This window comes from Kitasatospora sp. NPDC059327 (assembly GCF_042752535.1).
Classification (GTDB): Bacteria; Actinomycetota; Actinomycetes; order Streptomycetales; family Streptomycetaceae; genus Kitasatospora.
Genome location: NZ_JBHYYB010000022.1, coordinates 1 through 84,191, shown reverse-complemented (window position 1 = coordinate 84,191; position 84,191 = coordinate 1). Strand labels below are relative to the sequence as shown.

Here is an 84,191-nt window from a genome sequence, read left to right as displayed (position 1 = left end):
GTTATATACACTTGGGCGTGCGTGGGCTGCGTCTTTTTTTTATACGCCCCCGGGACGGGGGAGCGGCCCACGCGCTCCCCCGGGGGTGGGGGCGCGGCCGGCCCGGCCGCGCACCATCCCCTACACCCGTCCGGGTGCTTGTGTCGCTGGCTAAGGCCATTAGCCTCGTATAATCTCCAATATCAGAAGCTCCTTCTGTGGGAGGCCCTCCCTCAGAACACCCGTTTTCGGCAGGAGAGCCCCGTGACCCCACCAGAGCCGGCCGCCGAGCCGCCGCGGGCCGAGCTGGCCGGCCTGGACGCCTTCGTCCGGGCCCGCATCGCCGAGCGGGTCGCCGACCCGACGCGGCCGGCCGAGGGGCGCAAGTACTTCGCGCGGCTCGGCTTCCAGCTCGACCAGATCCTCGCCCACGCCGACCGCGGACCCGCCGAGCGGCTCACCGCGGCCCGGCAGCTGTTCAGCCAGACCGCGCTGCTGTGGGCCGGCCACCCCGAGCACCCCGAACAGCCGGACCTCACCGACCTGCTGGACCAGCGGCCGGGCGCCGCGCGGCCCCCGGAGGATGCGCCGGACCGGTCCGGCCCCGTGGAAGACTGACCCACGAACACCCGCGCCCCGCACCATACTTGACACGCCCCCGGCAGGAGCAGCACGTGGCACCCGCGACCGACACCGCACCGCCCACCACCACCCGGCACACCGGCCGGCTCGGCGTCAGCGCCGAGCTGGTCGAGGTACGCGGCGGCCTGGACGGCCTACTCGACGACGCGCTGCGCCACCTGGCCGGCGGCGCACCCTGCGGCGGAGCCGGCGACGGCAGCGGCGCGGTCACCCTCAGCACCAGCACCGACGACCGGGGATTCGTCACCGCCTCCGCCGAACTGCTCTGCGCCGACCCGCGCTGCCTGACCGCGGCCGCCGCCGCCGAGCGAGCCGCGAAGGTGTCCACCGCCGCGCCGGGAGCGGACCGGCTGCGCGCCCTGGTCGAGCTGATCACCCCGCACACCGCCCAGGCCACCGACACCGGCCCGACCGAGGTCACCCACGACTACGAGACCGGCCTCCGTGCCGAACTCGCCGCCAGCAGGCCCGAGTTCAGTGAAGAAGCGCTGGTCATGGAGGCCCGCGAGGAGCTGGCCGGCGAGCACCCCTGGCGCCGTGACGACCCCGAGCCGCCGGTCACCGTCACCGACAACGGCCGCGGCCGCGGCCGCAGCTACCTAACCATCCACGCCCAGCTGCGGTGCGCCGACCCGCGCTGCCTGGTGCTGGTCCCGGCGACGGAGACCTTCAACGATCTCGCGGCCGTGATCGACCACGCCCGGCAGTACCGCGGCGAGCTGCCGCCGGCGGCCCGAGACTATCTGGACCAGGCGTACCGGCTACTGCTGCCGCCGCTCTGGCCGACCGAGGACGGCCCCCTCCCGGCGCAGCAGACACCCGAGGCGGCCGAATTGCGCACCACCTGGCTGACCCGCGAGCGGTCCATCCGGGCCGAGCTGCGCGCCCTGGCCGAGGCGATCGAGGCCCACGCCGCCCCCACTACCTGAGCGTTCCCCCTCTCCTCTCGCACTCCCGTCAAGGAGACCAGCATGTACGACGATCCCGAGGACCGCGCCGAGGCCCAGATCCGGCGACGGCAGGCCGCCGCATGAGTGCGACGCCGGACCACGAGGAGGTCGACGCCCTGACAGCCGCCGAGCAACGGGTCGCCGACGCCTGCGCCGAACTCGCGGGGCAGGCCACCGAGCGGCCGGCCGCCGAGCTGCGCCGCTACGGCCAGGAGATCGACGCACTGCGTACCGAGGCCGGCACCTCGCTCCCGATCGTCCCCGACCAGAGCCCGAAGAAGACCACCGTCACCATGGAGCTCAATGGGCAGGAAGACATCACGCGCGGGGCTGACCAGTGACGGTGACCGCGCAGAACACCCCGGCCGAGCAGGTCCTGCTGGACTACCTGCACACCCTCACGGAGATCGAGAAGCTGAACTACGGGCCGGAAACCGCCGACTGGGCGCACCGGTCGGTGCCCGCGCTGCTGCTCGCCCACGGCCGCTGGTTCACCCCGGCCCCACTCCCGATCGGGATGGCGCCACTGCCGGAACGCCAGTGCTTCGCCAACGCCGCGCGCACCGAACGAGCCCACCCCCCACTCATCTACACAGAGGGCCTCGCCCTGCCGGCCGACAGCCCGGTGCCCACCGCGCACGCCTGGTGCTCCACTCCCGACGGCCACGCGCTCGACCCGACCTGGAGCGAGCTGGGCGGCACCGCCTACCTTGGGATACCCCTGGCCACGTCCTCACCGCGGCCCCACCCGGCCTTCGGGAGCGGCGTACTGGAGCGCCCGGAGACGATGTACCCGCTGCTGCGCCACGGGCTACCCCCCGACGCGATGGCCGCCGTCGGCCGCCCTCGCACCACCACGCCCCCCTTCCAGAGGAGTTCACGATGAACGGACGACGCGTCTGGGGCCGATGGTGGCCGCTCGACCGCGACACGGAGTCGCCGGTCACCAACCCGCTCGAATGGTGGCCCAGCCCCACCAGCGCGGAGCAGGCGCTGCTCGACCGGCTCTCACCCAAGAACCTGAGCACGTCCCGCTGCCGAGTGAACCGGGCCGACGGCAGCACCGAGGACGACGCCCAGTTCTACGGCAACACGGAGTCCCGGATCTACCTGTACGAGGTGGACGGTGAGCCCGGCGCCGAGCTCACCGTCACCGACGAGCCGTACGCGGTGGTGGAGTTCGGCCCCCGCGGCGGAGTCCGCCACCGCCTCCTCGCCCCGGCGCGGATGTCCCGGTGACGCGCACCCCTGAGCAGGTGAAGGAGCACGCCGACGCGCTGTTCGGCTTCGCGCGGGCCCGGCTGCTGGAGACGGCGGCCGCGGCCGGCATCGACGTCCCGGCCGAGCTGGTCACCGCGCTGGTGCAGGGTGCGTACGCGCTCGGGCGGGTCGACGGCGCGGTCGGCGGAGGCGACATCGTCGGGGCCACTAGTCCGCTGAACACCCTTCACCGGTTGGCCGGGAACTGGTCCGGGCACCCGGATAGTCCGGATGCCGGAACTCGCCAGTGGCACCCTGCTGGCGAGGCCGAGACGGGATGAGCACCGACGTCGAGGTCTGGGATGGGGAACTGGTCGATCCGGCCGGCGTCCCGGTCCCGGCCGTCCCGGACCGGCCGCTCGGGCTGGACGTCTCGGGCTTCACACGGGACACCGTGCTGGTCGCCGGGCGGCCGTTGCCCGCCCCGTTCGTGGCGCCGCAGTACACCGCGGCTGACTACGTGGTATCCGAACGCACCGCCCGACTCCTTGAGGAGGCCCGGCCAGCCAACACCAGCCGCAACCGGGACAACCAGCGCAATTTGTTCCAGCTCTGGTGCGAGCAGCAGGGTCGCGTCGCGCTGCCCTGCACCACCGCGACGCTGTTCGAGTACGTGGGCGACCTAATCCACCGCAAGCTCGACCCCGACACCATCACCGCCTACAAGAGCGCGGTCGTCACCTGGCAGGAGGAGACGACCCCGGGAAACACCCGGCCCGGCACCCGACAAGCCACCGCGATCCTCGCGGCCTACCGAACGAAGTGGAACCGCACCCACACCGACAAGCAGAGCCCCGCTATCCGCGAGATCGACCTGGAGGAGATGGTCGCGATCTGCGACGAGCGCGGCCGGCCGGCCGACCTGCGCGACGCCGCCATCTGCTGCCTGGGCTTCCACCTGCTGTCCCGGCGGATCGAGCTCGCCCAGCTGATCGTCACCCACGTCACCCTGCACCGCGACGGCATCGACGTCCGGCTGGTCGACCGCAAGACCCACAAGGACGGCAGCGTGTTCGAGGCATGGATCCCGGCCCGGGACGACGCCCCGCACATCTGCCCGGTCCGCCGGGTGCGGGCCTGGCTGGAGTACGGCCGCATCATCCGTCAACCCGAGGACCAGGCGCTGTTCCGCGCGCTCAACCGCGCCGGCCGGCTCGGGGTCCGACTCACCCCGCAGACCCGACCCACCCATCCGGACGGCACCCCGAAGACCGACCAGGAGCTCACCGCCGAGGACTGGACCGAGCTCTCCTTCCTCTCCGGCGAGTCGATCAACAAGTACGTCAAGGCCCTCGCCAAGAAGGCGTTCGCCCGGGTCGCTCACCTCACCGAGACCCAGCGCGCGGAGCTGGGCTACAACGCGCTGCTCAACGCGAGGACCGCGGGCAGCGTGACCGCCCACGGCCTGCGGGCCGGCGGCGCGACCGAGCTGTACGAGTCCAAGGTGCCCGAGGACACCATCGCCGAACTCGGCGACTGGGCAAAGGGGTCCCACGCGATGAAGCGCTACTTCCGCAAGATCAAGGTTGCGGGCGAGAACGCATGGGCCGTCGCCAGGCAGGCGCGCCAGGCCGCCACGTCCGCCGACCCCTCCGCTGATGTCCTGTGACACCGGACCTTCACCGTGTGCCAATGAACTTTGACCACGGCACGGTTTGTGTCACCAAGGATTGACCGGTCAGGTCGGCGCTCTGGAGAACCGTCCGCTGGGAGGGTGCCACGACGGCTCCATCTGGCGCTTCTTGAGGGGCTCTGGGGTGGAGTGGGTGCGAGGGCCGTGCACTCAGCACGGCCCTCGCACCGGGTGTGGGGCGCCCCGTTCCCGCCCTCGTCGTCCGGATCTGCACATGGTGGTGAGCTGTGTGCTGTGCTCTGTCACCTGTACGCGATGCTGAGCTGCATTGTTCGGTGGGGAATCGAACCCCTGCGTTGCTCTTCACGCGCCAAGGGCCGGATAGACCGCCGGCCGCGGTGTGTGCACGCCTCCTTGACGACTACCTGCTTCCCACACCCGGCTCGTGGGATCAGTCCTCGATCAGGTCGATCTCCCAGTTGGTGCGCTGGATCAGGGTGTCCACCTCGCGGATCTCCTTGGCCAGGGCGTCCGCCTGGGCGCGGAGCTCGGCGACCGGCAGGGCGGAGAGGATCCTGAGCTCGGAGCGCAACTGCCGTACGGCTCCGCGCTGGTCCCGTCCGGAGGCGGCGTCGGCGGCCGCGGTGGTCACCGAGTGGCGCAGCCGCAGGACGTCCCGGCGGGCGAGGGCGTCGGTGAGAGTGCCGCCGCCCTCGATGCGCGCGGTGGAGTTGGTCCGGTTGATCTGACGGATCAGCCGCTCCAGCTCGTCCAGCACCTCTGCGGCCTGCGCCAGGACCTCGGCCGCGTTCTCGGCCGGCTCCTCGCCCTCCTGGTAGCGGGCGCTACCGACGACGCGCGCCCGCAACTGCTCCACCTGCCGCACCGCGGCCGCGCGCTGCGCAAGCGCTTCAGCCAGTTTCACCGCGTCATCACCTCTACGTCCTGCTGATAGTCCAGTAAGTATGCACGTCGTGCCTGGTGGGGCGGTTCGCGGGGAAGGCAGGGCCGACCGACTGACTCCTCACCGTAGAGAAGCAGATGCCGCCCTACTGCTCCACCGGTTCGCGACGAACCGCTAGTGTTCCACCCGAAGGCAAGCACATAGCGCATAGGAGGCACATAATGCCGCGAAACGGGGCAGGCGGATCGGCGAACACCAAGGACACCCCGATCCTTGTGGAGCGACCGCTCGTTCCCTTGCCGACACCAGATGGACCTGGTGTTCCTGTGCCGCGGGCGCAGATCGCCCCGTGCCCGCAGAACCTACGCGGTGACGACCTCTTTGAAACTGAGGAGGCTCGGCAGAAGCTAGTCACGAACCTCCGAGAGAATGGCCTGATCCAGGCTCTCGTGGTCGTCGATCTAGCCGTCTACCTCGACGAGTTCCCGGAGCACAAGGATGGGTTCGATGACGAGCACAAGTACGTCATCGTCGCGGGCCACTGCCGTTACGACTGCGCGGGCGATGCTGGCCTTGAGGAGCTTCGCGTCGATGTTCAGAACCAGTACGTCGACAAGCTCACGGAGATCTTCCTCGGCGAGAACATCAGTCGGAACGACCTGACTCCCTTCCAGGAGGCGCTCGGCTTTCTGCGTCTTGCGGAGAAGGGCTACAGCCGCCAGAAGATCGCGGATGCCTCTGGACGTAGCAAGTCGTTCGTCGTCAAGATGCTAGCCATCCTCCCGCTTGCTGATCACCCTGGCTTGAAGAAGGCTGTGCTTCAGAAGCGCCTGTCAGCCGAACAGGCCTACCTTCTGATGAAGGACCTGCATACCGCAGATCTGGTGTGGCGAGCACATGTAGCGTTTCTCTTCAAGGAGGTATCAAGCCTCGAAGAAGCGATCGCCAAGGTTCTACTCGATCCGGAAGGCCCCGCCCCCGAAGCCGGCGGTTCGCCGCGAACCGACGAGCAGCCCAACGCCGACACCCCCGCCCCCGAAGCCGGCGGTTCGCCGCGAACCGACGAGCAGCCCAACGCCGACACCCCCGCCCCCGAAGTTCCTGCTCAACGTGAGACCGCCGCAGTCGAAGAGGCACGCGCCCGCGCTGTCGCGGCGCAGGCTCGGGGCGAGAAGTGCGCAATCTTGATCAAGGAGTTCCCTCTCACTGATCCGCCCAGTCCGACGGCGCTTCGCACCGCCATTGCGGCTCTGGACATGATCGGCAAGCGAGGTCTCGGGATTGCGCACAAGTGGATGGTCGTGGCTGGTGCCGAGCTTGCGACCTCGTTCGCCGATGCGCAGGCCTACCGGGAGCATGTCCTGGTTGCTGGAAGCCCTACACTCAAGGCGCAGTTCGGGTATGCCGCAGCTCTTGCGGAAGATGAGATCTGGGCATCCGACGCTCGCCGAAAGGCTGACCGTCGTGTCCTTGGCTACCTGACGTATCTGCGAGACGAAGCGGGCTACGAGCCCAATGCCTTTGAGCGCGCTCACCTGCCTACACCCACTTCTGGCGTCTAACCCCGTCAGCTGGCTCCTCGGAGACGACCTGTGTCCAGCAAGCTCCTTGCACCGTTTCGAACCCACCGACCTGCGTATGCGCCCCACCTGCCCCCTGTGTTCGCGGCGACCAACAGGGCGGGATCCGTCGGCAAGACCAGCATTGGCTACAACCTGTGTGTGCAGGCTGCTCGCAGGGGATACCGGGTGCTCCTGATCGACGTGGACCTGCAGTCTGATGCGTCGTACTGGTCCGGTTGGGATGGTGACGAGCTGCCGGACGCCGTCAAGACGGTGCACGACGTCATGCTGGGTCGCGCGACTCTGGCTGAGGCCATCGTTCCGGCCCGCACTCGCGTGGCGCCCGATGGAAAGACGGACGAGAAGGGCAACTCGATCGAGCCCTTCGAGGTCATCGAGAACATGTACATCGTGCGGGGCAGCGAGAAGATGTCGCAGGCTGACACTGAGCTTGCGGGGTCGGAGACTGCCGTCTTTTGGCTGCAGGAAGTACTTGGCACTCAGATCGATGAGGACGAGTTTGACGTCATCTGGATCGACACTCCCGCATCGCTGGCGCGCTTGTCGATCTCGGTGATCCTCGCTGCCACGAACCTGTTCATCTGCACCAAGCCCGGCACGAAGGAGTTCCGCGGAGTCCGGGCGATGATCCGCCGGATCGATGAGGTTCGGGAACGGTACAACTTCTTCAAGGCCACTGGCGTCGCCACGTGGGTGGCTATGAACGAAGGTAAGTCCCACGAGAGCCAGGGCAAGTTCTACATGAACCGTCAGCAGGCCGGCGAGAAGGAGTTCGCGGAGATGCTGTTGCCGATCCTGAAGAGCGCGACGATCGTTCCCGAGGCATACGACGCGCAGGAACCGGTCTGCTTCTGGGACCCGCGGCACACCGCCACCGCGACGCTTGACCAGATGCTCGACGTGATGGGCCTGCGACCCGCAACGAGCAGGGAGCTCAAGTCACCAGAGACCGTACTGCTACCTCGGTTCGCAGCGAACCGGTGACGCACTGGAGGGGCCCCAAAGGGGCCCCTCCAGTGCTTTGTGGGGGGTCCGCCAACCCATCGGTGTTGCTCGATGGCGCTGGCCGTTTGCCGCTGCTCTTGCCGTCCGACAGAGCCGGTGTAACAGATTCCAAGTCCCTGCCGTACCCATGTATGAGAGGGCTGGAGTGGAGCCAGCGCTTCTTGACCGACGAGCGAGGGGAACTCTGTGAGCACGTCCGACTCCACGAAGAAGTCGAAGCCGGCTGACCACCAGTGGGTGGTGGCTGCCGAGCTTCCGGTGGCCGCTGATGTGGCCCGGTACGCCGATTATCGCGGCAGCTTCCTGGCCAAGGCTCAGCAGCGGGTGACGGCTTTGGAGGTGTACTGCAAGGGGTGCCGGCGGCCGTACGAGGATGTTGCCGACGAGGAGTGCGCGGCGGTAGTCGACAACCGGCATCTGATCGGTGGGGATCAGCGGGTGCGGGCGAAGCGTCTGCCTGCGCCGGTTGCTCCGGCTGGTGCGCAGCTGGTGTCCGGACGCTCGTACAGCCGGCGGGGTGTCGAGGCGTACGTCCAGCGGATGGTGTGAGGGCGCGACGCAAGCGCGTGCGGTGCCTACGGTCCGCCGGGTGACGACTCCTCCGGCCTCGCAGCCTCCTCAGCCCGTGCAGTCTCAGCCGGCGCTCCCGCAGCGCGAGCTCGTCGGGCTGCTCCTGGTCGTCGTGGGCACCATGTCCTTGACGGCCGTGGCGTTCGTCGTGCACCCGCTGTGTGGGGCGGCTGTGATCTCGGCGTTGATCGTCGCGACGGGTCTGTGGCTGGCCAGTGAGGACGCCTGATGGGGCGGCGTTTCGCACCGGGGCTGCGGCGTCTGGTCGCCCGTCCCGTGCCGGCTGGGGTGGAGTCGAAGAGCGGGTGGAACGGGTCCTGGGCGTCGTTGCCGGGGATCACTGCGGAGTACGGCACGGAGGGTCGGGCTGACGGCTGGGACATGGAGCGGGTTGTCTCGGAGGGGTACGAGCAGGGTGTCTGGGTGTTCAAGAGCATCGAGACGATCGCTGGTCACCAGGCTCGGCGCCCGTTCACGATCGGTCGCGGGGAGAAGCCCGGGCAGTACACGGAGTTCCTGTCCGACCATCCGCTGTACCGCGTGTTGAACGGCAAGGCCAACCCGCTGGAGTCGGGCCGGAACTTCCGCAAGCGGCTGAGCTCCCAGGTGCTGCTGTCGAAGCGTGGGGCTTTCGTCGAGGTGACGAAGAGCAGGTTGGGCACGATCACCCGTCTCGATCTGCTGCCGCCGGAGCGGGTACGGCCGGTGCCGGACCCGAGCGGCGACTACATCAGCCACTTCGAGTTCACGACGAGGAGCGGGCGCCTGCGGGAGCTCGACCCGGAGCGCATTCGGTGGGTACGTGAGCCTCATCCGACGGACCCGTTCTCGGGGATCACGCCGCTTGAGGCTGCAGGCATCAGCGTCGACCTGGACCATCTGGCCCGGCTGTACAACGTCAACTTCCTGCGGCGCGACGGCCGGCCTGGCGGGATCGTCGGTGTCGACCTCAAGGGCTCGTCGGAACGCCAGCTGGACCGAATCGAGGCTCGCTTCGCTCCGGGCGTCGACAACGCCGGCCAGATCGCCCTCATCGGCACCGGGCCCGGCGGGATCAACTACATCGACACCTCGTCCAAGCCACGTGACATGGCCTACAAGGACCTGTCGGGCATCAGTAAGGACGAGATCCTGGCTGCGTTCGGGGTGAGCGAGGCCATGTTCGGCAACACAGCTGGCAAGACGTATGCCAACGCCGAACAGGACGAGTTCACGTTCTGGACGATCACCGAGCTTCCTCACCTGGATCTGGTCGCGTCGGCGTTCCTTCCCGATCTCGACGTCGATGAGGGATGGCGGCCGTTGATCGATACCTCGGACGTCGAGGTTCTGGACCTTCCTCGTCGGGAGCGGCTGCGGGTTCTTCGTGAGGAGTGGACGGCCGGCCTGATCTCTGCGGACGAGTACCGAGAGGCGGCCGGGCGGGACCCGATCGACAACGCCCAGACAAGGGCCCTCTGGTTCAGCCCGCAGAAGGCGCCCGTGCCGGGTCGGGCAGAGGACGCTGCCGAGCTCGGGTTGGGGGGTGGCCAGGGGCAAGACCTGGCAGGCGGTCCCCCAGGTCTCGCCGGTGCCCAGACGAACGGCCAACCGCCGAGCCGGCAAGCCGGACCTGCAGCGAACGCGGTCGAGGCGGCCCGCGGCCCCACCGATCCTGCTGGCGCTCCGGGCGCGGCCGCGGCAGGTGTCGCTGCCTCCCGGGAGGCAGCACGCACATCGACGCCTGGGGCGGCGGCCGCCGCCGTGGCGGAGACCCGGGACAGGACCGGCGACGTGCGGGGCCGAGCTGCGGCAGCACGGGCTGTCGATCAGGCGCGCACGACCGCCCCGATCACGCCCTCGGGGTCGGCTGCCGCCGCGGTTGCGGCCGGTCGAGAGACGAAGGCTCTACCGGTCAGCCCCGAGCCGGTGCCGGGCTGGGAAGCGTCGGCGGCGGAGACGGAGCGACTTCGGGCCGGCGCGGCTGCCGCGCTGGACGCGCTCCTCGCTCGCCAGGCCGAGGTGATCGCGGCCCGCCTGCGATCCCCCAAGATGCGCAGCCGCACCAGGTACTGGCAACCCGGTCCGTACGAGGTCGACACTCGGGCCGGTGATGCACCGATCGATCCGGCGAAGGTTGTGGTGCCGGAACGGTGGGTGGAGGAGAGCGTCGCAGTTCTGGAGCCGCTCGTCGCCTCGGCCGTGCAGTCCACTGCTGCGGGTTGCGTGGCCGCTCTCGTCGGTCCGGCCGCCAGCCCGACGGTGCTCGCGCCGGCGGCCAGCGGCCTGCACGCCGCCACTCTGGACGCGGTGACTCTCGGAGCAGCCGCCGTACGGGCGTTCCTAGCCGACGTCGCGGACAGCATCACCGTGGTCCAGGACGATCATCCCGACCTGACGTTGGAGCAACTGGTCGGCCACGTCCGCAGGTACTTCGCCGAACGTGTCCGGGCGGTCGTCGATGGTACGGCGCACAGCATCGCGGCCGCGGCCGTCAACGGCGCTGCCGAGGCATCCGCAGCCGCGTGCGGGGCGCGCGTCACACGCACGTGGATCAGCAGAGGTGACGAGCGGGTGCGGCCGGCGCACCAGGATCTGGACGGGCAGACCCTGCCGGTGCTGGAGCCGTTCTCCGTCCACGGCTACCCCCTGCGCTACCCGGGCGACCCGATCGCTCCGCCTGCCCTGATCCGCAACTGCCGTTGCCGGCTCCACTACCAAGCCGAGTCGCTACTCACTGACGAAGGAGACAACGATGACGACCGCTGATCTGATCTGGGCGCTGGTGTTGGGCGTAGGCGCCGTAGTCGAGGCGTACGCGCTGTGCAGCCGGAAGCTGGGAGACACGCTGTCCGAACGGACCCGCGCCTGGCTCCACGTCCGGACGAAGCCAGGCCGGGCCCTGTTCACGGTGGGGTGGTGTGGCTTCTCGGTGTGGTTCTTGCTGCACATCCTGACCGAGAGCATGTGAGGGCCGGAGCCCGACAGCTCACGGCCTGGTCCCAGGCAACCTCGCAGGGCGCGACGTTAGCCACGGTCGGCGTGCATGGTCCGCGGCATGCCCGAGATCCGCACTGCCGCTGCCCGCCTTGAGGTCAAGGCCGTTCGCCGGCCATGGAACCCCGCTCTTCACCCGCGTGACAGTCGTGGCCGGTTCGTCGAGACCGGGGGAATCGCGCGCTTGTGGGGTGGCGGTCTCGGGCGGGTTCTTCGGGCGCTGGCTGGCGACAAGGTGCTCGTCGAGCGACTCGACACCGGCGCGCAGGAGAAGCTGTTCGCCAACCGGCTGACCATGGTCGCCCGGCCGGACGGCAGCGCGCCGACTGCGAATCAGGACAAGGTCCAGGCCGAGGACGCGAGGCGCGACGCGCAGTCCGCGAGCGGCGGCCGCGGTGACGGCATCACCAAGCCGGACATCGGCGACCCGCGGGTGGCTGCACAGCCGCACGCGAAGGACGACGACGGGCAGGACATCCCGGACGACAGGCCGACCGCTTCAGGTGTGCTGGAGTCGTGGCGCCGTGGCGAGGTCCGGCCACTGGCCGCTGACTCCGAGAAGCCGCAGGACGCCCAGCTGCGTCGCGAGGCCGCGCGTGGACGCGCCGACACGCTCTCCTCGGTCCAGCTGACTGCGACGGGCCGTCACCTGGTGGGCCAGCAGGACGGTACGTGGCGGGTCTACGAAGCTGCGACCGGCCGTGTCCACGAGGGCCGGCACGCGAGCAAGCGGGATGCGCTGAGCGAGGCCGACGGACTTGAGACCGGTCCGATCCACAAGCAGGGCGGCTGGCAGTCCTACACCCCGGAGGAGCTGAGCGCGGCCGCCGAGAAGGCCGGTGCGCCGGCCGGCCCGGCCGACGAACAGCCCGGCTACCGATGGAGTCAGGCCCGTCTGATCGAGCAGGGCGACTTCGTCGTGGCGGGGAACCCGCTCGTGGATGGGGGCTGGTACACGCGACGGGTCTTGGACGTGGAGCGCGACGGCGGCTACACCACGCTGACGTGGGAGGGGCACGGCGGCCGCAAGGAGACGTTGAAGGTCGCGGACGGTGGCGCGGCGGACGGCTTCCACCTGGTCTCCCACCCGTACTACTACGAGCGGTGGGAACGCGAGCACGGTCGGGATGCGCCGTCCGCTCGCATCGAGGCGGAGGCCCGCGAGAAGGCCGCCGACCGTACGCCGAAGCCGGCGCAGCGGGATGGAGGCTCGGAGCGGCGCAGCGACCATGACGCCGGGCCGCGGGTGCCGGAGACCAGCGACTCGTCGTCGGAGGGCGGTTCCGGCGCCAGCCAGGCCGACAGCGCGAGCGGCGGGGAGCGGGATCGGGGCAGCTGGCTGCCTGGAGGTGAGGCTGTCCCTCGCCGGTTCCACAGCATCAACGAGGTTCGGTATCACTGGGACGACGGCGTCGATGCGAGCAGCGCCGACGCCGTCCAGGCCGACAAGGACCGCCAGGGCGCCTTCCGTGTGGTTCAGCTGACCCGCAGTGAGCAGCTCTCGACCAATGGCCGGTTCATGGTCACGCGCACGCCGAAGGGCAAGTACGTCGTTCACCACGCCGGCACCGGCATTCTGCTCTCGGACCGCTACGGCGATGGTGGAGGCAAGCCGAAGCTTTACTCGACGAAGCGTGAGGCGTTGCTCGTCGCGGATGCGGCGGAGCAGGTTCGTAACGACCGCGGTGACCTGTTTGACTGGGACGCGCCGCACCTGCGGGACCGGGTGACCGATCCGGAGTTCGTCGCGGCCTTCACCCGGGCGATGGCCGACGCCGGGCAGCTGGACAATGGTGGCGGCCGTGATCAGGCCGCGATCGATCGAGGAGGGGACCGGGATGGAGTCGTACGGCAGGCTGGCTCAGCAGTACGCGCGGACGTACCGTCCGGCGGCGACGGCGTCGCTGGGGAGCGAGGCGGAGCAGGAAGCGCACTTCACGAGGGTGGGTCTGCGGGTGGCGGATCTGATCGCGAAGAGGACGGAGGAGCTGCTGGAGCTGAATCCGCCGGAGGGCGACGGCCTTCTGGAGCGGGTGCAGGCGAGGAATCAGGCGCGGTCGCAGGCCCGGGAGCTGGTGCTGAACGACGAGGTGTACCTGCCGAAGGAGCCGGGGACGGAGGACCTGGAGCTGGTGCTCGACGAGGAGTAGCGGCAGGGCAGTTCCGGGCCCGCTCGCAGGAGGATCTCGCCCCGTCCGGCGAGCGGGCGAAGCTGCGCGCCAACGTCGAGGCTCTGCGGACGCTGCGCCGGATCCAGGTCGAAGACCGGCTGGCGACCGACGCGGAGAAGCGAGTCCTGGCGCGCTGGTCGGGTTGGGGCTCCCTCCCCACCGTACTGGCCGACGAACCGCGGCGCGGCAACTACAAGAACGACGAGGCGTTCGAGCGGGCCGTCGAGCGGTGGAAGTCGTTCGCTGGCGAGCGCGCCGAGCTTCATGCCCTGCTGGACGACGGCGAGTGGGCGGCCGCGCAGAAGAACACGCTGAACGCCCACTACACCGACCAGTCACTGGTCGACGCGGTGTGGCAGGCCGTGCAGGCGCTCGGCTTCGATGGTGGGAACGTCCTGGAACCGGGGTCGGGGTCCGGGAACTTCATCGGGGCCGCGCCGGCCGGCACGCACATGACCGGCGTGGAGCTGGACCCGACCACTGCGGCGATCTCCCGGGCGATCTACCCTGACGCGCAGATCCTCACCGAGTCGTTCGCGAAGACGCGGGCGCCGCGCGGCGGCTTCGACGGTGTGGTGGGCAACGTGCCGTTCGGCGACGTCAAGCTCACCGACCCGGTCCACAACAAGGGCCGCAAGCTCTCCATCCACGACCACTTCATCAAGAAGAGCCTGGAGCTGACCCGGCCGGGCGGCCTGGTCGCGGTGGTGTCTTCCCGCTACACCATGGACTCCAAGGACCCCCGGGCCCGCGAGGAGATGGCGAAGCTGGGTGACCTGGTCGGAGCGGTGCGGCTGCCCGAGGGCGCGCACGAGAAGGCGGCCGGCACGCATGTGGTCACCGATGTGCTGCTGTTTCGCCGCCGGGCTGAGGGTGAGGCACCTGGTGACCAGTCGTGGGTGGAGTCGACGCCGGTCGACGTGAACGGCCACCAGGTCGAGGTCAACCGGTACTTCCAGCAGCACCCCGACAACGTCCTCGGCGAGCTGACCACCGGCCGCGGCCAGTTCACCGACCACGACCTGACTGTGCGCGGGGACAAGAACGCCGCGCCAGCGCTGCGCGAGGCCCTGGCTCGGATCACCACGCAGGCCAATGCCGAGGGGCGTGGCTTCGCGCTCCACGAGGCCGGCCCGCGTGAGCAGATCGTGCTCCAGGCGGCCGCCGACCGCCAGCACGAGGGCGCGATCAACGCGCGCCCGGACGGCACCTTCACCCAGGTCATCGACGGCCAGGTCCAGGCGCTCGACGTCCACCACTCTCAGGTGTCGCAGCTGCGGGACCTGCTGGAGCTGCGCAACCTGACCACCGCGCTGCTGGACGAGGAGTCGTCACACGAAGGCAACGACGAGACCGAGCGCATGACGACGCTGCGCGCCGAGCTGAACCGCGCCTACGACGCCTACACGGCCGCGTACGCGCCGCTCGACAAGCCTGGCCAGTACCGCATCTTCACCCCAGACGAGGCTCGGGTGCGGGCGAAGGACGGCGCTCTCGAGAAGGTCCCGGACGAGTGGAAGGCGCCGACCGCCCTCGCCCTCTTCGACGACGACTTCGCGTCGGCGTTCGCGTACGGGCTCGACCGGTGGAACGACAGCACGAAGACCGCGGCGAAGGCGAGCATCCTTCACCAGCGGGTGGTGGCGCCGCGCAAGATCGCTGAGCGCGCGGACAGTCCCGACCAGGCGGTCTCGCTCGCGCTGGAGCACGACGGCGAACTGCGCCTGCCGACCCTGGCACGGCTCATGGGCACGAGCGAGAGCGACGCCCTGGAGCAGCTCGGCACCCGGGTGTTCCGCGCCCCGGAGAGTGGTCGCCTGCTGCCGGCCGCGGACTACCTGTCGGGCGACGTCCGCAAGAAGCTCGCCATCGCCCGCCTCCACCTCGCGGCCGGCCGTGGCGACATGGCGAGCCACGTCGCCGCGCTGGAGGCCGTGGTCCCACGCGACCTGGTCCCCGGGGAGATCAGCGCCAAGATGGGCGCACCGTGGATCGGCGAGGACGACATCACCTCGTTCCTGCGCGAAATCCTCGAGACGCCGCACGTGCGGGCCGAGTACGGCGGCGGCTCGACGTGGGTCGTCGACGGCCCGTCGCAGGGCATCGCCTCCCGCGTCACCTGGGGCACGAAGAAGCGGTCGGCGTCGGAGATCGCCGAAGCGGTCCTGCAGCAGAAGCAGATCACCGTCACCCGCACGCTGCCCGACGGCAAGTCGGCCGTGGACGACGAGGGCACCGCGGACGCGCGCGACAAGGCCTCGGCGATGGCCGAGCGGTTCGCCGCCTGGGTGTGGGAGGACGAGGCCCGCGCCGCACGGCTGGCCAAGGTCTACAACGACCGGTTCAACGGCATCGCGCTGCGCGACTACAGCGACGTCCAGCTGACACTTCCGGGGATCACCGCAGGCTGGAAGATGCGCCCGCACCAGAACGCGGCCATCGCCCGGATCCTCAACGAGCCGTCCGCGTTGCTCGCACACGAGGTAGGCGCCGGCAAGACCGCCACCATGGTCGCCGCGACGCAGGAGCTACGCCGCACCGGGCTGGCGAAGAAGCCAGCCATCATCGTGCCGAACCACATGCTCGCGCAGTTCCGCCGCGAGTACCTGGAGCTGTACCCAAACGCCAAGGTGCTGGCCGCGTCCTCGGCGGACCTGACCGGCAAGAAGCGCCGCAAGTTCATCGCCCGGGCCGCGACCGGCGAATGGGACGCGGTGATCCTGACGCACTCCGCGTTCGGGAAGATTCCGATGACACCCGCCAACCGGCGCGCCTACATGGAGGAGGAGCTGGCACGGCTGCGCCGGCAGATCGCGGACGCGAAGGCCCGGGACGGCAAGTCGCTGACGCTCAAGCAGCTGGAGAACGCGCTCACCAACGCCGAAGAGGCGATGGAGAAGCGCCTGGAGCAGGAGTCCAAGGACACCGGGGCGGTCTACTGGGAGCAGACTGGCGTCGACTATTTGATGGTCGACGAGGCACACGAATTCAAGAACCTGCGCACCGTCAGCAGCATCCCCGGTGCCGCAGTCACCGGGTCGGCGAAGGCCTCCGACCTGCACATGAAGGTCGAGTACCTTCGCGGCCGGAGCGAGTCCGGGCGGGTGCTGACGTTCGCCACCGGCACGCCGATCGCCAACTCGGTGACCGAGGCGTACACGATGAAGCGGTATCTGCGGCCGGACCTGCTGGACGCCGCCGGCATCAGCGACTTCGACTCCTGGGCGGCGACGTTCGGCGACGTCGTGACCGACGTCGAGGTCAAGCCCGACGGCTCCGGGTTCCAGGAGAAGGCCCGGTTCGCGCAGTTCCGCAACGTCCCCGAGCTGCTGCGCATGTACCGGGTCGCGGCCGACGTGCAGACCGCTGCAGACCTGAACCTGCCGACGCCGCGGGTGCGCCGCAACGAGGAGGGCAAGCGCGGCGAGCTGCGGGTCGTACCGATCAGCGCCGAGCAGAAGCAGTACATCGAGGACCTGCCCAACCACCCGGACGCCAAGGAGCCGGGAGGCATCCTCAAGATCATCGGCCTGGGGAAACGCGCGGCAATCGACCCGCGGCTGGTCGGCGGCTACGGCGAAGAGGGCGGCAAGATCGACCACGCCGCCCGGGAGATCGCCTCCATCTACCGGGAGAACAAGGACGCCGAGTTCCCCACGTCCAAGAACGACCCGACGCCACAGCCGCTGAAGGGTGCGCTGCAGCTGGTCTTCATGGACCAGGGCGTGCCCGGCTCGAAGGCCAAGGGCGGCCTGGACGACTACGGCAACGAGCAGCCGGCATGGAACGCCTACGAGCACATGCGGGAGCGCCTGGTTGCATCCGGCGTTCCCCGCGAGCAGATTCGCTTCATCCACGAGGCGGGCAGCGACAAGGCGAAGGCCAAGCTATTCGAGGACGCTCGCAACGGCAAGATCGCCGTGCTCATCGGGTCCACCACCAAAATGGGCACCGGCACGAACATTCAGGACCGGGCCGTTGCCATGCACCACATGGACTACCCCTGGCGCCCGGCCGACATGTCGCAGCGCGAGGGCCGCATCGAGCGACAGGGCAACCTGCACTACCTGCAAGACAAGGACGTCCGGATCATCTCCTGGATCACCGAGGAGACGTTCGACGCCTTCAACGCCGGCACGCTGGAGCGCAAGGCCAAGTTCATCGCGCAGATGAACCGCAAGAACTTCGACCTGCGTGAGATGGAGGACATCGGCGACACCGCGGTCTCCTTCGCGGTGATGAAGGCGCTGGCGACCGGCAACACGACCGTGCTCGACCACGCGAAGGCGGTCAAGGCCCGCGTGGATCTGCAGCGCGCCGATGTGCGCTGGCACCGGCAACAGGACGAGAAGCGTCGTGCAACCGACGTCGTCACTCAGCACATCGCGTGGCTGGACGACGCCTTGGAGGCCTGGCACAACGCACGGGCGCAGCGCGTGGAGACCCGCCGGGATTCGTTCGGGATGACCCTGCCGGGCCGGGAGCGGTTCACCTCGCGCAAGCACGCGGCCGGCCCGCTGCTGGCCCTGGTGAGGGCGGCGATCGAGAACAAGGAGCTGACCTCTGGAGACCGGGTGGCGCTGGGGCAACTCGGCGGCCACACCGCGTACGCGACGGTCGACTACGACATCAGCGGCAACCGGATCGTGCGGGTTGGCTTCGACTGGCCGCTGCTGCGCGGCCGCCGGCTGTCGACCACCCCCGGTACCTACAGCCGCGACGACCTCGGGGACGGCGCGGGCACCGGCATCATCGCCTCGCTGGAGAAGCGCCTGGACGGCCTCGATGACCTGATCGAGGAGGGCGGGCGCCAGCTCGCTGAGTCTGAGGACGAGTTGGTTCGGGCCCGGCGCGGGCTGGGCGGTCAACCGCCCTACGGGGAGGCGTTGAAGTCTGCCGAGCGGCGCGTAGCCCTTCTCGCGCAGCTCATCACCGCCGAGCAGAAGAAGAAGGAGCTACGCGGGCGCGGCGAGCAGGACAAGGAGTTCGTCAAGGCGACGAAGCGCGTCGAGGACCTGGAGTCGCGGCTGGAGGCCGAACGGCCGGCCCAGGACCTCATCGAGAAGGCGGTCGACCCGGATCCCGACATCGATCTGGACAGCCCCGACCCGACGCCGGTGGTGTCCACCGATCGATCCGGCCGGGCCAAGGTCGACGTGCCGGGCCAGCGCCGCGGCCCCGATGGTGCGGCGGCTGGACGCGAGCGGCAGGACGCGGCAGCCCCGGCCGCCGAGCCCGGGGCAACATCGTCCGCGCCGGAAGTGCAGGCCACGCCACAGGCCGCGGCGGACGGGCAGCCGCACCCGTCCACGCTGACGGACGAGCAGATCGCCGACGAGATGACCGCCCTGGAGCCGGACCTGCTCGGCGACGGCGAGGTGAGCGGCGAGGACGTCGCCCGGCACGCAGCACTCGCCAGCGAGCAGGCCGCGCGCGCGGCGAAGGCGCGGGAGACGACGAAGAAGGGGCCGGGCGGCACCTGGGAGGAGATGCAGGCCGAACAGGTGGACGGTGAGGATGCGGGCCTGTTCGGCGCTGCCGACGTGCTCGCCGCGCAGCCGACTCAACGGGCTGGCGACGAGTTCGGTACTCCGGACATGTTCGCCGACGCCGAGGGCGCCACGGACCGGCTCAAGGCCGCGAACCTGCGTCGCGGGGATCGGTACGTCGCCGACGACGGCACAGTGGCGGAGGTCGCCGACAAACCGGAGCTGATCGGCCGAAGCGGCAAGGGCGGGGTGCGGGTGCGCACCACCGACGGCCGCACGCTGATGCACCGCCCCGACCACACCTTCCGCCGGGCCGACGACACCACCCCGTCCGGACGCCGGCCCGATCAGGAGGACCAGCAGACCGCTTCGTCCCCGAAGCCCGACACTGAGGCGCCCGCACCCGACTCGGCCGTCACCCCGGGGCCTTCAGCACATCCGGGCAACGCGCCCGATCAGCTGGCGTCACCGGCGGCCGGGGGTGAGGAGCCTCAGGAGCAGCCGTACGAGAGCGGCGCGGAGTTGGTCACCCCGGACGGTGTCGGCCACTTCATCGGCTCCACCGAGGGCCAGGCGCTCGTCAACGTCGATGGCACGTACGTCATGCACCCGCTGCGCGATGTACATCGGCCCGGGGAGCAGCCCACGGTCGAGGCGCGCCAGGATGCGGCGGTCGCCAGCGAGGCGCGCCGGGCGAAGCTTACGCAGGCCGCCACCCCCGAGGGCCTCACCCTGGACCACGGCGCCCGCCTGCACAGCCTCGACGAAGAGGCCGGGCACGGCTGGATCGCCGACAAGGATGGGACCACCATCGGCTGGGTCCGCTCCCGGCCCGATGAGAAGGGCCGCACGACCTGGTGGGGGCAGGACGGTCGCGGCGGCGCCCCCGAAGACATGACCTGGCATGACAAGATGCCGGCGAAGGCCGGCATCCCGCCGATCCGTGTGGCCACCCACGTCGCGCAGGGCATCGACCTGGGGCACCGCGGCGAGAAGTCCGGCACGGCGCGGCCGGGCAGCGCCCGGCAGGAGGTGAAGTTCACCGAGGCTCAGGTGCGCGAGCTTGCCCAGCTTGCCCAGCCCGACCCGGAGGAGCCGATCGCGTGGAAGCCGGGCGTCTTCCGGCGCTACACGATGCGTTCAGACCAGATGCGCACCCTGCGCGACACCGCGCGTACCACCGCCGATCAGGTGGACACCAGTACGGCGACCGGCCGGCGCCGGCAGAAGACCCTGCGCAACGCGGCCGACAAGCTGGACCGCGAGGCGTACGACACGGACCGCACCCAGGCCACCCTGCCGCGGCCAGGCGAGCCCGACCCGTTCGCCGAGCCGTACAAGGCATCCGAGGAGGCCCCGGAAGCCCCTGCTGCACCGGACACTGACGCGCCCGCTGACCAGGCTTCGCAGGCGCCGGCAACGGACCGGGTCGACTCCCCGGAGAAGCCGGTGCGTGCCGAGGCGCCCGCCGAGAATGTGTCCCCGGGGACAGATTCGGCGCAGCGGCCAGTAGTACGGCCGACGATCGGCGAGCGGCCCGTCACCGGGATGAGCTTCGAGGAGCTCGACCAGGAGCACGACGACCTCGGCGAGGCCATTGAGCGGGTCAAGGACTCGGCCGATCCACTGGATCTGGCGTGGCGGCGCCGGGCGGAGCTGCACCGGTGGGAGGTGGCCAAGGAGCTTAACCGTAAGACGGAGGTCGAGGAGCCGAAGGACCGCGGCGAGGAGATCCAGAACCGGCTGGACGGACACGGGCTGCGCGCCGACGAAGGCGAGGGCCGCAATGTCGAACGGATCGAGGACATGCCGCTGGCGAAGCCTGGCGCCCCCTCCGATGAGGAGTGGGAGCGGATCGACGCGGCGGCGGCCGGGTCGGAGGAGTACCCGCCGACGGCTGAGCAGGCGCTGATTCACGAGGCGGTGGGCAGGCGTGGTCTGAACACTGCGGTGATGGCGCTGGCCGGCACCGGCAAGTCGTCCACGCTCAAGCAGTTGTCCCGGCGCATGCCTGGCAAGCGGATCGACTACCTGGCGTTCAACCGGTCGGTGGCCGAGGAGGCGAAGCAGGCCAAGGCCAAGGGTGAGTACGCGGACAACGTCACCCCGCAGACTGCGAACGGGATGGCGTTCCGGGCCGTGAACCAGCGCTACCGGGACGCCGGCCGGGACCTCGGGAAGCGGCTTCCGCAGGACGGCGAGGGTGGTGCGAAGCGGCAGACCGCGCAGACGGTGGCGGACCTGATGCGGGTCTACGACTGGGTGGAGTACGCGCCGGGCCAGTCCCTAAAGCCGTCGTCGGCCGCCTACCAGGCCCGTGACCTGATCTCGCGGTGGAGCCAGTCCGCCGATGAGGAGATGGGACCGCAGCACCTGAGCCTGCCGCCGTGGATCGCGGAGGAGCACCGCGGCGCCCTGTTCGAGGCGCTCAAGCCGATTGCCGACCGGATGTGGACGGACATCCTGGACCCCAACGGCAAGCTGACGTACGACCAGGACTACATCGTCAAGCAGTGGGCGCTGTCCGGGTTCAAGGTCGACAGCGATGTGATCTTCTTCGACGAGGCACAGGACGTGAACCCCGTGCTCGACGGGGTCGTGCGCGCCGCAATGAAGCAGGGCGTGCAGGTCGTCGCGGTCGGCGACTCCAACCAGTCGATCTACGGGTTCCGGGGCGCCACCGACGCCCTTGCCCGCTTCCCCGTCGACGCCCGACTCACCCTCACGCAGTCGTTCCGCTTCGGCCCCGAGATCGCCGAGATCGGCAACCGGTTCTTGCGCCTGTCCGGCACCGAGATGCGCCTCAAGGGCCTGGACAGCAAGGACTCCCGGATCGCCGAGCTGGGGCCGGACGACGCGGACGCGGTGCTGTGCCGCACCAACGCCACTGCCGTCATCGAGGCGATCGACGCACTCGACCGCGGCAAGCGCGTCGCCGTGGCCGGCGGCCTGGAGGAGATCCGGAAGTTCGTGGAGGCCGCCCGCCAGCTCCAGGCCGGCGAGAGGACCAATCACAAGGACCTCGCCGACTTCGCCGCCTGGGACGACGTGGTCCAGTACGTCGAGGAGGAGTCCGAGGCGGCCGGGTCGATGCGCACCCTGGTCCAGCTCATCGAGAACGACTCCGACGGCAAGCTCGCACGGCTGATGGAATCCGGCGGCCTGGCCGCCGACATCCACATCACCGACGACGGCGAACGGCTGTGGATCTCCGGTACCAAGTACGGCGACCCGGACCACGAGGACTTCACCAAGTGGCTCAAGGACGCGAAGGCGAACGGCTTCGGGAAGCTCGCCTGGGACGACCAGTCGAAACGGTGGTACTACCAGCCGGGCACGCACACCGTGCGGCACAAGTCCGGCCGGGTGTGGACTGTGAAGAACCCGGACGGCAACCGCGATGCCGCGCGCGCCACCATCCAGGAGTACATCAACCACAACAGCCACGCGCCGGCAGACGGCGAAGGCGGGATCGTCGCCGAGCACCAGGACCCGGACGTGGTGATCTCCACCGCCCACAAGTCCAAGGGCCTGGAGTGGCGTCGGGTGCGGATCGCCGGCGACTTCCGCGGCCCGGAGGTCAACGACAGCGGCCGGCACGAGCTAGCCACGATGCCCAGTGACGAGGACCTGCGACTGTCCTACGTCGCGGTCACCCGCGCCACCGAGACGCTGGACGCCGGAAGCCTGGGCTGGGTGTGGGACGTGACCCGCACCCACGACCCGATGGAGCGCCCCGACACCGACTACCCGCGCGACTGGACGCCTGAGGACTTCGCCAAGGGCGACACCGTGCTGTACGTCAGCGAGGACGGGGAGCAGCTGCTCACCGGCGAGGTCGGCACGGTGGGCAACGTCCTGACGGTCAGGGACCAGGAGACTGGGCGGCGGTCGACCATCTCCCTGCAGCAGGTCCGTTGGCGTAACGGTGAGCCGCAGCCGCGCGCCGTTGTCGCCTCGGACGAGGACCTGCAGAATGCGATCGACTCCGGCCGGTACTCGGCACCCAGCGGGCAGGGGCCGGTCGACACTCAGGCGCCGGCGGCCGACGGCGTGACCGGCGACGAGGAGGTGCAGTCTCCCGATCAGGTCGGCGCCGCGCCGAAGCCGGTCGCACCGGACGCCGGGCCTGCCCTGGAAGCCGGGAACGCGCAGGACCCTGTCGGAACGCCGACGGGCGACGCCTTCGACGTCCTGCGCCCTGAGCCCGGCCCGCAGGATGTCGAGCGAGGGCAGCGCGGCCTCCTCCCGGCTGTCGGGCCAGAGGTTCGGCCGGACGGGAACAGTGTCCTGCTGTCACCGGACGAGGTTGACGCCGACCTGCGCTCCATCTCGCCGGACAGCGCGGATGCCGAGCAGCCGAACAGGCATACGGCAGTCGACGATCGGAACATTCCACGCGGCAATGGGGCAGCCTCCAGACACGAGAGGAACCTCCACGGTGGTTCGGACGGTGAGGATCTCCCTGTGCCCGGCGGCGATGACCCGATGCCGCTCGCGTTGCCCGGCGCGGGTGACGCCACGTCGCAGCCGGCTGGCCACAGCGGTGTGACCATCAACCGGACCCACGCCAAGGCGGACCGATACGAGCTGTGGCGTGATGGGCGCCGGATCGGCAAGGTCTCGCGCAGGGGCAAGGGCGAGACCTGGATCGCCGAGTACCCGTTCGGCATCCACGGCGGGATGAAGACGGACAGCGACCGCGGTAAGACCTCCCTCTATCCGACGGTTGAGGATGCCGTCGCCCGGGTCGTGGCGTCGTACCGGCCCGTCCCGCTGGACCGCTCGCCCTACGAGCTGTGGAGCCTGGCCCACAAGCTCTACATGGTTCTGTTCAAGCGCGGGATGACTACCCGCTCACAGCTGGACGAGGAAACGGGACGGCTCTACCGCGAACTCGAGTTCCTCCTGCGCGACATGAGCAACGGCAGCAGTGGAGACGGCAGCAACCCGGAGGTCATTCGGTGGGCGCGCGACCGCTTCCGTGAGCTGGCACGCCGGCATGAGGGCGATCCCGATCACGCGATGTTCATGAAGGGGGATGAGCTGGGCGATGTGCTGGACGCGTTCGCTCCCGAGGAGCGCGCGCACCGGCGGGCGGGGGCGCCGAGTCGGGCGGAGGTTGAACACGAGGAGCGGGAGAGCGAGTGGCGCCGAGCCCGCGTCGTGGCGCAGGTCGAGGGCGGCCCCAAGCCGGCACCGTACGGTCCCGACGAGGTGAGCGACCACGTTCCCGCCCCTGAGGTCGACCGTGACCGTTCCTCAACGCCCCATCCGCGGCCGAGCGAGGACGATGGTGAACAGCGTCAGGAGCAAGGTCGGGAAGACGAGCAGGGCGGGCCAGTCGGGGAGAGCGTCCGAAGGCACGACGACGACGAGGGACACGGAACAGCCAGCCCGGATGTCGACCGGTCAGGTGATGATGGCAACGGGGACGGAGGCGACAGTCAGGACTCGGCTGACGACCAGGATCCCGCTCCGGACGACGAGAACGGGGACGACAACGGGGACGAGCGTCGCCGGCGCCGACGACGGCGCCGGCGGCGGCGGCTCCGCCCGGACGGGCCGGACCTCGACGTGGACCCCGACGGGCCGGACCTTCCGCTGATTGGCGCGCCACTTCCCGGGGGCACCCCGGTGCCGCGCGGGCGCGGATCTGAAACTGACGGACCTGTGGACGTGCCATCCGGAAGTGGGCACGAAGCGGGCCCGGATGCGGCGGGCACGCGGGTGCGCCGCGGCGGAAAGGTCCATCCGCCACACGGAGTTGTGGCGAGCCACTGGAGCCCGGAGGAAGGCGGGCAGGTCCCGAACGTCGCCGGACGTTTTGCTGCAGCGGCTGGCGGCCACCCGGACGACGCCAAGGAGTGGGGCGAGCTGCTCGGCGAGGCCGAGGCGATGGATCCGCTCGGCCAGTTCGACGCCAACGTGCGGCACTTTCTCGGCGAGCACGATGGCCTCGTTCGGGAGTTCCTGGCTGAGCGCGCCGGGATCCTGCGGGCCGCCGTCGAGGCCGTGGGCGAGCGAGCGCGGACGGACTATCTGGAGCGCCTACGTTCCGCGGCCGGCCCGAAAGCGGCCGAGGTGACCTATTACGGGTCTTACCGGGGAGACGGGCGGCGTGGCAGCCCGGGCATCGTCGGCGAAGGCCGGTACTACACCGAGGTCCGGGACGTCTTCGCGCAGCATGTTGCGCAGGCTCGGGCGGAGGCCGAACGACGAGGGGTCGCGCCGGATGTCGCCGAGCGGTTCCTGAAGCAGGCCGACGGCCTGGATCCGGACGGGCGGTCCCCCGTCGACGATCACAGCACCGCCGACCCGGTGAACGTGGCCAGGCATGAGGCCTTCGTCGCCATGGTGGCCGGCCTGCCGGACGACGTCCGCCAGGAGAGGTTTCCCGGCGTCCTTGAGGGTCACGAGCGACGTCGGGCGCAGCTCGGCGCGGTGCAGGCCGAGCGGGCCTCGGAAGCTTCACCCTCGGGCACTCGCGAGGCTGACGTGCCCGACGAGAGCGAGCACCTGACGCGGGTGCGGGGGCGGTTCGCCACTGGGGAAGGCATCCCCGGCAGCACAAGGAACCGCGCCTACGTGGCGCGGATCGGTGCCAACCCAACGCTGGGTGTGTCGCCCGGCGGCGGGGTGGCGTACTGGTCGAAGGACGGCGGCCGCAGCTGGGAGTTCGGGCACGCTTACACGGGTGCGACGGTCGGTCCGCGGGATGCCAGCACGGTGGAGGGCAGCCGCGAGGATGCGGCGGCGATGGCTGCCCGCTACGAGCAGTTGGTCGACGAGGCCAACAGGCCGTTCCCGTGGGATGCGCCAGACGCGCAGAAGTCCGGTCGTGGGTGGCGTGACGCAGAGGGCCGGAAGATCGGCGAGGCGATGCGGGCGGTGCGCGACGAGCACGCCGCACCGCAGGGTGTCGCCGGCGTGTCCGGCGACGTCCCGGAGCGGTCTGATCCGGACGTGCCGACGATGGACGCCAACAACCGGATGTTGCCGGCCGACCTAACGGATGTCGACGAAGCCCTGCTGGAGGCGCATCTGGCCGTGGTCAGCGACCAGGTCGCTGCGACCGGTGAGTGGGACAACCCCGAGCTGCACCGGATCGCCGACGAACTGGACCGTCGGACCGCGCAGCGTGGTGACTACTGGCGTGCCCTTGTGCCGTTGGCCACGCAGGCCTCGGACGCGGTGCCGGCCGATGATTTCGAGCGGGCGGCCGAGGATCAGCTGATGGACCAGTTGGCCCGTCTGTACCCGACGAAGGAATCCCGGCGGGAGTACTTGGAGCGGGTGGAGACGGAGCGTCAGCGGCTGCGCTACCAGTACGACAACGAGTACAGGTCGACGGTCAAGGACGCGGTCGAGGAGTACACCAAGGGCTACCTGGTGCGTCGGGAGTCTGCGCAGAAGGCGCGGGCAGCCCGGGCACAGCAGGAGGCGGAGGACGCCCGGGCTGCGGCCGAGGGCCGTCCGGCCCGACGGGTCGCCGCCGGTACCCGCATCGATGACCCGGACTACATGCTGTTCGAGGCACCTGAGGCCGTCTTCGACAAGCACGCCAGCGACGAGCTGCGCGAATGGATCGAGTATCACAACGGTGGTGAACGGCCGGTCTCCTTCAGCCGCTACTACCAGAAGCACCTGGCCAGCGAGCGGACGGCCCGAGCACAGTGGGAGGACGAACAGGACCATGCCCGTGCGACTGGGCCCGGTGAGCAGGTTCCCGGGTCGCACACATCGAGCGAGGATGCCGGCCGGCCGGCCGGTGGCGCTTTGGACGCCCGGAGCGATGGTGCGCCGCAGGCCGAGGTGCCGGGTGCGCAGCGGCAGGCCGCCGAGGTGTCCGACGGCGAACGACTCGCGGCCGGACAGGAGGCGCCCGGGGATCGGGCGGCGGGGGTTCCAGAGGTGGGTACGCCGGAGCCGGTCGGTGGTCGGCCTGCGCAGTGGGTCGGCGTCGATCAGCTGCGCCAGGGCGATGTCGCGCGGGTCGAGGGTACCGACGGGCACGGGCGCCCGGTCGCCCGAGCCGGGTGGGTGTTGGGCCTGCGAGAGGAGACCGTCGAGCAGAGCGGCCGGTTCGTGCGCGGCTACGAGGTGACCATAGCCGAGGACATCGACGGAGCGACGGGCCGGCGCGGCGGGGTGTTCGTGCCAGCCGACGCCCAGGCCGCCCGGGCCAGCAAGCCGGACCATCCGGCTGGCGACGGCGCGTTGCTCTCCGGCGCGCAGTTGGAGGCGATGACCGGGCGCCTGGACGGTGACCATCCGACCGACCGCCGCGGGCAGGGGCTGTTCCCGGGGTCTCTGGTACGCGGCCCCGGCGGCGAGGGCATGGTGATAGGAGTGACCGGCTCGACGTCGTCGGTGCGCTACGACGGTCGTCGGCATGACCAGGACGCGGCGCCGGGGGACCTGGAGGTCACCGACGGCGGCGCGGCGCGGCCGGCCGGCTGGACCCGCGACGGCCAGCACATCAAGCCGGGCCAGGTCGCCGTTGACCCGGACAGCCGCCGGCCGGTGGGCGTCGTGCAGTCCGTGGAGGGCGACACCATCGAGGTGGCGACACCGGACGGCGTCGTGATGACCGACGGTGCAGCGCTCACCGTGGCGCGCGATGGGCATCCGGACGAGGCCGGGCCCGCCGTTGTGGAGCTGCGGCCGGTGGCCGCCGGGGACCTTGACGACGGGGACGTCGTGTTGGTCGACGACGCCGGGCACAAGACTCCCGTGCGCATCGTCGGGCAGCCAGAACGCTCCGGTGACAACGTCGTCGTGGACTACGAGGAGGTGGAGAGCGGAGCCGCCGGGCAGCTGCACGCCGACCGGTCGCTGCTGATGGCACGCGCCACCGGCGCCGCTGGCCGACCTGCAGACCTCGCTCCGCAGGAGGCCGTCACCGGGATCGACGACACCCGTCGGATCACCCCGGTGGTCACCGAACCGGAGGCCGGCCCCGTGGTCACGCCGCAACTGACGCCCGCCGAGCGCGCGCGGATCCACGACCTGGGGCTGGGCGAGGGTGACGACCCGCTGGCGCAACAAGCCGCTGATCGGATCGACGCCGGAGTAGGAGTGAGCGTCGGACAGGCCCAGGCTCTTCAGGAGGCGCTGCGCCAGCACGCCGACCCCGCCACTGGCGAGGGCCGTACGGCTGGGCGCGCGGCGAACCGGCTCGCCGAGGCCTCCGGCGGCCAGCCGTCGCCGGCCAGGACCGCGCCCATTCCGGGCACCGCCGGGGACCTGGTGCCGGGCGACCAGGTCGCCGTCCCGCAGGGCGACGGCACGTCGAAGCCAGTCGTGGTGACCGACTCCCGGCCGGGGCCAGGCGGTACGCAGGCGGTGACGCTGGAGGACGCCTACGGCATCGAGGAGGAAGAGGTGATGGTGGCCGCAGCGCCGGTTCACCACCTGCCGGACCCGCCGGCACCCGTTACCGCCTCGGGCGGGGAAGCCCCGGCCCTGGTTCCGGCTGCTCCGCGGCCGCGCACGGGCGATGTCGTGACGGCTCGCGCCCGCGAGGCGATCGTCGCTGTCGTTCAGGCTGCCCTGGAGGGGGTGGTGCCGGGCACCATCCACGCACTGCGGCAGTCGGTCGCGGAGCGGCTGGCACCCGGCGGCGCCCGCGGTGGCGAGCGGCGCGCGGCGGCCGACGCTGCCGAGGCCCTTCGTCGGCTGGGCCTGGACGCTTCGGCGCACGGCCACGCCGAACAGGCCGTGCGGCATGCCGCACGGAACGCCCGCGCGGCCGCGGTGCGGGCGGTGCTACGCACGCTCAACGACCTGGAGCCGCTGGACGGGGAGTCGGAGGAGGACACAGCGGAGCGCGCGGTGCGGCTGCTGCGCCGAATCCCCGAGGGCATCAACGCGTCGCACTTCGCGCTGGTGGCGATGGCCCGCTCGTACCGGGCCGCCGGCACACCGGCAAGTTCGACCGGGCAGCACTCCGGTACTGGCGGTCGGGCACCTCAGGGTGCCAGCCAGTCGGTGGCGGCATTCACTGGTCGCGCGGTCGGCGCCGCGCTGGGTGCGGCTGTCGCGGCAATGCGCGGTCGGCGGCTGGACCAGCAGCAGGTCGAGTTGATCGTGCAGTCCGCGGTCCAGGCCATGGCCGAGGGCCAGGAGGATGTGGCACGCGAGATCGTCGACGGTGTGCCGGAGCAGGCTCGTCCCGGGTTGTTCTCCCGGGTCATGGCCACGCTGGTACGCCTGGCCCGCCGGGTCGCAGCCTGGCTTCGGGAACTGCTGCGCAAAATCGCCACGACGTGGCGGGGTGAGGACGGCACGCGGCTGGAGCGGGTACGTGAGCGGATGCTGCGCCGGTTGCGGTGGTGGCCGGAGACACAGGAGATCGAGGCCGATGTCGCGGCCGCGGTCGACGGTGCCCAGGAGGATCCCGGTGGGACGGACCTGACGCCGTGGCTGGCTCTGCTTCCCGTGGGGCAGTTCGGCCGGGTCGAGCGGACGGTCAGCCGCTGGGAGACGGCGAGCACCGCCGATCTCGAGGCCGGCCGGCTTCCGCAGGTCGCCGAGGAGCGTCGTTGGGTGGCTGATCGGTCGGTGGACGGCGGGCCGGGCCCGGAGGCGCTGCGACACCTGGCGGCTGTGCGCGGCGCGGGTGAGGCCCTGGACGCGGCCGTCACCGCCCGGCTGCGGGAGGCGGCGCCGGAGCTCGGTACCGACCCACACGCCCGGATGCAGGCGATGCGCCTCTACGCGCAGGCTGCGGTCCGACGCGCGGACCGGATCGCTGCCGAGGCGGCGGCCGGTAGCCGGGACGCCGAGGTGGAACTCGGGAGTGCCCGGGCCGAGGCCCGCCAGGCGCGGGCGGACGAGCAGCGAACCCAGGCGGCCTACGGGGCCGCGCTGCGTGACGCCGCCCGTCACGCTGTCGGGAAGGTCCGGCAGATGGGCCCAGGCACCGGCGGAGGCCTGCGGGCCGACGGCGAGGGCACGGAGCGTCTCCGCGGCCTGGAGGCTCTGCTGCCGGCCGACTGGCTGGCTGCCGCTGGACCGGTGACGGCCAGTCGCGGTGCCCGCCGCGGTTCCTACCATCCGCAGACTGGGCACCTGACCGTCGGGGACGGTGACGCGACGGCGCTGCACGCCCTGGCTCACCACCTTCAGCACTCGCTTCCGGAGCTGGCGGCCGCCGAGGAGGCCTACCACTGGGTCCGTACCTCCCGAGGCGAGGTCGGTACGCGGGAGCGGGCCCCGCAGGTCCGCCTTGCCGAGGTGTTCCCCGGCGGCGGGCACCACCCGCGGGCGACCGCCCGGCAGGGCGGCTGGGCGGACCTGTTCACCGGCTCGGAGCCGGCTGACGGCCGCTCCTGGGAGGTGCTGCCGACCGCGCTGGAGGCGATGTTCACCGGGTCAACGTGGTATCTGGACGACGACCTACGGCAGTGGCTGCTCGGCGTGATGGGCACGCTGGGCCGGCGTGCGTGAGCGGATCGGAGGACGTGATGACGTTTCGGGTGACGGGCACGCTGCCCGACGGGCAGTTGTACGAGGTGGAGGTCACCGGTCGAGCCGACCGGCCGGTGACCGGCTCCCGGCTGGTGGCCACGATGGTGGAGGCGGCGCAGCAGGACGAAGTGCTAGTGCGTCCGTCGCCGACAGAGGCTCCGGTGGTGGTGGACGGCGGCGACGCGCGGTCGGTGCTGGCGCTGCTGGTGGAGCGCAGCGGCCGGATCCTCGGGACGCACGGCGTGCTGCCGCGGCCCGAGGGGGTGCATGTCGCCGGGACGGTGTACTGACCTGGGGGCGTGCGCTGTCCGACACGCGCCGTCGCCGAGGCATGCACCGCATGGGACCGGCTGGAAGAGTGGGCGCGACCGTGCCCGGAGAGGTGGCGTCGAGAGGATCCGACGAGTAGAGGTTCTGGCGAACGATTCGACAGGTGCGCTGCGCGACACAAGCCAGTCGAACAGCGCACCTTCGCCATGTGCGCACCTATCGAATCTCCGTGAAGTCCTTTCCCCCCGCGCCGGGTAGCCCGGCGCCGGCTGGCCAGGACCCGGCGGCCGCCGAGATGCCCAAGTCGCAGACACCCGCCGACGACGCACGGCAGTGGGCGGGCGACCCATACGACGAGGGCGACGAGCCGCAGCCGGACGATCCTTCGATCACTGCCCGCTTCTCGGACCCCGCCGGTGAGGAGGCCTGGCTGGAGCGGGCACCGGACGGCACGCTGACCGGGTGGCTGCGGGATCCGTCCGGACAGGTCTACCGCTACTCGGACCCCGATGCCTGGGCGGTGGACGTGGACGACGCCGGACTGTCCCCGGCGGGCGACGCCACGCCAGCCGAGGAACAGCCCGAGGAGGAGCCGGACAACCCGGAGACGGGCGGCGGCGAGGAGAATGAACGTCTGGACGAGTTGCAGAAGTAGGAGGAGAACGATGGAGCCTCGGGATCTTCCCGGCTCGGGCGAGGCCGTACGGGCCGCCGCTGACGGCGCGCAAGCGGCGCGCGCGGGCAAGAAGCTGTCGGAGTGCCCCTACTCGGCCCAGGCCGACACATTCCTGGAGCGGTTCCGGTACCGGTTCTGGACGCGCGGCTTCACGGACGCGGAGAGCGGCGAGACACAGCCCCCGCCGCAGTCCGCGCTCTGAACATCGTTCGGGCACGACCAGAAACACCCTGAGCTTCCTCGCAGGTCTGCCTTGGGTGCCTGAATGAGCGAACCACGCGACGGTAAGGGGGCGCAGCGGGCACGGTCGCGGGGCCATTCGTCCCCGGTCCTGGAGGAAGCTCACCGTGCCGCCGCCGCGTACACCAGCCCGGCCGCCCCGCCGCCTACAGGGCATCGTCACCGCTGTCTGCGCCGTCACCGGGGTGCAGGACGAGGTCGGGGACGTGATCCTGCCTGGGGCTTTCACGCGCACCATGGCCACCCGACCCGTCAAGCCCGTGTTCTCTCACGAGTGGCGGGACCCGATCGGGGTCTGCCACCGGGTAGAGGAGTGGCTGCCCGGGGATTCCCGGCTGCCGAAGTCCACCCCGATGGGCATGCCATGGCCGAAGGACGCCGGCGCCCTGGTGGCCGACGTCGGCTTCAACCTGCGCACCACCCGCGGACGGGACACCTTCGAGCAGGTGAGGCAGTGGCACGAAGAGGGCGGTGGGGCCCAGTGGTCCATCGGCTACGTCGTCCCCAAGGGCGGCGCGACCAAGCGCGCGGGCGTGCGCATCATCCACGACCTCGACCTGTACGAGGTCTCGCCGGTGCTGCACGGCGCCCACCCCCTCACCATGGCGCTGGAGGTCAAGGGAAGCCCGGCCGGCCAGCCGGCCGGGCTGGAGTACAAGGCCACCGGGCAAGCACACGGCGAGCCTCAGGCTGGCCAGGGCGTGATGATCGCCCTGTACCCGCCGCGCGAGGTCGCCGAGGAACTGGCTCACCCGCAGGGCACGGCCGCCGACGACCTGCACATCACCCTCGCCTACCTCGGCCAGGCCGATGCCCTGGGCGGACATCCGGACGATCTGGTCGACCTGATCCGCTCTGCCACGGCCGGCGCGCCACAGCTTGACGGGCAGGTCGGCGGGATCGGCCGCTTCCCTGTTGGAGAGGCCGGCGTACCGGTGTGGGTGCCGGTCGACGTGCCCGGTCTGGCGGAACTCCAGCAGCGGGTCGCGTCCCGGCTGGCTGGCTCGGTCTATGCCGAGGCCCTGCACCAGGATCACGGCTTCACCCCGCACCTGACCCTGGGCTACGACCTGCCCGACGACATACCGGCGGTGGAGCCGACCCCGGTCGCCTTCGACGAGGTGGTCGTCGTCCGGGGCCACGACCGGGCGACGATCCCGCTGGGCCGCGCCGAAGACCAAGCTGCCGACGAGCCGGCCGCCACACCGACGCCTGCGCCGGTGGCCGAGGTGGAGGTGAAGACGGCGCGCCAGGCCGTCGCCGCCGCGAAGGCCTCCCCAACAGGACGGGGGGTTCTCGAGATGAAGACCGCCCACCAGGCCGTTGCGGGGGCCAAATCACTCAGCACCGCGGTGCTGCCCGAGGTCGAGGAGAAGAGCATGCAGCGGCCGATGGCCGGATCGTACGAGGAGCAGCAGGACCGCCTGCGCGAGGCCGTGCAGGTGCTCTTCTTGCCCAACCAGGAGAGCGCGGCTGAGGCCGCGTGGGTGTGCGTCGAGGCGACGTTCCCCGACCACGTCATCGTGTCCGTGGCCCGGCCCGAACCCGGGGAGACGGTCACCTACTCGGTGTCGTACGAGACGACCGGCGACGTCGTCGCCCTCGGCACTCCACAGCGGGTCGAACTCGCCGTCGTGGCGGTCGAGACCGACGCCGCGGGCGATGTCGAGGAAGAGGAGGAGGTGGATCCCGAGGAGGCCGCCGAGGCGCGGTTCCTGCGGCCCGCCGCTGGCCGGCTGGCTGACGCCACCTCGGCCATCGCGGTCGCCGACGTTGACCCGGAGCGGTTGGAGGATCTCCGGCCGGCCGTTGAACGGCTGCTGCGCACCCTGGCACGCAAGGGGATGCCGATCGACGACGCCGGTGACAGTCCGGACGACGACTTCGACGACGAGTGGGGCCTGTACGACCATCTCGACGATGACGACGAAGCCGGTGAGATGGGTGCCACGGACAGTGCGCCCGACGCTTCGACGCCGAGCCCGGCCGGTGAATCGGGGACCGACTCTGAGCGGACAGACAGGCGGCCGGCGGTGCCCGCAGACCCTGCGCCCGACCCGGGCACAAGCAACATTGGCAACGACAGCACCTCGGTCACTCTTGACCCCGACGAGATCGAAGCCCAGCTCAAGGCCCTGTCGGCCTGACCCGATACCCGCTCACCGTGCTGCCGTGCCAGCAAGGTGCGGCAGCACGCGACGTTAACCACCTTGTTCCCTTCCACTGTCCCGGACGTTGAGTCGTCCCGGTGCTGGCCGGGCGAGCGACGAGCGCCATCTGTCCACCAGCACTTGGAAGGCATCGTGAGCACTGCCACCGCCGAGATCCCCCTCAAGACCCTCATCGACGAACTCGCCACCCTCCAGGGCGAGGCGCGCCGCATCTCCGACAGCTTCAAGGTCGACGAGAAGGGCCGCTTCACCGTCAGCTCCGAGCAGAACTCCGCGTACCGCAAGGTCATCCAGGAGGCGCAGGAGCTCAAGTCCCTGATCGACGCCCGCAAGACCGCCGACGACATCGCCGGCTACCTGGACTCCCCTGAGGCCCCGCCCGCCGCCGGCCAGTTCTACGGCAGCCCCCAGGGCCCCGAGGTGAAGTCCCTCGGCGACCTCTTCACGGAGTCGGACGCCTTCGCGCGGGCCCGCGAGCGGGGCTTCGAGGGCGCCGCCCAGATCCGTGCTGGCATGGAAGGCAAGTCCATCTGGGCTCTGTCCGCCGGCAGCATCACCCACAACAGCTTTGGCGGCGCGCAGAACGTCGGCATCAGCGAGCTGGCCCGGCGCAAGTCCCGTATCCGCGATCTCTTCCCGAAGTCCACCACCAAGGCGTCCGTGCTGTACGGCATCCGCGAGACGGGCTGGACCAACAACGCCGCGCAGATCCGTCAGCGCACCGCCGCGGACGGAGTCTCTCCGGCAGCCGGCCTGCCGACCGACCAGTGGGGCCGGGCCCCGGAATCGCGCCTCGACTTCAAGCCGGTGATGTACCCGATCACCGAGATCGCCCACGTCCTCCACGCGCACAAGAACATCTTGTCCGACGAACCGCGGCTCAAGAGCTTCATCAACAACCGGATGGTTGAGGGTGTCAAGTACCGGGAGGACTACGACCTGCTCCACAGCTCTGGTGATGGTGAGAAGCTCACCGGCCTCTTCAACGTCCCCGGCGTCCAGGAGTACCAGGCCCAGGCCAGCGACAAGCGCAGTGTGCAGGTCCGCCGGGCCATCACCAAGGGCATCCTCGCCGAGTACGAGATGACCGGCCTGGTGATCTCCCCGAACCTCTGGGAGGAGCTGGAGCTGGAGACCGACAACAACGGGGCCTTCCGCATCGCGATCGCCGTCGCGGTCGGCGCAGAGAAGAAGGTCTGGCGTCTCAACGTCGTCGACACCACCGCGATGGCCGACGACAAGTTCCTGGTCGGCGCCTTCGGCACCGGCGCCCAGCTCTACGACCGCGAGTCCGTCTCCGTCACCGTCTCCAGCGAGAACGGCCTCAACTTCGAGAACGGCGTCATCTCCATCCGCGCCGACGAGCGCGTCGCCCTGGAGGTCCCCCGACCGGAGTCCTTCGTGGTCGGCACCTGGGCCTAGGACTACACCGCGCCAAGAGGCGTACGTGGGTGCCGCACGGAGGTCTCCTGTGCGGCACCCACCACGCTCAGCCAACCGCCGCCAGGTGGCGCTTCCTGGGCACGCTGATTGCCGGCAGGTCGCCGTTCTCGATGTCTTCGAGGGCCTGCGCGATCGCCTTGTTCATCTCGTCTTCGGTCTCGTAGCCCGCGACGAACGGGTGCAGCCGGTAGCTGTAGCGGGTCGGCCGCAGTACGACGTTCGCCCGGGTGAGGGTTCCCATGGCCCGGCTGACCATGTTCGGGTGCATTTCGAGGATCTCCGCCAGCTCCTGCTGCGAGTACTCGATGTGGCCGCCGGGCTGCTGCTTCCTCACCAGGCGTGCGAGCGTCTTGTAGGCCGAACCGGCCAGCCCGAGTTCGCTGATCATCTCCCAGACCTCAGTCCTCATGATCATGACGAACTTCCCTTCTTGGTGCGGGGCGAGGGAACCACAAGGTCCGGAAAGTCCCCCGGGGTGGCCTGCAGCAGGCGAGCCGCCGTCAGCTCCTCCTGCTGGAGGTCCCCGTTCCCGTTGAAGCACAGGGTCGGGTTCATCTGGAGCTTCGTCCTGTTGACCTTCCGAATCATGTGCCACTCCTCCAGTCGAACCAGCGCAGAGGACACGTTCGTCCTGGGCAGGACCAGGAAGTCAGCAACGTCCTGCTGCCTCTTGATCGAGACGAACCCCTTCTTCTGCTCACCCATGCAGTACAGCAGAACTGCGACCTCGGTGGGAGTCATGTTTCGGGCAGCGATCACGGGGGCCAGGACGCGGGACATGAAGGCGTTCGACACGACCGAGTAACCGTGCTCCCCGAGCATCAGGTGGGGGTTTCGGTACTGGGCGGTTGCCGTGATGGAGATGGGTGCACTGCCTCGGCCCTTGGTGGCCCTCCCCACGGCTGAGGACATCGCCTCGATGAGCCGTTGCTCGGCGAGTTCCCGGTCACGTTGCCGCGATGACCGGACCGGCTGCTTAACCGGCTTGGCCGGCTTCGGTGCTGCCGGTTCCTTCCGAGCAGGGAAAGTCATGGTGAGCCTTTCGGGGCGCGCTTGATCCGTAACGTAGCGTGACTCACCAAAAAAGTACAGTCGACTCACCGGAAACGGTGAGTCGGTGTCGTGACTCCACGACACTAGCGCCTGACTCACCAGATTCGGTGAGTCGGTGTCGTCCCTGCACGACAGGCCCGCACCCGGCCTTGAAGAGGGGCGATTGCCCTGCACGCTGAGCACATGGCGCCCAACGTGTCGTGAAAGCACGACAGCCTGTCTCGTATTTCCGCAGGTCAGAGGCATGATCAAGATCTAGCCTTTTTACCTAAGACGCGCACGCGCGCGCGAGGCCGGCCCGCTCGACGCCCAGAACGCCAGCCTGCGGGCTACCATCCCGGCCCAGTGGCATCGTCAGCCGCGAGTCGACTCACCATTTTTGGTGAGTCAGCGTCGCAACTGACGATGTGGCCACGACAGATCGGCCCTCAACTGTCGTGAAAGCGCGACAGCGAATCTCGCATTTCCGCAGGTCAGAGGCATGATCATCTTTTGCCCCTTTTTTCCTTAAGACCCACCCTCAGGTACCGCACCTGCCGACTCGCCCTCCAGGCCGCTGGTTCTGCCGCTTCCGCAGCCCGGGTTACTGACACCAGACCAACCCGCGGCACTCAACCGGTGACCCTCACTGACGCCGATCATGGAATTGCGGCTGCCGCCGCAACCGGGCCCCAGAGGGCCCTTTCCATGCTCATCCACCTTGAACGTGACCGCTTCGAACCTGCCGAACCAAGACATCAAGGTGGTCAACACTGGTGTAGGCATCCTCGTCACCGCCTCACGAACAGCCACCCCCGATGGTCGGCATCCTGTAGCGCGTCTCGTCCGGGAAGCCCTCCATGACGGAGTGCTGCACCGCACGCGAGCGCTTCGCAGCTGACCTGCCGCATTGGCAACCACGCAAGTGATCAGCTCCTGGAGCCTCATACCAACTGCCCAGTGAGGGCCGTCAAGGCCCGAGGGGTGAGCGCGGGAGCTTGCGACCAAGCTCAGGGCAGGCGGAGCGCATGTCCAGCCCGCGCAGGGCTGGTGGGGGGTGTGGGGGGAGGCGCCCCCCACAAAGGTAGGCGGGTCCAGCGCCGCCGGGCGCTGGCCACGGGTGCGGGGGCGGAGCACCCCGCGACCAGCCACCAATCTTCCGTCAGTCCGCAACGGCGGGACGTTGCCGCCGCATCCGGTGTCCTGACGGTGAGTCTTCACGGACAAAAAGTACCCATCTGAGGTGGCCAACATGCCATTGAGAAAGCCCTGTTCGCTCTAGCGGGCGATCGGGGTTGGCCCGCGGTCAAGCGGTCGACGGTAGAGGGTGCCCCCACGCAACATCGGAGGCCCCAAGCCGAAGGAGGTCCCAGCCGTGGGCCTGTACACCGCGGGCGGCGCCCGCATCACGAAGGCCGCCTTCCCGGCCACCCCGGTCCCAGACCGGATGATGACCGTCACCGAGCGGATCTACGCGACCCGCCGCTACGCCGAGGGCGACCGAAAGCCCGAGGGCGCGATCCGCACGATCGCCTTCCAACCCGGCGCCCAGATCCGGGAGTCGGAGATCGCCAAGCTGTTCCCGCTGCCGACCATCACGTTGATCCTGCCGTCCGGGGGCCCGGCTGCCGGCGGAACCGTGGTGACGATCACCGGAGCGAACCTGGACGGCACCAGCGCCGTCACGTTCGGCGGGGCGGCGGGCACCGCGCTGACGATCGTCTCCGACACCATGGTGAAGGTGACCGTCCCGGCGAAGGCGGCCGGCGCGGTCGACGTCGTCCTCACCGACGACGCGGGCACCGTAACCAAGTCGGGCGGCTTTACCTACTCCTGACCTGCTCCGGTGGCGGCCGGCTCGGCGCGACACAAGCCGTCCCGGCCGCCACCCTGCTGAGGCCCGAAAAGCCCCGTGGTGAAGGACCCAGCTGATGACTACCACCCCGCGCAACCGCAAGGCCGCTGCCGCCGAACAAACCGATCCGGACAGCACCGTGGCGAAGGCGAGCACGCTCGTCCCGGCCGCCGCCCCGCTGGAGCCCCCGGCCGGGCCCGAGCCGGACCCCGCGCCGGAGACCGAGGTCCCCGAGCGAGTCCCCGTCGCGGAGGCGCTCCCGGAAGCGATCGACGGGCTGATCGTTGACTCACAGACCCGCCGACCGCCCACCGACCTGACCACCCTGTTCGAGAAGATCACCCCGCACGGCAACACCCTGCTCAGCACCATCCGCCTGGTCGAGAATCGAACCGACGAGTACGGCCGCACCCGCACCACCCTGCTCGCAGCGCAGGGCGCCCACCTGTCCGAGACGGTCGTCGAACTGCTGCTGCAGCGCCTGCGCGACCAGGCCAGCGTTCACCACGCGGTCGGCGAGTAGACCACGGTGTCGACGCTCGACTGGCAGGCAACGTACGGCGGCGCCGCGTTCGACCCGGTCGCCGTAGGCGGGACCGTCACCTCCCTCATTCTGCACACCACCCCCGAGCGCACCGGCCAGCCCGCCGCCGTCGCGGCCGCGACGGCGCTGAAACCCGGAACGTACCGCTTCGCCATCCCGGACACCCTGGCCGCCGGCCGCTACTGGGGGGCCATCACCTTCACCCCTGCCGCCGGAGCGCCCGCCAGCGCGGACCGGACCATCCGGGTCGACCTGCCCAGCGGCACTGGCCTGGTTACCTCCCCCGAAGCGGTCGCCGATCACGCCGGCATCCCGCTGCCACTCACCGAGGCGCAGCGCGACGGGCTGCGAACGGCGATCGAGGACGCGCAGGCCGACGTGGAGGCGTACCTCTCTCGTCCGCTGGTGCCGCGCCTAGCCATGCTGAACAGCGTCCGCCCGGCGCCCGGGATGGACCTGGGGTCGTGGCAGGCGTGGGCGCATTGCGGCCCGGACGACGACTTCACCGTGGACGGCTGGACGGCGCGACCGGACGGCACCTACGACGTGCGGCTTCGTGTCGGCCTGGACGGCGCGGCCGAGCGGCCGATCCGACGCTACGTCACCGCGCACGCCGCCGAGACGATCCGCAACACCCCAGCCTCGGGCAGTGGGGCCAGTGGGCGCCGGGTGTCGTCGTTGTCCGCCGAGGGGCAGTCGATCAGCTACGAGGCCGCGCCGAGCGCCGGTCAGCCCGGGGCGCTGCCGGTGCTGGTCACCCTGGACGGCTACCGGCAGCCGCCGGTGTACGTGCGGCCGCGGCCGGCAGCCGCCCCATGGCCGTACGGCGGGAGCGTGTCGTTGTGGCGGTGATCCTGGCGAACCGGCGCTTCACCTCGTACGTCGCCGAGCACCCCTGGGAACGTGATGCGCACGGTCTGCCGGTGCCTCCGAGGCCCGGTACGGCAGCGGCCTCGGGGCCGGCGCTGCCCGGCGCCGCCGTGGTGCAGGCGGACGGGTCGTGGTCGCTTCGTGCGGACCCGCGGCACTGGCCGCTGCGCCCCGGGGACCGGCTCGTCGACGGCGCCGAATCCTGGACGGTCACGATGGCCCGGCTGTGCGCCGTCGCGGTGGACGGGGCGGCCGACTACATTGCGGTCACCGCGGTCCTTGAGCCACCGCTGGTGCCCTGATGGCCCGGTTTGAGGCGGTGCCGGGGCTGGAGGAGCTGGTGGCCGCCATGGTGGCGCCCGAAATCGGCCGGATCGCCGACGAGGTCGCTGACCGGGCCAAGCGCCTGGCCCCGCCCACGAAGCAGTGGGTGACGGTCGCCGACGACCGGGTCCGTCACACCCACGTGCAGACCGAGGGCCAGAGCGTCCCGAACAACTTGCGCTTCAAGGTCCCGTCGATGGACTGGGACCGCCGTCACCGAGGCCTCGGCGCCCACACATACATGAAGGCACCACGCGACCAGACCAGCCGCGCCGTCGCCAACATCAAGAACTGCCGCTGCCACACCATGCTGGACCCCGTCGGCATCTCCCGAGGCATCAACAGCGGGCCCCCGATCGTGGCTGGCAACCACGTCACCGTGACCGTCGTCTGCGAAGGCGACCTGGTGGTACAGGCAGAGCTCGGCGACGTTTACCCGGGCGGCCTGGTCGCGGCCGGCGCCCACTTCATGGCGCGGGCCACCCGCGCGGTCTCCGCCGAGTACGCGTAGTGGCGCAACCGGGACGCAGCACCGCCTCCTGCGGGCGACGCTAACGGTCGGGCCGGGCACAGTGCACGACCATGGCTACCAACTCCACCAGCAAGAACCTGCCCGCCGCTGAGCAGCCGGTCGCGGCCACCGAGCCGGACACCCCGGTGGTTGTCGGACCGCCGCTCGCCGCCGGCCAGGAGCCGGAGACGATCCGGCTCGCCCATCACCTGGTCATCGCGGGCCGTGACTACCTTCCCGGCGTCGAAGTGCTGGTCTCCCCGGACTACGCCCGCCAGCTGCGGGCGAACGGCTACGTGGCCCGCGAGCCGGCCCGCCGCTGATGGCGGATCCCGATCTGCTGGCCGTGGCCGCCGTCGACCCGGTCGCGGCGGCCCTCGCCCACCTGCGCCGCCACCCTGTCGTCACGGAGGCCTTCGGCGGCCCCGGTCTCATCTCCGGTCTGGTGGAAGCTCCCTGGCCGCGCCTGCGGGTCCTGCCCGGTCCGGGCGGTGACCTGCGGGGCCTGCGCTGGGACACCGCCGGAGAGGTCACGATCGAGGTGATCTCCGACCCGGCCGGCTGGCCGGGGTCTGCAGAGCTGCGACGTCTCACCGTGCTGGCCGCGGCCGCGCTCGTCGAGCTGCCCGATGTCGACCCGCCGCCGGCCGGGCCGGTGGTCAGCCACGTGAAACCGACCAGCCCCGCCCCCGCGTTCACGGAGCTCACCTCGGGCGCGATCCGCTACAGCCTCACCCTCCAGGTCGTCATGCACCCCTGAGGCAGCACGCGACACAAGCCCCGCCCAGACTGCACCGTCTCCTCGCCCATCCCCAGCGGACCCGAGGAGCCCCTTGACCACGCCCGTGAAGACCAACGCCACCGAGACGCTCGTCCCCGGTCGGCTCTACCTCTGGCTGGCGCCGGTCGGCACTGCGGCCCCCGCCGACGCCACCATCGCGCTGCCAGCCGGCTGGCGCTCCGTCGGCCACACCACCGAGGACTCCCTGAAGTTCAACTCCGAGCCGAACTTCGAGCAGCTGAAGAGCGCCCAGTCCGACTTTCCGGTCCGCAACTTCCAGACCAGCGACTCCGCGACCGTGGAGATGGACCTGCTCCAGTGGAACGCGCCGAACTTCAAGGCGGTGTACGGCGGCGGCACGATCACCGAGATCGCCCCGGCCGGCGGCGCCGGCGCCAAGCACTACAAGTTCGTGCCGCCCCGCATCGGCGAGCGCACCGAGGTTGCCGCCCTGCTCGAAGTCTTCGACGGAGGCAGGCACTACCGCTTCGTCTACCCGAAGGCGACGCAGCTGGAGGGCGTATCCAACGACCTGCAGAAGGGCGCTGGCTCGAAGCTTCCCCTGCGCCTGGGAGTCCTCGGCGGCGACGACACCGACGCCTGGTACCTGCTGACCGACGACCCGGCGTTCAAGGAGTCCTGACCCGGCAGCGGTCGCCACAAGCCCCCGGCACGTGCGACCTTCCCGCCCTTCCCGTCCGGACCACCAGGGAGACCCCTTGAGCGACATCCTGATCGACCTCGACGCGCCGAAGCGCGAGGTCGCCTACCCCGACGGCATCCCGGTCCTGCTCGGTGGGGAGACCTTCACCTTCCCCGCCGAACTCCCGCTCGACGCCCTCAAGCCGCTGCTCGCGAACAACCTGGACCTGATGGGCATCGCCGCACAGGTCATCAACGACGAGAAGAACGACAACATCGCCGGCGGCGTTATCGACCTGCTGATCAACCGCCCGCATCTGCCGCGGACCTTCCTCGGCGCGATCGACGAGGTCTACCTGCAGCTCCTCGGCGCAGAGCAGTTCGTCCGCTTCCACGACAAGAAGCCGTCCATCCCCGACTACGTCCGGCTGACGAAGGCCCTTATCAAGGCCTACGGGGTGAACCTGGGAAAGCTCTTCGGGTCGCCGACGTCGCCCACCGACGGTGGGACGACCTCGAGTTCGACCTCTCCCACTACCACCAGCGAGACGCCCGCGACCTCTGGCGGCATCCCGGAGACCCCTCCCACCTCGGAGTCCGCCGTCTCGTCGTCCTGATCGATGGCCTGCCCGAACAGGCCCGCACCCGCCGCGCCGCCGGCGAACGTGCCTGGTGGGGCTTCCAGGAGGAGCTCCTCGCACAGCTCCTTGAGCTGACGTCGGTATACGCCGCCGACAAGCGGCTGGCCGAGCCGCTCACCGTCCCCCGGCCGAACAGCGTCCGCACCGCGGCCGCTCCACCGTCACCACCCGCCGGCACATCGGGCTTCCGCACGATGCTCGCCGCGGCCGCCACCCGAGGAAGGGTCGTCCCGCATGGCTGAAGGCCAGCTCGCCGGCCGCCTCGTCGTCGAGGTCGAGGCCTCGGCCGCCGGCTTCGCCCGCAGCCTGCGTACCAAGGTCGAGGAGGCCGCCGAAGGCGTCAAGGCGGTCATCGGCATCGACCTGGGCACCGAGGGCCTGCGTGACCGTCTCAAGGCCGCGGTCGAGGAAGCCGCCGCCGGGCTGAGCGCGCGAGTGAAGTTGGCCGTCGACCGCGACCACCTGCGCGAAGACCTCAAGGGCGCCGTCGACGGCGCGGTCGCGAACGTCCGGGCGAAGGTCCGGGCAACCCCGGACGAGGAGGGCTTTCGCGAGGAACTGGCCCGGGTCGTGGCGTCGGCCGCCAACGACCCGGCCGCCCGGATCCGGCTGCGCCCGGACGTGGACCGGCGAGGACTGGTCGACGCGGTGCGCCGCCGGGTCCAGGCCGCCGACGCCGATGTCGCCCAGTCCGGCGGCGGGATCAGCATCCCGTTCAAGCTGCCCGGCCGGGCCATGTTCCTCGGGGCGGTCCTCAGCCTGGTGCAGCCGGCCGTCGGCGCCCTCGCTCAGCTCGGTGCCGGCCTGACCTCGATGGTTGGCGCAGCCATGCCGGCGGTGAACACGCTAGGGGCCCTGCCGGGCATCCTCGTGGCGCTCGGCGCCGGCCTGCTCAGCACGAAGGTGTTGTTCGGCGGCGTCGGCACCGCGGCACAGGGCCTCGGGCAGAAGATCGCATCACTGCGTGACGGCACCACCATGAGCGCCACCGAGTTCGAGAAGATGAACTCGGCGATCGCGGGTGTCTCCTCGTCCGCCCGCGAGAGCATCACCGCCGTCCTCGGCTTCCAGGACGCCTGGAAGCGCATCAAGACCGACGCGCAGGAACGCTTCTTCTCCGGAATCTCGCGCGAGCTCACCCCTCTCGGCAACACCTTGCTTCCGCTGGTCCGTGACCAGCTCAACGGCGTCGCCAGCGTAGGCGACCGGTTCGCCGCCGGCGCCGCCCGCTGGATGCAGACACCCGTCTTCCGGGCCGACGCCGCCGCGATCGTCCGCACCAACACCAAGGTCCTGGGCCTGATGAGCCTGGCCCTGGGCGACGTCGGCCACGCCACCGAGGATGCCCTCGTCTCCAGCGGCCCGTTCATCGAGCGCCTGGCCGAAGCCACCCGCCGCGGCGCCCAGTGGGCCCGCAACGCCGCCTCCGCCGCACGCGAGAACGGCTCCCTCAACCGGGCGATGAACGAGGGCGCCGACGTCGCGTCCTCCCTCGGCCGCTCCATGCGCAGCCTCGGCAAGGGCATCGCCGCTACCTTCACCGCTGGACGCGAGTCCGGGAACTCACTACTGGCCGGGATGGAGAAGACCCTCGACCGATTCGACAAATGGGCACACTCCGACGAGGGCCAGTCGAAGATGAAGGACTACTTCGACCAAGCGCTGCCCGGCGCCCGGGAACTCATCGGCCTGGTCGGCGACATCGGCCGCGGCCTGGCCCGACTCGGCGCCGACAGCGGCATCGCCTCCCTGGTCTCGCAGATCCGAACACAGCTCGTACCCGCGTTCGGTGCCCTGATCACCGGACTCGGCAGCCTCGGCCCCCACGTGATCAGCGTCCTCGCGAACATCGCCGAGGTCATCGGCCGGCTCGCCTCCGGCGCCAGCGCGTTCGGCCCCCTGCTCAACGTCTTCTCGGGCCTCGCCAACATCGTCGCCGTGCTGCTGCGCACCGTCCCCGGTCTTTCCACCGCGCTCGGTGGCCTCCTCGCCGTGATGCTGACCATCAAGGCCGCCCAGGGCATCGGCACCATGTTCAGCACGGCGAACGCCAACGCCACCGGGCTGACTCGCACCACCACGGGCCTGGTCGGTTCCTTCCGTGGCCTGAATGAGCAAATCCGCCTCCAGCAGTGGCACGCCGAGCGGGCCGGTGTCTCCCTCGGCCGTGTCGGCGGCGCGGTCGCCGTCCTACAGTCCAACGTGCCCCGACTGGCGTCCACGATCCCCACCGTCGACTCCATGAACAGGGCCTTCCTCGACACACGGTCAGCCGCCGGAGAAGCCACCACCCGCATCACGGGCGTCGGCACCGCCATCGGGGTCGGCCTCAAGGGCGCCCTGGGCGGCCTCATGAACTTCATGGGCGGACCGGTCGGCCTGGCAGTCGTCGGCCTGAGCCTCGTCCTTGGGGGACTGGCGAGCTGGCACCAGAAGGCGGCGCAGGCCGCCGCCGATCAGCGCCGGGCCCAGCAGAACCTCGCCACCGCGCTCAAGGACACCCACGGCGCGGTCACCACCGACGTACGCACCACAGCCGCACAGCTCCTCCAGGACCAGCACGTGCTGGACGGGAAGCAGAAGCTCCTCGACGTCATGTCGAAGGTGAACGTTGGCCTCCCGGAGCTGACCAACCGCTACCTCGGGCTCAACGGCGGCCTCAAGGACCTGTCGAAGACGCTGAACGAGCAGGCCGAAGCCGAACTCAAGGCCTACCGGGCCCATCCGACCGACGATCTCAAGACCAAGGCCGGCGAGGCCGAGCGCGCCGCCAAGGCCATCCAGGAACTCCTCAAGGTCCAGGAGAGCGAGGCCGCGAAATCCAAGGAGGCCGCGGCGGCCGCCGGCGGCCTGGAACGCTCCGGCCTCGTGTACGAGAAGCTCAAGGGGTTGGTCGGCCAGTACTCCAACGCCACCGTCGACGCCACGGCCCGCACCGACGCGTTGAAGGCCGCACTCGACCTGCTGGCCGGAGGCACCCTCAGCTTCAAGGACGCCCAGGCGCGCGCCGACGGACAGGTCCTGTCCGCGATGCAAGCCTCGAAGTCCGCCATCGACGAACGCAACGGCGCGCTCAAGGACGGCACCGCCTACCTCAAGGGCTGGGGTGCCGAACTCCTCCAGGCCGACGGCTCACTGAAGACCACCACCGACAACGGCCACCAGCTCTACAACTCCCTCGTCTCGATCCGTGACGCCACGCTCGACTCCACCCGAGCCGCCTACGACCTGGCGATCACCCAGAAGAAGACGGTCCCCGAGGCCATCGCGGCTGCCAAGACCGAGATGGGCCGGCTGTACGACGCCGCGATCAAGACCGCTACCGGCTACGGCCTCAGCAAGGAGCAGGCGGAGCGGGCCGCGACCGCCATGGGGCTCGTGCCGGACAAGGTCACCACCCTGCTGGCCGCCACCGGCATCGACTCCGTCATCGCCCAGCTCGCCGGTGTCCAGGCCGAATACGCCAAGGTCCCCGGCTCCAAGCAGATCACCGTTCAGGCGATGACCGAAGAGGCGCAGCACCTCCTCCAGGGCCTCGGCTACACGGTCATCACCCTCCCCGACGGCAAGGTCCAGATCACCACCACCTCAGCGACGGCCAACGCGGAACTCGACTCGGTGATGAAGACCCTGGCGGCTGTGCCGCCAGGGAGGAAGATCGACGTGGACGTGCCCACGCTCAAGGCCATGGGCCAGATGCAGGCGATCCAGGAGAAGTTGACGGCGACGCCGGGCCAGAAGACGATCACCGTGGCGGCGCCGTCCGACATGGCCATCTCCGAGCTCCAAGCGGTCGGCTTCAAGGTCGAACGGCTCCCGGACCACCAGATCAAGATCACCGCGCCGAGCGACGCCGTCGAGAGCAACGTCTCCGCGATCCAGCGCGCCATCAGCACGTTGCGCGGCAAGACCGTCTCCATCGACGTCCAGTACAACTACCCGGCCGGTCTGCACCGTGCGGAAGCGGATGGTGGGATCCTCACCGGCTTCGCGAACGGCGGCATCCTCGGCCGGATGAAGGCCTTCGCCAACGGCGCCGAGAAGCACATCGCGCAGATCGCTCGTCCTGGCGAATGGCGTGTCTGGGCGGAACCGGAGACCGGGGGCGAAGCCTACATACCCCTGGCGCAGGCCAAACGCGGTCGGTCCGAGAAGATCCTCGACCGGGTCGCGGAGATGTTCGGCGGCCAGGTCGTCTACAACGCCGCTGGCGCGTTGCGCCAACCCGGCGGCCTCACCCCGGCCGACCTCTACCGCAGCAGCCAGTACCGCGCACACACCACCGGGGTCACACAGGCTTCCGCTCTCGTCGGCGGCGACCTGATCATCACCCGACCCGAGAGGGAGAGCAGCGGCGACGCCCTCACCGGCGTCATGTTCCAGCTGCGCCGGGCCCGCCTGGGAGGTGTGCATGCCGGACTTGCGTGAGGGCCAGTGGCAGCTGACCTATGACCCCGACGGCGCGCGTCCCGGCGCCGACCTCACGTTCGGCACGCTCAGCACCGGCATCTACCTGCTGTCCGAACCTGCGGTCGACTACGCCGAGGGAACCGTCGGCGACGCGGCCCTACCGCTCGAGGACGGTGTGCGGTTCGGCCAGGACACCACGTCCACCATGACGCTCAGCTTCGAACTGGCCGTCGACACCGTGGCCGACGCCGTCACGGCGGCCGGCCGGCACACCGCCAACCTCGGATCCGTGGACAGCCTGCTCGCCACGTGGGACGCGGCCGCGGTCCGCCGCCGGATGGGAGCCGTCGCCACGCTGCGCACCATGCAGGGCGGCCGGATCCGCCGCACCTACGGCCGGCCCCGGCACATCGCCCCGGCGAACTCCCGCTTCACCCGCCAGGGAAGTACCAGCCTGGTCGCGACGTTCGTCGTCGGCGGTACCACCTGGTTCGACGATCTTGAGGAATCGACCACCCCGACTGCGGCCCCGGCGCCGATCCGCGGCCTCAGGTCGCCGCTGACCGCCGCGATGTCGCAGCGCGTCCCCGCGCCGCCCCAGCCGCCCGGCGCGATGGCGGTCACCGGCACCGTACCGACCTGGCCCGTCATCACCGTGCATGGCCCTGGCCGCAACCCGTCGCTCTCCTTCCTCGGCCCCGACCGTGGCCCGTGGGGCGACCTCGTCCAGCGGATGACCATCGGCCTGGACCTGGTCCTGGACGCCGGGGAGTGGGTCACCATCGACCCCCGCCCGTGGGCCCGCACCGTACTTCGCAACGGCACCGCGTCCGTCGCTGGCGCCTTGACCCGTACCAGCCCCCGCATGCAGGACATGATCCTGCCGCCTGGCCTTCAGCACATCCGCTACTCCGTCACCGACGACACCGGCACCTCCCGCGCCACCGTCGCCTGGCGTCCCGCCCACCGCTTCTACTAACCCCTGAAGGAGGCCTCAGTGTCCTGGGATTCGGTGCCCTGGTTCGTCGAAGGCAGTGCCGAGCACTCCGCGCAGATCGCCCGGCTGCTCGCCTACAACAGCGTCGGTGGCGCCGAAGGCGTCATCGGCCCCAACGACCTGCGGGTGCGCGCACTCGCCGCCCCCGGCCAGCAGGTCGAGGTCCTCACCGGCGCGTGCTCCATCCTGAACCGCGCCGCCGGCGCCCAGTACGAGGCCTACGCCGGCCGCATGATCAGCATTGACAAGATCCCCATCGCCCCGACCGGCCCCACCGCGCGATCCGACCTAATCGTCGCCCGAGTCGAAAACCCGTACCAGCTCGGAGAGACCTGGACGCAGCCATCCAATCCGGCGACGGGCCCCTACATCTTCACCAGGGTGCTCTCGGGTGTGCCGGCCGGAACCATGTCGGTTCGTCAGATCCGTCCCAGCGACTCGGGCATCGCCCTGGCCAGGATCGACCTGCCGCCGAACACGGCCAGTGTCCTTCCCGACTACATCAAGGACCTGCGCAAGGTCGCCCGGCCGCGCTCGGAGGAACGCACCTTCACGATCATCGGCTACCCCGAGTACTCGTACCTCGACACGACCGACGGCGGGTGGAAGAACTGGCCCGAGCGTGCCACCTGGAGCGTCGACATCCCTGAGTGGGCCGTCACCGCGACCGTCACCACCAATCTGTCGGGCATGCGCCTGTCGATCAACAACGTGTACGCGCACATGCGGCACATGTGGAACGGCGTGGCGGGCTCGACCAGCGAACTTGATGACGATGGTGGCACCGGACTCCGCCGGGCCGACAAGCTCCTCGCCGACACCTACGCGATCCCGGCGGCCTGGCGCGGCACCACCCAGACCCTCAAACTCCAGGCCGCCGCGTTCGACCCTGGCCGCCTGGACGTCAACGCCACCACCCAGGTAGTCGTCAGGGTGCTGTTTCGCGAGGCCCCTGCCCAGGACGGGGCATAACGATGGCCTGGCGATTCGTCGCTCTGCGTGTCCTCACCGGCCAGATCCTTGACTGGGACGTCCCCCTCATCCTCACCTCACATCCGGTACGCGAGCTGTCCGGCCCGGGTGGCATGAGCGGGTATGTCGAACCGGAGTACGCCCGGCTGATCGCCGGCGACGGTCAGCCCGTTCTCCAGGAGTGGGACACCGCGATCTTCGCCGATCTCGGCGGCCAGATCCGTGGTGGTGGCCTGATCGTCGACACCTCCGCCGACACCGGCAAGTGGATGATCCGCTGCGCCGGCTACACCTCCTACCCGCACGGGATCCCCTTCGGCGGCCTCATCCAGTCCGGCCTGCGCATCACCCCGCCCGACCCCAACGACGGCTTGGACAAGAACCACGACGGCTACGTCGACTTCACGGACCCGCCGCGCTCCATCCAGGTCCAACCACCGCCACCCTCCTACGGCGGGCCCCGTGTCGACGCCTACGACGCCGTCCGCGAGATCTGGGACCACCTCCAGAGTGTCGACAACGCCCGCCTGGGACTAGTCGTCGACCAGCACCCGGCCGGCACTCTCCTCGGCGCCGAGGACGGATCCGACCCATACGAACTCGCCTGGTGGGACACCCCCGACTGCGGCAACGCGATCGACGCCCTCGCGCTCCAGGTCGGCTTCGACTACCTCGAAGAACACGCCTGGGCCGACATCGACGGCAATCGCCCCACCATCGCGCACCGCCTGCGTCTGGGAACCCCACGTCTGGGCCGCAAACGCCCCGACCTGCGCTTCGCCACCGACGAGAACATCAGCAAGACCGCCACACCCCGCGGCCTCGGCGAGGAGTTCGCCAACGAGGTCTTCGTTCTGGGCCGCGGCGAAGGCGCGACCATGTCCCGACTCCACCTCACCCGCCCAGACGGCCGGCTGCGACGCGTCCACGTCGTCGCCGACAAGGCCGCCACCGGCGAGGCCGCCCTCCGCGCCCGCGGCAACCGCGAACTCCAGTCCAGGACACAAGGCCTCTACATCCCGATGCTCGAAGTCCGCGATCACCCCAACGCGCCCATCGGATCGTGGTCCCCGGGCGACGACGTTCTCGTCCAAGCCCACGTCCCATGGGTCGGAGACGTCGCAATCTGGCACCGCATCCTCTCCGACGAGATACGCACCGACGGCACCGCCCTGCTGACCCTCAAACGCTCCGACGCACTGGGCTGATCACCCGCTCCCGGCCGGAAGGACGCCCTTGCCCAACGCACTCGACCAGACCGTCCAGGAGCGCGAACTCGCCTCCCTCCTCAAGCGACTCGACCAGCGCCTGGCCAACCTCGAACGTGCGGCCCAACTGCCCTTCAGTGCCGCCCGCGGTCACCTCAACGTCGTGGACGACGCAGGCGCGATCATCAGCACCATCGGCCGCCAGGCCGACGGCACGGTAGGTGTCACGGTGGCCACCTCGTCGCCGCCACCGACTCCGCTCGCCCCGCTCGTTCAGCCGGCCACAGCAGCGCTGAACGTCGCCTGGGACGGTCAGTGGGTGGACGCCTACAACTCGCCGCTGAACCTCTCGCACGTCGAGGTCCACGTCGGCGACGGCGCCGACTTCACACCCGGCCCCCGAACGTTGGCCGCCACCCTCGCAGCCGCAGGCGCCAGCATCACCTTGGCCACCACCACCTACAGCCCGGTGTGGATCCGGCTGGTCGCTGTCAACGCCGCGGGCACCCGAGGTCCGGCCAGCGCCGCGACCAAGGGCACGTCCTTGAAAGTCGTGTCCGACGACCTGGTGGACGGCATCGTCGGCGAACTGCAGATCGCCAACAGCGCCATCACCGCGGCGAAGATCGCCGTCGGCGCGATCAACAGCGCCGCCATCGCCCAGGCAGCCGTCACCGCCGCGAAGATCGGCCAGGCCGCCGTCACGGCGGGCAAGCTCGCTGCGGACTCCGTCACCCCAGGCACCATCGCCCGCGACACGGTCACGGCCCGCGAGATCACCGCCGGTGCGATCACCACGGCCAAACTCGCCGCAGGCGCAGTCACGGCGGCGGAACTCGCCGCCGGCGCGGTGACCGCCGGAACGATCGCCGCCGGAACCATCACCGCCACCGAACTCGGCGCCGGCGCGGTGATCGCCGGGAAGATCGCTGCCGACGCCGTGACCGCAGGCAAGATCGCCGCCGACGCGGTGACCGCCCGAGAGATCAAGGCCGGCGCCATCACCGCCGACCGGATCGCCGCGAACTCGATCACGGCCGGCCAGCTCGCCGCTGGCTCGGTGACCGCGGCCAAGCTGTCCGCTGACGCGATCGACGGCCGGACGATCACCGGCGTCACCATCGTCGGCTCCACCATCCAGACCGGCCTCACAGGCCGACGGGTCCTGCTCTCGCCCACCGACCCGACCGACGCGAGTGACAACCCCTCGGTGCTCCTGTACTCGGGAGCGAAGACGGAGAAGGCACCGGCACGTCTCACCGCCGAGGTCCGGGTACTTGACGAAGGCACTGGCACGGGCGGCAAGACGCTCACACGCTCGGTGCTCAACACAGCGGCCACCACCCGGCTGACAGCCCCCCAGATGACCACTGACGGCTCCCATACCCCGCGCCTGCAGCTCAGCAGCGGGGGGCCGAACACCGGCTACGTCCCCCAGGGCAGTTTCAGCCTGTCCGCCTCAGGCCCGAGCTCCGCCGGCGAGGTCTACGCGGGCGGTTCCGCCGGCTACGCCCCCGGCTCCGAGGGAGTGGTCTACTCCTACGTGCGCCGGTACAACGACCTCAAGGTCTCGATCGAGCAACTGCGCCCGGGTTCCTGGTCCGTCCAGCTCTCCGACCAGGACGCCACCCTGTGGCTCGACAGCACCGGCTTGGTGATCAAAGCGCTCCTGGGCGAGGTCCTCATCCAGACTCGCAGCGGACTGCGCGTCCAGTACGGCGACGTCACACTGGACGGCGGCGGCATTATCAAGAACAAGGCCACCTGGGTAGCCCCGACTCTGAAGGCGGGCGCCAGCGCCGTCGCGGGCTGGCAGGCCCCCGGCCTCAGGGCCATGCCCGACGGCACCGTCAGGATGCGCGGACTCGTCAAAATCCCCGCGTCCTTCGCTGGCGGCGTGATCGCCACCATCGACGACCCGGCTCTGCGTCCCCGGCTGCCGGAGATCTTCTCGGTCGCCAACGCGAACGAGTCGATCTCGCAGCTCTACGTCAAGGCGAATGGCGACATCGAGACCTGGAAGACCACCGACGGCTGGTTCAGCTTCGACAACATCGGTTGGTCGATCATCGACTGAACACAGCCGGTACGGCGCGACGCAACCAAGTGCGCGCCGCCACTCTAGATCCGCGCGGGCTGGAGCGGCCCCCAACGCTGCGGCCCGCGCGCACCAACCCCCGGAGGAAGGCACGGACGGCATTGGCGACGACCGAGACCATCGCGGCGGTCGCCACGCCCGTCTGTGCCCTGGTCGGGGTGATCGGCAGTGGCTGGCTCGCCGCCCGCCAAGCCGCCCGCCGGGCCGCCACGGAGGACATCATGGCCGAAGCGCAGGCGGAAGCCACCGTGGAGAACGCCGAAGCGGCGGCCGCGGAAGCCCTCCAGGCCGGCTTCGTCGCCCTCTACGCCGAACACCGCGCCGAGCGCTCCGAGCTGCGTGAACGGATCAGCGCCCTGGAAGCCGGCCAGGCCCGACAGGCCGAGAAGCTCGACCGCATGGCCGAGGACCACCGCCGCTGGCGCGACGCCGCGATCCGCTACATCCGCATCCTGCGCGCCCAACTAGCCTCCCTCGGCGCCTCCCATCCGGCACCCGATGACCCGATCCGCGCAGACCTGGACCCCTGAGGGCACGACACAAGCCCGCCGCGGCCGCCACCGTGCCTTCCGACCGAACCCGTCCTGGAAGAGAAGGCCTTCATGAACCTCAACGACCTGGTCGTTCACAGCGCCGGCTATGGCGCCGCCGTCGGCTCCGTCCTCCCGCTGGTCGCGGCCGTCGTGCTGCGCCCGCACTGGTCCGCCACAGTGAAGCGGGCGATCGTCGGCGTCCTCGCCGGCATCTCCGGCACCGCGACGGTCGCCGCGCAGGGTGGCTTCAGCGACACCGTCAGCCCGGTCGCCCTCCTCGCCGCGGTCGCCGCGGTCGTCGCGGCCTCCGAGACCTCCTACGCCGCGCTGTGGCACCGCTCCGGCATCGCCCCCAAGCTCGAAGTAGCCACCAGTCCGGCGCCGCCGGTGCGTCTCGACCTGTCCAACCTCACGTTCGACACCTCGGACGAGGCCCTGAGCCGGCTGAAGCAGCGACTCCGGGATCCGGCTGGCGGGAGCGATTCCTGAATCCGATCGGCTGCCCGTAGGATTTCGCACTAGGCGGCCGCCCTGCAGCCCGCCGTCGAGGTGAAAGCTCCGCGGTTACGGTCGCACTCCTTTCGGGGTGTCCTTTCGGCGCGGAATCAGTGAGTAGCCGAGTCCACTGGCAGTGCCTCCGGGCGCGGGCCGGGGTCGAGGAGCGTGCTCGCGCGGTGATCCGACACACGGACGGCGGCGGGGCGGCCGCCGTCCGTCCGCGCCCAGAGCATCACGAGGGGACCAGTGCCGTGGCCGCCACAGCAGAGGAGATGGCGACCGCCCTGGTGGCGGTCCCCGAGCGGGACTTCGCGGGCCTGCTGATCGACTTCGTGATCCAGCGCAAGCCCGACGCCGACCTGGCCTCCGCCTTCCGTAGTCCCGAGGTCGTCAAGCGCGTCGTCCGCACCGCTGAGCGACTCCTCAAGGACCACGGCCCGCTGGTTCGCCAGGCCGAGACCGAATCCCGCAACGCCCACAACGTGCGGGCCAAGCGGGCCCGCGACCGAATGGAGCGGGAACTGCTGCTCGCGCAGACGATCGCCGCTGGCGACGCGGCCCGCGCCACCGGACGGTTTGACCGCGGCCGCAGCCCGGCTCAGCGAGCCCGCCGCCGCTTGGCCGACATGTTCCCCGTCGAGTACACCCGGCTGCGCCGTGAGGAGGAACAGGAGGCGGACCGTCTGCGCCACGCGGCGAGGCGTTCCGGTCGGCCGAAGGCGGCCGGCCGCCGGTAGAGCATGCACGTGGGTGGGGCCCGATCTCGACCGGGCCCCACCCACGCGCATGCGGACGGCTACACGCTGGCGATGAGGATGCCGGCAGCCTCCTGAGCCGGCACCCGATCACCGAGCAGTGCGTACTGGTCGGCGATCTCGGTGTGACCCCTGCTGCGCAGTTCGGCGGTCACGATCGGACGCCACTTGAGCAGGTGCGCACACAGCCGCGACGGCGGAACCTGGTTCGGAGTGCTCCCGGGAGGGGCCAGAGGCGCCAGATGCGTGTCGACGGTGAGGCTGAGGACGCCGGCCTGAGCGGCCGCCTCCTCCCACAGCATCTGAAGCGGGGCGGGCCGTGCCGCAGGTTCCGGGGCCTTCTGCGTCTCGGCCGGTGCGGCTTCAACGCCGGTGCCCTCCTCGTCTCGGCCGAGGTCGTTGTTGGCGAAGCCGATCGGCGGCCAGCCGGCCGACAGGTCCACCTCCTGCGCGCTGGTTCCCCACTCTGCGGCCAAGGCCCGGTCCGCGGCCTCCGATCGACGTTCGGCCTCTTGCTGAGGGCGGTGCTGATCGCACCGTAGCCCGCCGGGATAGGGGCGGACACCGTTGAACGGGGCCTGGCAGTCCGGCACAGCGCACCGCGGCCGTTCATCCTGCGCTGGGCTGCTCTGCCCGGTACCGGCGGGTGTGACCGCGTGCCGCGCGAGGCGGGCGGAGTTCTCCGGTGTCTGCTGGACCAAGGCGTTGAGGGCGCTCTCGATCGCCTCGGCCGCCGGCCGCTTGGTGCCTTCCTTCTTACCTGGGACCTGGCGGCGGCTCAGCCACTGTGTGCCGTAGAAGGCCCGCAGACGCTCCAGGTACTCGGGCTTCCCGGTCGCGTAGGACAGCCTGATCAGCCGGTCCAGTTGCTGGCTCGACGGATCGTCGGGCAGATCGTCGAGCACGTCCAGGTGCCCGGCCTGCTCCGCGATGACGGCCTCAGGGTTCGGCGTCACATAGGTGGAGCGGGTAACCCGCTGGTCCATCCCGAGGTCACGCCAGAGCCTGTCGACGGTGAAGCCGGGCAGGGCCCGGATCTCCATGGCGCTCAGGTCCCGGTTCAGGCTCCGGACGCCGGTGAGAAATGCCGAGTTCCGAGCCCGCAACTGCACCACCGCGGTGCACTCGAAGGCCAGCGACCGTTCCGCCTTCACCTTCCACGCTCGTTCTCGGGTCGGCTTGTCGCCCTCGAACAGAACAGTGTCCTCCAGCCGGGCGAGGATCAGCACCGGCCCGTCGTGGTACTTGAGCGTGTTGATGACGTCCCGGAACCGGCTCTTCGCCTTCTGCCATTGGTCAGCGGTGATGGTCAGCTCGCTGTCCGGCGCCGCGCCGCGCTCGTTGGCGCGACGACGGGCAACCGCGGTCTGCTCGTCGCACAACAGCTCCCACAGCATGCTGGCGGAGTCGATCACGATCATGTTCGGCTTGCCGTCGGCGCCGCGGGGCTGCGCGACGGCGTAGCGGACTGCATCAAGGATGTCCATGTAGCTGCCGTCGTGCCTGACGATCTTGTACGGTCCGAGCTGCTTGTACTCGTGGGCGGTGTCCTCGCCGATCTCCAGCCAGAAGGTGGTGCCGATCAGGTCGGAGTTCGAGGCCTCCGCGGCTGCGTAGCTCTTGCCGGCCTTCTCGACGCCGGCCAGGAGAAGCCGCGGGAAGGCGGGGATGCCGTCGGGGTCGACGACTTCACGGTCGAGTTTGCGCGGTGGAAGTAGGAGCGTCACGGGTTTCCCTCTCGGCTGGTCCGGGTGCTGGCCCGGTGATGCTGCCGGTGACGGCAGGCTTAGATCCCTTCCTTAAGTGTAACATGGGAAAGTAGATTCATGGGTGGAGGATTCTTGAGACCGGCCGCTCCGCCGGCTCCCCGACCTGTGGGTCCAACGCCGATACGGCATCTGAGTACCAGGCGTCGAGAAGCCCTGCGGTTCCCGCCACGTCCGGATCGCCGGGGTCGCCCGGGCCCTGCTGCGCCGAACCCCCGGGGGCCGACCAGCGCTTCACCGCCGATTCGTACCGCACCCGCGCGGTGGCCGGGTCCAACAGCAACGCCTCACCCAGCTCCTCCCAGCTCATCCCGTCCAACAGCGCGGCGATCACGGTCCGGTCGAGCACCTCCAGGGCCAGGAGCCGAAGGTGTCGGGCCTCCTGGATGCGGTCCCGTGCCGGCCGCTGCACCGAGGTCGTGCCGACCAGTGCGGCGGCGAACTGGCTGACGTCGCGCTGGGCAACCGCCGCGGCCACCTGGGCACGGACTGCCGGGTCGTACTCGGGCATGGGGGAGCGTCCTCTCGTGTACTCCCTCCGCACCATAGCCACTCGCGTGGTGAACCTGCCGCGCGACGGCCGGGGCCGGCGCCTCACCACCGCACCGGGCTGCGCCGGTCGGGGTGCGCGAACTCCAGCGCCATCGCACTTTCTCCGAGCCGCGAGACGATTCGGGCGCCGAGTACCTTCGCGATCTGGTCGGAGTGAAGGTTCGTGCCCACCGCAGTCGGCAGCCCCGTGGCGATGCGCGCGGACAGCAGATCGCCGGTCGCCTGACGTACGGCCTCAGTCGCCTGGCCGTCCATCTCGCCGCACAGCTCGTCGAGGATCAGCAGCCCACACCGGTCATGGAACTCCCGGACCTGAATCGCCGTCATCCCCGTCGGCGCTCCGTCCGGGCGTAGCCATCGGACGTAGTCGCCGTGGCGCACGTACCGGGTCATGATCCCCGACTGCACGGCGAGCGAGCCAAGGGCGATCAGAGCGGCCGTCTTGCCGGACCCGACGTTCCCGTATCCGATGAGGTGCTGCTTCGTCTCATGGCCGGCCGCCAGGCGTTCTACCCAGTAGGCGAGCGCGCGGGGGTGCTGGGCGTCATCGAGCAACACGTGCCCTTCGGGCGGCCCGCCCGGCGGCGCGCTGACGTGGTGGCGCAGGTAGGCGGTGTGCCGGGCCCGCTCCAGGCTCTTGAGCCAGGCCCTCCGGTAGATGTCCTGTCGGTACTCGTCCGGCTCGTCCCACACCGTGCTGTCCTGGGCCGGCACGGCGCCACGGGCCCACTGCTCCGCGGCCCCCTTGTCGATGACCCTGCGCGCCTCGCTGATCGCGCGCGCCCGGGCGGCAACAGGGTTCTCCGACGCGGGCGGCTCCCGGCGCAACGCCAGTTCCCCGATCGTGGCGACCACGCCCTCGCCTCCCGTCACCGGCTGTCCAGTGCGTTCAACAACTCGTCGGCCGTCGGCTGCGGAGTCGGATGCTGCGGGTGCGAGGCGACGTCGTCGTACATCGGCACAGCGCCGCGCCGCCCCTGCTGAACCACCTTGCCGGACGCCCTCCCGAGCGAGTCCTGCCACTGCTGTGCGGACGGCACATGCTTGCCGCAGTCCAGCAGCGCAGCCCAGATCTGCTCCTTGGTGTAGTCGGCCTGAGCCGCGCGCTTGATCATCCCCATCAACATCACGAAGCCACCTTTGGCGCCGGCCCACGGACCGAACTGCGACTGGGCGTGATCCCACCAGGCCCTGGCCCCGGCCTGCGCGAACTGGTCGAGCGCCGCTTCCTGTGGGGAGCGCGTCGTTCGAGCACCACCGTCGCCCGCCTTCCTCGCGGCCTTCGGGCGGGACGGCTTGCCGTTCCCGCGAACCGTCGCTTCCCGTCCCTCGGCCGCCTGAACACGCACGTCAGCGCCGCCGCCGCCTGGGGGTGGGTTACCGGGGAGGTTTATAGGGGCTATTTGGGGGTCTTCAAGTCCCCCCTGAACGGACTGAGAGTCCCCCCTCCCCGGACTCTGAGTCCCCCCTGGCGCCTCTTCATCCAGGGGGGACTCAGAGTCCGGGGACTTCAAGTCCCCCCTGATGTCGACCTTCTCCTCGTTCGCCTCAGCACGGTTCCTGCCGAAGTCGCTGCGCCGGCTTCGGGCGGGCGCCGGGGCGATGTCCGGACGGGACCGTTCGGTGAGCGGCGGCAGGCCCCGCTGCGCCCGTTCCTCGTTGACCCGGTCGATGCGGTGGCCGAACCACGAGAGCGGGATCTGAAGGTCGTAGACCACCGGCCGGTAGCGCTCCGGGATGTGTCGCGCCGCGCTCTGGTCGCCCTCGGCGATCAAGCCGCGCTGTCGGAGCTGGGCGATCTTGCGTCCCACCGTCTTCACGTCGCACATCGCCGCCTTCGCGAGGGTGGCCTTCGACGGGAACGTGTTGCAGCCGTCGGAATCCGCCTTCTCGGCGAACGTGACCAGGATCAGCCGCTCGAAGGTGTCGGCTGTCGGGCTGTCCTTCAGTGCCCACAGCAGGGGATCCAGGCTCATCGGTTCTCTCCCCGCGCGACGGTGAAGGCGGTGATGGTGGTTCGCGCCCTCCGATACCGCGCCCGGGCCAGCAGGCCGGCCCGAACCAGCTCGCCCAGCAGCGGTCGCGCCTGGTGGGATGTCAGGTCGGCGGCTGCGGCCGCCCCCGAGCACGCAATGTCGCCCGACGTTCGCAGCACGATGGCGGACAACAGCCGGAACGCGGCCGCGGACAGCCCGGCGTCGAGCGCGGCTCGATGCTGTCGGCAGTGCGCGCAGCACGACGTCGAGCGGGTGGGCAAGGGCGGCCGGACTGCTTCGGGCAGGACGGTGCTCAAGTTCTGGTCCTCGGGTGTGGCCCGGCCGGGGGGAAGCCGGCCGGGCTGGATGGTTCAGGTCTGTTCCGTCGGCAAGGGTCAGGTGGCCACGGGAACCTGTTCACGTCGGTGGGCGGTAGAGGCCCGGCTCCGACTCCTTCGCTCGTTCTCGGTGGTGCCGGCGTGCCGGCCAATGGAGATCATCAGCTCTCTGCCGGTTCGATCTGCAGCGCGGCAGTCATCAGCGAGGCCATCGCGCCGTCACGCAGAAACTGCATGACGTGGTCGCGGCCGTCCGCCGTCCAGGTTTGGGCGACGGACGAGGGGGCGGGCGACGGCTGCCAGGCCAGGCCCGGTAGTACCTCGTTGGTCTCCCGGTGGACCACCAACCCGGCCGCCTCGTCGTGAACGGCGTCAGCGAGCAGCGCGGTCTCCGAAGCGCCGACGATCACCAGCTCCCAGCGCGTGAGCCCAGGTTGGTTGAGGAACACCCAGTCCGTGAAGGCAGGCCGGTCGGCGATGACGACCTTGCCGGGTGCCTGCGGCTCCTTGACGGTCCACGCGCCGACCTTCGTGTCGCCGATCTTCGCGCTGATCGACTTCACCCCGGACGCCGTGTGTTGGCGAAGCATCTCCGCTTGGAGGTCGCTCGTCGCGGTGTCCGCCATCGCCTTGAAGCGGGCGGCGACCAGACGCAGCATGGTGGCCTTGGTGTTGAGCTGCCCGAGGTCGGGGGCGTCGGGCGGGGAGTGCTGCTGCTTCTCGGTCACGGCTGTCCTTTCGGTGGGTCCGGGTGCTCTCCCGGACGTGCGCGTGCCGGGTCGTACACCTGGAGGTACGACGGCCGGCCCCAGGGCGTTACAGACCCCGGGTGGCTGGGCTGACCCAACATCCATCACTGTAACATGTGATAGAAGATTCAGTGAGACGTAAGCGTCCCCACCCGTTAGCGTCCGGGCCGGCCCTGGAACGGAACGCCACCGCGCGCACCGGCGTCCACTCAGGGCCCCGGACCGGCCCCACCCGGGAAACAGGGGCAGGTCCGGAGCAACACCGGTCGCGGGAGCGACGGCTGACGGCCTCCTGGTTGCCCCACACAGTGAACGGGGCGCGCGGTTGGAACCCGCGGTCACCACTGAGCCCCGCCCCCGCGACCGCCCGACCCCTGACCCGACGAGAAGAGGGCCCCGCGAGTGACCACCCCACCCGTCCAGGCACCACGCTGGATCGCCTACATGCCGCTCCAGGCCCTCACCCCGGCCACCCGCAACCCCAAGCTCCACCAGCTGCCGCTCATCAAGGCCTCGATCCGCGAGCACGGCTTCGTCGACCCAGTCCTGATCGACGAGCGCACCTGCCGTAGCATCGCCGGCCACGGCCGCCACGAATCCCTGGTCGAGATGTACGCCGACGGCGAGCCCCTGCCCGGCGGCCTCCTCCTCGACGACGACGGTTCCTGGCTCTTGCCCGTCACCCGCGGCTGGTCCTCCCGCACCGACGCCGACGCCGAAGCACTGATCATCAAGCTCAACCGCATCACCACCCAGGCCGACTGGGATCGCCGCATGCTCGCCACCATGCTCGAAGACCTCGTCACCACCGACGCCGCCCTCTTCGACAGCCTCGCCTTCAGCGACGAGGAGATGGACAACCTCCTACGAGCAGCACCCGCCGAAGCCCTCGGCGACGAACCCACCACCTTCAGCACAACCGATCTTGAGACCGGCAACGCCTCCGACGACGACAACCCCCGCCTCATCACCTGCCCGACCTGCGGCGACTGCTTCACGCCCCGCCGAAGCTGACCCACCGGCACCCGATGGTCCGTCGCAAGCCCCGCCACGGCCCGGCCGCTCCCCAGGGGAGCGCCCGCGGCCGCCGACGCCTGCTCACCGCCGACATCGAGGCCAAACTCATCGAGGGCACCCGTCAGGGCATGCCCGTCGAGACGGCGGCCGCTGTCGCAGGCGTCCACAAGGCGAGCTTCCTGCGCTGGCTGGCGCGCGGCCGCGATGAAGCCGACCGCCGCCGCCAGGGCCAGCCGCCCCAACCGGCCGAGGACGACTACCTCGCCTTCCACGAACGCATCGAACAAGCCCGCGAGATCGCCAACGCCGGCGCCATCGTCCAGCTGCGACGGCTCATCAACGGCGGCTTCGTCACCAAGGAAGTCACCCGCAAGTTCCGCGACCCCGAGACCGGCCAGATCGTCGAGGAGACCACCACCGACCGCGCGACCCCCGACTTCAAGGCCATCAGCTTCTTCCTGGAACGCCGCCAACGCCAGCACTGGGCCAAGGACACCCCCGCCGAAGACGCCACAACCGCAGCGACCGCCCCGGCCGACGAGATCGACGCCGACGAACTCGCCGACCGCCTGGCCGTCACACTCCACGCCCTGGAGTACCCTCCCGACCCCGTCGACAGCTCGCGACACTAACCCCCGCGGGCCGCGACGCTGCGCCCCTCACGACCGACCAGAGGGGCGCAGCATGACCGACACGCTCTACCCGGGCGCGGACCGCTCGCAGTGGTTCGCCGAGCACTACCCGGGCAGCTTCATGAACCCGACCCGTGGGATCCTGCACACCACCGAGGGCACCGGCTGGCCCGACTACAACGGAGGCGGCGAGGCGCCGCACGTCACGGCGAAGGCGGACTTCACCGCGCGTCGCCTGGTCTTCCGGCAGCACTTCCCGTTCGACCACTCCGCCCGGGCACTGGTCAACGCGGCCGGAGGCGTTGAGACGAATACGGCCGGGGCGATCCAGATCGAACTGATCGGCACCTGCGACCCGCGTACCCACCAGGCCTGGGCGGCCCGCGGAATCCAGCACATCTACTGGCCCGAGGCACCGGACTGGGCACTGCGCGACCTCGCGGAGTTCATGGCCTGGCAGCGCCAGCACAACGGCATTCCGCTCGACGGGCCGGCCCGCTGGGCGGCCTACCCGGCCTCCTACGGAGCCGGCAACGGTGTCCGCATGAGCTTCGCCGCCTGGAACGCCTTCAGGGGTTGGGCAGGTCACCAGCATGTCCCCGAAAACCATCATGGTGATCCGGGGAACATCGCGTTCGCGACCCTGCTCTCCCTCGCCCGCTCCGCCACCGGCGACACCGCCCAGCCGAGCACGGTCCGGCGCGTGGTGGTCTGGGCCGGGGCCACCCTGTCCGCCATCGCCCTTCTCGCCGGCGTCTCCGTCCCCAGCCTCCTGAGGTCGAACCCCCAGATCACCAACCCCAACGAGATCAAGCCCGGCCAGACCCTCACCTTGCCCGAGGACGCGAAGCCAGTCACCCCGCCCGGCAGCGGGACTCCGCCGCCCACCCCGACCGGCCCGTCCACCCCCGGCGACCCCGCTCCGAGCGCCCCGGGCACCGCACTGGCCCCCGGCGCGCGCGGCACCGAGGTCCGAGACCTGCAGCAGCAGCTCAACAAGCTCGGTAATCACCTGGTCGTCGACGGCGTCTACGGGCCCGAGACAACGGCCGCCGTCAACTCCGTGATCCGCGCCCATCCCGAACTCGGCGCCGCCGACGGCGTCGCCGGCCCCAAGACCCGGGCCCGCATCGCCTCCCTCGCCGCCCAGAACAACGGCAACCAGGCGGCCGGCTCGCTCGGCCCGGACGCCCGAGGCACCGAGGTCGCCACCCTCCAGCGCCAGCTCACCGCTATCGGCTACCTGCTACCTGAGACCGGCTTCTATGGCCCGCAGACCACCGCGGCCGTGAACGCCTTCATCCGCCTCAACCCCTCTCTCGGCGCCGCCGACGGCGTCGCCGGCCCCAAGACCCGCGCCCGCATCGCCAGCGCGGCTTCCGCCGTCACCACCCAGCCCGTCGTCCTCAAGTCCGGCATGCGCGGCCCCGCCGTGAAGGAGCTTCAGCAGCAGCTCAAGCGGATCGGCTACGCGATCCCGGCCACTGGCTACTACGGCCCGATGACCAGCGACGCCGTCAACTCCGTCATCCGCAGGAACACCGGCCTCGGCAAGGCGGACGGCATCGCCGGCCCCCTCACTCGCAAGAAGATCGCGGCCCTCGCCGCCACCCGCGTCGGCCGCTGATCCACCCCAAGGAGAACATCACCCATGGCAGGCGAGACCGCCATCACCCTCGTCGGTAACCTCGTCGACGACCCCGAACTGCGCTTCACCCCCTCGGGAGCGGCAGTCGCGAAGTTCCGCATCGCGTCCACCCCCCGGACCTTCGACCGCCAGAGCAACGAGTGGAAGGACGGCGAGAGCCTCTTCCTCACCTGCAACCTCTGGCGGCAGCCGGCGGAGAACGCCGCCGAGTCGCTGCAGCGCGGCATGCGCGTCATCGTCCAGGGCAGGCTGCGCCAGCGCTCTTACGAGACCTCCGCCGGCGAGAAGCGCGTCGTCTTCGAGGTCGAGGTCGACGAGGTGGGTCCGAGCCTGCGCTCGGCGACCGCGAAGGTGACCCGGGCCAACCGGTCCGCCCCGCCGCCCGCCGCTGCCGGTGGCGGCGAAGACCCGTGGAGCTCGGACCCGGGTACCGGCACCTGGTCGGGGCAGCAGCCGCCCTTCTAGCGCTCGGCTTCTTCGGCGCCGGCCCCCTTGGAGCTCGCTGCTCCCGGGGCCGGCGTCGCCGCCATCGCGGGTGTGGTGCTGCTCGTCGCGGTAGCCGACCCGGTTGGACCCGGACGTGGCGACGGTGACCCCTCCGGGGTTGGGAGCGGGTCTGGCGGGGACGTCGGTACGGGCGTAGGCACTGTGCTCGGACCCGGTGGCGTCGGTTCCGGAGCCGGAGACGTGGGTGGTGACTTCTCGCCTTCCACGACCGGCGGAGGCTCCTGTCCATCCAGGCCCGGCGGAGGCCCGTCTGGCGACATGGACGAAGATGCCGACGTCGAAGCGGATTCAGGGGTGAGAGTCGGTGAAGGGGAGGGCCCGCCAGCTGGTGACTCCGGGCCCGGACCCGGCTTGGTGGCGGGCCGCGGTGGCACCGACTCCTTCGGGGCGACTTCGGTGGACGAGTCGTCGAAGGCCGAGGATGACGGCATTGGCGTCGACTCCGGGAACGGCGACGGCGCGGTCGTTCCAGACGTCGGGGCGGGTGCCGCCTTGCTGCCGAGGAGTGCCGCTACCAGGGATCCGTCCGCCAGGGCACCGACCTCCGGCGCACCGTCCTTCTCACGGTCACCGCCCAGCACGAGCCGTACAGCTGCGAGAAGCCCGGACATCCTGCCGTTCGGCTGGACCTCCGCGTTGGCGACACGGGTCTGCGATATCCCCAGCGTCCCGAACGCCAACGCACCCAGTCGCTCCGGCATCCCCAGCGTCAGTCCGGCCTTCTCCGCGCTCTGCTGCTCCTGCGCCACCGACTGCATGATCAGCTGGTGGTACTCCTCCAGGCGCGGCGCGTCGGAGCCCCAGAGTACGAACCTGGAGGCCAGGATCAGGTGCGGCAGGGCACCTCGCGTACCGGCCTCGCCGGCCCACTCCCGGGCATCTGCGGACGTGTGGAAGGCCATCACGAAGATTCGCTCACGCCCGTACGAGAACGAGTACGCGACCGAGGTCGGGGATACCGCGGCCTCGGAGTACATCACCAACCGGTCCACATCGGTGCAGCGCGCCTGCATCGGCCCGATCGGCGTGCATCGCATCTGGCCCGCTTCGGCGAACTGGCGAAAGGCCGGATCGTTGGCGTAGGTGAACGTCGGGTTCGGGGCCGGAGGAGCCGCCGGCGTGGCCGCGCGCGGCACGCTCCAGCCGACCCCCACGCCCAAGGCCGCGATCGTCGCGGCGGCCAGCACCTTGCCCACGGCCACGCGGCGGCCAGCAGGGGGCGCAGAACGGGCCGGGCGGGACAGGCGTTCCGGTCTGACCGTGCGCACAGGGGGTGGCGCCTCGCCGACTCCCAGCCGGCGGTTCAAGTCGGCCAGATCCGGCAGTGCCCGGCGGATGACACGGCGGACCTCGTCCGGGTGCATGGAGGGGAAGTCCTGCCGAAGGACAGAGTGTGCGGCGTTGACGGCCGAGTCGAACGACTGCCTGGCGTTGACCACCAGGAAACTCCGGCCGTTCCTCACGATCAGAGTTGCGTCAGCGTCGATGTCCGACGAGACCAGCACGACCGGGAAGTCCTGCATCGCTACCTGTCGCCGGCGGCGAGGCGGTCGTGCCGTTCGGCCTTGGCCACCACACGCTCGGCCTGCTGCACGATCTTCGCCATGGCGGCATCGTCGAGATCGAAGACGCTGGCGGCCACGACGCGCACCCCTGCGGGACTCCGCGCCGACCGGACCGTGGGAGGCGAGTCCCAGCCCTCGGACGCGGCGCTCTCACCCGGGGCCTCGTTCTGGCCGGGTAGGAACGAGTCGTCCACAGCGTCGAACATGGCTTGGAGACCGGACTGGTACGCCGCTTCGTTCAACGCCTCGGCCGGGCGCAGCGAACGGCCGGCGGCCACCGCATGGCGCGTCGGCCTGTCATGCGCCCCAGTGCCACCGTCCAGGGTCCTACAAAGGCGGTCGGCAGCTCTCTGTGCACGTCGCATTCGTAGTCCAATCTCGTTGCTACACCGGGATCACATCGCGTGCGGCACGATCCTCGGTGAGAAGGGCGGGCGCAAGGAGAGGATCGGCCAAGGGCTGGGTGAGTTCATTATCCGGCAGGATCTCGGAGAGTTTACGCAGTCCGCGCAGGAGAAGGACCCGCACCGAGCCTTCGGAAGTCGGGCGCAGCGGGGTGCTGAGGAGCGTGGCAGTTTGCGCAGTGTTCAGCCCGACGCACACGCGCAGGTACACCGCCTCGCGCTGGCGGGTAGGCAGTTTGGCGAGGTGGACCTTCAACTCAGCCGCGAGCTCGCGTCGTTCGGCGAGCTGTTCCGGGGTCTCGTCGTCGGACGGAGCCTCGATCTCCACCGGCGTGGAGCTCAGGATCTCCGGGGCCCGCCGGCCGAGGGCGCGGTAGTGGTCGACGACCAGGTTGCGCGCGATCGAGAACAGCCACGGGACGAACCCACCAGTGCGGGCCGAGTACTGACCGATCGACCGAGCGACCCGGACCCAGGTCTCCTGGGCGAGATCCTCCGCGGTGACCATGCTGTCCACGCGTCCCCGGATGTCGCGGATCACCGCGTCGCGCAGAGCCGCGTACAGCATGCCAAGTGCCGCCTTGCGATCGTGCGCGTTCGTGGCCTCGGCTGCGGCCGCGGCGAACCGCTCGATCTCGTCGAGGTCGTCGGTGCCTCGGCCGGCGGACTTGGAGGTGGACAGGAGCACGATCAGGGACCGCCCTTGGTCTGGGGATGGCAAGGGATCAAACAGAGATTCGACCACACGTTCGAGCAATGTTGATCTCAAGCGTTACAGTTATGGTCGACCGGCTGGAGCGCGGTGCGCTGGTCGACTGGCGTTGCCTGGCCTCGCGCTCGTCGGCGGCCAGGATCGAGGGGCCACCTTCAGCAGTGACGCCAAGGTGGTTGACGGGGTTCCATCGGCGTGCGCCACCTGCAGCGCGTACCGCGTCGGCAGGGTCGTGGCCGGCGGTTGAAGGTAAGCGGTGAAGTCGGCCGTTCGTGCGAGGCGCGGTGCGCATGCCGCAGGGCGTCTCGCCTCCCCGCCAGAGGAAACGTGTAACCATCTGGCACTTCCCGTCGATGCTCAGGCCGGAGCGACCCCCCCGATGGCCTCACTATAGTGCGGCCGTATGCGACATAACCACAAAGTTGCTGCTCAATGCCACTCCGTAAGTTTGGCGGTGCGCGGTCAAGTACCGCACTACAATGACCACGGGTATGCTTTGAGCGTTGTGTAGAAGCGAAAGCGGTACTCTCAGTGACCGAAGTGACTCCCCAAGAAACGGCCCAGCGGCGGGCCGACGTGATCGCCCAGCGGCTGGCGCACCTCATCGGGCTCGAAAACGCCCGCCGGGACCCGAACAGTCCGGTCGGCCTCGCGGAACTGGCCAAGCGCTCTGGCGGCGTTCTCAGCGAGAGTGCCCTTCGCTACATGAGGCGCGGCCGCGGTGCCACCGGTGCCCCGGTCAACCCGACGGTCGACACGCTCGACGCGGTGGGCCGCCTGTTCGGCCTCACCAACGGCGCCGCGTACTTCACCTCCGACGCCCAGGCGAAGGCCGTCAATCGCCAGCTGGAGGCGCTCAACAGCCTCGCCAGCCTGCGCGGCCCCTCAGGTGCCGTCATCGGAGCCGAAGTCGAGACGGGCGACGCCACACCCGAGGCCAGCCTCGGCCTGCTGGCCCGCGCCACCACCCTCAGCCCCAGCAACCTCCAGGTCCTGACAGACATGGCCCAGCGCTTGATGGAACTGGAGGAGGAGGCCGCGGGTAACGCGATCGGGCGATCAAGGAATGGTGACTCTAAGTAGTATTCCCGGGGCGCCCGGTTCTGAATGTGTTTAAATTTCGAACCTATGTCCACGTGAGGTGCAGAGGTTCGACACGACATGCCAGTCCCCCGCACGATCCGCAGAGAGTGCGAGCAACTCCTAGCGGAGCTGCCCATCCCTGACCCGTTCGAGATCGAACCGTTCATCGAAGCCCTTGTGGCGCAGCGCGGCCGGCAGATCAAGCTTGAGCCGCTGCCCGATGACGCGGGCCCCGACGTGCCGTCCGGGCTCTGGGTCCGACTGCCAAGCGTCGACGTGATCCTGTACAAGCGGACGACGAGCCTTCCTCACCAGACCTTGATCATTCTCCACGAGCTGGGACACATGATCTGGGGACACACGTGCCGCGTCGAACGGGACATCCTCGCGTCGATCTTCCCCGATCTCGACGAGAGCCTCGTCAGCAGCCTCCTGCTCACGCGAGACGGCTACGACCGCATCGAAGAGGCCCAGGCCGAGATGATGGCCCTGCTGCTCGCGGAAGCCATCGGCGCCGACGAGGGAAGCACCCAGCAGGGCCGCGCACTCTTCCGCAGCCTCAGCTTCCCCGTCCGCAAGATCCTCGGGTGGAGGAGAGCCGCATGATCAACCACGTCATCTTCCTGTTCATCCCCGCCACCCTGGTCGCCATCTCCGTGTGGCGCCTTCCCGCGGCGCTGCGCTCCGGACGCACGGCACGGTCCCTGTGCATCACCATCGGCACCCTCGGCCTGGCCCTCGGCGTCGGCGCCGTCAACGTGGCGCTGAACGACATCATCACCGGCCTGCCAGTCCTGCTGCGCCACCTCCTCGGCATGAGCAGCATCGCCTACCTGCTCGACTACCTCTACGCGGTCCACGGCCGCGGCGGCCGCGGCCGAGCGCGCGCCAACCTGCCTCTGGCCGCCGCGGCCTCCGTCGTCATGCTGCTGCTCTTCTTCCTTGTCCTGCCCCGCGAGGTCACCCCGGACCCGGAAGACTTGCTCACCGACCACCAGGGCGAGCCGGCCGTCATCGCCTACCAGGCCATCTTCTACGCCTACCTTGGTGCCGCGATGGCCCTCGGCGCCAAGACGTTCGGCACCGCCCGCCGAGCCATCCCCCGGGGCCTCGTCCGTGCCGGCGTCACCTCGCTGACCGCCGGCTGCGCCCTCGGCACCCTCTACGTGGTCGAACGTCTTCCCTACATCACCATCGGCGGACTCGGTCACAACCCGAATGTCGACCTGCTGTTCGATCTCACCGTCGCGACGTCGATCCTGCTGATCATCATCGGCCTGGTCCTGCCCCCCGTCCGCGGCCTCAGCCGCTACCTCCGGGACCAGCGCGCCATGTGGGTGCTCTACCCCCTCTGGTCGGCCCTCATCGGCGAGTTCCCGAACCTCAACCTCGGTGACCAGCGTTCGCGCGTCCGCGGAATCTTCACCACGGGGGACCTGACGATCGATGTCGCCCATCGAGCCTTCGTGATCCGCGACGCCTTCATGAACCTGGGAATCGGCGCAGCGAGCCAGGACCCCACCAGCGAAGCCATCCGGGCACGGGCCGCCCTTCAACAGAAGGCAGCCGGCGACCTGGCGGTTGATGTTCAGCTGCCCGGCAGCCCCGAACTCCGCGCCCCGTCACTCGATATCCTCTGGGCCACCAACGTGGCCCGCGCCTACAACAAGACGACCCGATGACCAACACCCACACCGCCGGAGGGAACCGCGCAGTGAGCGCGAAGACACAACCAGCAGAGCCGACCGGCCAGACCATGCAGGAGCCCCCGCGGTCCGCCGCGTGGCGCTGGGGACGCCGAATCAGCGACTGGGTGGACCCGCTGAAGGTCATCATCTTCGTGTCACTGACCTTCGGACTGCATCACGCCTGGAAGGGCTTGGGTTGGGCGGCGCTGGCCATCCTGTTTGCCGGCGCCGTCCCGATGCTCTACATCGTCTACGCCCGGTCCGGTGGCCGATGGTCAGAGCGGCACCTGACGGACCGGGTGAAGCGCATGACCGTGCTGCCGGTGATCTGCGCCTCGGCGGCCGCCGGCGTCGTACTGGAGATGGCGACGTCCGCGCCGGCATCGATGGTGGCACTGACGGCCGCCATGTGCGCGACCATCACCGCCGTCTGGCCCGTGACCCGCTGGTACAAGATCAGCGTCCACGCCGCGGTCACCTCCGGCGCCTTCACGATGCTCGCCATCGAGTACAGCTGGTGGTGGCTGGCTGGCCTCCTGCTGGTGCCCGTCATCAGCTGGGCCCGTGTGCAGGTGCGCGAGCACACGATCGGTCAGGTGGTCTCCGGTACCGCGCTCGGCATGCTGGTCGCCGGCGGGGTGTACGTCCTGGTCACACGGATCGCCGGCTGACCCACTGGCCGGAATGGCGACAAGCACAAGGGCCCTGGGGCGACACGCCCCAGGGCTCTCTGCACTTCAAGACGGAAGGCGTCCTGTTCTTGTATGAGCCGATGATGTTCGGCCGGGAGGTATGCCCGCAGCGATGGGTGATGTTGGAGCGCGCCATGGCGTACTCCTGAACGGGTGGTTCGTAGGGGTATGACAGCACGGCCGCGCCCCGGGCGGTGAGCCCGTGGGCGCGGCCGCCGGTCGGTCAGGAGAGGAGAGCTCCGGGGCGCGCCGGGTCGGCCGGCCGGGCGTTCTCCAAGAAAGCCAGGGTCGCGAGCAGTCGTATCCCGACGCTCTGGTCCAAGTCGTTGATCTGCAGACTGCTGAGCGTCACGGAGCCGTCACTCTGCCAGCGCAGGTGGGCCACACCACCCGGCCACCGGACCGAGGCGGTAGATGCCCGGCCATCGAGATCGACCGTGGCCGACGGGATCAGGCGGACGATCCGGAGTGCAACGGCATCGACCGCGTTCCTCGCCTGATCGGTCCTTCGGATCAGCACGGCCCGCTGCGCACGCCAGGCGGGTAGCACCCTGCTGGTGACCTCTTCGGCCAGGTCGACTACGCCGCCGGCGGTGCCGGTGACGCTGCGGATCCGCTCGCTGTGGTTCGGCCAGGCGAGTCGGGCGTCGAGACGGACGTCCATCCGTACGGTGGCGGCGCTCCCGGTGGAGAGGATCATGCAGAGTTCGTCGGGGCCGGCGAGGACGGCGGTGGTGGCGCTGGCCGCGCTCTCCGCCACCCAACTGTCACCGAGCAGGCGGGCGACGGCACGGGCCGTCTGCAGGGCGCTACGGGGCATGATCGAAGGTTCCTTTCGAAGGGTGGGAGGCCGTTAGTGCGGCGCACTGTCGGCCGGTCGGAAACGGTCGGTCTCAGGAAGCGAGGTCGCCGGCGGCGGTAGGTCTCGGCGGCGGCCGCGCCGACGTGCAGGGCGAGGACGTCCCCGATCCGCCAGTCGGTCAGGGGGGCCGCGGCGGACAGCTTTCGCGTACACCTGCGCCATGGAGACGCCCTCGCGCGTCGGCGAACACCTGACCGCTTGTGTTCGGCCAACCGTCGTTTGCGAGGCAGTTGCCGCCGGAAGTCGCGATGTAGAGGGTGTGCGCACCGGCCACCGGGGGGCGGGGCGCCCCGAACGGGCGGGGCGCCCCCGGGTGAGGCCGCGATCAGGTGGTGGGCCAGACGAAGGTCCCGCAACTGTGGTAACCCCAGGTCAGGTGTTCGCGGGCCCACAGGTCGCACTGGGCGCACCGCGTGTACCCGGGGTCGGTGACGGGCGTCGCGGCCAGTACCGGCCCCGGCTCGCCGGCGCCCATGCCGTACGTGAACGTGAAGCGGATCGTGCCGTTCGGCTCCAGTGCGGCCGCGCCCTTGAAGTCGTTGATCAGCCGTCGCAACTCCTGTGCGAGGAACCCGCCGGTGCGCACCTCCGCTTCCCGGGCGGGGTCGTGGTTCTCCACCAGGTAGGCCGCAGCCGTGGCGTCCTCCGGGGAGGCCTGGCGGCCGTCCTCCGGCCGGTACGGGTTCAGGGGCAGGTACCGTGCGGCCAGAGCGCCGGTGGAGATGTACACGGTGCCGGTGTCCGTGATCGAGGCGCGGGTGAGCGGCGCGGACTCCATGTGCTCGCGCACGATGCGCAGCACCCGGCCCCGGGACAGCGTCTGAGGTGAGTCCCTCGGCGGCTGCTCCCAGCGCGGGCCGTTGCGCAGCTCGATGAGGTAGTCGCCCCTGGGCATGTCGGCCGGGGCCTTCCACAGCGTGCGGTGGTTGAGCGGCCGGCCCGGCATGGTGTCGAAGACGGAGCGGCCGGGCGGGATCAGGTCGGTGTCGTCCGCCGGCTGGAAAGCGGGCGGCGGGGCCTGGAGCCGCAGGACGGCCCCGGGCAGGGTCGTCACCGGCTGCGCCGCGTGCTGGTCGGCCTGCTCCGGGTGCTGGGGAATGCGGCCGTGGCCGGCGGCGCGCGGGGTGGTGCTGTGCGTAGACATTCTGGTTCTCCTGGGAGGTGACGACGGATGAGAGCGGTCAGCCCCGTGGGGGGCCCGCGCGCACCGGTACGGGCGGGCGCGGGCCCCAGGGCGGCGGGGGCTCAGGACACGCGGCTGGAGACCCTGCTGCGCTCCGCGAGCGCCAGCAGGTCGCGGGCGTGCTGGGCGATGTTCCGAGCGAAGACCGTCAGCGGCACCCAGGCGATCGGGAACTCGACGTCGCCGTCGACCTCGATCTCGTCGCCCGGCTCGTACCGACGGATGAACCGGTCGTTCGCGTCGATCTCGACGGGGCCCGCGTCGCACACGACGGGCATCTGCCCACTGCCCCGGCCGTACTCCTCGTACTCCTCCTCGAAGTACACGACGACGCCGCTGACATGCGTCAGCGTGCCCGACTTGAACTTCTCCCCGGGCGTCCAGTCGGGGCCGAGCTCCGTCGCCCCGGCCTGGGCGAGCTCAAGGAGGCTGTACGGCTCCGCCACCTGGTGGATGAGGGCGTCGGGATTGGTCAGACCAATGGTCATGGGGGTGTCCTTTCGGTGGTGTCGGGTGCTCTCCCCAACACCAGAACTGTAACATGCGATAGATAGTTTGGAATAGGGTGGCGGGCGTCACAAAACCCAGGACCCCCAGCGGAGTTACCCCCGCGTGATCGGCGTCCACACGGTCACGCCGCCGCCGTGCCGCCACGCGCGAACCGTGCCCGCCCCGTTCGCCTCGACCTGGACCAACCGAAACTCCAGCAAGATCTCCATCGACGCGATCACCTCGTCCCTGTCCTGCGCCGACAGTGAATCAAGGCGTCCGCCGACCGTGTCGCCGAACATCTCCACCAGATACCGCCCCGGGTGCGACAGCAGCCCCTCGGCACACCGCCGTGACACATCCCGGTGCTCCCGCCGCAGCTCGATGAACTCCCATGGCACCGCGTACGGCGTCCACCGCTCCGTCGCCGGTCGGTCCGACTGGGGGTGGTACAACGTCGCCTCCCCGATCCACACGGTCCCCTCGCCACCGACCACCACCGGCTTGGCCTTCCCCTCGGCCCACCGGATCACCTCGATGACCTGCTCCGCGCCCACGAAGCCCGAAAGGTTCGCGTTCCATCCCTTCCAGACCCCCATGTCCCAACGGGCGGCCTGAATCGGCATCGGCAGATACACCACCGCCCGATCGTGCTCCGTCACCACTCCCGTCTCCTCGTGCTGCGCCACACCGTCCTTGACCCGCTGCGCCACCGGGCTGAGCAGCAACAGCGACAACCGGTCGTGGGCGGAACGGACCGCGTACCGGTTCGCGACCAGAAACCGGCGCAGCCGCTCCGTCATCGCCAGCCGCTCGGCGACGACCACGGCCGGCTCCTCCTCCGGCTTCGTGGGTCGAGTCCACCAGACCCGCACTGTGGCGCCGGGTACCTCACTCCCCGGCTTCACCGACGCCACCGAGAACCCCGGTCGGCCACCCTCCTCCCACACCGAGAACTCGCCCTTCTCGTCCAGTAGCCGGGTCACCGTCCGGACGCCCGGGCGGACGACCGGACCACTCACCACGGCAACGGGCATACCAACAGACATGCAGGCCTCCAAGGCCATCGAGTTGTGAAGAACATGTGCTTTTTGCGACTTTTGCGACCGTCCCTACGCGCACGCGCATGCGCGCGAGGAACAGTTCGGGGCACGGCGAACCCGGGCCGGCCGCGACGCGGCGGCGGCCGGCCCGGGCGGGCCCTACGCGCCGGGGCGCAGCAGGTAGCAGTAGAGACAGCCGTCAAGCATCGGGCCCGCCCACTCGCTGGCCAGTGCGTACCCGAGCTTGCGCAGGACGTTCTCCGCGTCCCCGAGCGTCGCGGCCGGCTCCGCGTGGACGAGTTCGGGGACATCGACAAGCAAGTCCCGGACGAGTCGCACCTCGTGGCTGGCCCGGTCGAAGTAGCCGGTGAACCGGATGCCCTCCTGGTTGAAGAACAGCGAGCCCCTCGGGATGAAGCCGGGCCGCCGGCCGTCGATCGCTTGGGCGAGGGCGGCCGCCAGAGGCGCCGGGTCCAGGGAGGCGTCCTTGCCGCATCCGGGCTGTCCGCACGTGCTGTCGGTGCAGCGGTGGAACACGACGTCGAGGAACTCGCCATCAAAGTCGTACAGCTGAGCGTGAAGGGCGGTCGGCTCTTCGTCGGCCTCGGGGAGTACCTCGTCACCGCCGACGAGCGCGTACGTGCCGAACGGGCCGGGCAGGTGGATCTGGTAGCCGCCGCCGGTGGCCGGTTCGATGGTGGCGGTCAGGCCGGCGGCATGCTGTGCGGCCAGGATGTCGGCTACATGAGGGTGCAGTTGGTCGAGCATCAGGGGTGTCCTTCCGGAGGGGGCCGGGTGCTGGCCCGGCCGGGGTGCTGCGCCCCGGGCGTCGGCTCCGGGGCGCAGCGGGGATCAGCGGGTGGCGGTGACGCGGCTGATGCCGAGGAATCCGGGCAGGGTGGCGAGCGCGAGCAGTGTGCTGTCCAGCGGGATGCGGTCGAGGCTGGCGCGGGCGGTGCCGTCGCCGGCGCGGACGACGTGGTGGCGGGCGGGGGTGCCGTCCTCGTGGTCCATGAAGATCATCCGGTCGGTGTAGGCCTCGGTGATGGTGCCGGTGTGTCCGCTGCGGGTGTGGGGGCTTTCGTAGCGGTGGGCGTCGACGCCCAGTGCGGCGTCGATCAGGGCGTCGATCTCCAGTTCCGGGAGGTCGGCGGTGATCCACACATCGGCGCCGTTGGTGATGACGGTCTCCAGGGAGCGGTCGGAGTTCTCCCACTGGAGGCAGACGCGGCCGGGGGTCGAGCCCTCGTAGGGGTTGATGATGCCCTTGGGGAAGTGGTTGAGCACGAGCTGGGTGACGGCCTGGTCGAGTTGGGCGCGCAGCTTGCTGATGTTGCTTTCGAGGTCGTGGCTGGTCTGTGTGGTGGTGGGCATGGGGTGTCCTTTCGATTGGCGGGTGCTGTCCCCGCCGCTGAAAGAACTGTAACACCTGAAAGTCGTTCAACAAGCAGATCTGCGAATCAAGATGAACTTTCTTTCTCGTGTTGCACTTCTGGGGTTGCTGCCCCTACTGTGGGAACCACGCCGGCCGACACAACGGCCCCGGGCGGGAGAGCATCCGCCCAACCGAAAGGACACCCATCATGACCCTGACAATTCCTCGGGCTGAACGCGCACAGACGCAGCAGCCGGCCCCGCGCTTCCTGGCCAAGGTGAGCGTGCCCGGCGCGTTCGCCGGATGGCTGGAAGGCACCGGCGCGGTCCAGGGCCAGGACGACATCGATCCGGACTGCCTCGCCCTCCGCCTCGCCTTCGACGCCAGCGAGCCCGTCCGACGGGGCCGGTCGATCTCCCTGGTGGTCGAAGGCGACACGACCGTCATGGCCATGCTCGCGGAATACGCAAAGCGCTTCCTGGACACGTTCAACGGCAACACCGGAGAGGCGACACGGGCCGAGCTGAACGGGGCGAAGAAGACCCTGGAGCGGGCCACGGCCGCACACACCAGCCTCCACGTCGCCGCGTAGCCGGCCACAGTCGAATCACCCCCATCGGGGGCGCCCGCACCGAAAGGGGCGCCCCCGATCGGGCCGACGCTGAACACACCGCGCACCGGCCCCACGAACCACAACGCGACCAACGCACCCCCGGACCTCCGGCGGCCCGCTGCGCCCCGCGCACGTCCCTCGCCGTTCGAGCCTTCCACCACACCTTCCCAAGGCCAGCCACCCACCGGCAGGCCCCGCCACGCCCAAACGGAGAAGTCCCATGCTGCTGCGCCTGATCACAGCCGCCATCCTCATCGCCCCGGCCCCGCTCGCCGACCAGCCCATGCGCGTGGCCATCCACATCGACAGCACCGGCGCGATGACCATCGCCCGCGTCCTCCCGGAACCGGCCTGCGCCACCGCCAGCAACACCCTGACCATCACCCTTCTCGACCAGGGTTTCCAGTCCTACGGCGTCACCGCACGCACCCCGGCCGCCGCCGCCGCGACCGTTCGCCACCTGTACGACACCGACCAGGCGCCCGACCCGGACACCTACCCGCCGGCCGCCAACTGCTGACCCACGCTCCGGCCCCGGGGCGCCACCCCGGGGCCGACCAGCACACGACACAACCCACCACGGCGCAGCACGATCCACCCGCGCCAACCCCTGTTCGGGGAGCCCCGAACACGCACGGAAGGGACACCCCCGATGGCCAGCGGCCAACACGAGGCCTGCCAGGAAGGACCGAGGCGATGACCCCGGCCAACGAGATCAAGCCCGGAGCGGTGGTGGAGTACCACGACGGCGGCCACATGCTCGTCGCCACCAGCGACACCGTCAGCAACAGGTGGTTCGGCCGCCGTCACTTCCTGCACGGCGTCGTGCTCACCCTCCCGGCCGGCGGGCCCGGCCCGTGGCACCTCGGCGGCCCGGCCGACCTCGTGGCCACCCCCCGCGCCAACGTCACCGTCCACGCCCAGCACGACGACCCCGGCCGGTGCCCCTGCACCGCCCACACCCGACACCGGACCCACTGACCAGAAGGAGAGCCAAGCCGTGCCCCGCGACTGGACACGCATGAAGGAACACGACTTCGACGCCGACACGCCGCCCCCGCTCTTCGACGTCCGGCCCGCTGACCGCCCGGTCCCGGCCGTCGCCGACAACTTCGGCACGGAATCCCTCTTCGGCGCGCCAGTACCCGCCGCCAGACCGGCCCCGCCCGCCCCGAAGCGGCCCCCTCGCACTCCGGCCCACAACACCCTGTTCTGACCATCCGAAGGACCCCGCTGAACCCCCCAGGGCCGCCGCCGGCGCGGCGGCGGCCCCTTCCCGACTACCCACGACGAGAACCCAACGTCCCTCCTCCCCGATCCGGACACCCCGCCCACCCGAAACCCGATAGGACGTCCCATGCTGCTGCCCAGCACACTCGCCTCCCTGCTCGCTGCCTCCGTTGTCGTTGGCCAACACTGCGCCGATCTGGCGGAACAGGACGCACCACCGGAGATCGACCTCATCATCGACAGCGACGACGACGCCGGCGAGACCTACATCCGGGTGTCCGTCAATGGTGTCCTGCTGTACAGCGCGAACAACCCGCAGACCCAGAGCGCCCCGCGCATCCGCTTCCACCTGCTCGACTCCGGGCCCTTCGACGACAGCCAGAGCCACGTCTGGGCCGAGCGCGTCACCGACGCGGCGCTTCACGCCCCGGCCACCGTGCGGTCCTACATCGCCGACCGCGTGCTGGCCTACCACCAGCCTCCGGCTGGCGACTGTCGGGCCTGCCCTGACACCGAGGCCACCCGGAAGGCGCGCGGCTTCAGCATGTCCGACCTGAACGACCTCGACCCCCTCCAACTGATCCAACTCCTCCACGCCGTACAGGAGCGTCTGCACGCACGTCGCCTGGACGAAGCCCGCGAGATCCTGTGCGCGGCCCTGGCCGACGTCCATGTCGCGGGCGCCCCGGTCGACCACATCGCCGTTCCCACCATCCGGCCCCACAACGCACCAGCCTCGGCATTCCAGTTCGACCCGGGCAACGTCCGCTTCCGATGCGGCACCGCCGACTGGATGAGCGTCGACCTGCGCGGAAACCGGGCCCTGGTCGATGCGCTGAGCGCCGTTCGGCAGTTCGCCGATGACGACCCGGACGACCCCCTTGACGAACTCAACTTCCAGATCGGCTGACCGTCCCACCACCCGGCCGGCTGCGCCCCGCCAGAGAGGCGCAGCCGGCCCTTCCCACAGAGGAGTTGGGCATGGGCCCGGACGACGACGCGGACGCGGACATCGGTGACGTGTTGGACCAGGAGACGTGGTGGGTAGATCGGCATGGTGATCGGCACCGGATCACGGAGATGGAGCTGCGGTACTGCCGCAACATCATCGCGTTCCTGGAGCGGCAGGCCGAGGACATTGCTGATGTCTATGCCTACAACCTGACGATCGTTGGCCTGCCGCCGGAGCACACTCACGCGTGGGACGAAGTCAACGATTCCATCGGCTCGGAGATGGCGGCGATGGGGCGTGACCCGCTGCGGTGGCTGCGCTCGAAGCCCCTGCTCGTCGCGTTGCGGCGCAGGCTGGGTGAGGGAGACGGAGCGTGGCGCGAGCTGTTCTAGATTATCTATCGCATGTTACAGTTCTGGTGTTGGGGAGAGCGCCCGACACCACCGAAAGGACACCCCCCGCCATGCCCGCACACCCGCACGTCAGCACCACAACCGTCCAGACCTACACGCTGCACCTCGACCTCACCCCCGGCCTCACCCCGATCCCCACCGCCGCCGGCCCCGTCAAGGGATTCGCCCTCAGGCTCAAGTACGACGCCTGGCCCAACACCGGCAGGTACCACCTCAGCGGGATCATCTTCGGCACCCTCCCCAACGGCGAGCGCCACGACGTGGACATCTACAACGGCAACGTCCACGCCCTGTCGGGCCCGGACTGGCTCGTCTCGATCGTTCTGCACCACCAGCCCGACGGCTGGGACCTCCCCGTACTGCCGATGGACACCGGCAACCTCCTGCAGAACTGACGCCAGGCCAGCCACCGGCTGCCCGGCCCGGTGTCGGGCACCCCACCCCATCACCCTGCAACCGGTCATCGTCACCAGGACCACCGAGAAGGAAGCACCAGCGTGAACATCGAAATCCTCAACGCGGCGACCGACGCCTTCGCCGACACCTACGCGGCCGGCGAACCCTTCAAGGTCCGCGCCTACTACCGCATCGCCGACGACCCCCAGCTTCGGGTACAACGCGTCTGGGTCACCCCCGGCTACTCCACGATCGCGGACATCCCCAAGGCGATCGCCGGCCCCCGCAACTTCACCGCCGACGACGTCCGAATCGCCGCCATCCGTCCCACCGCATGACCACCGCGCTTCTTGCCGAGTAGCCCCACCAGGTCGCTGCGCCCCGCCCCAGAGCACTCCGGGCCGGCGGGGCGCAGCGGCGCGTGTGACGAGTGCACCGCAGGCCTCGGCGCCCGCGGCGACCCGGCGTCGCGACACAAGGCCTGCCGCCCTGGTCCCCTGCGCAGAACCAACCACGCAGGGAGCAGCATGACCGACCGCACCACCCGGACCACCCTCGTCGGCATCGAAGCGAACGAACCGACCGAGCCTGGGACCGCCCCGCTCACCCTCGGCTTGACCGTCATCGAGGCCACCGTCTTCGCCCTGGATGTCCCTCTGGCTGCGGTTCCCGTCGAACTCGTCGAGTTCTTCGACGACGAGCACCGGCACCTGTCCGACGAGCAGCACGGCCTGATGGCCTGGCTCAACGACTATCCCGAGCTGTGGATGGACCAGCTCGACCCCCAGAAGCACACCCAGACCACCGAGGACCTGGAGGTCGTCAGCGTTGACGTCCGGGGCTGGCCGACGGACGCCAGCGGGTGACACAAGACCTCGTCGGCCTGCAATCTTCCCGCCACCTCGGGCCGCCTGCGCCCGAGGAGGAAGGACACCCTCTCGTGACCGCGCCGCGCACCCGCTCCCGCAACACCGGCCCGTCCCAGGCCGTTCGCGCCCTGGTCTTCGCCCGGGACGGCCACCAGTGCGTGCGGTGCGGTACCGGCAACACGCTGACGATCCAGCACCGCACCAACCGCGCCATGGGAGGCAGCAGCGACCCGGCGATCAACCGGCCGACGAACCTCCTGACGGCCTGCCAGGACTGCAACCAGTGGTTCGAGGCGAACCCCGCCGCCTCCTACGCGGCCGGCTGGAAGGTCCGCCGACCCACCGACCCCGCCCACGTGCCCGCCCGCTACCCCACCGGGGAGCTGCGCACCCTGGAAGCCGACGGCACCAGCCGCACCCTCGGCGTGCCGGTCGTCATCACCATCGGAGCCCGCCGATGACTACCTCCCTGGCCGGCCTTCCCTGTGTCCGAGAGGCACATGCGGACGGCGAATGCCCCCGGCACCAGCTCTGCCCGTTGTGCGGAGAGGCGACCACCTACTGCACCTGCCCCGCCGTCGCTCGGCCCCGTGCCGCGTGGCCCGCCGACAGCCGCCGCCCGCTACCTTCGGGCACGCACCAGGCCACCCGGTAGCCCCGCTCCGTCGACCAGGAGAAGCCCGTGCCCGCCACCCGTCTCGCCACCCGCCTCGCCGCAGCGCTCGTCGTCACCGCCACCTGCGCGGTCACCGCCCCGCCGGCGCCGCGGCCGCCCCTCAACGACGACCAGCGGCTCGTCAACGCACTCCCGGCCGCCGTGACCGCCCCCGCGCCCGGATACGACCGCACGCTGTTCGGCGGCTGGGAAGACCTCGACGGCGACGGCTGCACCGCCCGCCAAGCCGTCCTGCTGCGCGACCTCACCGAGCAGGCCACCGCCCAGGACCGGCCCACCGAATGCACCACCGTCCTGTCCGGCCGCCTCACCGACCCCTACACCGGCGTCAGCGTGATCACCGACGTCGAGCACGTCGACATCGACCACCGAGTCGCTCTGCGAGACGCCTGGGCGGCCGGCGCGAACACCTGGACCGAACAGTGGCGCCAGGACTTCGCCAACGACGAGGACAACCTCCTTGCCGTCCTGCCGTCCGTGAACCGGGCCAAGGGAAGCCGCGGCCCCGACCAGTGGCGACCCAGCGGCGACAAGGCGGCCCGCTGCGCCTACGCGGCCGGCTACGCCCGAACGAAAGCCCGGTGGGAGCTGGGGGTGACCGACGCGCAGCGGACAGCCCTGCTCGAAGCGCTGAACGGCTGCTGAATAGCTCAATCTTGCAGATGTTACAGTTAGTGGATTCCGTGATGCGGGCTCCCGAACCGCACACTCCGCCGTGACTGTGCCAGGAGCCCACCGCCATGCCGTCCAAGTCCGCGTTCGTCTACCCCGAGCGCCCCGACTTCCCGTCGATTCGCCAGGAAGCGGCCGCGGCCGTCGCCCGCGAACTCGGCCCGATCGCCCACCCCATCGAACGGGCACGTCGCGCCGTCGAGATCCTCACCCAGGCGGAAGCCGACATCACGACCTACAAGCCGCTTCGCGACCGCGCGGCCCTGTCCCTGTGGGCGTACGAGGGGCACCGAACCCGGGGCCTGGAACAGTCCATTGGCTGCACCCGCATGCAGTGGACCCGCATCCAGGCCAGCGCCTTCGGCTGGAAGAGCGCGGGCGGCAACGTGCCCCCACCCACCCCCGCCGCCGGCCCCGACCGCGTCAAGGCCGCGCGCGCCGCCGGCATCGTCGAGCAGCCGGTCGACGAAGCGCTGCGCGACATCGCGAAGTTCGGCATCCTCACCGAGCAGGCCATCGCCCGGCAGACCGAGGCACGCAAGGCCCGGGACGCGGCCATCGTGGCACTCAGGCAACCGCCCTACCTGATGAGCCACGAGGCCATCGCCGCCCAGACCGGCGCCGCCAGCGAAGCGACGGTCGTGCTGGCCGCGAAGCGCCGCACCGACGAGAAGACGCAGGCCGACCTCGACCAGGTCCGGCAGGAAGCCGTCGACCAGGTCGCCGCTGAGCTGCTCCCGCTCACCGACCCCACCGCGCGTGCCCACCGCGCCGAACAGATCGCCAACGCGGCCAACGGCGAGATCACCGAGTACACCAGGCTGCGCGACCGCGCCGCCCTGTCCCTGTGGGCCTACGCTCCAGGCCGCATCCGGCACATGACCAAGGTCGGGTACACCCGCGAGGCCTGGGGCCGCGTTTGGACCGCGGCACTTGGCCAGCCCCTCCCCGAAGACCAAGAGGCCGACAAGCCACCAGTGGCCGGCCCCGCCCGGGCCCGCATCGCTCACGAACACGGCATCGCCGAACTGCCTGTCGAAGACGCGCTGGCCGACGTCCAGAAGTACCGACTCCTGATCGAGCACGCCCGAACCCGCCAAGCCGAGGCACAGAGGATCCACGACGAAACCGCCGGCGGAACGGTGTAACGCCCCCGGCCCCGCCGTCGTACACACAGGTGTGAGGCGCTCCTCCACGGCACCTCACACCCCCTCGCTGCTCCCGGGCCAACGGCACTCCGGCCCGGGAGCAGCATCCTGTCCGGGCCCCGCCGTCAAAGCCGGATCAACACCGTGGCCGGCAACAGCCCGAGCAGCACGTGCGCGGCCTGGTCGACGTGCGCCGCGCCACCGGCCCGGAGGAACCCGCGCTGCCCGGTGTGCTCCATCCACCACCGAACCATCCACCTGCGGTCGATCAGGCTGTGGCTGAACCCGACCCACACCAGGCCGCGGGCGACAGCCGCCGGCGCCGGGGCCACTTCGGGCAGCACCTGCCCGACGATCAGCAGCACCGCGGCGGTGATCACTACGTGGGTCAAGGCGTGGGTCAGGTTGGCGATCCAGCCGCGCACCGTCCGGTCGGCCTTGTGCCGCGCCTGGTGATCGCTCTGGCCCGGGTAGTCCGCCGCCCAGTGACAGGTCAGCAGGATGACGAAGACGTCCGCGAACATGCGGTACCCCTTGGTGAAGAGGACGAACCGGCCGTTGTCCGGCCGGGACCGGGCGGGTGCCCGGGGGGATGAAGAAGGCCGCCCCCGCGACGGGGACGGCCCGGTGATGCAGTACGAGGTGCTCGGACAGCACGCGATGGTGAAGGAGTGCACAACCCGGTGCTGACGCGCACCGGAGCGGCCAGACCGCGCGACGCAAGGCGGCCGCGCCGGTCACAGTGCCCGGCATGTCGACCACCGCCGCGCCGCTGCGCACCGCCACCGCCGACGTCCTGGCGGAAGCAGCGCGCAGCACCGGCCAGGGCGTGAGATCGAAGGACGCCGCCAACGTCGCCGACCTGCTGCTGCGCGCGCCCGTGGCGGCCCGCCGGGCCACGGTGAAGACCCTGGGGGCCAGGGAACTCGGCTACGTCGTCCGGGAAGTTCGCCGCGAGCAGGGCACCCTCTACGGCCTGTGGGCCGACACCCCGTCAGGGTTCACGGAGGACGTCCTCGGCGAGACGATCTGGTCGAAGCAGCGCGCCGTCCTCGACGCGGTGGTCAACCACAAGCGGGTGGCCGTCCCGGCCGGGTTCGGCGTCGGCAAGACCTGGCTGGCCGGCCGCCTGGTCGCCTGGATGGGCTGCGTCAACCCGCCCGGTACCGCCGTCATCGTCACGACCGCCACCCGCTTCCGGCAGGTCCGCAACCAGCTGTGGCCGCACATCCGCAAGGTCGTCGCCCGGGGCAAGCTCCCCGGCTGGTGCGACACCGTGCAGTGGAAGATCCCAGACACCTGGGGCAACGCCGTGGTCGTCGCATACGGCTTCACGGCGCCCGAGAACGACGAGGCCGCGATGCAGGGCATTCACGGCACACCGAAGTTGCTCATCGTGGTGGACGAGGCCGGTGGTATCGCCCGCACCATCGGCAACGGCACCAACAACCTGCTGACCGGCGACGCCCGGATGCTGGCCATCGGCAACCCGCCGGCGGACGACCCGCGGAGCTGGTTCGAGCTGCTGTGCGACGAAGGCGACGACCCCGAGCAACCGACCACCACGACGATCCCGATCCGGGTCCTCGACTCGCCGGCCATCACCCTGGAGCGCGTCCCGTACTGCCGCGACTGCCCGCCCGGCGGCGCCAAGCACTCCCTCGCCGAACACCTGCCGAACATGGACTGGGTGTCCCGCACGCTGCGCGAGTACGGCGAAGACCACCCCTACGTCCAGGCGAAGGTCTACGCCCGCTTCCCGAAGGGAGGGTCGAGCAAGGCGATCCCGCTGGCCTGGATCGAAGCTGCCCAGGACTCCGACGACCCAGAAGGCCGGGACTGGGTTCGACTCGATCAGCTCGGCCTGGTAGGCGAGAGCGCCACCCACACGGTGCGCCGCGGCTCCTGGGTCCGCCTCGGCATCGACGTCGCCGCCGACGGCGGCGACGAGGTCACCATCTACCGGATCGTCGGCGACGCCCTGGAGCAGCGGCACGCCTCCAGCGGCCAGATCAACATCAACCAGGTCGACGTCGCCGAACGGGCCCTGGAGGAGATCCTCCGCGCGCAGCGCCTTGCGGCCGCGCTCGGCAGCCGGGCCGCGGTCCGCGTGAAGGTCGACCGCAACGGGTTGGGCCACGGCGTCACCAGCATGCTGGAACGGTGGGGCGAGGAAGGCCGGCACGGCGCCGAGGTCGTCGGCGTGATGGTCAGCGAGAACATCGACCCGGACCGTGAGGACCCCGCGCAGCTGATGCGCCCGTACCGCAAGCGTGACGAGATGTGGCTGGCCGGCCGCGCGCTGCTCCAGCCCGACCCGGCCACTGGCCAGGGCAAGCTACGCCTGCGCGTCGACCACGCCTGCGCCGTGCAGCTCTCTTCCCCGAACATGTCCACCAACAGCACCGGCGCCTCCGTCGTCGAGTCGAAGAAGAGCATGAAGGCCCGCGGAGTTTCGAGCCCCGACCGGGCGGACGGCGCGCTCATGGCCATCTACGAGCCCGAGGACCTCCTTGGGCACCGTCGCGTGGGGCTTCTCAACTGATCGAGCGTGCGTCGGAGTACTCGGTTGGGGCTGATGTGCCGGGCAGCTGACCACGTTCGCAGACGCTGCGGTCCCGCACCCTGGCGAGAACGTGAAACGCTACGCCGACCAGCGCGGCCCGGGCCGCCCCGCAAGACCTCGAACGTCCAGAACGCCTCAGCCGACCGTGTTGCTGGGCAGGATCATGGCGTTCAGGTCGACCATGTCACGGGCGCGGGGTCCGGGGTGGTGGTGGTCCGGTCCCACCGGATCCGGGGCTGGTGTGTTGGGTGGCTGAGCAGGCAGGATCGGTGCATGCGGCTTTTGGTTCTGGGTGGTACGTGGTTTCTCGGCAGGGCTGTGGTGGAT

76 protein-coding genes and 1 pseudogene are annotated in these 84,191 nt (G+C 70.2%); 57 read left to right on the top strand and 20 right to left on the bottom strand.

Features of this window, described 5'->3' with window-relative positions:
* The first annotated feature begins 243 nt into the window (after window positions 1–243).
* From ACFXHB_RS16105 to ACFXHB_RS16075, 7 genes are all read left to right on the top strand, one after another.
* Window positions 244–597, top strand: coding sequence for a hypothetical protein (locus ACFXHB_RS16105; protein WP_380574823.1), 354 nt, complete (start codon window positions 244–246; stop codon window positions 595–597).
* A gap of 56 nt (window positions 598–653) precedes the next feature.
* Complete coding sequence (locus ACFXHB_RS16100; RefSeq protein WP_380574821.1) at window positions 654–1,550, top strand: hypothetical protein; 897 nt, start codon at window positions 654–656, stop codon at window positions 1,548–1,550.
* A gap of 101 nt (window positions 1,551–1,651) precedes the next feature.
* Entirely contained in the window at window positions 1,652–1,912 is a 261-nt protein-coding gene (locus tag ACFXHB_RS16095; protein WP_380574820.1) for a hypothetical protein, read from the top strand.
* A 2-nt stretch (window positions 1,913–1,914) separates the two neighbouring features.
* Window positions 1,915–2,457, top strand: a complete 543-nt coding sequence (locus ACFXHB_RS16090) for a hypothetical protein (RefSeq protein ID WP_380574819.1) — start codon at window positions 1,915–1,917, stop codon at window positions 2,455–2,457.
* On the top strand, window positions 2,454–2,810 hold the full coding sequence (locus ACFXHB_RS16085; protein ID WP_380574817.1) for a hypothetical protein: 357 nt from the start codon (window positions 2,454–2,456) through the stop codon (window positions 2,808–2,810). Before ACFXHB_RS16090 ends, ACFXHB_RS16085 begins: the two co-directional genes overlap by 4 nt.
* Complete coding sequence (locus tag ACFXHB_RS16080) at window positions 2,807–3,112, top strand: hypothetical protein (protein ID WP_380574816.1); 306 nt, start codon at window positions 2,807–2,809, stop codon at window positions 3,110–3,112. Before ACFXHB_RS16085 ends, ACFXHB_RS16080 begins: the two co-directional genes overlap by 4 nt.
* Entirely contained in the window at window positions 3,109–4,440 is a 1,332-nt protein-coding gene (locus ACFXHB_RS16075; RefSeq protein ID WP_380574815.1) for a hypothetical protein, read from the top strand. The genes ACFXHB_RS16080 and ACFXHB_RS16075 overlap by 4 nt, the downstream gene beginning before the upstream one ends.
* A gap of 415 nt (window positions 4,441–4,855) precedes the next feature.
* On the opposite strand, the gene ACFXHB_RS16070 is transcribed toward ACFXHB_RS16075, so the two are convergent.
* The gene (locus ACFXHB_RS16070) at window positions 4,856–5,329 is read right to left on the bottom strand and encodes a DIP1984 family protein (RefSeq protein WP_380574814.1); all 474 of its coding nucleotides are present in this window, start codon (window positions 5,327–5,329) and stop codon (window positions 4,856–4,858) included.
* 305 nt (window positions 5,330–5,634) lie between these two features.
* On the opposite strand from ACFXHB_RS16070, the gene ACFXHB_RS16065 reads away from it, so the two are divergent.
* From ACFXHB_RS16065 to ACFXHB_RS16010, 12 genes are all read left to right on the top strand, one after another.
* Window positions 5,635–6,870, top strand: coding sequence for a hypothetical protein (locus tag ACFXHB_RS16065; protein WP_380574812.1), 1,236 nt, complete (start codon window positions 5,635–5,637; stop codon window positions 6,868–6,870).
* Between the two features lie 30 nt (window positions 6,871–6,900).
* A complete protein-coding gene (locus tag ACFXHB_RS16060; protein WP_380574811.1) occupies window positions 6,901–7,875 on the top strand; it encodes a ParA family protein in 975 nt (324 codons plus the stop codon).
* Between the two features lie 207 nt (window positions 7,876–8,082).
* The gene (locus tag ACFXHB_RS16055; RefSeq protein WP_380574810.1) at window positions 8,083–8,445 is read left to right on the top strand and encodes a hypothetical protein; all 363 of its coding nucleotides are present in this window, start codon (window positions 8,083–8,085) and stop codon (window positions 8,443–8,445) included.
* 76 nt (window positions 8,446–8,521) lie between these two features.
* Window positions 8,522–8,695: a hypothetical protein gene (locus tag ACFXHB_RS16050; protein ID WP_380574809.1), complete on the top strand. Its 174-nt coding sequence runs from the start codon at window positions 8,522–8,524 to the stop codon at window positions 8,693–8,695.
* Between the two features lie 194 nt (window positions 8,696–8,889).
* Window positions 8,890–11,214, top strand: coding sequence for a phage portal protein (locus ACFXHB_RS16045; RefSeq protein WP_380574808.1), 2,325 nt, complete (start codon window positions 8,890–8,892; stop codon window positions 11,212–11,214).
* Window positions 11,201–11,416 carry a hypothetical protein gene (locus ACFXHB_RS16040; RefSeq protein WP_380574807.1) on the top strand — a complete coding sequence of 72 codons (216 nt, stop codon included), beginning with the start codon at window positions 11,201–11,203 and terminating at the stop codon, window positions 11,414–11,416. Before ACFXHB_RS16045 ends, ACFXHB_RS16040 begins: the two co-directional genes overlap by 14 nt.
* Window positions 11,417–11,677: 261 nt before the next feature.
* Entirely contained in the window at window positions 11,678–30,556 is an 18,879-nt protein-coding gene (locus ACFXHB_RS16035; RefSeq protein ID WP_380574806.1) for a UvrD-helicase domain-containing protein, read from the top strand.
* 17 nt (window positions 30,557–30,573) lie between these two features.
* A complete protein-coding gene (locus tag ACFXHB_RS16030) occupies window positions 30,574–30,867 on the top strand; it encodes a hypothetical protein (RefSeq protein ID WP_380574804.1) in 294 nt (97 codons plus the stop codon).
* A gap of 188 nt (window positions 30,868–31,055) precedes the next feature.
* Complete coding sequence (locus ACFXHB_RS16025; RefSeq protein WP_380574802.1) at window positions 31,056–31,502, top strand: hypothetical protein; 447 nt, start codon at window positions 31,056–31,058, stop codon at window positions 31,500–31,502.
* 10 nt (window positions 31,503–31,512) lie between these two features.
* Complete coding sequence (locus tag ACFXHB_RS16020; protein ID WP_380574801.1) at window positions 31,513–31,725, top strand: hypothetical protein; 213 nt, start codon at window positions 31,513–31,515, stop codon at window positions 31,723–31,725.
* Between the two features lie 223 nt (window positions 31,726–31,948).
* On the top strand, window positions 31,949–33,910 hold the full coding sequence (locus ACFXHB_RS16015; protein WP_380574799.1) for a 2'-5' RNA ligase family protein: 1,962 nt from the start codon (window positions 31,949–31,951) through the stop codon (window positions 33,908–33,910).
* A 156-nt stretch (window positions 33,911–34,066) separates the two neighbouring features.
* Window positions 34,067–35,356 carry a phage major capsid protein gene (locus ACFXHB_RS16010; protein WP_380574798.1) on the top strand — a complete coding sequence of 430 codons (1,290 nt, stop codon included), beginning with the start codon at window positions 34,067–34,069 and terminating at the stop codon, window positions 35,354–35,356.
* A 67-nt stretch (window positions 35,357–35,423) separates the two neighbouring features.
* Here the strand turns inward: ACFXHB_RS16010 and ACFXHB_RS16005 are convergent, their stop codons facing one another.
* Complete coding sequence (locus tag ACFXHB_RS16005; RefSeq protein WP_380574797.1) at window positions 35,424–35,792, bottom strand: helix-turn-helix domain-containing protein; 369 nt, start codon at window positions 35,790–35,792, stop codon at window positions 35,424–35,426.
* Complete coding sequence (locus ACFXHB_RS16000) at window positions 35,789–36,409, bottom strand: hypothetical protein (protein WP_380574796.1); 621 nt, start codon at window positions 36,407–36,409, stop codon at window positions 35,789–35,791. Before ACFXHB_RS16000 ends, ACFXHB_RS16005 begins: the two co-directional genes overlap by 4 nt.
* Before the next feature lie 1,375 nt (window positions 36,410–37,784).
* Between ACFXHB_RS16000 and ACFXHB_RS15995 the strand changes: the two genes are divergently transcribed.
* The 17 genes from ACFXHB_RS15995 (at window position 37,785) to ACFXHB_RS15915 (ending at window position 54,030) form a co-directional block, all read left to right on the top strand.
* Window positions 37,785–38,246, top strand: coding sequence for an IPT/TIG domain-containing protein (locus ACFXHB_RS15995; RefSeq protein ID WP_380574795.1), 462 nt, complete (start codon window positions 37,785–37,787; stop codon window positions 38,244–38,246).
* A gap of 94 nt (window positions 38,247–38,340) precedes the next feature.
* Complete coding sequence (locus ACFXHB_RS15990; protein WP_380574794.1) at window positions 38,341–38,787, top strand: hypothetical protein; 447 nt, start codon at window positions 38,341–38,343, stop codon at window positions 38,785–38,787.
* 6 nt (window positions 38,788–38,793) lie between these two features.
* The gene (locus ACFXHB_RS15985; RefSeq protein WP_380574792.1) at window positions 38,794–39,660 is read left to right on the top strand and encodes a hypothetical protein; all 867 of its coding nucleotides are present in this window, start codon (window positions 38,794–38,796) and stop codon (window positions 39,658–39,660) included.
* Window positions 39,657–39,980, top strand: a complete 324-nt coding sequence (locus ACFXHB_RS15980; RefSeq protein ID WP_380574791.1) for a hypothetical protein — start codon at window positions 39,657–39,659, stop codon at window positions 39,978–39,980. The genes ACFXHB_RS15985 and ACFXHB_RS15980 overlap by 4 nt, the downstream gene beginning before the upstream one ends.
* On the top strand, window positions 39,980–40,513 hold the full coding sequence (locus tag ACFXHB_RS15975) for a hypothetical protein (RefSeq protein ID WP_380574789.1): 534 nt from the start codon (window positions 39,980–39,982) through the stop codon (window positions 40,511–40,513). The genes ACFXHB_RS15980 and ACFXHB_RS15975 overlap by 1 nt, the downstream gene beginning before the upstream one ends.
* A gap of 71 nt (window positions 40,514–40,584) precedes the next feature.
* Complete coding sequence (locus tag ACFXHB_RS15970; RefSeq protein ID WP_380574788.1) at window positions 40,585–40,836, top strand: hypothetical protein; 252 nt, start codon at window positions 40,585–40,587, stop codon at window positions 40,834–40,836.
* Entirely contained in the window at window positions 40,836–41,273 is a 438-nt protein-coding gene (locus ACFXHB_RS15965; protein WP_380574787.1) for a hypothetical protein, read from the top strand. The genes ACFXHB_RS15970 and ACFXHB_RS15965 overlap by 1 nt, the downstream gene beginning before the upstream one ends.
* 73 nt (window positions 41,274–41,346) lie before the next feature.
* Entirely contained in the window at window positions 41,347–41,937 is a 591-nt protein-coding gene (locus ACFXHB_RS15960; RefSeq protein ID WP_380574785.1) for a hypothetical protein, read from the top strand.
* A gap of 76 nt (window positions 41,938–42,013) precedes the next feature.
* Window positions 42,014–42,553 (top strand): hypothetical protein, encoded by a 540-nt coding sequence (locus ACFXHB_RS15955; protein WP_380574784.1) that lies wholly within the window; start codon window positions 42,014–42,016, stop codon window positions 42,551–42,553.
* 258 nt (window positions 42,554–42,811) lie between these two features.
* The gene (locus ACFXHB_RS15950; RefSeq protein WP_380574782.1) at window positions 42,812–47,005 is read left to right on the top strand and encodes a hypothetical protein; all 4,194 of its coding nucleotides are present in this window, start codon (window positions 42,812–42,814) and stop codon (window positions 47,003–47,005) included.
* Window positions 46,989–47,966, top strand: coding sequence for a hypothetical protein (locus ACFXHB_RS15945; RefSeq protein WP_380574780.1), 978 nt, complete (start codon window positions 46,989–46,991; stop codon window positions 47,964–47,966). Before ACFXHB_RS15950 ends, ACFXHB_RS15945 begins: the two co-directional genes overlap by 17 nt.
* Window positions 47,967–47,984: 18 nt before the next feature.
* Window positions 47,985–48,956, top strand: a complete 972-nt coding sequence (locus ACFXHB_RS15940; RefSeq protein ID WP_380574779.1) for a hypothetical protein — start codon at window positions 47,985–47,987, stop codon at window positions 48,954–48,956.
* Between the two features lie 2 nt (window positions 48,957–48,958).
* A complete protein-coding gene (locus ACFXHB_RS15935) occupies window positions 48,959–50,164 on the top strand; it encodes a hypothetical protein (protein WP_380574778.1) in 1,206 nt (401 codons plus the stop codon).
* 28 nt (window positions 50,165–50,192) lie between these two features.
* A complete protein-coding gene (locus ACFXHB_RS15930) occupies window positions 50,193–52,241 on the top strand; it encodes a hypothetical protein (RefSeq protein WP_380574777.1) in 2,049 nt (682 codons plus the stop codon).
* A gap of 122 nt (window positions 52,242–52,363) precedes the next feature.
* On the top strand, window positions 52,364–52,792 hold the full coding sequence (locus ACFXHB_RS15925) for a hypothetical protein (RefSeq protein ID WP_380574776.1): 429 nt from the start codon (window positions 52,364–52,366) through the stop codon (window positions 52,790–52,792).
* 72 nt (window positions 52,793–52,864) lie between these two features.
* Window positions 52,865–53,284 carry a hypothetical protein gene (locus tag ACFXHB_RS15920; RefSeq protein WP_380574775.1) on the top strand — a complete coding sequence of 140 codons (420 nt, stop codon included), beginning with the start codon at window positions 52,865–52,867 and terminating at the stop codon, window positions 53,282–53,284.
* A gap of 260 nt (window positions 53,285–53,544) precedes the next feature.
* Window positions 53,545–54,030, top strand: a complete 486-nt coding sequence (locus ACFXHB_RS15915) for a hypothetical protein (protein WP_380574774.1) — start codon at window positions 53,545–53,547, stop codon at window positions 54,028–54,030.
* A gap of 59 nt (window positions 54,031–54,089) precedes the next feature.
* On the opposite strand, the gene ACFXHB_RS15910 is transcribed toward ACFXHB_RS15915, so the two are convergent.
* The 6 genes from ACFXHB_RS15910 to ACFXHB_RS15885 form a co-directional block, all read right to left on the bottom strand.
* Entirely contained in the window at window positions 54,090–55,775 is a 1,686-nt protein-coding gene (locus tag ACFXHB_RS15910) for an AAA family ATPase (protein ID WP_380574773.1), read from the bottom strand.
* Between the two features lie 97 nt (window positions 55,776–55,872).
* Window positions 55,873–56,325: a hypothetical protein gene (locus ACFXHB_RS15905; RefSeq protein WP_380574772.1), complete on the bottom strand. Its 453-nt coding sequence runs from the start codon at window positions 56,323–56,325 to the stop codon at window positions 55,873–55,875.
* 83 nt (window positions 56,326–56,408) lie between these two features.
* Window positions 56,409–57,221, bottom strand: a complete 813-nt coding sequence (locus ACFXHB_RS15900) for an ATP-binding protein (protein WP_380574771.1) — start codon at window positions 57,219–57,221, stop codon at window positions 56,409–56,411.
* A 14-nt stretch (window positions 57,222–57,235) separates the two neighbouring features.
* Window positions 57,236–58,342, bottom strand: a complete 1,107-nt coding sequence (locus ACFXHB_RS15895) for a helix-turn-helix domain-containing protein (RefSeq protein WP_380574770.1) — start codon at window positions 58,340–58,342, stop codon at window positions 57,236–57,238.
* Window positions 58,339–58,659: a hypothetical protein gene (locus ACFXHB_RS15890; protein ID WP_380574769.1), complete on the bottom strand. Its 321-nt coding sequence runs from the start codon at window positions 58,657–58,659 to the stop codon at window positions 58,339–58,341. The genes ACFXHB_RS15895 and ACFXHB_RS15890 overlap by 4 nt, the downstream gene beginning before the upstream one ends.
* 182 nt (window positions 58,660–58,841) lie before the next feature.
* Window positions 58,842–59,408, bottom strand: a complete 567-nt coding sequence (locus ACFXHB_RS15885) for a hypothetical protein (RefSeq protein WP_380574768.1) — start codon at window positions 59,406–59,408, stop codon at window positions 58,842–58,844.
* Window positions 59,409–59,831: 423 nt separating this feature from the next.
* Between ACFXHB_RS15885 and ACFXHB_RS15880 the strand changes: the two genes are divergently transcribed.
* The 4 genes from ACFXHB_RS15880 to ACFXHB_RS15865 are packed head-to-tail and all read left to right on the top strand — an operon-like array spanning window position 59,832 to window position 63,191.
* Window positions 59,832–60,443, top strand: coding sequence for a hypothetical protein (locus tag ACFXHB_RS15880; RefSeq protein ID WP_380574767.1), 612 nt, complete (start codon window positions 59,832–59,834; stop codon window positions 60,441–60,443).
* Window positions 60,444–60,457: 14 nt separating this feature from the next.
* A complete protein-coding gene (locus ACFXHB_RS15875) occupies window positions 60,458–61,078 on the top strand; it encodes a hypothetical protein (RefSeq protein ID WP_380574766.1) in 621 nt (206 codons plus the stop codon).
* A 52-nt stretch (window positions 61,079–61,130) separates the two neighbouring features.
* Window positions 61,131–62,705, top strand: coding sequence for a peptidoglycan-binding protein (locus ACFXHB_RS15870; RefSeq protein ID WP_380574765.1), 1,575 nt, complete (start codon window positions 61,131–61,133; stop codon window positions 62,703–62,705).
* A gap of 24 nt (window positions 62,706–62,729) precedes the next feature.
* Entirely contained in the window at window positions 62,730–63,191 is a 462-nt protein-coding gene (locus tag ACFXHB_RS15865; protein ID WP_380574764.1) for a single-stranded DNA-binding protein, read from the top strand.
* On the opposite strand, the gene ACFXHB_RS15860 is transcribed toward ACFXHB_RS15865, so the two are convergent.
* From ACFXHB_RS15860 to ACFXHB_RS15850, 3 genes are all read right to left on the bottom strand, one after another.
* Window positions 63,188–64,756: a hypothetical protein gene (locus ACFXHB_RS15860; protein WP_380574763.1), complete on the bottom strand. Its 1,569-nt coding sequence runs from the start codon at window positions 64,754–64,756 to the stop codon at window positions 63,188–63,190. The genes ACFXHB_RS15865 and ACFXHB_RS15860 overlap by 4 nt on opposite strands.
* Before the next feature lie 2 nt (window positions 64,757–64,758).
* Window positions 64,759–65,076, bottom strand: a complete 318-nt coding sequence (locus tag ACFXHB_RS15855) for a hypothetical protein (protein WP_380574762.1) — start codon at window positions 65,074–65,076, stop codon at window positions 64,759–64,761.
* A 106-nt stretch (window positions 65,077–65,182) separates the two neighbouring features.
* Complete coding sequence (locus ACFXHB_RS15850) at window positions 65,183–65,890, bottom strand: RNA polymerase sigma factor (RefSeq protein ID WP_380574760.1); 708 nt, start codon at window positions 65,888–65,890, stop codon at window positions 65,183–65,185.
* A 555-nt stretch (window positions 65,891–66,445) separates the two neighbouring features.
* Here ACFXHB_RS15850 and ACFXHB_RS15845 point away from each other — a divergent pair.
* The 4 genes from ACFXHB_RS15845 to ACFXHB_RS15830 all read left to right on the top strand — a co-directional run bounded on the left by ACFXHB_RS15845 (window position 66,446) and on the right by ACFXHB_RS15830 (window position 69,356).
* Entirely contained in the window at window positions 66,446–66,997 is a 552-nt protein-coding gene (locus ACFXHB_RS15845) for a hypothetical protein (protein ID WP_380574759.1), read from the top strand.
* A gap of 78 nt (window positions 66,998–67,075) precedes the next feature.
* Window positions 67,076–67,603, top strand: a complete 528-nt coding sequence (locus tag ACFXHB_RS15840) for a hypothetical protein (RefSeq protein WP_380574758.1) — start codon at window positions 67,076–67,078, stop codon at window positions 67,601–67,603.
* The gene (locus ACFXHB_RS15835; RefSeq protein ID WP_380574757.1) at window positions 67,600–68,679 is read left to right on the top strand and encodes an MAB_1171c family putative transporter; all 1,080 of its coding nucleotides are present in this window, start codon (window positions 67,600–67,602) and stop codon (window positions 68,677–68,679) included. Before ACFXHB_RS15840 ends, ACFXHB_RS15835 begins: the two co-directional genes overlap by 4 nt.
* A 32-nt stretch (window positions 68,680–68,711) precedes the next feature.
* Complete coding sequence (locus ACFXHB_RS15830) at window positions 68,712–69,356, top strand: hypothetical protein (RefSeq protein WP_380574755.1); 645 nt, start codon at window positions 68,712–68,714, stop codon at window positions 69,354–69,356.
* Between the two features lie 244 nt (window positions 69,357–69,600).
* Here ACFXHB_RS15830 and ACFXHB_RS15825 read toward each other — a convergent pair whose 3' ends face one another.
* The 6 genes from ACFXHB_RS15825 to ACFXHB_RS15800 form a co-directional block, all read right to left on the bottom strand.
* Window positions 69,601–70,197: a hypothetical protein gene (locus ACFXHB_RS15825; protein ID WP_380574754.1), complete on the bottom strand. Its 597-nt coding sequence runs from the start codon at window positions 70,195–70,197 to the stop codon at window positions 69,601–69,603.
* Window positions 70,198–70,564: 367 nt separating this feature from the next.
* Complete coding sequence (locus ACFXHB_RS15820) at window positions 70,565–71,383, bottom strand: hypothetical protein (protein ID WP_380574753.1); 819 nt, start codon at window positions 71,381–71,383, stop codon at window positions 70,565–70,567.
* A gap of 101 nt (window positions 71,384–71,484) precedes the next feature.
* Window positions 71,485–71,910, bottom strand: a complete 426-nt coding sequence (locus ACFXHB_RS15815; protein WP_380574752.1) for a hypothetical protein — start codon at window positions 71,908–71,910, stop codon at window positions 71,485–71,487.
* Between the two features lie 114 nt (window positions 71,911–72,024).
* On the bottom strand, window positions 72,025–72,738 hold the full coding sequence (locus ACFXHB_RS15810; RefSeq protein WP_380574751.1) for a hypothetical protein: 714 nt from the start codon (window positions 72,736–72,738) through the stop codon (window positions 72,025–72,027).
* Window positions 72,739–73,113: 375 nt separating this feature from the next.
* The gene (locus ACFXHB_RS15805) at window positions 73,114–73,722 is read right to left on the bottom strand and encodes a hypothetical protein (protein ID WP_380574749.1); all 609 of its coding nucleotides are present in this window, start codon (window positions 73,720–73,722) and stop codon (window positions 73,114–73,116) included.
* A gap of 84 nt (window positions 73,723–73,806) precedes the next feature.
* The gene (locus ACFXHB_RS15800; RefSeq protein ID WP_380574748.1) at window positions 73,807–74,328 is read right to left on the bottom strand and encodes a hypothetical protein; all 522 of its coding nucleotides are present in this window, start codon (window positions 74,326–74,328) and stop codon (window positions 73,807–73,809) included.
* Between the two features lie 209 nt (window positions 74,329–74,537).
* On the opposite strand from ACFXHB_RS15800, the gene ACFXHB_RS15795 reads away from it, so the two are divergent.
* From ACFXHB_RS15795 to ACFXHB_RS15740, 12 genes are all read left to right on the top strand, one after another.
* Window positions 74,538–74,921, top strand: a complete 384-nt coding sequence (locus ACFXHB_RS15795) for a hypothetical protein (RefSeq protein ID WP_380574747.1) — start codon at window positions 74,538–74,540, stop codon at window positions 74,919–74,921.
* Window positions 74,922–75,162: 241 nt separating this feature from the next.
* A complete protein-coding gene (locus tag ACFXHB_RS15790; RefSeq protein ID WP_380574745.1) occupies window positions 75,163–75,462 on the top strand; it encodes a hypothetical protein in 300 nt (99 codons plus the stop codon).
* Window positions 75,463–75,638: 176 nt separating this feature from the next.
* Window positions 75,639–75,923 (top strand): hypothetical protein, encoded by a 285-nt coding sequence (locus ACFXHB_RS15785; protein ID WP_380574743.1) that lies wholly within the window; start codon window positions 75,639–75,641, stop codon window positions 75,921–75,923.
* Between the two features lie 19 nt (window positions 75,924–75,942).
* Window positions 75,943–76,158: a hypothetical protein gene (locus ACFXHB_RS15780; protein WP_380574742.1), complete on the top strand. Its 216-nt coding sequence runs from the start codon at window positions 75,943–75,945 to the stop codon at window positions 76,156–76,158.
* Window positions 76,159–76,299: 141 nt separating this feature from the next.
* A complete protein-coding gene (locus ACFXHB_RS15775; RefSeq protein ID WP_380574741.1) occupies window positions 76,300–77,082 on the top strand; it encodes a hypothetical protein in 783 nt (260 codons plus the stop codon).
* Between the two features lie 71 nt (window positions 77,083–77,153).
* Entirely contained in the window at window positions 77,154–77,516 is a 363-nt protein-coding gene (locus ACFXHB_RS15770; RefSeq protein WP_380574740.1) for a hypothetical protein, read from the top strand.
* Window positions 77,517–77,587: 71 nt separating this feature from the next.
* Complete coding sequence (locus ACFXHB_RS15765) at window positions 77,588–77,932, top strand: hypothetical protein (protein ID WP_380574739.1); 345 nt, start codon at window positions 77,588–77,590, stop codon at window positions 77,930–77,932.
* A 102-nt stretch (window positions 77,933–78,034) separates the two neighbouring features.
* Window positions 78,035–78,271 carry a hypothetical protein gene (locus ACFXHB_RS15760; RefSeq protein WP_380574738.1) on the top strand — a complete coding sequence of 79 codons (237 nt, stop codon included), beginning with the start codon at window positions 78,035–78,037 and terminating at the stop codon, window positions 78,269–78,271.
* A 189-nt stretch (window positions 78,272–78,460) separates the two neighbouring features.
* Complete coding sequence (locus ACFXHB_RS15755; RefSeq protein WP_380574737.1) at window positions 78,461–78,799, top strand: hypothetical protein; 339 nt, start codon at window positions 78,461–78,463, stop codon at window positions 78,797–78,799.
* A 74-nt stretch (window positions 78,800–78,873) separates the two neighbouring features.
* Window positions 78,874–79,263: a hypothetical protein gene (locus ACFXHB_RS15750; protein ID WP_380574735.1), complete on the top strand. Its 390-nt coding sequence runs from the start codon at window positions 78,874–78,876 to the stop codon at window positions 79,261–79,263.
* 221 nt (window positions 79,264–79,484) lie between these two features.
* Window positions 79,485–80,123, top strand: coding sequence for an HNH endonuclease family protein (locus ACFXHB_RS15745; RefSeq protein ID WP_380574734.1), 639 nt, complete (start codon window positions 79,485–79,487; stop codon window positions 80,121–80,123).
* 95 nt (window positions 80,124–80,218) lie between these two features.
* Window positions 80,219–81,298, top strand: coding sequence for a hypothetical protein (locus tag ACFXHB_RS15740; RefSeq protein ID WP_380574733.1), 1,080 nt, complete (start codon window positions 80,219–80,221; stop codon window positions 81,296–81,298).
* A gap of 125 nt (window positions 81,299–81,423) precedes the next feature.
* Here ACFXHB_RS15740 and ACFXHB_RS15735 read toward each other — a convergent pair whose 3' ends face one another.
* Window positions 81,424–81,822 carry a DUF3307 domain-containing protein gene (locus ACFXHB_RS15735; RefSeq protein WP_380574732.1) on the bottom strand — a complete coding sequence of 133 codons (399 nt, stop codon included), beginning with the start codon at window positions 81,820–81,822 and terminating at the stop codon, window positions 81,424–81,426.
* A gap of 227 nt (window positions 81,823–82,049) precedes the next feature.
* Between ACFXHB_RS15735 and ACFXHB_RS15730 the strand changes: the two genes are divergently transcribed.
* On the top strand, window positions 82,050–83,843 hold the full coding sequence (locus ACFXHB_RS15730; protein WP_380574731.1) for a hypothetical protein: 1,794 nt from the start codon (window positions 82,050–82,052) through the stop codon (window positions 83,841–83,843).
* Between the two features lie 156 nt (window positions 83,844–83,999).
* Here ACFXHB_RS15730 and ACFXHB_RS15725 read toward each other — a convergent pair.
* A pseudogene (locus tag ACFXHB_RS15725) lies at window positions 84,000–84,191 on the bottom strand (hypothetical protein); the annotation flags it as partial.

Bases quoted from the DNA above. Each gene is read 5' to 3' on its own strand.
- ACFXHB_RS16095 (WP_380574820.1), top strand. From the start codon at position 1,652: ATGAGTGCGACGCCGGACCACGAGGAGGTCGACGCCCTGACAGCCGCC.
- ACFXHB_RS16085 (WP_380574817.1), top strand. From the start codon at position 2,454: ATGAACGGACGACGCGTCTGGGGCCGATGGTGGCCGCTCGACCGCGAC.
- ACFXHB_RS16075 (WP_380574815.1), top strand. From the start codon at position 3,109: ATGAGCACCGACGTCGAGGTCTGGGATGGGGAACTGGTCGATCCGGCC.
- ACFXHB_RS16040 (WP_380574807.1), top strand. From the start codon at position 11,201: ATGACGACCGCTGATCTGATCTGGGCGCTGGTGTTGGGCGTAGGCGCC.
- ACFXHB_RS16030 (WP_380574804.1), top strand. From the start codon at position 30,574: ATGACGTTTCGGGTGACGGGCACGCTGCCCGACGGGCAGTTGTACGAG.
- ACFXHB_RS16020 (WP_380574801.1), top strand. From the start codon at position 31,513: ATGGAGCCTCGGGATCTTCCCGGCTCGGGCGAGGCCGTACGGGCCGCC.
- ACFXHB_RS16005 (WP_380574797.1), bottom strand. From the start codon at position 35,792: ATGATCATGAGGACTGAGGTCTGGGAGATGATCAGCGAACTCGGGCTG.
- ACFXHB_RS16000 (WP_380574796.1), bottom strand. From the start codon at position 36,409: ATGACTTTCCCTGCTCGGAAGGAACCGGCAGCACCGAAGCCGGCCAAG.
- ACFXHB_RS15990 (WP_380574794.1), top strand. From the start codon at position 38,341: ATGACTACCACCCCGCGCAACCGCAAGGCCGCTGCCGCCGAACAAACC.
- ACFXHB_RS15975 (WP_380574789.1), top strand. From the start codon at position 39,980: ATGGCCCGGTTTGAGGCGGTGCCGGGGCTGGAGGAGCTGGTGGCCGCC.
- ACFXHB_RS15970 (WP_380574788.1), top strand. From the start codon at position 40,585: ATGGCTACCAACTCCACCAGCAAGAACCTGCCCGCCGCTGAGCAGCCG.
- ACFXHB_RS15965 (WP_380574787.1), top strand. From the start codon at position 40,836: ATGGCGGATCCCGATCTGCTGGCCGTGGCCGCCGTCGACCCGGTCGCG.
- ACFXHB_RS15950 (WP_380574782.1), top strand. From the start codon at position 42,812: ATGGCTGAAGGCCAGCTCGCCGGCCGCCTCGTCGTCGAGGTCGAGGCC.
- ACFXHB_RS15945 (WP_380574780.1), top strand. From the start codon at position 46,989: ATGCCGGACTTGCGTGAGGGCCAGTGGCAGCTGACCTATGACCCCGAC.
- ACFXHB_RS15935 (WP_380574778.1), top strand. From the start codon at position 48,959: ATGGCCTGGCGATTCGTCGCTCTGCGTGTCCTCACCGGCCAGATCCTT.
- ACFXHB_RS15920 (WP_380574775.1), top strand. From the start codon at position 52,865: ATGAACCTCAACGACCTGGTCGTTCACAGCGCCGGCTATGGCGCCGCC.
- ACFXHB_RS15905 (WP_380574772.1), bottom strand. From the start codon at position 56,325: ATGCCCGAGTACGACCCGGCAGTCCGTGCCCAGGTGGCCGCGGCGGTT.
- ACFXHB_RS15895 (WP_380574770.1), bottom strand. From the start codon at position 58,342: ATGAGCCTGGATCCCCTGCTGTGGGCACTGAAGGACAGCCCGACAGCC.
- ACFXHB_RS15875 (WP_380574766.1), top strand. From the start codon at position 60,458: ATGGTCCGTCGCAAGCCCCGCCACGGCCCGGCCGCTCCCCAGGGGAGC.
- ACFXHB_RS15870 (WP_380574765.1), top strand. From the start codon at position 61,131: ATGACCGACACGCTCTACCCGGGCGCGGACCGCTCGCAGTGGTTCGCC.
- ACFXHB_RS15865 (WP_380574764.1), top strand. From the start codon at position 62,730: ATGGCAGGCGAGACCGCCATCACCCTCGTCGGTAACCTCGTCGACGAC.
- ACFXHB_RS15860 (WP_380574763.1), bottom strand. From the start codon at position 64,756: ATGCAGGACTTCCCGGTCGTGCTGGTCTCGTCGGACATCGACGCTGAC.
- ACFXHB_RS15840 (WP_380574758.1), top strand. From the start codon at position 67,076: ATGCCAGTCCCCCGCACGATCCGCAGAGAGTGCGAGCAACTCCTAGCG.
- ACFXHB_RS15835 (WP_380574757.1), top strand. From the start codon at position 67,600: ATGATCAACCACGTCATCTTCCTGTTCATCCCCGCCACCCTGGTCGCC.
- ACFXHB_RS15825 (WP_380574754.1), bottom strand. From the start codon at position 70,197: ATGCCCCGTAGCGCCCTGCAGACGGCCCGTGCCGTCGCCCGCCTGCTC.
- ACFXHB_RS15820 (WP_380574753.1), bottom strand. From the start codon at position 71,383: ATGTCTACGCACAGCACCACCCCGCGCGCCGCCGGCCACGGCCGCATT.
- ACFXHB_RS15815 (WP_380574752.1), bottom strand. From the start codon at position 71,910: ATGACCATTGGTCTGACCAATCCCGACGCCCTCATCCACCAGGTGGCG.
- ACFXHB_RS15805 (WP_380574749.1), bottom strand. From the start codon at position 73,722: ATGCTCGACCAACTGCACCCTCATGTAGCCGACATCCTGGCCGCACAG.
- ACFXHB_RS15800 (WP_380574748.1), bottom strand. From the start codon at position 74,328: ATGCCCACCACCACACAGACCAGCCACGACCTCGAAAGCAACATCAGC.
- ACFXHB_RS15795 (WP_380574747.1), top strand. From the start codon at position 74,538: ATGACCCTGACAATTCCTCGGGCTGAACGCGCACAGACGCAGCAGCCG.
- ACFXHB_RS15790 (WP_380574745.1), top strand. From the start codon at position 75,163: ATGCTGCTGCGCCTGATCACAGCCGCCATCCTCATCGCCCCGGCCCCG.
- ACFXHB_RS15785 (WP_380574743.1), top strand. From the start codon at position 75,639: ATGACCCCGGCCAACGAGATCAAGCCCGGAGCGGTGGTGGAGTACCAC.
- ACFXHB_RS15775 (WP_380574741.1), top strand. From the start codon at position 76,300: ATGCTGCTGCCCAGCACACTCGCCTCCCTGCTCGCTGCCTCCGTTGTC.
- ACFXHB_RS15770 (WP_380574740.1), top strand. From the start codon at position 77,154: ATGGGCCCGGACGACGACGCGGACGCGGACATCGGTGACGTGTTGGAC.
- ACFXHB_RS15765 (WP_380574739.1), top strand. From the start codon at position 77,588: ATGCCCGCACACCCGCACGTCAGCACCACAACCGTCCAGACCTACACG.
- ACFXHB_RS15755 (WP_380574737.1), top strand. From the start codon at position 78,461: ATGACCGACCGCACCACCCGGACCACCCTCGTCGGCATCGAAGCGAAC.
- ACFXHB_RS15740 (WP_380574733.1), top strand. From the start codon at position 80,219: ATGCCGTCCAAGTCCGCGTTCGTCTACCCCGAGCGCCCCGACTTCCCG.
- ACFXHB_RS15735 (WP_380574732.1), bottom strand. From the start codon at position 81,822: ATGTTCGCGGACGTCTTCGTCATCCTGCTGACCTGTCACTGGGCGGCG.
- ACFXHB_RS15730 (WP_380574731.1), top strand. From the start codon at position 82,050: ATGTCGACCACCGCCGCGCCGCTGCGCACCGCCACCGCCGACGTCCTG.